The sequence below is a fragment of the Novilysobacter antarcticus genome, from assembly GCF_019802285.1.
Taxonomy (GTDB): domain Bacteria; phylum Pseudomonadota; class Gammaproteobacteria; order Xanthomonadales; family Xanthomonadaceae; genus Novilysobacter; species Novilysobacter antarcticus.
Map to the genome: position 1 here is coordinate 686,464 of NZ_JAIEUJ010000002.1, position 114,749 is coordinate 801,212.

Below are 114,749 nucleotides of genomic sequence, written 5' to 3' on the forward strand. Positions count from 1 at the left end.
GCCCAACATCGGGCCCAAGTCCGCTGCGTGGCTGCACCAGGTGGGCCTGCGCACCCGCGAGGAGCTGGCCGAAGCCGGCCCGGTTGAAGCCTTCATGCGGGTCAAGCGCGCAGGCTTCCGGCCCACGCTTAACCTGCTGTATGCGATCGAAGGCGCGCTTCAGGACTGCCATTGGCAGGATGTGTCCCAAGAGCGACGCAGCGAACTGGTGGCTGCCGCGGAGGCCGCCATCGACGACTTGCCGCCACCGCGCCACACCCATCCTGCAGGACCGGTCACCACGACCGTGCTGACCGCCGATACCGTCGCCCCGCGCCCGGACGATCACCAAACCGACTGAGCGCGAGCGCGATGGCGTACAATGCGCCCGCTTCGAGGTGACCTGAAGGCGTCATGCCAACGGGTTGAAACGGGAAGCCGGTGACGCCGCCAAAACGGTCAGACCGGCACTGCCCCCGCAACGGTAAGCGAGTGGACCAGCCGCCTGTCGGCAGGTCCCGTCACGGCTCACCGCCACTGTGCATCTGGCATGGGAAGGCGCCGTGGTTAGTGTCGTGGTATCGACACCTCGCAAGTCCGGAGACCGGCCACGAAGTCGACTGGTTGCGATGCGGAGGGCATGGCGGCGGCGAACTTGCGCCCTGCGCCCGCCTGCTGCCCGGTTCTCACGTCTGCGACTCCCGCACTACAACGCATCGCCACCCCGGGGACGGAGGGGCATGCGCAAGGAGAACCACACATGCGATCCACCCCAAGCCCGCTTGCCGCAGCCATCGCGGCCGGCCTGGCCGTAGCGGCATTTGCCACGACCGCCAACGCTTCCCCCTCGCCCGCGCCGCGTGCGCAGGCCACCGACCTGGACCAGGTCGTCGTCACCGCGACCCGCACCGCCAATCGGGTTGCCGATGTCCTGGCGCCGATCGAAGTGATCGACCGCGAGGCCATTGAGCGCAGTCAGGCCCGTTCGATTCCCGACCTGCTGCGCGGCCGCGCCGGCATCTCGATTTCCAACCAGGGCGGGGCCGGAAAACTGACCAGCCTGTTCCTGCGCGGCGCCGATTCGGACCACACCGTGGTGCTGGTGGATGGCGTCCGCATCGGCTCCTCGACCTCCGGTCTGGCCGCCTGGCAGGACCTGCCGGTTGAGCTGATCGAGCGCATCGAAATCGTGCGCGGACCGCGCTCCAGCCTGTACGGTGCCGACGCGATCGGCGGCGTCATCCAGATCTTCACCCGCCGCGACGGCGACGGCGGCTTCGCGCCGCGGATGCACGTCGGTGGCGGCAGCAACGGCGCCCACGAATTCGGCACTGGATTTGGCGGGCGCACGGAGCGCAGCTGGTTCGGTGCGGACTACTCCTTCCAGCGCACCGAGGGATTCAATGCCTGCGAGCCCGCACCCAGCCCCTTCGGCGGCTGCGGGCTGGCCGCAGCAGAACCCGACAAGGACGGTTACATCCAGAACGCACTCTCGCTGCGTGGCGGCTACGACTTCAACGACGCCTGGCAGTTGCAGCTGCACGCGATGCGCAGCGAAGGCAAGAACGAGTACGACGGTGACTACACCAACTACTCCGAAACCGTGCAGCAGGTCGTCGGTGGCAACCTGTCGTGGCAGGCCAGCGAGCGCGCGAAGCTGAGCCTGACCGCCGGCCGCAACGTGGACTCCTCCGACCAGTACAAGGACGAGGCGTTCATGGGCGGGTTCAATACCAATCGCGACAGCGCGACCCTGCAGGCCGACCTGAATCTCGCTCCCGCACACGTGCTCTCGCTGGGCGCAGACTGGTCGCGCGACCAGGTCTCCGGAGACACCACGTACGAGGTGGACTCGCGCTCCAACCGCGCCGCCTTCGCGCAGGTCCAGTCGCGCCTGGGCACGCATCGCCTGGAGGCCAGTGTGCGCCGCGATGACAACGACCAGTTCGGCGGCTACACCACCGGCGGCTTGGGCTGGGGCATGGACATCGCCGGCGGCTGGCGCATCAAGGCCGGTTGGGGCACCGCGTTCAAGGCGCCCAACTTCCTTGATCTGTACTTCCCCGGCTTCGGTAATGCCGACCTGGTGCCCGAGGAGTCGGAGACCGCCGAGATCGGACTGGGCTGGAGCGGCCGCGGCTGGGACGTGAACCTGGATGCCTTCCACACCAAGGTCGACAACCTCATCGCCTTCGACGGCGCCATCGGCCTGCCCGGCAATGTCGACCGCGCGCGCATGCGCGGCGCCGAGCTTGGCATCCGGGGAGAGGTCGCCGAGTGGATGGTCGACGCCAGTTTCAGTGTCGTCGACACCGAGAACCGCAGCGGCGGCTTCCAGGATGGCAACGAGCTGCCACGGCGAGCCGGCAAAAGCGCGCGGGCCTCGTTGGACCGCGCCTTCGGCGACTTCCGCCTCGGGCTGACCGGTATCGCCGAAGGCTCGCGCTACGACGACGTAGCCAACGCCGTGTCGCTGCCGGGCTACGCCACCCTTGACCTGCGCGCCGAGTACGCCCTCACCGACGCGCTGAGCGTGCAGGCCAAGCTGGCCAATGCGTTCGATCGGGACTACCGCACTGCCGCGTACTACAACCAGGCCGGTCGCGAATGGCACCTGACCCTGCGCTGGACGCCGCGCCAGTAATCAGCCCAGCGCTGCAGCGCGAAAGTTGATCCGGCTCCGGAACCGGCGGGACATCCCGCCGGTTTCTTTTGGTGCGCGTCCGGATGCCATGCGCAGCGCACGGATCTAGGCCGGTTTACCCTCCGATGAAGCAGCCGCCACGGCTCTCTCATCGCGACGACGGATCCACAGGTTGATCAGCTCGACAAACACCGAGAACGCCATCGCCACATAGACGTAGCCCTTCGGGATGTGCACACCGAAGCCGTCGGCGATCAAGACCAGTCCGATCATCATCAGGAAGCTCAACGCCAGCACCTTGACCGTCGGGTGGCGCTCGACGAATTCGCTGATCGCTCGCGCAAAGGCGAGCATGAAGACGATCGAGATCACGATCGCGGTCACCATGACCCAGCGCTCCTCGACCATGCCGACCGCGGTGATAATCGAGTCCAGCGAGAATACGATGTCCAGCACCATGATCTGGGCCAGCACGCCGGCAAAGGTCGCTGTTGCTGCCGAGGCAGCGGTAGCTTGAACAGGCGGGCCATCCACGCGCTGATGGATCTCATGTGTGGCCTTGGCAATCAGGAAAAGGCCGCCGCCGATCAGGATCAGATCGCGCCAGGAGAACGCATGGCCAAACACGGTGAACAGCGGCGCGGTCAGACCGATGATCCAGGCGATGGCGAACAGCAGCGCCAGCCGGGTGACGGCGGCCAACAGGATCCCCAGCTTGCGCGCCCGATCGCGTTGCTGGACCGGCAACCGTCCGGCCAGGATCGAGATGAAGATGATGTTGTCGATGCCCAGGACGAGTTCCAGGGCGGTGAGGGTGGCGAGCGCGACCCACACTTCGGGGTTGGCGAGCAGTTCCATCGGATCAATCCTTCGCGTTGCCGACCGGCTGGCGGAATGCCAGCGCCTGATCGGTCGCCACTGCATGCCACCGTGAGGGGTCATGCAGTGACTCGCGAAGGTCTTGCTCACATGGCCGTGTTGGCCATGCCGCTGCGCCGGAGCCGAGGCTCGTATTGACGGGTACAGCGTGTGGGAGCTACTCCCCTTCGAGCGCGCAGACTAGCACGCGCTTTTACCCACTGGACAGCGTTCTTACCGGGGCGTTATTCGACCGTTACGCTCTTGGCCAGGTTGCGCGGCTTGTCCACGTCGGTGCCGCGCACCAGAGCCACGTGATAGGCCAGCAGTTGCACCGGGATGGTGTGGATGATCGGGCTCAGAACGCCGACATGACGCTCGGCGCGGATCACGTGCACGCCTTCGCTGGGGTGGAAGTTGCTGTCAGCGTCGGTAAACACGAACAACTCGCCGCCGCGCGCGCGCACCTCCTGCATGTTGGATTTGACCTTCTCCAGCAGGCTGTCGTTGGGGGCGATCACCACCACCGGCATCTCGTCGGTGACCAGCGCCAGCGGGCCGTGCTTGAGCTCGCCCGCCGGGTAGGCTTCGGCGTGGATGTAGGAGATCTCCTTGAGCTTGAGCGCCCCCTCCAGCGCGATCGGGTAATGCACACCACGACCGAGGAATAGCGCGTGCTCCTTGGGCGCGAAGTGCTCCGACCAGGCGGTGATCTGCGGCTCCAGGTTGAGCGCGTGCTGCACGCTGCCTGGAAGACGCCGCAGCGCGTCGATGTAATCCGCTTCGCCGGTCTCATCCAGGCGGCCCTGCAGCTTGGCCAGCGTGGCCGTCAGGGTGAACAGCGCCACCAGCTGGGTCGTGAAGGCCTTGGTCGAGGCCACGCCGATCTCCGCGCCCGCGCGGGTGTAGTACACCAGCTTGCTGGCGCGCGGGATGGCGCTCTCGGGTACATTGCAGACCGACAGGGTCCGCTCCTGGCCGAGCGACTTGGCGTATTTCAGCGCCTCCATCGTGTCCAGGGTTTCGCCGGACTGCGACAGGGTCACCACCAGCGTCTTTGGATTCGCCACGACGTCGCGATAGCGGTACTCGCTGGCGATCTCGACCGAGCAGGGCAGCCCGGCGATGCCCTCGATCCAGTAGCGCGCGGTCATCCCGGCGTAGTAGCTGGTACCGCAGGCGAGGATCAGCACGCCTTCGATGCCGTTCAGCACCTGCGCGGCATCGGCGCCGAACAGCTCGGCGGAGAACGCGCCGGCATCGATCACGCCCTCGATGGTGTCGGCGATCGCACGCGGCTGCTCGTGGATCTCCTTCTGCATGAAGTGGCTGTACGGGCCCAGCTCCAGCGACGCCAGCGAGACGTCCGACAGGTGCACCTCGCGCTGGACCGGATGGTTGTCTGCGCCAAACACCGTCACGCTGTCGCGGGTGATCTCGGCGGTGTCGCCCTCCTCCAGGAAGATGACGTTGCGTGTCGCCTGCAGGATCGCGGACACATCGCTGGCGATGAAGTTCTCGCCCTCACCGACGCCGATCAGCAGCGGACAGCCCATGCGTGCGGCGATCAGCTTCCCCGGCTCCTTGCGGCTGACCACGGCCAGCGCGTAGGCGCCGTGCAGCTCGCGCACCGCCGCCTGCACCGCGGTCAGCAGGTCCGCGCCGTGGACCAGGAAGGAGTGGATCAGGTGGGCGATGACCTCGGTGTCGGTCTGTGACTCGAATTCATAGCCCATCGCGATCAGCTTTTCGCGTTGCTGGTCGTGGTTCTCGATGATGCCGTTGTGGACCAGCGCCACGCCGTGACTCACGTGGGGGTGGGCATTGGCCTCGGTCACGCCGCCATGTGTGGCCCAACGGGTGTGGCCGATGCCCAGCTGTGCCTGCAGGCCTTCCGCCAACGCGGCAGCCTCCATCTCGGCGACCCGCCCGGTGCGCCGCACGCGCCGTACGTCGTGGTCATTGATCACCGCGATCCCGGCCGAATCGTAGCCGCGATACTCCAGTCGCTTCAGTCCTTCGATCAGGACCGGCACCACATCGCGATCCGCGATCGCACCAACGATTCCACACATGACTCGGACTCCTGCAGGTAGCCGCCCAGTTTAGCCGGGAAGCCGAAGACATATCGCCGCCCTCAGCTCTTCGGTTTTTTCACCGGACGCTGCCAGCCCTCGACCACCGACTGGCGTGATCGGGCGACGCTGAGCTTGCCTTCCGGGGCCGGCCGGGTGATTACCGAGCCCGCGGCGATGGTCGCGTCCTTGCCGATGCTGACCGGCGCGACCAGCGAGCTGTTGGAGCCTATGAACGCCCCGTCCTCGATCGTCGTGCGCGCCTTGTTCACCCCGTCGTAGTTGCAGGTGATGGTGCCGGCGCCGACGTTCACGCCGCTGCCGATGACCGCATCGCCGAGATAGCTCAAATGATTGGCCTTGCTGCCAACCCCGATGCGGGTGTTCTTGATCTCGACGAAATTGCCCACGTGCGCGCCGTCGGCGAGCACCGTGCCGGGGCGCAAGCGCGCATAGGGGCCGATGGTGGCGGCGCCTTCGACCACGACCCCGTCCAGGTCGCAGTGCGCCCGAACCTCTGTACCCGCGCCGAGGGTTACGTCGCGCAGGCGGCAGAAGGGACCGATCCGGACACCCTCACCCAGATCGACGCGCCCCTCGAGGACGACGTTGGCGTCGATCTCCACGTCGCTGCCGACCGTGACCTCGCCACGTATGTCGAGCCGCGCCGGATCGGCGAGGCGCGCCCCGGCGACTGTCAGTGCTTTGGCCGCGCGCAGCTGGAAGGCGCGCTCAAGCTGGGCGAGCTGCCACGGGTCGTTGGCTCCCTCCACCTCGACCGGATCATCAACGTGGACCATCCCGGCCGGCGCAAACTCGGCGGCGGCGGAGGCAAAGATATCGGTCAGGTAGAACTCGCCCTGGGCGTTGTTGTTCTCCAGCCGCTCCAGCCATCGCCGCAGGGGCTCACCGTCGGCAACCAGGATGCCGGTATTGACGGTGCGGATCGCGAGTTCCTGCTCGCTGGCATCCTTCTGCTCGATGATGCGGGCGACCATGCCCTGGGCGTCGCGCAGCACGCGTCCGTAGCCGGTGGGATCATCCAGATCGGCCACCAGCACGCCAACCCGGTCGGTCGATGCCAGCAATCGCTGCAGCGTCTCCGCGGTGATGAGCGGCACGTCGCCATAGAGCACCAGCAAGCGCGCATCCTGCGGCACGTCGGGCATCGCCTGTTGCACGGCATGGCCGGTCCCCAGCCGCTCCACCTGCTCGGTCCACAGCAGGTCGGATTGGTTGCTGAACGCGGCACGAACCTTCTCCCCGCCGTGGCCGTAGACGATGTGGATGCCGGCCGGTTGCAGCGCCCGCGCCGTGGCGACCACGTGGCCGAGCATCGGCTTGCCGGCAATCTTCTGCAGCACTTTTGGCAGTGCTGACTTCATACGTTTGCCTTCACCGGCGGCGAGGATGACGACGTGCAGGGGGGCTGGCATGCGGACTCCGGAACTTGCCGATAAAAACAGGATGAGCGCGGATGCGCTCGCGGGACTGGTTCACGCGGGACTGGTTGTGGCGGGCATGATTCTAGATCGTTCCTGAAAGTGCGTGGGAACCAAGGGTTTGCTACCCGGACGGATCGCCGCTCCACCCTGCCACTCTGTGCTTCCGGCGAAGAAGCCGTCTGCTAGGATGCCGCGGTGCCCCAGTCTGCTGCCTCTTCGCGCGGTCCCATGCTTGCTCAAGCGGTGATCTGGGCGGGAGCGGGCGCGTGCGTTTTCGGACTGATCCAGCACCGCTTGTGGGAGTCGCTGCCAGCCGGACGCTTCGCCGAGAACCTGTTGATCGCCGGCTTGGTTGCGCTGCTCGCCTGGCCGCTTCGGCATTGGCGCCATTGGAACTGGGCCAATGCGCTGGCACTGGTCTGGCTGCTGGCGCTGGTCTGGCTCGGCGGCGTAGTGCCGGCGTTGGCGGTGGCCCTCATGCTGGTCGCATCCGTGGCGCTGGGCGGTCTGTTGACCGGGCCGGGACGGCCGGTGGTGGCGTGCCTGGTTGGACTGGCAATGATCGGCGTAGTGGTCAGCTGGACGCTGCCCCTGCCATTGCATCGGTGGTGGGTATACCTGCCCCTGTTGGTGCTGACCACCACGATCCGCCATCGGGCAGTGCGCGAAAGCCTCCAGCTCAGCATCGCCGGTTGGCAGGCTGCCGTGCAGCTCGCGCCCCGCGCAGCGGCCCTGGCGGTGTTGCTGCTCGGCGTGGCATCGACCGCCGCCTGGCTGCCGACCATGCAGCACGACGATCTGGCCTACCACGCAGGCCTGCCTTGGCAACTGATGCTGCACGGGCGCTACGCACTCGACCCCACTCATCAGGTGTGGGCCTTGGCGCCTTGGGCCTCCGACGTGCTGCATGCGGTCGCGCAGGTGCTCGCGCAGGCGGAGGCGCGAGGCGCGCTCAATGCCTTCTGGCTGTTCGCCAGCGCCGCCAGTCTGTGGCAAATCGGCGCCCACATCGGCGTGCAACCCGCACTGCGCTGGGCTGCGGTTGCACTGTTCGCGAGCCTGCCATTGACGGCCGGACTCGTCGGCGGGATGCAGACGGAAACGGCGGCTACCGCGTTCACGCTGGCCCTGGCGGCCGTGATCCTGGATCCCGGCGAAGTCCGCCGCAGGGTCTGGGTCATCGCATTGCTGTTCGCCCTGCTGTGCGCGCTCAAGGTGATGCATGGCGTGGCCGCCTTGCCGCTGATCGTCTGGGCGGGATGGCGTCATCGCCACCGAATCGCCATTAGGCCACTGACAGGAGCGACGTTGCTCGCGCTGGTGGCCGCTGCATCCAGCTACATCTATGCGTGGCGGATTGCCGGCAATCCGGTACTTCCGTTGTTCAACCACGCGTTCCAATCCCCTTACTTCGCACCGGAAGATTTCACCGACGGCCGCTGGCAGGACGGCTTCGGGGCGGACCTGCCGTGGAACCTCACCTTCAATACCGCGCGCTATCTGGAAGGCTGGAACGGCGGCCTGGGTTTCGTGTTGATCGCGCTGGCCGGCGCGGGTTTGCTGGCACTCCTTGATCGGCGTAGCCGGGCCCTGACGATCTGCGCCGTTCTGGGCATGGCGCTGCCGCTGACGGCGCTGCAATACGGCCGCTACCCCCATCCGGCCATGGTGCTGCTGTTGCCAGCGCTGATGCTGCCGCTGCAACGATGGTTGCCCACCCGCAGCACGGTGGCACTGATCGTCACTGTCGGTCTGCTCAACCTGGCCTTCCAGGCCAACGGCCACTGGCTGCTGCACGTAGGGGGCCCCAAGCGTGCCCTGGCATCACTTGGCAACGATGACGCGTTGTTCCGGCGCTATGCGCCCGAGCGACTGATCATTGCGGCTATCCGCGAGCGGGCCCCGGACTCCGGCGCGGTGCTCGTGCTGTCCAATCCCTATCACGCGGAACTCGCCGGACGCGGGCGCACGGTCGCCTGGTATGCGCCCGCGATGCAGGCCGCCAGCGCGACGGCCGATACCGACCCCACCGGTGCCAGCTGGGCGGCGTTGCTCGATGACGCCGGCATCGGCGAGGTCATCGTGTCCCCCGACACGCTGACGGCCCCACGCCAAGCAGGCTTGGAACGCAGCGGCGCGCGGCTTGAGCAGACCATCAACGATGTCCAGTGGTGGCGCGTGCCGCGCGTCCCCGCAGCGCCGTCACCATGAGCCTGTCGCGACAGGGCCAGCATTATTTCGCCATCGGCTTGGGGCAGTGGCTGCTGGACTGGGCGGTGATGGTCGCGCTGAGCCATTACGGACTGTCAGTCGAGCTGGCCAACATCGCCGGCCGCGTCACGGGCGCGCTGATCGGCTTCTGGTTGAACGGCTGGATCACCTTTGCCGGCAATGACACCGTGGTCGGCCGGCGCCAGCTGTTCCGCTTCCTGCTGATGTGGACGCTCACCACCGCGATCAGCACGTGGGCCATGGGCGGGATCAATCAGGTCGCCGGACTCAAGTGGGCATGGCTGGCAAAACCTGCAGTGGAAATCGCCCTGGGCGGGCTCGGCTTTGTGCTGTCGCGCCACTGGGTCTACCGACGCTGAGGCAGCACGCTCGATAGCGCAGATACGACAACGCCGACTCGGGGCCGGCGTGGTCGATTCAGCTGTACTGGGTGGCGTCTGTCAGTGCTTCATGTTCCGGCGCAAGCGCTCCAGCGCCTGCAACTGCACGGTCACCTCGGCCAGACGCGCCTGCGCCTCGGCCACTTCCATCGGCTCGGCACGGCGGGCCAGGATGCGCTCGGCCTCTTCCTTGGCGGCACGCACGGCCGCTTCGTCGATGTCCTGGGCACGGATCGCGGTGTCGGCCAGGATAGTCACCACCTGCGGCTGCACCTCGAGGATGCCGCCGGTGACGGCAAAGTCGAGCTGGTCGCCATTGGGCAACGTCACCACGATCTTGCCCGGCTTCAGACGGGTGATCAGCGGGGCATGCTTGGGCGCGATGCCCAGCTCGCCCATCTCGCCGGTCGCCACCAGCATGGTGGCGTCGCCGCGGAAGATTTCCTCTTCGGCGCTGACGATGTCGCAACGGAAGGTGCTAGCCATAAATTTCTCTGCTTGGACCGAAGGTGGGGCGCCCTTCTTCCACGGAGGGAAGAAGGAGACGGATCAGGCGGCTTCGCCGGTCATCTTCTTGCCCTTCTCTACCGCGTCCTCGATGCTGCCGACCATGTAGAACGCCTGCTCGGGCAGGTGGTCGTACTCGCCGTCCACGATGCCCTTGAAGCCACGGATGGTGTCCTTCAGCGGCACGTACTTGCCCGGTGAGCCGGTGAACACCTCGGCGACGTGGAAGGGCTGGCTGAAGAAGCGCTCGATCTTGCGCGCCCGCGACACGGCCTGCTTGTCCTCCTCGGACAGCTCGTCCATGCCCAGGATCGCGATGATGTCCTTGAGCTCCTTGTATTTCTGCAGCGTGGCCTGGACCTTGCGTGCGGTGTCGTAGTGCTCGTGACCGATCACGTTCGGATCCAGCTGGCGCGAGGTCGAGTCCAACGGATCGACCGCCGGGTAGATACCCAGCGACGCGATGTCACGCGACAGCACCACGGTGGCGTCCAGGTGGGCGAAGGTGGTCGCGGGCGACGGATCGGTCAAGTCATCGGCAGGCACGTACACGGCCTGGATCGAGGTGATCGAGCCGGTCTTGGTCGAGGTGATGCGCTCCTGCAGGACACCCATTTCCTCGGCCAGGGTCGGCTGGTAACCCACCGCCGACGGCATGCGGCCGAGCAGCGCGGACACCTCGGTACCGGCCAGGGTGTAGCGGTAGATGTTGTCGACGAAGAACAGCACGTCACGGCCCTTGCCGTTCTCGTCCTTCTCGTCGCGGAAGTACTCGGCCATGGTCAGGCCGGTCAGCGCAACGCGCAGACGGTTGCCCGGCGGCTCGTTCATCTGGCCGTACACCATCGCGACCTTGTCCAGGACGTTGGAGTCCTTCATCTCGTGGTAGAAGTCGTTGCCCTCACGGGTACGCTCACCCACGCCGGCGAACACCGACAGGCCTTCGTGCGCCTTGGCGATGTTGTTGATCAGTTCCATCATGTTGACGGTCTTGCCGACGCCGGCGCCGCCGAACAAGCCGACCTTGCCGCCCTTCGCGAACGGGCACATCAGGTCGATCACCTTGATGCCGGTTTCCAGCAGATCGTTGGCCGCGGCCTGCTCTTCGTAAGTCGGCGCCTCGCGGTGGATTTCCCACTCCGCGGTCGCGTCGACCGGACCGGCCTCGTCGATCGGGCGGCCCAGCACGTCCATGATGCGACCCAGCGTGCCCAGACCGACCGGCACCGAGATGCCCTTGCCGGTGTTGGTCGCCACCAGGTTGCGCTTGAGGCCGTCGGTGGAGCCCAGCGCGATCGTACGCACCACGCCGTCACCCAGCTGCTGCTGCACTTCCAGCGTGATCTCGGTGTTGTCGACCTTCAGCGCGTCGTAAATGCTCGGAACCGCATCGCGCGGAAACTCGACGTCGACGACTGCGCCGATGATCTGAACGATCTTGCCCTGGCTCATGATGTTTCCTCGTATCTCTGAAGCTGCTTGCGGATCGCACATCGCGGCCGCGGGATTGGGGTGTGTGGAGGCGCGGTGCCGCGGTCAGACCGCCGAAGCGCCACCGACAATCTCGGAAATTTCCTGGGTGATCGCGGCCTGGCGGGCCTTGTTGTAGACCAGCTGGAGGTCGCCGATCAGTTTGTTGGCGTTGTCGGACGCGGACTTCATCGCAACCATGCGCGCGGCATGCTCGGACGCCACGTTCTCAAGCACTGCCTGGTAGACCAGCGACTCGATGTAGCGGGTCATCACATGATTCAGGACGGTTTCCGCATCCGGCTCGTAGATGTAGTCCCAGTCGTGGCGCGACATCGCCTCCTCGGAGGGCGGCAGCGGCAGCAACTGATCGAACGCGGCGCGTTGGACCATCGTGTTGATGAAATCGTTGTAGCAGATGAACACGCGGTCGATGTTGCCAGCGCTGTACCCATCCAGAACGACCTTGATCACCCCGATCAGCTGCTCGACCTTGGGCTCGTCACCCAGGTGGGTGACGGTAGCGAGCATATTGACCTTGATCCGGCGGAAAAACACCGAGGCCTTCTGGCCGATCGTGACCACATCGACCTCGACGCCCTGCTGCTGCCACTTGTGGATCTCGCCCAGCAGCTTGCGGAACAGGTTGTTGTTGAGGCCGCCGGCCAGGCCGCGGTCGGAGGACACGATGACGTAGGCCACGCGCTTGGGATCGGCGCGCTCGATCATGTACGGATGCTGGTAGTCGGAGTTGGCCTGGGCCAGGTGTCCGATCACCTGCTTCATCACCCGCGCATACGGGCGCGAGATCTTCATCCGCTCCTGCGCCTTGCGGATCTTGGAAGCCGAGACCATCTCGAGCGCGCGCGTCACCTTGCGGGTGTTCTGCACACTCTTGATCTTGGTTTTGATTTCACGTCCGCCTGCCATCGTCTTTTCCGCCTTACCAGGTGCCGGTCTGCTTGAACTCTGCGATTCCCTGCTTGAACGCCGCCTCGATCTCGTCGTTCCATGCGCCGCTGCTGTTGATCTTGCTGATCAGCTCGCCCTGGGTGTTGGCGAAGTGCGCGTGCAGGCCTTCCTCGAACGCGAGGATCTTGCCCACGGCCACGTCATCGAGGAAGCCCTCGTTGACCGCGTAGATCGACAACGCCTGGTCGGCGATCGACATCGGGCTGTACTGCTTCTGCTTCATCAGCTCGGTGACGCGCTGGCCGCGCTCGAGCTGCTTGCGGGTCGCCTCGTCCAGGTCGGACGCGAACTGGGCGAACGCCGCCAACTCGCGGTACTGCGCCAGCGCGATACGGATACCGCCCGACAGCTTCTTGATGATCTTGGTCTGCGCCGAGCCACCCACGCGCGACACCGAGATACCCGCATTCACCGCAGGACGGATGCCGGCGTTGAACAGGTCGGTTTCCAGGAAGATTTGGCCGTCGGTGATCGAGATCACGTTGGTCGGCACGAACGCGGAAACGTCGCCGGCCTGGGTCTCGATGATCGGCAGCGCGGTCAGCGAGCCGGTCCTGCCGGTCACTTCGCCGTTGGTGAACTTCTCCACGTAGTCCGCTGACACGCGCGCCGCACGCTCGAGCAGGCGGGAGTGGAGGTAGAACACGTCACCCGGATAGGCTTCGCGGCCCGGCGGGCGGCGCAGCAGCAGCGAGATCTGGCGGTAGGCCACGGCCTGCTTGGACAGGTCGTCATACACGATCAGCGCATCTTCACCGCGGTCCATGAAGTACTCGCCCATGGTGCAGCCGGCATAGGCGCTGATGTACTGCATGGCGGCCGACTCGGACGCGGTCGCGGCGACCACGATGGTGTGGGCCATCGCGCCGTTCTCTTCCAGCTTGCGCACGATGTTGGCGACAGTGGAGGCTTTCTGCCCGATCGCCACGTACACGCACTTGATGCCGGTGTCTTTCTGGTTGATGACCGCATCGATGGCCATCGCGGTCTTGCCGGTCTGGCGGTCGCCGATGATCAGCTCGCGCTGGCCCCGGCCGATCGGAATCATCGCATCGACGGACTTGTAACCGGTCTGCACCGGCTGGTCGACCGACTGGCGCCAGATCACGCCGGGAGCAACGCGCTCCACCGGTGCGGTCAGCTTGGCGTCGATCGGACCCTTGCCGTCGATCGGCTCACCGAGCGCATTTACCACGCGACCCAGCAGCTCGTTGCCGATCGGCACTTCAAGGATGCGGCCGGTGGTCTTGGCCACGTCGCCCTCGCGCAGGTTCTCGTAGCCGCCCAGCACCACGGCACCGACCGAGTCGCGCTCCAGGTTCAGGGCCAGCGCGAAGATGCTGTTCGGCAGTTCGATCATTTCGCCCTGCATCACGTCGGCCAGGCCGTGGATGCGCACGATGCCGTCGGCCACCGAAGTCACGGTGCCTTCGTTGCGCGACTCTGCGGACAGCTTGACCTTCTCGATGCGGGTCTTGATCAGTTCACTGATTTCGGACGGGTTGAGCGTGGTTTGCATGGGTGTTTCCCTGGTACCCGGCGCGGGCGCCGGAGGTAGATGATTCGGATCTTCGATTGGAGGCGATCAGCTGGCCAGCGCCGACTGCATGCGCGAGAGCTTGCTTTTCAGCGAGCCGTCGATGACCACGTCGCCGGCGTCGATCACCGCACCACCGATCAGCGACTCGTCGATAGCCGTTTCCAGCTCGACCTCGCGGCCGAAGCGCCGCTTGAGGCCTACGCGGATCGATTCCAGCTCGGCGGCGGGCATTTCGCTTGCGGACGTGACGCGCGCCTTGACGACGTGCTCGGCTTCCGCGCGCAGCTGCTCGAACATGCCGGCGATCTCCGCCAGCAGCGGCAAGCGGCGATTGGCCGCCAGCAGTTCGATGAAGCGGCCAAACTCCTCACCGGCACCGTCGACGGCCAGCAGCGACGCGGCCTCGGTGGTCGAAAGCTGCGGGTGGTTCAGCAGCCCCTCCACCTTCGGATCGGCGGCAACACGGGTGGCAAGCGCAAGCGCCTGCGACCAGCTGGCCACCTGGCCGGCCCCGCTCGCCGCTGCGAACGCGGCGCGGGCGTAGGGTCGGGCGAGGGTCATGTACTGGCTCATTGCTCAGGGCATCCGGTCGTTGGCTGGATCAAAGCTGGGCGGCGAGTTCGTCGAGCAGCGCCTTGTGGGCGTTGGCATCGATTTCACGGCGCAGCAGCTTCTCGGCACCGCTGACGGCCAGCGAAGACACCTGCTTGCGCAGATCCTCACGGGCGCGATTCTGCGCGGCCGCGATCTCGGCATCGGCCATCGCCTTCTGGCGGGTCGCTTCAACCATCGCGTCGGTCTTGGCCTGCTCAATGATCTGGTTGGCGCGCTGGTGCGCCTGGTCGATCACTTCGTTGGCCTTGGCCCGCGCTTCCCGCAGCGCGGCGTCCACGCTCTGCTGGGCCTGGGCCAGATCGTGCTGGCTGCGCTCGGCAGCCGCCAGTCCGTCGGCAATCTTCTTCTGGCGTTCTTCAATCGCCCGGTTCATGGGCGGCCAGATGAACTTCATGGTGAACCAGATGAGCAACGCGAACGAGATCATCTGACCAAAGAAGGTCATGTTGATATTCATGACAGCTCCGTATGCGGGCTGCGGGCGCGGTGGCCCGGGAAACGCGCCCGGAAATCCGGACGCGCAGGTTCAAGCAGATCGATCAACCGACGTTCAGTGCGCCCAGCAGCGGGTTGCCGAAGGCGAACAGCAGGCCGACGGCCAACGCGATGATGAACGCGGCGTCGATCAGGCCGGCCAGCAGGAACATGCGGCCCTGCAGCATCGGCACCAGCTCGGGCTGGCGCGCGGCCGACTCGAGGAACTTGGCGCCCATGATGGCGATGCCGAGGCACGCGCCGATCGAGCCAAGACCGACCATCATGCCGATCGCGATCGCGGTCAGGCCCTGCACACTGGCGATAAATTCCATGGTTTTCTCCTACTGAAACGTTTGGTTTGGATTGGCGGAAGGATGAAGCGTTGAAAAAGCGGTGAAGCGTGAAGCGATGACGCGATCAATGACTCTCGTAGGCGCCAGCGATATAGACGACCGAGAGAATCATGAAAATGAAGGCCTGTAGCAGCACGATCAGGATGTGGAAGATCGCCCAGGCGAGATTGAAGACCACGCCGGGAACGAACATCAGCAGCCCGCCGCCCAGCAGGCCGGCAATGAGCATGAACACCAGCTCGCCACCGTACATGTTGCCGAACAGTCGCATGGCCAGTGATACCGGCTTGACGCAGTACTCGATGACGTTGAGGCCCAGATTGGCCGGCATCAGCACTGCCTTGGTCACCGGATTCTCGGCCGCGAAGGGCGAGGTCAGCAGTTCCTTGCCGAAGCCGAAGCCGCCCTTGGCCTTGATCGAGTGGTACAGGATCAGGAAGAACACGACGACGGACATCGCCGCGGTGGTGTTCAGGTCGGCGGTGGGCACCCAGCGGAAGTACGTGTGGGCGGCCGCCTCGGCACCCGCCACGGCCTGGATCGCCACACCGGGCGTATCCAGCGGCAGCAGGTCCATCGCGTTCATCAAAACGACCCACATGAAGATCGTGATCGCCAGCGGCGTGATCGAGCTGCGGTCGCCGTGGAAGTTATCCTTCACCTGGTTGTCGACGAACTCCATCGCCATCTCCACAAAGGCCTGGCCTTTGGAGGGCACCCCGGAGGTCGCCTTGCGCGCGTAGAAGCCGAACCAGCCGATGAATATCAGGCCGCACACCAGCGACACGACCCACGTGTCGATGTGGAAGGCAAAGCCGCCCAGATCGATCGTGTTCTGCAGCAGGTGGTGCTGGATGTATTCGTTCAGGCCGCCAGAGCCGGTCTGTTCACTCACGAAGGACACCTTCTCGATTCAGGATTTGAGCCAGCACGTAGGCCAGCATGGTTGCAACGACCGCTACCAGCATCGGCAGCGGCGGCAACTGGAACCCCGCCAGACCAACCGCGAGGACTACAAACACCACCAACCACTTCACCAGAACACCGGCGAGCATCAGTCCGAGGACCGAGCCTGCCGGCTTCACACCACCGCCCAGCGCCACCAACGCCGCCAGACCACCACCGGCCACCAAGGCGAATCCGCCGACCAGTGCCGCCAGCGCGGACTCCGCACCCTGGGCAAGGAAGGCCATCGCGGTCAACGCTGTTGCGCCCGCCTGAAAGGCGATCGCGCGAAACGCCAACCGGCGGCCTGCGGACATGGGATCGTGCACGCTCGGCTCGTCGGTTTTGGAGGACGGGCAGACAAACGCCCAATCAAGCCGCCGAATTATAGGTTGCGCCGGCGTCGGCGGCAACTGCCGGGTCCTGTTCAGGAAATCCCAACTGAACCAAGCCGAAGCGCGACGAGATTATTTGCACCCCGCGGGAACCTTGCAGCGCGTGACGGGTCAATATTCTCGACACCCCGTCGCCCCTCTCTCCTCGTCAAGGCAAACGGCAGCGGCGGGTTCGGAGCCCCGGCCTGATCCGCCGGGGCTTCCTCTTGTCCGCGCGGGCCTCAGGCCTTCTTTTTCGGCGCGTAGAGGTCGGTGATGGTGCCGTCGAACATCTCCGCCGCCATGGCGACCGATTCCGACAGGGTCGGGTGCGGGTGGATGGTGTGGGCGATGTCGCCGACCTCGCAGCCCATCTCGATGGCCAGCGCGATCTCGGCGATGAGTTCGCCCGCGTGAACACCGACGATGCCGCCGCCGATCACCTGGCCACTGGCCTCGTCGAACAGCAGCTTGGTGAACCCTTCCGTGCGGCTGATGCCGATGGCCCGACCCGACGCCGCCCAGGGGAACTTGCCCACGCCGACCTTGAGGCCGCGCGCCTTCGCCTCGTTCTCAGTGACGCCCACCCAGGCAATCTCCGGATCGGTATAGGCCACCGACGGGATCACCCGTGCGACCCACTCCTTCTTTGCACCCGACGCCACCTCGGCCGCCAGCTTGGCCTCGTGGCTGGCCTTGTGGGCAAGCATCGGATTGCCGACCAGATCACCGATGGCGAAGATGTGCGACGCGGTGGTCCGCATCTGCCGATCGACTGGGATGAAGCCGCGTTCGGTGACCTTGACGCCGGCTTTCTCCGCGTCCAGCTTGCCGCCGTTGGGCGCGCGGCCCACGGCCACCAGCACGCGATCAAACATTTGCGCATCCGGCGCTTTGCCGCCGTCCTCGGCCGACTCGAAACTGATCTTCAGGCCCTTCTTCTGCGCATCCACGCCGGCGGCCTTGACCTGCAAATGGATCTCCACGCCCTGCTTCTTCAGCCGGTCTGCCAGCGGCTTGACCAGATCCTTGTCCGTGTCGGGCATCAGCTGGTCCATGAACTCGACCACGGTGACCGCACTGCCCAGCGCGCTGTACACCGTCGCCATTTCCAGTCCGATGATCCCGCCGCCCACCACCAGCAGCTTCTTTGGCACATCGGCCAGCTCCAGCGCGTCGGTGGAGTCCATGACCCGCGGGTCGTCCCAAGGGAAGCCGGGCAGCTTGACGGCTTGGCTGCCGGCAGCGATCACGCACTGGCGGAACGCCACCAGCTGGGTCTTGCCGTCTTCGCTGGTGACTTCCAGCTCATTGGCGGAGAGGAAGCGGCCAACACCGGTGATCACCCGCACCTTGCGCTGGCGAGCCATGCCGCCCAGTCCCTTGGTGAGCTGGCCAACGACCTTGTTCTTGTAGTCGCGCAGCTTGTCGAGGGTAATCCTGGGCTTGCCAAACTCGATGCCCATCTCGCCGGCATGGCTGGCGCCATCGATCACCGCTGCAGCATGCAGAAGCGCCTTGGACGGGATGCAACCCACGTTGAGGCAAACGCCGCCCAGGTCCGGATAGCGCTCAACCAGCACGGTGTCCAGGCCCAGGTCGGCGGCCCGGAACGCGGCCGTATAGCCGCCGGGACCGGCGCCCAGCACCAGCATTTCGCATTCGATATCGGCCTTGCGGCCACTCGGCGCTGCGGGCTGCGGACCACCGCCGTTGTGCTTGCCTTCGGCGTCGGCGGCGCTAGCAGAGCCGCGTCCATCCGATGGCGACCCGCCCGTTTTCTCGTCTCCGTCGCCCGCGTTCTCGCTTGCGGCCTTGGTGCTTGCGTCCTTGGTGGACTCGGTCTGCTTTGCCGGGGCCGCTGCGCTGGCCTCGTCGGCGTTCGCGGACGGCTTTTCCTCAACCGCCTCCGCCTTGTCGTTCGTCTCGAGTACCGCGATCACCGCGCCGTCGGCGACGGTGTCGCCCACTTTGACGTGCAACTCGCTGATCACACCGGCGGCGCTGGAGGGGACCTCCATGGTGGCCTTGTCGGATTCCAGCGTGACCAGGCCCTGGTCCACTTCCACGGTGTCGCCCACCGCAACGAGGACCTCGATAACCGGTACGCCGTCGTAGTCGCCGATGTCGGGGACCTTGATCTCGATCTTTGCCATGCGTGTGCCTCCTGGGGTCGTGCACCTGCGAGCGGTGCGGCGACGATAGCGGGACCCGGGCGCCCGTCGGGCGGCCACGGTGTGGGGTGTAGCCCGGCGGTCGCTCCGGCTTCAGGGGGCGGCCGCGAGCTGGGTGTCGAGCTGATCAAGCAGCTTGATCAGGGCGCTCCAGCGTTTGGGCAGGTGCTTGTCCTTGGAATCGGCCGCATCCACCAGTACCTGCGCCTGCCGGGCGAGGATACGGCTCGGACCGCAGGCGGGTTCGGTGCCACTGACGCGCTGGTCATTGACGGCGAACACCAGCAACTCGTTCTCCTGGAAGGCCGCGGCGCGATCTTCGGGAACGACCGCAGCAAGCGCGCGCGCCCAAGATGCGACCACGCGTTCGGCCAGCGCAGCAGGCATGACGGACTCGCGCACCTTCGCCGGCTTGTCGACCTTGAGCGTGCGCTCGATGCCGCCGGGAATGGTCGTCATCGAGTCCACACGCTCGGCGGCGACTGCGGAGCGAACTGTCCAGGTCTGACCGTTGGCGGAGCGCACCAGCATCACGCCGGTTTCCTTGCCGCGCGGCGGCAGGCGCACCAGGCTCAACACCGGCGTATCGCCGGCGGCAAACAGCCCTTCCACCGCGGTGCCGTGGTTGCGCGTCGCCGGCGGCCAGCCCATGCCGAGATCGACCTCGCAGTCGCTCTTGGCCTGGGCCAGTGGCGTGAACGCGAGCAACGCGACCAAGGCCAGCGCGGCTCGCATCACAGCAGCACCCGTCGCATGTCCGCCAGCACCTGGGCCAAATATGTGGTGAAGCGCGCCGCCGCGGCGCCGTCGATGACGCGGTGGTCATAGCTCAGCGACAGCGGCAGCATCAGGCGCGGCTTGAACTTGTCGCCGTTCCAGACCGGCTGCATGGATGCGCGCGACACGCCCAGGATCGCCACTTCCGGCGCGTTGACGATGGGGGTGAACTTGGTCCCGCCGATGCCGCCCAGCGAGCTGATGGTGAAACAGCCACCGCTCATCTGCGCCGGACCCAGCTTGCCCTCGCGTGCCTTGGCCGCCAGTTCGCCGGTTTCCATGGCGATCTCCATCACGCCCTTGGTATCGCAATCGCGCACCACCGGCACCACCAGTCCGTTGGGCGTATCGGCCGCAAAGCCGATGTGGAAGTACTGCTTGAGGACGAGGTTCTCGCCCGTTGCGTCCAGGGACGCGTTGAAGTCCGGGAACTTCTTCAATGCACTGACGCTGGCCTTCATCAGGAACGCCAGCATGGTCAGCTTGGTCGCGCCGCCCTTGGCGATGGCGCGCTCGTTTTCCTTGTTGAGATCGACGCGCAGCTTTTCCAGCTTGGTGATGTCGGCGTCTTCGAACTGGGTGACGTGGGGAATCATCGCCCAGTTGCGCGACAGGTTCGCACCGGAGATCTTCTCGATCCGGCTCAGTTCCCGGGTCTCGACCGGGCCGAACTTGGCGAAGTCGACCTTCGGCCACGGCAGCAGGCTCAGGCCCGCACCGCTGCCAGCGGGCGCAGGCGCGGAGGCGCCATCGGACTGCATCGCCTGCTTGACGTATTTCTGCACGTCGTCCTTGTTGATCCGGCCGCCACGCTGGCTGCCTTCGACCTGCATCAGGTCCACGCCGAGCTCGCGCGCGAACAGGCGCACCGCCGGGCTGGCGTAGGGCACCTTTCCAGGCAGGAGCTCGTCGGCGTCGAAGCTCACCGGGGGCGTATGCGGGCCGGCGGCATCACTGGCGCGGGCGATTTCACGCTGCGCAAGCTTGTCGGGACTGCCGACGTTGTCGGGCTCCACCGCCGTGGCGGTTTCGGCGGTGCGCGTCTCCTCGGAGGCGGCCGCGGGCTGGGCACGCGGCGGTTCGGCATCAGCGCTGTCCTTGGCCTGCGACCCGGGAGCCGGCATGCCATCAACCTTTGCAGCGCCCTTGCCAGAGCCTGCGGGCTCGTCGGCCGCCTCGGGCTCGATCATCGCGACCACGGTGCCTTCGGCGATCTCATCGCCCACGGCCACCTTCAATTCGCGGATAACGCCGGCGAATGGTGAAGGAACCTCCATCGTCGCCTTGTCGGACTCCAGCGTGACCAAGCCCTGGTCCTGCTGCACCGTATCGCCGACAGCGACCAGCACCTCGATCACCGGCACGCCATCGTATCCGCCGATATCCGGGACGCGCGCTTCCTTCAACTCAGCCATGTGCGGCTCCGACTAGCACCAAAACCCTATTGTGGCTGCTGACGGCGGGACGCGCCAATAGAGCGGTCCTGCCAGACCAGGTTCTCTCTCGCTGAGTCAGACGTCATCCGCGCAGATCGATCGCGGACCACCCGGCACGCCACTTCGGGTTCGTTCAGCTGATGGGCACACGCTCCCCACGCGACTGCGACAAGCCAGTTGGGAAGCCTCCTCAAGGCTGACAAGCCGCTGATTTACTTGATGTTTCCGACGCTGTTCATCCGACCACGCGATCTTCATTTGGGATTTGGCACGCGCGCGTCGCTGTCCCGCCTCCAGTGTGTGGAAAAGTTCCGTGTGCGGGGCGGAGCCACACAAGTCCCATTCACTTTCCAGTAGCTAGGGTAGCCACGCCTGCCGGGAGACCGGCCGGTTCCCCCACAAGTCAAAAGAAGCTTGGAGAGTTCCCCATGATCCGTTTCCGCCACCTTAGTGTTGCCCTGTTGGGCGCCCTGGCCATTGCCCCGGCCGCCTTCGCCCAGGACAGCAATTACGATTCAACCAATGACGGCAAGCGCTTTGCCGTGGTTGGTGGTTTTGCCGTCAGCGAGCCGACCAGCGACCCCACCATTGCCGGCGCGAGCACGCAGTTCGACGGCGGCACCGCCGCGACGCTGAGCGCGAGCTGGTATTTCCACGAGAACTTCGCCGTTGAGGCCTGGGGCGCGGCGGACAAGTTCGATCACCGCGTGCGCGACGCCAACAACTACAAGATCGGCAGCGTTGACGCGCAGCCGTATGCCCTGAGCGCCCAGTACCACTTCGGTACCAGCGATCAGATCGTGCGCCCGTTCCTTGGCCTGGGTTACTTCGAGAGCAACTTCGACGGCGAGACGCCCGAGCCAACCGGCCCGCTCGCCGGTCAGCGCATCGGTGTGGAGACCGCCAAGGGCCCCATGGCCACCGCCGGTGTTGACGTTGCCCTGAGCCCGAGCTGGTTTGCCCGCGCCGACCTGCGCTACCTGCACGGCGATTCGGACATCAGGGCCAACGGCATAAAGGTCGGCGACGCCAAGCTGAACCCGGTGGTAGTGGGCTTGGGCCTGGGTGCGCGCTTCTGATCCGTTTCGAAAAAAGCCAGATCCAGTCGTTTATGGGTTGATCGTGCCACTGTCGTTCCGGACCGTCGGGGTCCCGGACGTCAGTGCATGATCCGCGGCGGGCCTTCGGGCCCGTCGTTGTGTGTGTCTTCCGCGCGCACCCGCTCGCGGCGCAGCATGTAGAGCCCACTGGCAACGATGATGGCCGCCCCCAGCCAGGTGATCGCGTCCGGCAACACGCCCCAGATACTCACGTCCAGCAGGACGACCCATACCAGACCTGTGTATTCCAACGGTGCGAGCAGGGATGCGGAGCCTGAGCGGAACGCCGCGGTGATCGCGTACTGGCCGATCGCGCCCGCGAGCCCTGTTCCCACGATGATCCAAGCATGTTCGGCTCGCAGCGGCACCCAGTTGGGCCATGCCAGCGCACCGGCGCCGATGGACAGCATCACCAGCAACCACACGATCATCGAGGCATTGGAATCCGTACGTGCCAGCACCCGCACCGTGATCGCGCTCACCGCGTAACCGGTCGCCGCCAAGAGCACGGCCAGCGCCGCCCAACTGAACATGCCCTCGCCGCTCGGCCGCAGCAACACCAGCATCCCGACCATGCCGATGGCAATCGCGGTCCAGCGCCGCGGCCCCACTTTCTCCCCCAGCACGGGCACCGACAACGCGGTGATCAGCAGCGGTGCGACGAAGTAGATCGAGTAGCCCGTCGTAAGCGGCAGTGTTCGCAGCGCAAACGCGAATGACGCGGTCATTCCAATACCGATCGCGCCGCGCAGCAGGTGCAGGGGCCAGCGCACGCGTAGCAACGGGCGCAGGCCGCTGGTCGCCATAACCCAGACCAGGATGAAGGGCAGCGACGCTGCGCCGCGCAGCGCCGCGACCTGCATAGCCGGGTAGGTGCCGGCCAGCTCCTTCAGGCCGGCATCCATGAAGGCAAACGTTGCTACTGCCAGCAGCATCATCAACGGGGCCGGAACCCGGGCAGGGTGCGCCGTCATGGATGCGCAGTCGACCCCGGCTCAGCCGCCGGCTTCATCGCGCAGACTGGCGATGTCGATGACAAAGCGGTAGCGCACGTCGGCTTTGAGCATCCGCTCGTAGGCGACCTCGATCTGGTCCATGTTGATCAGCTCGATGTCCGCCGCGATGCCGTGCTTGGCACAGAAGTCGAGCATCTCCTGGGTCTCGCGGATGCCCCCGATCAGCGAACCCGACAGCTTCCGACGCTGCATGATCAGCGCGCCCGCCGCCACCGGGGCCGGCTCGTCGGGGATGCCCAGCAGTACCATCGAGCCGTCGAACTTCAACAGGCCAAGGTAGGTGTTGTAGTCGTGCGGGGCGGATACGGTGTCGATGATCAGGTCGAAGCGGCGCGCGAGTTTCTTGAACGTGGCCGGGTCGCGGGTCGCCCCGAAGTCGTCGGCGCCCAGCTCCAGCGCTGCCTCGCGCTTGGACTCGGACGTGCTGAGCACGGTCACCTTGGCGCCCATCGCCGCCGCCAGCTTGACCGCCATGTGGCCCAGTCCGCCGAGGCCCACCACCGCCACCTCGTGCCCCGCCCGGACGCCAAACTGGCGCAGCGGCGAATACGTGGTGATGCCGGCGCACAGCAGCGGCGCGGCCCGGTCCAGCGGCAAGGCGTCCGGGATGTCCAGGACGAAATCCTGACTGACGGTGATACGGGTCGAATAACCGCCGTAGGTGGGCGTGCCGTCATCGCGCTCACGCGAGTTGTAGGTTCCGGTCATGCCCTCGACGCAATACTGCTCCTCGCCCGCCTCGCACTGGGCGCAGTGGCGGCAGGAGTCGACGAAGCAGCCCACTCCCACCGGATCGCCAACCTTGAAGCGGTCCACGCCCTCGCCCACCTGGGCGACGCGGCCGACGATCTCGTGGCCGGGCACCATCGGGAAGATGCCGTTGCCGCCCCACTGCGCCCGCACCTGGTGCAGATCGGAGTGGCAGACGCCGCAATACAGGATGTCGATGAGCACCTCGCCGGCACGCGGCGCGCGACGCTCGATGGTGAAGGGTGCCAGCGGTGAGTGGCCATCGGGGGCGGCATAGGCGGGGGTCTTGAGCATCGGAGTTCCGGATCACGGCGGGGGATTGCCAGTGTAAACCCGGACCCCCGTGCCCTCGGCAGTTGCGCCTGCGCTACCCTTCCAGCAGCAAGCAAGCTTGCCCGACCATTTCTGCCCCGCACGGAGTACTGCAATGCCTTCCTTCGACGTTATCTCCGAAGTCGACAGCCACGAACTCACCAACGCGGTCGACCAGGCCAGCCGCGAGCTGACCACGCGTTTCGACTTCAAGGGCGTGGACGCCAGCTTCAGCCTGGAGGATGAGGTGATCTCGATGTCGGCGCCCAGCGAGTTCCAGCTTCAGCAGATGACCGACATCCTGCGCGCGCGACTGATCGCCCGCGGCATCGACGCGCGCTGTCTGGAGTTTGGCGATATCGAGACCAACCTGGCCGGCGCGCGGCAGAAGATCAGCGTCAAGCAGGGCATCGAGCGCGAGCTGGCCAAGAAGATCCAGGCCACGCTGAAGGAGTCCAAGATCAAGGTCGACAGCCAGATCAACGGCGACAAGCTGCGCGTCAACGGCAAGAAACGCGATGACCTGCAGGCCGCGATGGCACTGCTGAAGGGTGGCGAGTTTGAACGTCCGCTCCAGTTCGACAACTTCCGCGACTGAATCGATGAGCGAACCCGAGCCGATCGCCGCGACCCGACGCTGGTTGCAGCGCGCGGTGATCGGCCTGAACCTGTGCCCGTTCGCCAAGGCGGTGCAGGTCAAGGACCAGATCCGCTACGTCCTCAGCGAAGCAGACACGCCCGACGCGCTTCTGGCCGACCTGGCCGACGAGCTGTTGTGGCTGCACGAGGCCGATCCGGAAGTGGTCGATACGACCTTGCTGATCCACCCGCGGGTACTGACGGATTTCGACGATTACAACGAATTCCTCGATCAGGTGGACGCCGCGATCGACGCCCTCGGGCTTGAGGGCGAGATCCAGGCGGCTAGCTTCCATCCCGATTACCGGTTCGCCGGCAGCGACTTGGATGACGTCGCAAACTGCACCAACCGCTCGCCCTACCCGATGCTGCACCTGCTGCGCGAGGAGAGCATCGACCGCGCGGTGGAGGCGTTCCCCGATCCCGAGGAGATCGTCGAGCGAAACATAGCGAGACTGGAGCAACTGGGGCTTGAGGGCTATCGGCGCCTTCTGGACGAGTAGCGCGTCTCTGCAGTCCGGTGCGTGGTTGAAGAACCGTGCGACCTCTCGGTCGCACGGAGCCCCCAATCAACTGGCCGGTGGTGGATTGGCCTTGTTCGCCTCGGCGCCCTTGCGCAACGCCTTCTCGATTGCCTTGGCCGCGGCCGGCGTGCCCTTCCACTCCTTGTACTGCGCGTCCAGCTGCGCACGCTCTTCGGTGCTGAACATGGCCCGCGCCATCTTGAACATCGTGTTCTCTTCCTCGGTGGCGTGGTGGTCGACAAACTCGCCCAGCACCTTGGCGCGACCGGCGAACTCGGTCGTCGTCGGTGAGGCGGCTTCCAGGTCGGGCAATACGCGCAACTCCACCGCGCGATGCTCGGCGACGGCTTCGGCATGGGTCTTGCGTCCATCGCGATCGGCGCGCTTCTTGAACTCCGGATAAAAGACCTCTTCCTCCCACACCGCGTGGGGAATCAGGCCCTGCTTGATCTTCTCAAGCAGTTCCGTCCGTCCCTTCTCGGCGCGCTCGGTGGTGTCTTCCATCTTCTTGAACAGGTCGCGCAGATGGTCGTGTTCGTCCTTCAGGGTCTTGAGGATATCGGCTGCCATGTGGGTCTCCGTGGTCATGGAATGTGGGGTCGTTGCGCGGGCACGTTCAAGCTGGGCTGTCCGCGGTGAAATGGTGGTGATGCACTGCTGCCGTCCGCCCGGCCAGCCAGACAGTCCGCTTCAGGAAGGCGCCGCGGGTGGTACCGCCGGGGCGTGGCCGGTGTTGCCCGCCTTGAGGTAATCAATCAGGTCGCGTTTCTCCGGCTTGGAATCGTTGAGCACGACGGTGATGTCCCCGGTGACTTCCAGGATTGCCAGTTCGACCTGCGACAGTGCTCGTGCGCCGTTCTGGCGCAGGATGGCGTAGAGCTCGCGACGCGTGGTGCGCTCGCGTTTCATCGTGGCGACGTCGATCTCGCCGTCCTGGACCAGCACGCACGGCCGAGACTCGAGATAGTCACGTAATTTGCGCGAATGGCTGGCCGACTTTTCGATGCCGATGGTCAGCAGGGTGACGCCGACCAGTACCAGCGCGGCGTAACCGATCGACAGTTCGGGGTAGAGCATCACATCGCCCGCCGCCGATCCCAAAGCGACCATCAACAACTGCTGCATGGGGCTGAGGTTCTGCTGACCGCGCTTGCCGAGGATGTGGACCACCAGCAGCAACAGCGCCAGCAGCATCAGAATGCGGACCGCAATCTCCGCATAGAAAAGTGGCGGATACGGCCCCAGCAGGATGCGGGCCCACTCCAGCGGCACGACGTCTTTTTCCACCGAAGATCCTCCTCGCCGGCGTGGATGGTTCTGGGTCAGTCAGCGCGCTGGGAACCGAAAACCCCCGCACGTGGCGGGGGCTGTGGGATTGCGGCCAGGAATCAGCGGCCGTCACCGTCCGCATCGCCCGGCAGGGCGCGCTCGACGTTGTGCCATGCGTCGCGAACCGCATGCTTGGCCTCACTCCAAGTCATGCGCGAGGACGACTTGGCGTTATCCCAGCGGTTGCCGAGATCCGATTCGAGCTGGTCGTCCCACTCGCGGCCCGGATGCGCGCTGCGCGCCTGGGTGCCGTAGCGATAGGCCGGGCGATAGTCGTTGTCGTAATCGTATTCGGGCTTGTAGTACACCGCGTTCTTGTGCTGGTCGCGGTAGTAGTTGTCGGTTGCGCTGTAGGTGCGATAGGTGCGGTCACTGCGATCGAACGCATCGCGCGCGGCATCCTTGGCCTCTTCCCACGTCAAGCGCGACTTGGCCTTGGCCTTTTCCCAGCCGCTGCGGATGTCCTGCTCCAGCGAATCGTCCCACTGGCGACCGGCGTACTGGGTGCGCACGGTATTGCCGTACTCGTAGGCCGGTGCGTAGTCGTCGTCGTAGTTGTACTGCGGGTTGGCGTAGGGACGGTTGCTGTACTCGTTGCGCCAGTAGTCGTGCTCGCCGGTCGGGTCGATGCTCTCGGCCACGGCCTTGCCGGCGCCCGCACCGGCCAGCGTGCCTACTGCGCCACCGATCAGCATGCCAATCGGGCCAAACAGCGCGCCGATGCCGGCTCCCGCGGCAGCGCCGCCGACGCCGCCCACGCCCACACCGACCGGATGGGCGCCGGGAGTCTTGGTAATCGGGTCACGGTTCATGTCACGGGATTCGTTGGGGTCCCTGGTCATCGGTATGTCCTCGTTTGAGTGGCCGCGGCAGCGCCGCTGGTGGAATCGAACCTGACAGCCGATGCGTCGTTATCGCGTGCAAGAAATGTCACGGCTGTGCGAAGCGTTCACGAAAAGGGGCCCTCACCGATTGGCCGCCGTTCGCTTCTGAATCGGTGAAGTCCACCGTGCGCTAACGGCATTTAGGCAAATGTGGGAGTCCACCCGATCAAGGAGCTGCCGATGAGCCGCCTACCCAATGACGATCGCAAGGACCCACCGTTTCCAGGCACCGGCCCGGGTGCGCCCATCCGGGAACCCGGCCGCGAGAAGGACATCCCAGTGACCGAACCCGATCCAAAGCAACACCAGAGCGACAACCAGGACGAGGCGCTCGAGGAAACCTTCCCGGCCAGTGATCCGGTATCGCCTTTTGTCGCCGCCAAGCAGGCCCCGCGCGACGATTAGACCAGCGGGGCGCTGCCCGACCCAAGCGCGACGACCGGCTCGAAGCCGCCGAAAATCATCCGCTTGCCGTCGAATGGCATCGGATTGCGCTCCTCGCTCATCCGCGGGTCGGCCATCATTTTCTCCATCGCGGCGTCACAGGTCGCCTTGTCGGGCCATTCGATCCAGGAAAACACGACCGTCTCGTCTTCCTTGGCCTGCACAGCACGGTGGAAGTCGGTCTGCTTGCCTTGGGGGACGTCGATGCCCCAGCACTCGAATACACGTGTTGCCCCGTATTCGAGGATCGCCGCATCGGCCAGATTGGCGTGCTTGATGAATGCGTCTTTTTTATTCGTCGGTACCGCCAGCACGAATCCACTGATGTAAGCCATCTGCGCTCTCCGGCAACGTCCGTGGACAATCCGCGGATCGAACCCGAACGGTGCAACGCATTGAATTAAGCGGCGATCAAGAATCCGTGAAGACGTGCGGGCGGTGATAGTGGCGGCATTACGGAAAGCGAACACATCCTGCGTGCACCGGGCCTAGGATGCGTTTCCGAATTCGATGGATCGAAACGCGATGACGATGAACAGGAAGCGCATCACGGCGGGCGTGCTGGCGGCTCTTTTCTCCCTACCTTTTGCCGCCGCGACGCAGACCAGCACAGAGCCACGTGCCTCCGCCGGCACGAATGCACCCGCGCAGCCGGCGGCGGGAATCATCAACCTGGATTCCGTCGCTGTGACCGGCCCGCAGCCCGGACCGGGACTGTGGCGCGTTTCGAAGGGTGAGCACGACCTGTGGCTCCTGGGAACGCTGTCGCCACTCCCCGACGGCATTACCTGGAATGCCGACTCGGTAGTGGACCTGGTCGGCCAGTCGCAGGAGGTGCTGTGGCGGCCTCACTTCGTGGTCGACGCCGACGTCGGCTTCTTCCGCAAGCTGTCGTTGGGCTACGGCATGCTGAAGGCGGAGAAGAACCCGGACGGCGCCACGCTGGAGGACGTGCTTTCCCCGCAGCTGTATGCCCGCTGGACGACTGCCAGACAGCGCTACCTGCCGCGCGATCGCGGAATCGAGCGCAAGCGTCCAATGGTTGCTGCGCAGGAGCTCTTCAGCGCCGCCATCCGCGAGGCAGGCCTAGGCTCCCCGAAAATAGTCAGCCCGCCGATCCGGGCAGTGACCCAGGCCGAATCCATCAAGGAGACGACGCCAAAGGTGACCGTGAAAATCGACGATCCGGCGGGCGCGATCAAGGACGTCCGCCGCATGTCGCTGAATGACTCCAACTGCCTGGAAGCGACTCTGGACGCGATCGATCAGCTACTGCCGCGCATGATCACCAACGCCAACGCGTGGGCCACCGGTGACCTGGCGCAGATCAATTTCGACCAGCTGGCCCGGCGCAACAACACCTGCGCGGACGTGTTCTCCAACGCGGATTTCTCGCGCAAGTGGGGCATTCCGGACATCCGCGCCAGCGTGCGCAACGAATGGCTGCGAGTGGCCGAAGCGTCGCTGGCGGAAAACGCAACCACCTTTGCCGTGCTGCCGCTGGAAGACCTCGTGGCACCGGACGGTTACGTGGCCCGGCTGAGGGCGCTGGGTTACGAGATCGACGCGCCCTGATCCGGTTGACCGGCCGTCGCCGACCTGGTTATTGCGTGTCGACGGCCTGCTTCACCCGCTCGACCAGAGCGCGCCGCGCGGCGACCAACTCGTTGGATGTGGCCTTGGGCCAAGCCGCCACCTGCGCGATGACCAGCTCGCGCGCCGGATCGACGTACACCATCTGACCGAAGATGCCGACCGCCGCGTAGCTGCCGTCGGTATCGGTCCACCACAGGTAGCCGTAGCCGCGCTCGGGCGCGTCGGTGCTGGCCTGCTCGCTGGTTCCACCGCGCAGCCAGGCCTCGGCAATCACCGGCTCGCCATCGATGCGCCCCCCCTCGAGCATGAACTGGCCCAGCCGCACGTAGTCGCCCAGCGTTGCCGACAGGCCGCTGCCGCCGGTGTTGCTGCCATCGCATTCGTCGCGGATCCAGAACGCGTCGGTTGCCATGCCGTACGGCTTCCAGATCGTGTCCGAGAGGTAGCTCGCGAGCGGGCGGCGCGTCGCGCGCTCGACCACGATACCGAGCAGATCGGTCTCGGCGGTGTTGTAATTCCAGTGGCTGCCGGCCGGCCATTGCCGCGGGAGCCGGCTCAGATAGGAGAGCACGTGAGCCTTCCCGTCGACACACGCGCCGCGGTACATCTGGGCCACGTCCGACTGGTCATCCGCGTAGTCCTCGTTCCACTGCACACCCGAAGTCATCGTCAACAGCTGCTGCACCGTGACGTCGGCATAGGCGCTGTCGGCAAGTTCGGGGATGTAGGTGACGAGCGTGTCGTCCAGGCTGGCGATGTGTCCCTGCTGCAGCGCGATACCGAGCAGGACGGAGGTGACCGACTTGGCGACGGAGAACGACTCCCAGCGCTGGTCCGGGCCGAAGTCGAGCGCATATTGCTGCATGCGGACCCGACCCTTGTGCAGGACCATGACGCCGGCGACGTGGTGCTCGGCCATGTAGCGGTCCAGCCACCTGGCATCGCCGGCCGCGCCCAGGATCAGGGGATCGCCCTCGGGAAACTCCCGGATGTGCGAGCCGCTTTGCGCGCGGTCGCTGGGGAAGCGCGCGCCCATGTCCCGGAATTCCGCCTCGCGCTGCGTCTGGGACCAGAACAGCACCGCTTCCCGCTGCTCCCCGATGGTCGGCGTGGTTGCCTGGCGGGCGGCGCCCGGCCACGACGCCACCAGGCAAAGGGCGAAAACGAGGAGGCGTGCGGCAAGGTTGAAATGCATGGCGGCGAGCGGCAAGAGCGGGCGGAGCGGCCATTCTACTGATGCCCCGCGCCCACCCGCCTAGCCGGTAGCTCTCCGCCGCCGGCGCTACGCTTGGCTTGCAGGCAGCAGCTCACGGGCGCCGCATTGTCGGTACGCCGCTCGCGCCGCACCCCCACTTCAATCCAAGGAAATGCCATGACCCCCAAGCCCAAAAAGCTTCAGATCGACATCGTCTCCGACGTGATGTGCCCCTGGTGCGTCATCGGCTACAAGCAGCTCGCGAGGGCACTGGAGGCCACCGCCACGCCGCATGAGATCCGCTGGCACCCGTTTGAGCTGAATCCGGAAACGCCCGCCGAGGGCCAGAACATGCGTGAGCATCTCGCCGAAAAATACGGCTCGACCACCGAGCAGTCGAACGCAAACCGCAGCGCCATCACCAAGGCAGGCGCCGAGCTGGGGTTCGAGTTCCAGTTCACCGACGACATGCGGATTCACAACACCTTCAACGTGCACCAGCTCATGCACTGGGCGGATCAGCACGGCCGCAAGCACGATCTGGAGATGGCGTTTTTTACCGCCCACTTCACTGACGGCCGCAACCTGTCCGACAACGCCGTGCTGGCCGATGTCGCGGCGGAAATCGGGCTGGATCGCGACGAGGCGCTGGCCGTGCTCGCCGACCAGCGCTTTGCCGCCGACGTGCGCGAGGCAGAGCGGTTTTGGACCAGCCAGGGTATCCGCGGTGTACCCGCAGTGATCTTCAACCAGCGCCACCTGGTCAGCGGTGCGCAGGGCGTGGACACCTTCGTTGACATCCTCAGGCAGCTGGCGGCGATGCCTGATGAGGGTGCGCCATCCAGTTGAACGACCGGAATAAAAAAGGGCGACCCGTGGTCGCCCTTTTTGCACTTCATTGCCGACCTTAAACGCCCAGCGGGTTCGGCTTCTCCGCGTCGATCTTGTAGGTCTTGATCGCCCGCGCCACGTCCTTGGCGGTCATCTTGCCGTCCTCCGCCAGCGCCGCGATGGCGGCGTGGGCGACGTAGTAACGGTCGACCTCGAAGTGGCGGCGCAGATTGGCGCGAGTGTCGCTGCGGCCGAAGCCATCGGTGCCCAGCACGCTGTAGGTCATTGGCACGTACGCGCGGACCTGCTCGGCGTAGCTGCGGATGTAGTCGGTGGCGGCGATCGCCGGACCCGCGCGGCCTTCCAGCAACGCGGTGATGTGCGCCTTGCGCGGCTTCTTGGCTTCCGGGTGGAAGCGGTTGTAGCGCTCCACGTCGGCACCATCGCGCGCCAGCTCGTTGAAGCTGGGGCAGGACCAGATGTCGGCAACCACGCCGAAATCCTTCTCCAGTAACTCGGCCGCGGCGATGACCTCGCGCAGGATGGTGCCGCTGCCCATCAGCTGGACGCGCAGCTCGCCGTTCTTGGGCTTGCCGGCGTCCTTGAACAGGTACATGCCCTTGATGATCCCCTCCGCGCTGCCCTCGGGCATGTCGGGGTGGGCGTAGTTCTCGTTCATCAGGGTGACGTAGAAGTACTCGTCGCGCTGTTCGGCCAGCATGCGCTGCATGCCGTGCTGGATGATGGTGACCACTTCGTAGCTGAAGGTCGGGTCGTAGCTGCGGCAGTTAGGGATCAGCCCGGCCTGGACCATGCTGTGGCCGTCCTCGTGCTGCAGGCCTTCGCCATTCAGCGTGGTGCGACCGGCGGTGGCGCCCAGCAGGAAGCCGCGCGCGCGCATGTCGCCGGCCTGCCAGGCCGCATCGCCGACCCGCTGGAAGCCGAACATCGAGTAGTAGATGTAGAACGGCATCAGGGCGAAGTCGTTGGTGCTGTAGCTGGTCGCGCACGCCAGCCATGACGCGAACGCACCGGCCTCGGTGATACCCTCCTGCAGCACCTGCCCGGCGGTGTCCTCGCGGTAGTACATCAGCTGGTCGCGGTCGACCGGCTTGTACTTCTGGCCGAACGGCGCATAGATGCCGATCTGGCGGAACAACCCTTCCATGCCGAAGGTACGCGCCTCGTCGGCCACGATCGGCACCAGGCGCGGGCCGGTCAGCTTGTCGCGCAGGGCGATATTGAGCATCTGCACGAAGGCCATCGTGGTGCTGATCTCGCGTTCGCCGGTGGACTTGAGCAGGCGCTCGAAGTTCGACAGTGGCGGTACTTCCAGCGCCTGGCTGGCCTTGCGGCGGCGCTGCGGCAGGAAGCCGCCTAGGGCCCTGCGGCGCTCCAGCATGTACTCGATTTCCGGCGAGTCCTTGCCGGGGTGGTAGAACGGCACCTTGCCGTCCTTGAGCTGGGCATCGCTGATGGGGATGTTGAAGCGGTCGCGGAATGCGCGCACGTCATCGTCGTCCATCTTCTTGGTGCCGTGGGCCGGATTGAGCGACTCGCCCGCCACGCCCATGCCGTAGCCCTTGACCGTCTTGGCCAGGATCACCGTGGGCATGCCCTTGGTGTTCACCGCCTCGTGGTAGCTGGCGTAGACCTTGTGCGGGTCGTGGCCACCGCGGTTCAGCCGCCAGATGTCCTCGTCGCTGAGGTTGGCGACCAGCTGCGCGGTCTCCGGGTACTTGCCGAAGAAATGCTCGCGCGTGTAGGCGCCGCCGAACGCCTTGCAGTTCTGGTACTCGCCGTCGACGGTTTCCATCATCAGCTGGCGCAGCTTGCCCGAGGTGTCACGGGCCAGGAGCGGATCCCAGTAGCTGCCCCAGATGTTCTTGATCACGTTCCAGCCGGCGCCGCGGAACTGGCCTTCCAGCTCCTGGATGATCTTGCCGTTGCCGCGCACCGGCCCGTCCAGGCGCTGCAGGTTGCAGTTGATAACAAAGACAAGGTTGTCCAGACCCTCGCGGCCGGCGACCGAGATCGCGCCCAGGGATTCGGGCTCGTCGGTCTCGCCGTCGCCGAGGAAGCACCAGACCTTGCGGTCGGTCTTGGGCATCAGCCCGCGTCCTTCCAGGTACTTGAAGTTGCGCGCCTGGTAGATCGCGCTGATCGGGCCCAGGCCCATCGACACGGTCGGGGTCTGCCAGTAGTCCGGCATCAGCCAGGGATGCGGGTAGGAGCTGATGCCGCGGCCATCGACTTCCATGCGGAAGTTATCGAGCTGGTCCTCGGTGAAGCGCCCTTCCAGGAACGAGCGCGCGTAGATGCCCGGCGAGCCGTGGCCCTGGATGAACAGCAGGTCGCCCGGATGGTCCTCGGTCGGCGCGCGCCAGAAATGGTTGAAACCGACGTCGTACAGGGTCGCCGAGGAGCCGAAGGTGGCGATATGGCCGCCCAGGTCGCCCGGCTTGCGGTTGGCCCGCACCACCATCGCCATCGCGTTCCAGCGGATGATCGAACGGATCTTCCACTCCAGCGCGTGGTCGCCGGGGCTCTTGGCCTCCAGCTGGGTGGGAATGGTGTTGATGTATTCGGTGGTCGGCTCGAACGGCAGGTGGGCACCGGCACGCCGCGAAACCTCGACCATGCGCTCGAGCAGCTGATGCGCGCGCTCGGGGCCATCGCGCTGGATGACCGCCTCGACCGACTCGACCCACTCGCGGGTTTCAGTCGGATCCGGGTCGTTCTGCATCATCTCGTTGAGCGGGCTTTCATAGGTATGGGTCATGCGCCTCGCGGCCCCGTGGCCACGCCTCATCATCAGGTGGGATCTATGCCGGTGATTCTACCGCGCGAGGGCAATCCGCGGCTGCTGGCGCCGGGCGGCCGGCAGTTGGCGGCTGGCGTTACCCGGTGCGCAGGTGCGCCTCACCTACGCCGCGTTGCTGCTTCTACTGATCGACGTGCGCGGTCGGACTGGACAGGCTGGATCACATGGCCACGATTCCTGCCACCTGCTTCGCACGCGCCGCAGTGCCGCCGGATCCGCTCGGGCGCGTGACGCGGCTGTGCCGGATCACGATCACCACTGCCGGGCAGCAGCCCCATTTTGCCGACTGGGCCCTGGCGGCAGACGCGTGCCGGACCATGTCCGCGCCGCCGCTATGGCAACGCTCGCAACTGATCGCGTGGGTACTGATGCCCGACCGCTGGCACGGGCTGGTGGCGCTGGGCGGGTTTGACGACCTTGGCGCCTGTGTCCGGCGGTTGAAGCTGCGCAGCGCGCGGGTGTTGGCCGCGCGCACTCCGGGTCTGGGCGAGTTGTGGGCAGGCGACTTTCACGCAGCTCGGGTGGACGATGAACTCCACGCCGCACGCCGTCTGGTGATGACGCCCGTGCGCACCGGCCTCGTGCCGCGCATTGGCGATTACCCGTTCTGGGACGCGCGCTGGTTGAACGACAAGGGCCGTGCCGCTCCGTCCCCCGGAGCGGTGGCGACCACCAGCCAGTTGTTGAACGGCGTGTTGCCATACAGCGGCGTGAAACTGGAGGCCAGCCCTGCGTCGTCGAAGCGGCGGCGCAGCGCGTCCGGGTCCGGGTAAGAGCGCGGCCCGGCGTTCATCCAGCCGATCGCGCGGGAAAACACATCCACCCCGCGGGTGATGCGGGCGCGGCGGCTGCCGTCATCCAGTCCGGTACGGATCACCAGGCGTGCGCCGGGGACGAGCATGGCGAGCGCGGCATCCAGGGTGCGCTGCTGGGCGTCGGGCGGAAGAAACTGCAGCACGTCCAGAATCGCCACGCTGCCTTGATGGAGCGGCAATGCGGCGGCCAGGTCCAGGCATTCGAAAGCCACGTCGTGCAGGTTCCGCCGAGCCGCGGCCCGGGTGGCGCGCTGGATCTTGCCGGCGTCGTTGTCGACGCCGCGGTACGCCAGCGCGATGCTGTCGGCGCGCAAGGCGTGGGCAAGCAGGCCCAGTCCGCACCCAAGGTCCAGCAAGGGCTGGGTGCTGCCGCGCAGGGCCGCACAGACGCCCGGATACAGCGGATCGCTGCGCAGCTTGCTCAGGCTGTAGTGGTAGTCCCAGTGCTGGCGGAAGCCGCGCTCCGGGGCGAACGCAACGGCGATCGCGCGCGCCTGGTCAGCCGACAGCGGCGCGCCGGAGGACGCCATCAGCGCGAAGCGGTTCCATCCAGCATCCGCGCCACGACCGGGAACGCGGCATCGGCCCAGAGCGCATACATCGCCTGCGATGGATGCAGCCCGTCATCGACCAGCATGGCCACCTCGCCGCCGCGCTCGCGGCTGACCGGCGTGATATCGACAAAGGCGACGCCGTGGCGGGCGCACAGCGTCGCAGACGCGCCGTTGTATTGATCGATCTCGGCGGCAATCTGTTCCGCATCGCGGCCCTGGGCAGTGGCAAAAGCCGTCACGCCCCAGTCGGGAATCGACAGCACCAGTACCCGCTCGGAGCGCCCACCTGCCAAGGCGATGGCACGTTTGAGCAAAGCGTGGAACTCGCCGCGGTAGTCGGCGACGCTCCGCCCGCGGTACTGGTTGTTGACCCCGATCAGCAGCGAGACGAGATCCCAACGCCCCAGCGGCTCGGCGATGTCCATCGCGGTGGACAGCTCGTCGGTGGTCCAGCCGGTGGCAGCGATGACCCGCGGCGGGGTAACGGCGATGCCGTCCCGGGCCAGCCGGTCGGCCAGCAATTCCGGCCAACGCTCCGCGCCTGCGACGCCCTCTCCGATGGTGTAGCTGTCGCCCAGGGCGAGCCAATCCACCGCGGTCGAGGTCGGCGCTGCCACTCAGGCCACCGCCACCCGTGACTGAGTCTCGGCGACTGCTCCGGTCTTCACCGCGCGACCGCGCTCGGCGGACCGGTCCAGCACTCTGTCGATGCGCCGGAACACTTCGGCAAGCTCGGCCGGCTCCGGCAACAGGGTGATCCGGAAGTGGTTCCGGTACGACACGTTGAAGCTGGAGCCCGGCACGACCAGCACGTCTTCGGTTTCCAGCAGCTCCAGCGCGAAAGCGTGGTCGTCGAAACCGACGGCGGCCGGGCCGACCACGGCCGGGAACGCGAACATCGAGCCACCCGGCGCCACCAGTTGCATGTGCGCGCTGGCGGCGACGCCCTCGATCACCGCTTGTCGCGCGGCATGCAGGCGACCGCCCGGGGCGCACAGCGCGGAGATCGTGTCCTCGCCATGCAGCGCAGCACGGATCGCCAACTGGCCGGGGACGTTGGAGCACAAGCGCAGCGCACCCAGCAGGTCCATGGCGTGGTGGAAATCGGCGGTGCGCGCGCGATCGCCCGACAGCACCGCCCAACCCACCCGCCACCCGCAGGCGCGGTGGACCTTGGAGAGTCCGCCGAACGACAGGCACGGCACGTCCCCGGCCAAGGGTGCCAGTGGCTGGAAGGTCGCCCCGTCGTACAGGATCGAGTCGTAGATCTCGTCGCACATCAGCAGCAGCCCGTGGCGGGCGGCGATGTCGACAATCTGCTCCAGCAGCGCACGCGGATAGGTCGCGCCGGTCGGGTTGTTCGGGTTGATCAGCACGATCGCGCGGGTGCGCGGTGAGATCAGCGCCTCGATCTCGGTCGGATCGGGCATGAACGCGTTTTCCGGCGCGCAGTTGTAATACACCGGGCGGCCGTCATTGAGGATTGTCGAGGCCGACCACAGCGGGTAGTCCGGCGACGGCAGCAGCACCTCGTCGCCCGGATTGAGCAGCGCGCGCAGGGACAGGTCGATCAGCTCGCTGACGCCGTTGCCGATGAAGACCTGATCGGCCGTCACGCGGTTGCCGCGATCGCGATGGAACTCGGCGATCGCCTCGCGCGCGGCAGGCAGGCCCTGCTGGTGGGTATAGGGGTCGGTCCCGGAAATGCCCTCGGTGATTGCACGCTGCAGGTGCTCGGGCGCGCGGAATCCAAACGCGCCCGGGTTGCCGATATTGAGCTTGATCAGCGTCCGGCCCTGGCTTTCCAGATCGCGCGCGCGGCGGGCGAGCTCGCCCCGGATCTCGTAACGCACTTCGGACAGGCGGGCACGGGTCTGCAGACGGTTTGACGACATTCTGATAGGAAGCAGCGACGTAGGGGCCTCCAGCGTATCCGATTCGCCGCCCGCGAACAGCGTTCAGCCTGCGGGAATCGCTGCGTCGCTATGTAGAATCGCGCCATGGACCCGCGCCCTCCTCGTGCATGAACGATAACCACGCCCTGCAGGCGATCGGCTGGCCGCTGGACGATCACGGCCGGCCCGCCTTCGCAGCGTGGCGAGAGATGCTGGCGGACTTTCCGACCGCCTACCCCGCACGGGTCGTGGAACAGCACCGCACCGGCTACGTGGTTGCGGTCGGGCCGGAAGAAGGCATTGCGGTCGAATCGCCACCGCATTGGCAGCGCGCACCCAGTTACCGGAAAGGCGCCACCCCGACCGAGCAGCGTGCCGGCGTCGGCGACTGGGTGCTGGTGGAGCCGGCGCCCGAGGACGCCATCGTCACCAAAGACCAGATCGTCGCCCTGCTGCCCCGGCGTACCGCGATCAAGCGTGGCGCGGCCGGCGAGCACTACAAGCAGCAGTTGATCGCGGCCAACGTGGACACGGTGTTTGTCGTGTGCGGGCTGGACTCGGACTTCAACCCGCGCCGGATCGAACGCTACCTGTTGCTGGTCAGCGGCAGCGGCGCCGTCCCTGTCGTGGTGCTGACCAAGCTCGACCAGGCCGATGACGTGCCCGGCTCGCTGGAGGCGCTGATCGACCTCGCCGCGCAGGATGTGCCCGTGCGCGCGGTCAACGCGCTGGACCCCGACAGCGTCGCCAGCCTCAACCCGTGGCTGCGGCCGGGTACCACGGCCGTGCTGGTGGGAAGCTCCGGCGCGGGCAAATCAACCCTGACCAACACTCTGGTCGGCAGCGAACGCATGAAAACCGGTGCGGTGCGAGAGAGCGACGAGCGTGGCCGCCACACCACTACCCATCGTGCGCTGATCCCGCTGGAAAGTGGCGCCTGCCTGATCGACACCCCCGGCATGCGCGAACTCAAACCGACCGGCGAAGAGGATGTGGCCGAGAACTTCAGCGACATCGATGCGCTGGGCGCGAATTGCCGCTTCCGCGACTGCCGCCACGCCAGCGAACCGGACTGCGCGATCCGTGCCGCGATTGAGGACGGCAAGCTGGACCCGCGCCGTTTCGCCAACTACGTGAAGTTGCAGGAAGAAGTCGCCGGCGCCGCCGACAAGCTGGCCGAGCGCCAGACCCAGCATGCCGCCGCCACACCGAATGCCACCGCTGCACCGCCCTCGCTCGCACGGCCCACGCGCAAGCCCGCCGAGAAGTCACCCGGCAAACCGTCGCGGCAACGCCCCCGGATCGACGATGACTACGGCGAGGACTGAGCCCGACATCGTCCATCACGCCGCGCTGGACGCGCGCATGGTGCAGGCCGCACGCGGGATCAAGGTGCTGACGCTGGCGAGCTGGCCGGCCAACCACGGCGCGACCTTCCTCGCCGACTACGCCCGCGGGGTGACGCGGTTGCCGCATGTGGAGTACCCGCAACACGACTTCAGCGAAGCGCGCGCCGAGCTGGCCGCGATTGCCCGCGAGGCGGATGCCAGCCACCCGCTGGGCCAGTACCTGATCGACGCGACCGCGAGCTGGGACACCGCTGCCCGCCTCTGCGAGGCCTTGGCCACGACTTCGGTCAGCGACCTTTCGCAAGAGCTATACGGCAGCGTGGACGCCCCGCTGCCCGGCAACGGTCCCAGCGCCCGTGTGGCGGCGCAGCACTTCATCGAGATCGCCGACCAGTTCGACCATGAGCTGGCCTCCCCGGCGGAGCAGGTGGAGATCTCCGCCACCGCGCTGCAATTGCAACTGCAGCGCGATCTGGACGACTACTTCAACGAACGCATGATCGAGGTCGTGCTGGACCCGGACCTGATCGCCAAGGCCGCGGCCGGTGCGACCCGGATCCGACTGCGCACCAGCGCCGCCTTCACCGACTACGACCGCCAGCAGCTGCTGCAGCACGAAGCCTTCGTCCACTCGCTCAGCGCCCTCAACGGACGCGAACAACCGGTGCTGGGCAGCCTGGCGCTGGCGTCACCGCGCGCGACCGCCACCCAGGAAGGCATGGCGACCTTTGCCGAACAGATCACCGGCAACATCGACATCGCCCGCATGAAGCGCCTGAGCCTGCGCATCGAGGCGATCGCCTGCGCCCTGGACGGCGCGGATTTCATCGAGGTGTTCCGCCTGTTCCTCGACGCCGGCCAGAGCCCGCACGAGGGCTTTGCCTCCGCCCAGCGCGTCTTCCGCGGCGTGCCTACCACCGGTGGCCACGCCTTCACCAAGGACACCGTCTACCTGCGCGGCCTGATCGGCGTGCACACCTTCTTCCGCTGGGCATTGCGGCGACAGCAACTGCGCCTGTGCCGTTGGCTGTTCGCCGGCAAGATGACCCTGGGCGACGTGCAAAGGCTGGCGCCGATGTTCGAATCCGGCGTACTGGTGCCACCGCGCTGGTTACCCAGCTGGGTTGCGCGGGCGAATGGCCTGGGTGGAATGCTCGCGTTCTCGCTGTTTGCCAACCAGATCCGGCTGGACACGATTGACGATGCGGATTTTGCGGATATTTAACGCATCTCGGGCCCTGCCGGATCCGTTCTTCGCTGGGACGGGAGGGCTCGGGTACCAACTCTGAACTCCGCTATCTCGCCGCGGAGCTCCGGCGGAACATGAATTTTCTATGGTGAGCCGCCCGCCATCAGTGCCGGGGATTTGCTCGTATGGTCCGTACGCTCAACCACATCCCCGCTCCCCTCCTGAATCTCGCCAATAACCGACTTGAACAGGCTGATGAACTCCTCGGCCGCCTTGGATGGCCTGCGGTCCTCCAGGAACACGCAGTCCACGTTGAACCGGATCGGCGGCGCGAATGGACGGAACGCCACGCCATTGTGGACCGTGGCGCGCGCGGTGAACTCATCCACCACCGTCATTCCGGCGCCGTGGCTGGTGAGCGCGGCAGCGGTGTAGAAGGTCTGGTTGGAGACCACTTCATGGACCTCGACCTTGCGTCGAAGCATCTCGCTGGCGAGCGCATCGCCCACCGGACCGCTGGCGGTCATCCCGACCACGTCGCGCCCGTTCAACAGAGTGAGTGGTACCGAATCCCCTACATCCGGAAGGTCCCCGCGCTGGAACAGCAGCACCATCTGGGCGGTATTCAGCAGACGTCGCTTCATGCGGGGGTGCAAGGGCGGCGCATAGGCGATCGCGATGTCGCAGGTGCGCTCGTACAGCGCCTGGAACAGCTCGTCGTGGTGGAGGGTCTGCACGTCAAACGTCACCTCCGGATGCAGTTGCCGGAAACGTGCGATAGCCAAGGGCGCGACGTGCAGGCCGAGCGACGGCACCACCCCGAGCCGGATGTGGCCGCCACCGATATTCTTGATGTTGCTGATCGTCTTCTGCAGCGACCCGAGGCGTTCGAATATCTCGTTGACCTCGACAAACAGCGCGTGCGCTTCGTCCGTGGCCACCAGCCGCCCCCTGACCAACGCAAACAGCTTCAGGCCGAGCTTGGACTGGGTGTGATGAAGCACCTTGCTGACCGAGGGCTGGGACACGTGCAGCGCCCGGGCGGCGGCGCTGATCGAGCCGGTCGTGTAGACGGCGTGGAAAACTTCAATTTGGCGAAGGCGCATGCCCTGATCTTAGGGCACCGGTCCGAGGGGTGACAAAGCGCCGGCCGTGGATGCGCCGCGGCAGGTCGCTGACCCGGCGCTACTTCGCCAGCAGTGCATCCAGGGCACGCTCGCCGGACCCCATCGCCAGGGTCCAGCCCAGCATGCCGTGGCCGACGTTGACCACCACGTCCGGCCGGACACGCCGGATGATCGGGACCGAGCTTGGGGTCATCGGCCGCAGGCCTGCCCATGTGCTGTCGATCGCGTCGTACGCGGCGGCGGCGGGCAGGGATTCCCTCGCCATCACAACGAGTCGTTCCGCCCTGCGCGGATCAACGGCCGCGCTGTGATTGCCGACTTCAGCCAATCCCGCGACCCGCAGCTTGTCACCCAGCCGGCAGAACACCAGCTTGCGGTCGGTATCGGTAATGCTGATCCGGGGCGCCATCTCTCCCGGCGCGGCAGTGAACGAGTAGCCCTTTACCGGCATCAGCGGCAGCCGCAGACCGTTGCGGCGCGAGAGCGCCACGGCGTCGACCCCGGCGCACGACACCAGCTTGCGCGAGCGCAGCCCGCGCCCGTCGGGCGATGTCAGGATGAACCCGTCCTTTGCCAGGGACGCGTTGGCAACCTCGAAATTGAAGCAGGTCGTCACCCCGTAATCGGCCTGCAGGATCGCCAGCAGCCCGATGCAGAAGCGCAACGGGTCGCCGACTTCCTCGGCCGGTGAATGGACGACGCCGGCAAGACCGGTGGCACCGGCAAGTGCCGGCTCCAGCGCGACCGCCTGTCGGGGGCTCAGCACACTCTGCTCGACGCCGTATTCGCGCTTGACCGCCACCATGGCTGCCGCATCCTCGAGCGCAGCCGGATCGCGGTACAGGTGCATCTTGCCCGGAGCGGTGTGCTGGAAATCGATATTGTGTTGACGCAGCAGGGCGTCCATCGCGCCGCGCGACTCTGCTGCCAGCTCGAGCACCGCGAGCGTGTTTTCGCGGAACCTTGCCGGCGTCGCATTGCGCAGGAACGCAATACCCCAGCGCAGGAAATCCGGATCCAGCGACCAGCGCATCGACAACGCGCGGTCCCTGCCCAGCGCGATGGACGGCAGCTTGCTCCACAGCGACGGACTGGCCATGGATTCGGTGTAGGCGTAGCTCAACTGGGCGCCGTTGGCGAAGGACGCACCCATCGCCGGGCCCGACGCGCGATCAATGATGCGAACCGAAAGGCCGCGGCGCGCCGCCGCGTAGGCGGTGGCGATGCCGACGACGCCGGCACCGATCACGGTTACATCGACGAGGGCATCGTCCGCGCCGTCACCCGGCCGGGAAGGTTCAAGGGTACTCATCAGTGGACGACCTCTTTACCCACGCCCTCGCGGCGCGGGTCGGCGGCCCATTCCAGCACGCCATCACGGTAGAAGACGCCATGCAGGCCCGAGTCTTCGCCCGACCCTGCGCGGACTGCCATGCCACGCTGCGACAGCGTGTCCAGCAAGGCCGGAGCGAACCGCGACGCCTCACCGTTGAACTGCTTGCCGCGCGCGACCAGGTTGGGCAACGCCACGGCGTCCTGCAGGGGCATCTCCCAATAGACCAGACCGACCAGGGTCTTGCCGATGTAGGCCGGGATTGCCGACCCGCCGGGCGAGCCCAACGCGCCGACAAAGCGCCCGTCGTGGTTGAGGATGATGACCGGGGTCATCGAGGAGCGTGGGCGCTTTCCGCCTTCGATCGCGTTGGCGGCGTCCAGATCGCTGCCGCTGGACCAGGAGAAATCGGTCAGCTGGTTGTTGAGGAAGAAGCCGTCCACCATCCGACCCGAGCCGAAGAACGACTCGATCGTGGTGGTCACCGACACCGCGTTGCCCCACTGGTCGACGACAACGAAATGGCTGGTGCCACCGGGCTCGTCGGTCCGATCCGGACCGTGCGAACCTGCTCCCGGAGGCTGCCCATGCGCGTGGGAAGGCGCCGCGTGCTCCCCGATGAGCGCGCGCCGCTGGTCGACGTAGGCCGGCGCCAGCAGACCCTCAACGGGCACCTCGTCAAAGCGCGGGTCGCCGACGTAGTGGTCGCGGTCGGCGTACATGATCCGGCTGGCCTCGGCGAACAGGAACCACGACTGCGGGTCCTCGGGGCCGCGCTGGTCGATGTCGGTCCCGTCCAGCATGGCCATCAGCTGCAGGAGGCCGACACCACTGGCCGGCGGGGGCGGCACGCACAGGATGTAGGCGCGCAGCGGACGGCACAGCGGCTCGGCCTTTTCGGCTGCGTACTCCTCCATGTCACCCGCGGTCATTTGACCCGGCCGCGGCGACTGCTGGGTGCGCGCGACGATGGCCTCGGCGAGCCCGCCGCGGTAGAACGCCGGCGCGTTGCCTTGCGCCAGCTTGCGCAGGGTCGCGGCATATTCCGGGTTGCGTACCAGATCCCCGGTCCGCATCGGGCGCCCGTCGGGGTGGGAGAAAAACCGGCGCACGTCCGCAGCGGACGCCTGTGGGAAGGTGCCATCGATGTGCTCCTCCAGCCGGGGCGTGACCTGGAAGCCCTGCTCGGCTTTCTCGATGGTCTCTGCAAATAGCTGGTCCCACGACAGCTTGCCGTGCTCGCGCTGGGCCTGCGAGAACACCGCAACTGCGCCCGGCACGCCGGTGGATCCGCCCGCCAGCATCGCGTCGGCGCGTGACAAGGGCTTGCCGTCCACGCCCTGGAACAACCTGCCGTCCGCCAGTGCTGGCGCCGCTTCGCGCCCGATGTAACTTGTCACCGCCTGACTGCGCGCGTCGTAGGCCATGATGATCGCGCCGCCGCCAATGCCCGAACTCTGCGGCTCGACCAGGCCGAGCATCAACTGCACGGCGACCGCCGCATCCATCGCGGTGCCGCCGCGGCGCAGGACCGCGGTGCCGGCATCCACGGCAAGCGGGTTGGCCGCGACCACGACACCGCTGGTCTGGATGTCGCCGGCAGCCGGATCGGCCGTGGTTTGGCAGGCGCCCAGAAGCGCGGTCAGCAGCAGCGCTCCCAGCGGCAGCCGTATATCGAGGGGGCGCTTGGCCTTCAGCGGGGCCGGCGCGGAGTCTGGCCGCAGTGTTTGGATGATGGGGAGCACGTTCTTTCCGGTGCGTTGTGGCCAATGCGGCCATCTTTCAACAATAGGCGGCTGTGTGCAGGATCAACTGAATTGCTGACAGGCCCGCGCGGGCCTGTCAGCTGTTGCACAGGCAATGCTGCCTAGTCGAACGTCTTGGTCACGGTCAGGTAATAGCCCCGTCCCAGCGCATTGTGCAGGCCCGAATAGAAGCCCAGGCTACGCGGCGCCAGGCGTGGATCACGATCCGTGATGTTGCGGACGTTGACGCGCACGGTCGTGTCCTCGAACACGTTGCCAGTCTTCTTGAAGCGGTGTTCGGCCCACAGATTGGTCGTGGTCCAGGAGGGCACGCGGAACAGGGTCCCGTCCGCCTGCTGGGCACCGCTGGAATCAAACGGGCCGACGTAGCGGACAAACGCACCCAGGCTCCAGTTGCGGTAGCGCCAGCTGCTGCTCAGGGTCGCGCGCCACTCCGGGGTGCCATTGATGCCCAACAGGCTGCCGGCGTTGCGGATCGTGAAGCCGTCATTGATCACGCCGTCCTGCTGGGCGTTCATCACGAGGTCTTCCAGGTCCGACGGCATCTGCATCTGCTCAAGCAGTCGGCTGCCATTGAGGTTGGTGGTGAAGGTTCCCCAGTCCGCGGTGCGCAGACGATGCGAGATGCCGTAATCAATGCCGCGGGTCCGGCGCGGCAGGCGGTTGGTGTACTGGTCGCGAACCTGCAGGACATTGCCCACCGCTTCCAGTCCGGTGCCGGCGAAGTTGGCGATCTGCTCATCGCTGGGATCGTCGCGCAGCACGTTGGGATTGGACGATCCCTGGATGCGCATCAGGTAGTCCAGCGCCAGGTGGGTCTGTTCGCCGGTGATGGCGATCATCTGCTCCTGGTCGATCTTCCAGTAGTCCGCGGTGAAGGTGAAGTCGCCCATGGCGTCGGGCAGGAACCGCGGCTGGAACACCAGGCCGACCGAGGTCGCCTCGGAGGTTTCCGGCTTTAGGTCGAGGTTGCCTTCACGCACAGCCTGGGTGCTGAAGGACTTGCCGCACGCGCTGAAGCTGGAGATGCGGCCAGCGCGCAGGTCGGCCTCGCACTGGTAGTAGTCCAGACGGGTATTGCTGACCACGGTGCCATCGGAATGGATCTGCAGGATGTTGGGCGCCAGGAAGCTCTCCGACCAGCTGCCGCGCATCATCAGGCCATCGAGGATGTCCCAGGCAAACGCGACCTTCGGCTTGGACACGCTGCCGAAGTCGGAGTAGCGCTCATATCGACCGGCAATCTGCAGATCGAGCGAGCGGACGAGCGGAATCGCCATCTCCGGCGACACCAGCGGCACCGCGACCTCGGCATACGCCGAAGCCACCGAGCGCGAGCCACCGTTGTTGCCCGACGGGCTCGCACCGAGCACGTCGCTGGTCGGGAGATCGGTCAGCGGGTTGGTGTAGCCGATCTGCCCGTTGAGGCGCGGATCACGCTGGTCGTCGAGCTTTTCGTGACGCCACTCGGCGCCGAACGCCAGCCCCACGTCGCCTGCCCACCATTCGAACAGGTCGGGGCGGGCGAAACGGGTATCGACCTGGAACAGCGATGCGGTACTGCGGCGTACCACCGGTACCAGGAAACCGGCGATTGTGTCGGCGTTGGTCATTGCCGGCGGCTGGCTCCAGTCATCCAGGTTGCCTCCGGTGAAGGGGTTGTAGGCACTCTCGTCAGCACGGGCGAGGGCTTCGGCGAACAGCGTGTTGCTGATGGTGCCGTACTGGGTATCGACGGTGCGGGCGCGTGAATACAGCACGGCACTTTCCCAATCGAATCCACCCACGTCACCGCGGACCCCGCCCAGGACGCGATACGACTTGTCATCGACCTCGTACGGGCGGGTGGTCTCGGTGGCGCGATAACTGCTGATGCGCACGTCCAGGCCCTCGTCGGGCGCATCGATGCCGGGCAGGCGGTTCGGATTGAGGCTGCCGTCCGGCAGGTACTTGGCGCCAAACGGGTTCCAGTAGTTGGACCCGGGAACGATCATCGGCGCCGCGGCCAGCGAGGCGGCCTGCTCCCGCATGCCGTCGTAGGTCGACTGGTAGTAGCTGACCTCGCCGAATGCCACGAAGTCATCGTTGAGGTCGTGCTCGATGGTGGTGAACAGGTTGCCGCGGTCGACGCCGCCCATCAGGTAGCGCTGGGAGTTGGCGTTGAAGCGCAGTGGGCGGTCGATGGTGCTGTTCTGCAGTCCGGTCTGGATGCACACGTCGTCGTACAGCGCGGTCACGCAACCGTTGGCAATGGGCTCGATGTGGAAGCTGCCGGCGGCGGTCGTGATCGCCTTGCCGTCCTGCCGCACCCGCACACGATCCACCGTCTGGAACGCGCCCCACGCGCTGGCGGTCATGCGGTCATCGAACGCGGTCATCCCCTCCCACTGCGTGCCTTCGAAGAACGGCCGGTGATCCTGACTGGCGGCGTAGTCGCGCTCGGAGTTCTCGAAGATGCTGCGGTAGGTGTACCCGCCCAGCAAGGAGACCCGGGTCCGGCCGTCGTTGAACCACTTTCCGGCCTTCACGTTGAAGTTGCCCTGACGGAAATCGGTGCCCTCCGAGCCGCCGTATTGGGCTTGGGCACGCAGCCCCTGGAAGTGGGTATCCATGACCACGTTCATGACACCGGCGACGGCATCGGAGCCATACAGCGCCGAGGCACCGCCGAGCAGGGTCTCCATACGCTGCACGCCGTAGAGCGGGATCGCGTTGATATTCGCAGTCTGGCGCGGCACGTAGGTTTCCGTCTGGGTGCCCGGGTGATTGACCATGCGGCGCCCGTTCACCAGCATCAGCGTGTTGCCGGTGCCCAGGTTGCGCAGGTTGACCGAGCCGACGTCGCCACGCGCTGCGTTGAGGTTGCCCGCGGTATCGGTGTTGTCGAACATCATGTCGCCGACCTGCGGGAGGGCCTGCAGCAGGTCTTCGCCGGAAACGGCGCCGGTGGCGGCCACGTCTTCCTCCGAGACCACGAAAACCGGGAGCATGCCGGTGTCATTGTTGCCCGCAAGGTGGCTTCCCACCACCACGACGCGATCGAGCTCCTTGGCCTTGGCATCGGCTGGCTGGGCCGCTACCGGGGCCGCATCGTCCGTTGCAATCGGCGCGGCGTCCGTCTGCGTGGTCTGGGTCGGGTGGGCTGTGTCCTGTGCCAGCGCCGTGGCCGGCTCCATGAGCATCGCCGAGGCGAGCATCACGCTGAGAATCGTGCGTTTGGGTGCGTAGTTCATTTGGGTATCCCCTGGGAGCGGCTGACTTTGGCAACGCCTTCCCGATCTTAGCCACGGGCATCGCGGCGCAAAGCCACCAATCCTTTGCCAAGGGATAGCCTGGGGCTATGGGATGAGGCAAAGAAACTGCGGGACATCAGCCAGGCGCGTCGGCATGCTCAAGAGCACTCCGCCCTTCTGCACACTGCTTCCGCGCAGGGCGTCGGTCACAGAAAAGGATCCCGGAATGCACCTCAGAAACCCACAGGCCACTTCATCGCGGGCCCTGATCGCACTTGTCGTCACTGCCGTGTTCGCGCTCTCGTCCGTGCAGGCCACCGCGCAAACCCGGCAACTGCTGAACTACGCCGCGATCCACAAGCCGGTCCACGGCGAGAAGGGCATGGTCTCCAGCCAGAACGAAGCCGCAAGCGATATCGGTGCTCAGATCCTGCGCGACGGCGGCAATGCGGTCGACGCCGCGGTCGCGACGGCTTTCGCCATGGCGGTGACCCTGCCGCGCGCCGGCAATATCGGTGGCGACGGATTCATGCTCGTCCACCTGGCAAAGGACAAACGGACGGTGGCAATCGACTTCCGTTCGAAGGCGCCGGCATTGGCCACGCTGGACCGCTTCATCGACGCGGACGGCAGGATCGCCGGCGACAAGCAAGGCTACAAGGCCGCCGGCATCCCGGGCACGGTCTCCGGGCTGGCCACCGCGCACGGAAAGTACGGGCGCCTGCCCTGGGCGCAGGTGCTGAAGCCGGCGATCGCTCTGGCCGAGGACGGCATCGTGCTCAGCCGCGACGAGGCCTTCGCGCTGGACTGGGGGCGCGAGCGCCTGGCCCTGAGTCCGGCCGGCGCCAGGGTATTCCTGCATCCCGATGGCAGCGCGTTGCGGGCCGGCGAGAGGCTGGTGCAGCACGACCTGGCCTGGTCGCTGAAGCAGATCGCCGAGCACGGCGCAAAGGCTTTCTATGAGGGCGAAATCGCCGACCGGCTGGTGGCGGGCATGATCGCCAATGGTGGGCTCATCCGTAAAGACGATCTGGCCGGTTACCAGGCCGCCGAACGCGAGCCACTGCGCGGCACCTACCGCGACCACGAGGTGATGACGATGTCACCGGCCAGCGGTGGCGGCGCCGGCATCATCGGCATGCTCAACATCCTGGAGAACGTCGACATGGGCGGCTACGGCGCCGGTTCCGCCGACGCCATCCACTACATGAGCGAGGCGATCAAGCTGGCGTGGGCCGACCGCCGGCTGCACCTGGGCGACCCGGACGCCGTCGACCTCCCGCTGCGCGGGCTGGTGTCCAAGTCCTACGCCGCCCAACGGGCAAAGCTCATCTCGCCGCGCCGCGCGAAGCCGGCGTCCAGGGTGCCTGGCGGCGATCCATGGGCGCATGAGAGCCCGCAGACGACCCATCTCTCGGTCATCGACGGGGACGGCAACGCGGTGGGTATCACCTACACGCTGGGTTCGGATTTCGGCTCCGGGATCATGGTCGACGGCACCGGCTTCCTGCTCGGCAACCTGATCGGCAACTTCTCCATGCGCGCCCAGTTGCAGGCCCGTGAGTCCGGCCAGCCCGAGCCGCCCAACTCACTGCATCCGGGCCGGCGCCCGGTATCAAGCATGGCGCCCACCTTCCTTTTCAAGGGCGACCAGTTGCAGATGGTCACCGGCAGTCCCGGCGGCAACACCATCCCTGGCACCGTGATGCAGAGCATCGTGGACGTCGTGGACTTCGACCTGAACATCGCCGAAGCCACCAGCCTGCCGCGCATCCACCAGGAAATGGACAGCGACGGCGTGCTGCGGGTGGAGCGCGGCATCAGCCCCGACACCCTGCGCCTGCTGGAGAAGCGTGGCCACCGTATTCAGACCGGCGAGACCATCGGCAGCACCCAGATCCTGTGGGTGGGCGAATCCGGCGTGGAAGGCGCTGCGGATCCGCGCCGTCCGGGGGCCGCAGCCGTGGCCCAGTAGCCACGACGCAACGCGCTAGCGGACGAAGTTCATGAATCCGGTGATGATCAGTGCGTTGGTGAAATCGATGAAAAACGCACCCACCAGTGGCGCAACCAGGAAGGCCCGCGGGGCCATGCCGTAGCGCTGGACCAGGGTGCGCATGACGGCCATGGCGTTGGCGGTGGTTCCGAGCATGAAACCGATGAAGCCACCGCCCATCACCGCCGCGTCGTAGTCCTTGCCCATCGCACGGAACACCACCACGCAGAAGGCGACAACGATCGACACCTGCAGAACCATGTTGACCGCCAGCGGCAACGCCATGCCCGCCAGCTCCCACAGCTTCAGGTTCATCAGTGCCACCGCCAGGAACAGGGCGAGACAGATGTTGCCGATCAGGTCGATCGTGCGAAGCGGCAGGCCGATCCAGCCGGTCACGTCGTCGATGTTGCGCACCACGGCGCCGATCAGCATGGCGCCGATATAGGCCGGCAGGGTCAATCCGAGCGCTTCAAAGCCCTTCCCCACCCAGGCGCCCAACCACATCGCCACCATGATGAAGATGATGCTTTTCAGCGCACTGAATTCGCGTTGACCCTCGGTCTGCGGGGGATCCACCTTGGCCTCGGTCACATCCGGCACCTCGGTGGGATGACCGCCCGGCGTCTTCAGCCGCCAGCGGCGGATGATCACGGTGGCGACCGGGCCGCCCACGATGCCACCGCACACGATGCCGGCCATGGCCGAGGTGATCGCAATGGACTCCGCACCGGCAAGCCCCGCCTGTTCAAACAGCGGTGCAAAGGCCAGGCCCGTGGCCGGTCCGCCGGCCATGGTGGCTGACCCGACCAGCACGCCGAACAGCGGGTGCAGGCCGAATATCGAAGCGACCCCAAGACCCACCAGGTTCTGGACCACGACAAAGCCGGTCGCAAGCGCCAGGAAGATGCCCACCTGGCGTCCGCTGATGCGCAGCAAAGCGAGGCTCGCGTTGACCCCAAGCGTGGTGAAGAACGCCACCATCAGCGGCGTCTGCAGGGTGGTGTCCAGCTCGAACAACGTCGTGCCCTGGCCGTGCGCGAACAGCACTATCAGCGCGATCACCAGCCCGCCGACCACCGGTTCGGGCAGGTTGTAGCGCCGGAAAATCGGAACGGCGCGGCACAGCGCGTACCCACCGAGAAGAGCCAAGCCGCCCAGGGCGACGGTTTCCACCGCGTCAAGTTGAAGCAATTGGGTTCTTCCCTTGGTTGTGAAGAGTGATCAAACGCGCATCCGCAGTCACGGGCAAGTGCCTTCGGTTGGCACATGGTGAAGCATCCGGCCGCCGAGCTCATCCGTCTGCCCGCCATCGCTGATCGCAACGACGCCGTTGACGATCAGATGGCTCACGCCGACCGAAAGCTCGCGCGGCTCGACGTAGGTGGCCCGGGCCGCCAGGGTCGCCGGATCAAACACCACCACGTCGGCGAAGTACCCCGGCCTCAGGTGGCCGCGCTGTTGCAGACCGAGGATATCGGCGGTCAGGCCGGTGGAGCGGTGGATGAAGGTGGCAATATCGAGCAACTTCCTCTCGCGCACGTAGCGGGCGAACTTCTCCGGAAAGCTGCCGTACTGGCGCGGATGGCCGTTGGACCCATCGGAGCTGGTAACCACCCAGGGCTGCTGCATCAGCAGGTCCACGTCGTCCTGGCGCATGTTGAAGGACGCGATCGACGCGCTGCTGCGCACGCCGGGCGGACGCTCGTCCTGGCCGATGATGCGCAGTGCGGCGTCGACCGCGGACACGCGCCAGTCGGCCGCAACTTCCGCCAGCGTCATCCCGGTCCATTCCTCGCCGATGGAGGTCAACAGGATCGCGTCGGCACCGCCACGGCGGCGCAGGTTGTCGCGCATTTCCTCTTGGATGTCGGCCAGTTGCGCGGGATCGGCGAAGCGCTCCAGCATCGCCTTGTGCCCGCCCTCGCGTGACCAGGGCGGAAGCAACGCAGCCGCCAGTCCCGTCCCGGAGGCGAGCCACGGGTACTGGTCGGCGGTCACCCGCTGGCCGTCCGAGCGCGCCTGCTCGATCAGGGCGACCAGTTCGGCAGCCTTGCCATGCACATCCACGCCCAGCGCCTTGATGTGGGCGATGTGCACCGGCATGCCCGCGCGCCGGCCGATCTCGATTGCTTCCCGGGTCGACTCGACCAGGCCGACCCCGTAGGAGGATTCGTCGCGCTGGTGGGTGTCGTACAGCCCGCCCCGGCGCGCGGCCTCGCTGGCGACGGCGACCACCTCGTCCGTGGTCGCGTAGCTCTGGGGTACGTAGAAAAGCCCACTCGACAGGCCGAACGCGCCCTCGCACATCGCCGATGCCACCAGCTCGCGCATCTGCGCCAGCTCGACCGCATCCGGGACACGCGCGCTCTGCCCGAGCACCCGTGAGCGCACCGCGCCAAACCCGACATATGGCACCAGGTTGGTTCCAACCCCGTTGCCTTCGAACCATGCCCGCTGCTTGGCGATATCCGGGCTGCCGCCACCATCGACCCCGATGCCGATCGTGGTCACACCCTGATACAGCCACGGCGCGTTGCGCCGCTGGGCCGGATCGTCGGAACGGATGTAGGTGTCGGGATGCGAATGCGGATCGATGAAGCCCGGCGCGACCACCTTGCCGCCGGCATCAATGATGCGGGCGGCCCGATAACGCCGCGATGCGTGCGGCCCTACCCAGACAATACGGTCATCGACGATGGCGACGTCGGCCTGGCGCATCGCGCCGGTGCCACCGTCATGCAGCGACCCGCCGACGATCAACAGGTCCGCCTCCGGCAGGTCCGACCCCGGTGCGTGGGTGCACGCCACCAGCGCGCCCGCGACAACGGCGACGCGAAGCAATCGGGCGACGGGAAATCCAGCAAAACTTGGCAAGCGCAAACCCCCGGATGCGATGCAGTGGACTCGACCATAGGTCAGCACCCGCACTTGCGACACTGATAAAACGCGGTCCTTCCATAGCCCTGCGTTATGGACGGTTTGGTTGGGGCCGCTGGCGCCGCGCTCGCGGAGCGATAGAATCGATGGCTTCCTCCGCCTCGCGTACGCAATGGCCACTCACGACGATTTCAAGCAAGCCGCCCTCGACTACCACAGCGAGAATCCGCCCGGGAAGATCAAGGTCTCCCCCACCAAGGCGATGGTGACCCAGCGTGACTTGGCGCTGGCCTACTCACCCGGGGTGGCCTACGCCTGCGAGGCGATCGTCGCCGATCCCAACGCGGCACGTGACTACACCGCGCGCGGCAACCTGGTCGGCGTGGTCACCAACGGCACCGCGGTGCTGGGTCTGGGCGACATCGGTCCGCTGGCGGGCAAACCGGTGATGGAAGGCAAGGGCGTGCTGTTCCAGAAGTTCGCCGGCATCGACGTGTTCGACATCGAGCTGGACGAGCGCGACCCCGACAAGCTGGTCGACATGATCGCGGCGATGGAGCCGACCTTCGGCGGCATCAACCTGGAAGACATCAAGGCGCCGGAGTGCTTCATCGTTGAGCGCAAGCTGCGCGAGCGGATGAAGATCCCGGTCTTCCACGACGACCAGCACGGCACTGCGATCATCGTGGGCGCGGCGGTGTTCAATGCGCTGGAAGTGGTCGGCAAACAGATCCAGGACGTGCGCATCGCCACCACCGGTGTCGGCGCGGCCGGCATCGCCTGCCTGGACATGCTGGTGGCGCTGGGCGCGCGGCCGGAGAACATCCTCGCCTTTGATCGCGATGGCGTGCTCTACACCGGCCGCGAGAATCTCGACCCGGAAAAGGCCCGTTATGCGCGCGATACCAAGCTGCGCGAGCTGGCGGAAATCGTTGACGGCGCGGACGTGTTCCTCGGACTGTCGGCCGGCGGCATCCTCACTCCGGAAATGGTCACCACGATGGCCGAGCGCCCGGTGATCATGGCCCTGGCCAACCCCTACCCGGAGATCCTGCCCGACGACGCCAAGGCGGTGCGCCCGGATGCGGTGATCGCCACGGGACGCTCCGACTACCCCAATCAGGTGAACAACGCGGTCTGCTTCCCCTACATCTTCCGTGGCGCGCTGGACGTAGGCGCGACGGTGATCAACGAGGAGATGAAGCTCGCCTGCGTGCACGCCATCGCCCAGTTGGCACGGCTGGAGGCAGGCGATCTGGCCACGGCCTACGGCGGCGATGTCCCGACTTTCGGCCCCGAGTACCTGATCCCGCGTCCATTCGATCCACGCCTGATGGTGATGGTTTCCGCGGCGGTCGCCCGCGCGGCGATGGATTCGGGTGTGGCCTCGCGACCGATCGCCGACATGGCGGCGTACGAGGAGCAGCTGGGCCAGTTCGTCCATCGCACCGGCCTGCTGATGAAGCCGGTCTACGACCGTGCCCGCCACGACCGCAAGCGCATCGTCTACGCCGAGGCCGAGGAGGAAGTCGTCCTGCGCGCGGTGCAGACGGTGATCGACGAGGGCCTGGCAACGCCGATCCTGGTCGGTCGTCCGGACGTGATCCAGCACCGTATCGAGCGCCTCGGCCTGCGTATGCGCCAGGGCGTGGATTTCGAGCTGACCAACATCCACGACGACCCGCGCTTCCACGAGTACTGGCAGCAGTACCACGCGCTGACCGAGCGTCGCGGCGTGACCATCGAGGCGGCCAAAGCGCTGATCCGCTCGCGGCCGACCCTGATCGCGGCGCTGATGGTCGAGCGCGGCGAGGCGGACGCGATGATCTGCGGCATTGTCGGGCGCTTCAACAAGAAGCTGGGCTACCTGCGCAGCGTGTTCGACTTCGACCGCGGCATCACCGGCACCTCGGCGATGACGGGAGTGATCAACGATGCCGGCGCCTGGTTCTTCCTGGACACCCACGTCCAGCTGGACCCGAGCGCCGAGCAGATTGCCGAGGCGACCCTGCAGGCGACCTATCGCCTGAAGCTGTTCGGCGTGGAGCCCAAAGTGGCGCTGCTGTCGCACTCCAACTTCGGCAGCCACGACAACCCGTCGGCGGCCAAGATGCGCCGCGTGCGCGAGATCCTGAAGGCCCGCGTACCCAAGCTGGAAGTGGACGGCGAGATGATGGCCGACACCGCCTGGAACGAGGCGCTGCGCAAGCGGATCTTCCCCAACACCACCCTGCACGGCCGCGCAAACCTGTTTGTCCTGCCCAACCTGGACGCCGCGAACATCACCTACAACATGTTCCGGGTGGCCACCGACGGCGTCGCCATTGGTCCGATCCTGATGGGTCTGGACCAGCCGGCGCACATCCTCACCAACGACTCCACCTCGCGGCGGGTGGTCAACCTCACCGCCATCGCAGCCGTGGACGCGCAGATCCGGGCCGCCCGCCGGCGCTGAGTCCGACAGCCGAACGGGCCGGGCGGGTGACCGGCCCGTTCGGGCGTGCTCAACCGGTATTCTGGATGCCGGCGGCAATGCCGTTGACGGTTGCCATCAGCACCTGCAGCAGCTCCTCGTCCTTGCGGTCGCCGGCGCGCCAGCGCTTCAGCAGGTCCACCTGCAACAGGCTGATGGGATCCACGTACGGGTTGCGCAGGCGGATTGACTGCTGCAGGCGCTGGTCGCCGTTGAGCAGCTCGTCCTCGCCCTTGATCGCCAGCACCGCGTCACGGGTACGGCCGAACTCGGCTGCAATGCCCGGATACATCTGGGCGTGCAGATCCGGCTTGCCCGACACCGATGGCGTGTCGCCGGCGAGCTGCGAATAGCACTCGAAGATGCCCAGGTCCGACTTCGCCAGCACCATCTCCACATCATCGATCAGGGTTGCAAAGAACGGCCAGTCGCGCGCCAGCTCGGCGTAGGCGTCGGCGCCATGACGCTCCAGTCCGCGCTCCAGCGCGGTGCCCACGCCATACCAGGTGGTCAGGCCGGAGCGGTTCTGCGACCAGGAAAATACCCACGGGATCGCCCGCAGCGACTCCGCTCCGCCACTGCCGACACGCTTGGCCGGGCGTGAACCGATCCGCAGGCGCTCGATCACGTCGATCGGCGTGGCGGCGCGGAAGTAGGCGGAAAAATCCGGATGTTCGTGGATCAACGCCCGGTAGTGGTCGCTGGAGTCGCGGGCCAGTTCGGCCGCCATCGCCCGCCAGCGCGGTGCCCGGGCTTCCAGCGGTCGCGGCCGGAGGGTCGCCCGCATGACCGCGCCGGTCGCCTGCTCCAGATTGCGCAGGGCGATCGCGCGGGTGCCGTACTTGCGATGGATCACCTCGCCCTGCTCGGTCAGCCGCAGTACGCCGTCGACCGAGCCGCGCGGGGCGGCGATCACGGCGCGCTCGGTCTTGCTGCCGCCGCGGCTGGCCGATCCGCCGCGGCCGTGGAAGAACACGATGCGGACGCCACTCTCCCGTGCCAACGTGGTCAAGGCCACCTGGGTCTGCTGCAGCGCCCATCGCGAGGCGATGATGCCGCCGTCCTTGGCGCTGTCCGAATAGCCCAGCATGACCAGCTGGCGGTTGCCGCGTGCCGCCAGATGTGCCCGATACACAGGGTCGCCGAACAGCGCGCGCATGGTGGCATCCGCCGCTTCAAGATCGGCCACGGTCTCGAACAGCGGCGCCACGTCCAGCGGCACCACCTGCTCCGCGTCTGCCCCATCGCCTGCGGGCTCGATGCAACCGGCAACCCGGGCCAGCGCCAACACAGCCAGCGCATCAGCGGCACTGCGGCTCATGCTGATGATGTACGGGCCGAACACACGCTCGCCATAGCGCGGCCGCAGCCGGGCCACGGCGCGGAAGACATCCAGCGTGCGCACCGCGTCGCTCGCGTCGGCATCGGCGGGAGCCAGATCGCCGGCCATCATCCGGTGCAGGCGGTCGGCCCGCTCCTCGGCGCTGCGCCCGGCCCATTGCGGATCCTGCAGGAGTGCCGCCAGGGCGGCGTCGTGCACCGAAGAGTCCTGGCGCAGGTCCAGGCTGGCGAGGTGGAAACCGAAGCAGCGCGCGCGCCGCAGCAGCCGGCGCAGCACGAAGTCTCCGGCGTGCTCGCCGCGGTTCGCCATCAGGCTGGCGTGGATGCATTCAATGTCGGCCACGAAGCTGGCGGCGTCGGGATAGCCGACGCTCTCGTCGCCGCTGGTGGCGCGCAGCCGGGCCGCCATCAGCATCAGCAAGTTCCGGTACGGCATGTCGGCATGACGCGGGTGCAGCCCGGCGGCGGCCTCGGGTAGCAGCTCGCGGTAGGCCGCGACCTTCTCGATGACCGCATCGCTGACCGACACCCGGCTGAGCGACTGGCTCAGCAGGTCGGCCAGGCGGCCGATGTCGCGGCGGTAGGCGGCCAGCACCAGCTCACGCTGCCGGGCCAGGGTGTCGGCAATCGTGTCCGCACCCACGTTCGGGTTGCCGTCCATGTCGCCACCCACCCAACTGCCAAAGCCGAGCACGTCGGGCAGCGACACCGCATCGCCATAGTTCTCGCGCAGCGCGCTCTCGAAGTTCTCGAAGAACACCGGCAGCACCCGGTACAACACCTCGGAAAGATAGAACCCGACGTGCTCGAATTCGTCGGCCACGCTGGGCTTGGCAGCTGGCGCCTCGACGGTCTGCCAGCTGGCGGTCAGTGCCATCCGGATGCGGCCGTGGTCGGCCTTGCGCTCGGCGGGCGTGCGGTTACGGTCAATGTCGTTGACCAGGCTGCGCACGATCTGCCGCTCCTTGTGCAGCAGCACGCGGCGTACGGCCTCGGTCGGATGCGCGGTGAACACCGGCTCGATGCGCATCCGCGGCAGCAGTGCGGCCAGCTCGGAGGCCTCCACGCCCTGCCCGGCCAGCGAGCCGATCACGTCCAGCAAGCCCCCTGGCTGGGCACCCTCCTCGGCACGTTCATGATCGCGTCGACGGCGGATGCGGTGCACGCGCTCGGCGAGGTTCACCGCCTGGAAATAGGTGGAGAAGGCGCGGCCCAGGTCGCTGGCCTTGTGCAACTCGTGGCCGGCCAGCGCATCGGCCAGCTCGGTCACCGGCTGGTCGTTCTCGCGCCGGCTGATCGCGGCCCGGCGGAGTGCCTCGACTTCCGCCAGGAAGTCCGGGCTGCGCTGCTCGGCGAGGATATTGCCGACCATCCCGCCCAGCAGGTTCACGTCTTCGCGGAGGAACGTATCGACCGCGGCGAACTTCACCGTGCGCAGCGAATCGTCGTTGGTATCGGTAGCAGTGTCGTTTTTTGTGCTCATCCAGCAACGGTAACGCAGCTGGTGTTGCGGTGCATCATTTCGCGCCGCCGGGCCGCGATCCATCTTGGCTCAGTAGGCGAACTCACGGAACACCGGGTCGATGTTGCCGCCCCACACGCCGTGGTACAGCGCCAGCTTGCGCTCGGCAGGCGTCTCGCCGGCATCGACCAGCTCCATCAGCGGAGACAGGAAGATCGACTCATCGCTGCCGACATCGTTCAGACGCGCACGGCGGGCCAGTCCGTGCGCGGAGATCTGCAGCGCCTCGCGGGCCACGTCCAGCACCGTCCCCTTCCGGAACGGCAGCTTGAAGGCCTGCCGGGGCACGCCGTTGCGCAGCGCGTGCAGCTCCTCAAGACTGAAGTCCTTGACCAGGTCCCACGCGGCATCGAGCGCGCTGTCGTCGTACAGCAGGCCGGTCCAGAACGCCGGCAAGGCGCAGATCCGGTTCCACGGGCCGGTGTCGGCGCCACGCATCTCGAGGTACTTCTTCAGCCGTACTTCGGGAAACGCGGTGGTGGTGTGGTCGGCCCAGTCCTGCAGGGTCGGCAGGTGACCGGGGTTCGCCGGCAGCTTGCCGGCCATGTAGTCACGGAACGACTGGCCCGCCGCGTCGATGTAGTTGTCGCCGCGCTGGATGAAGTACATCGGCACGTCGAGCAGGTAATCGACATAGCGCTCGTAACCAAACCCATCCTCGAAGACGAAATCCAGCAGGCCACTGCGATCGTTGTCGGTGTCGGTCCAGATGTGCGAGCGGTAGGACAGGAAACCGTTGGGTTTGCCCTCGGTGAAGGGCGAGTCGGCGAACATCGCGGTGGCAATGGACTGCAACGCCAGCGAGACACGGAACTTCTTCACCATGTCGGCCTCGGAGCCGACATCCAGGTTGACCTGCACGGTGCAGGTGCGGGTCATCATGTCCAGACCAAGGCTGCCGACCTTGGGCATGTACTCGCGCATGATCTTGTAGCGGCCCTTGGGCATCCACGGCATCTCGTCGCGGCGCCACTTGGGCTGGAAGCCCATGCCCAGGAAGCCCACGCCCATCGGCTCTGCAACCGCGCGCACCTCACGCAGATGGGAGGACGCCTCGCGGCAGGTCTCGTGCAGGTTTTCAAGCGGTGCGCCGGACAGTTCGAGCTGCCCGGCAGGCTCCAGCGACACCGATGCGGCATCGCGGGTCAGCGCGATCACCCGCCCGTGCTCCTCCACCGGCGCCCAGCCAAACTGGACCAGGCCCTTGAGCAGCGCCTCGATGCCACGCTCACCATCAAACGTCGGCGGGCGGAGGTCATCGAAATAAAAACCGAACTTCTCGTGCTCGGTGCCTATCCGCCAGTCGTCGCGCTCACGCGTGCCCGAGCTGAGGTAATCCACCAGCTGGCTGCGAGACTCGATCAGGACTTCTTCTACATGACTGGAACCGGACACACGCACCTCGTATTTGCTCTTGGGGATCGCACTGGCGAATGTGCGGGCTCAGGCCTGCATTGCAATCTCGGCCGCGTGAAGTCGCCCGACCGGAGCGCGCTGATCACAGCTCCAGCCAGCCCTCGATCACGCGACGGGCCTCATCGACACCAAGCTTGGACTCACCGGAAAACAGCTGCGCGCTGACGGCATCGCCGTGCTCGGCCTTGAGCGCCTTGCGCACCTCAAGCAATGCCGTGCCTTGTGCGCCGCGGCTGAGCTTGTCGGCCTTGGTCAGGATCGCGTGCGCCGGGAGGTCGCGGCTCACCGCGTATTCCAGCATCTGCTTGTCGTAGTCCTTCAGCGGGTGACGGATGTCCATCACCACCACCAGGCCCTTGAGCGCTTCGCGGGTACGGAAATAACGGTCAAGAAACGCCTGCCAGTGCGCCTGCAGATCCTTGGGGACCTTGGCGAAACCGTAGCCGGGCAGATCGACTAGATAGCGGTCGGTGCTGGGCGGGAGTTCGAAAAACACCAGTTGCTGGGTACGCCCCGGGGTCTTGGACACCCGGGCCAGCGCGTTCTGCTGGCAGATGGCGTTGAGCGCGCTGGACTTGCCCGCGTTGGAGCGACCGGCAAACGCGACCTCGAAGCCACCGTCAGGCGGCAACTGCGCGGGAGTGTGCGCGGCCAGCAGGTACTGGGCACGGATAAGGGGATTGGCCATGGCGCTAGGATCGCACGGCCGGCGCGGCGACGCGCGGGAATCACCGTCCCACGCGTGGAAATCGTGCGCCGCGCGACCGCGCAAAGCAGCCGCACCCGGCACTCGCGTTGACCCGATGCGCCGCGCCGATGATAATTCTGCAGTTCGACGGCCGTTAACAGGCTGTCACTTCAGCGTTTTCCGGAGCCCAGCCCCATGAGCCACGCCCGCGTCCTAGGTATCGCAGGTCTTGTCGTCTTCGCGGCGGCGGCCGTTGCCTATGCCCAGACCACGGTGACCCCGGTCCCCGACGCCGCACCGGTGGAGACTGCTCCACTGGCGCCCGCAGCGCCCGAGCACGCCACCTGGGGCGATGCCCAGAACGGCCAAGCCCTGGCCGGCACCTGCGCCGCCTGCCACGGGCTGGACGGCAACTCCGAGATCCCCATGTACCCGCGCCTTGCCGGCCAGAGCGAGCGCTACATCGCCCACCAGCTGGCCCTGTTCAAGAGCGGCGAGCGCAACGACGGCATGGCCGCGGTGATGAAGCCATTCGCCGACATGCTCAGCGCGCAGGACGCGCATGACCTGGGTGCCTACTTCGCGACCCAGAAATCCGGCGCCGGCGTCGCCGATGACAGTGTGGTAACCAGTGGGCCCTACGCCGACAAGAAGTTCTACCAGATCGGCGAGCAGCTGTTCCGTGGCGGCGATCCGGCTCGTGGCATTCCCGCCTGCATGGCCTGCCACGGACCGTCCGGCGCCGGCAACCCGGGGCCGGCCTATCCGCACGTTGGCGGCCAGCACGCCGACTACTCCCAGCAGCGGCTGGAGCTGTACCGCGCTGGCACCACATCGCGTACCGATCCGCGCCTGTTCAACATCATGGCCAGCATTGCCAAGCCGCTGACCGATGAGGAAATCGGAAGCCTGGCCAGTTACATGCAGGGCCTGCACCCGGCCGCTGACGACATCGGCCTGGACGCCAAGGCGATGGCGGCAGCGCCGGCGCCGGTCGCAGCGCCCGCTGCGGACGCCACCAACGCTGATGGCGGCGCCGCGCCAGACACCGCTGCCACACCACCGGCGGCGGATGCGCCCGCCGCCGAAGCACCCGAGGGTGCTGAGCCCGCCACCGACGTCGCGCCGGAAGATACCCAGGGCTGAGGCTTGCGACCGCCCTGTTCTGAGCTCTGTGCTTTTCGTTCATCGCGCCGGCCGTATCGTTACGGTCGGCGTTCTTGTTTGAGGGATCCGTGCCAATGATGTTTCATTCCGCCCTGCCCATCTCCAGCCGCACCCGGTTTGCCCGCGTGGTGGCAACCGCCCTTCTCGCCGTGCTGCCGTTGTTAGCCTGCGCAGCGCCACCTGCGGCCGACGCGCTGGTTGCGGGCACGGATTACGCCGTGATCGCCGATGGTGCGCCGTTCGAGCCACGCCCGGGAAAGATCGAAGTCGTCGAGGTATTCGGCTATACCTGCCCGCACTGCGCGAGCTTCGAGCCGGCGCTGCAGGAGTGGAAACAGCAGCAGAAGGCAGACGTCAACGTGGTCTCGGTTCCAGCGCCCTTTGGCGGCTACTGGATTCCCTACGCACAGGCGTTCTACGCCGCACAATCGATGAACCTGGTCGAGCGCACCCACCGCGACATGTTCCGCGCGATCCATGAGGAACGCCGCCTTCCGGTCGGTGGCGCGACGCCCCGGGACATCGCGAAGTTCTACGCCGGCTACGGCGTGGACGCGGACGATTTTGCCGCCGCCATGACGGGCAAGCCGGTACACGAGAAGCTGGTAGCGGCGCGGGATTTCCTTTCGCGCAGTGAAGTGGAGGGCACGCCGACCCTTATCGTGGCAGGCAAGTACCGCGTGCTGGGCAAGACGTCGGAGGATGTGTTGCGCATCACCGACGCGCTGGTCAGCCGCGAGCGTTCCACGCTGGCGCAACAGAAAAAATAGACGTGCCGCTGCCTTGGCTGCTCATCAACCGCGGCTCTGGCGTACCTGCTATTGAATAGTGCGGCTGCGGTCGCGATCGTTACGACGTTTTCTGGAGAACCACAGATGCCCTTTTTGCCCCGCTTCGGCCTGACCCTGGCGACCGTGCTCGCGCTTGCTGCCTGCTCGTCGCAGGCGCCCACCAACACCAGCGAAGGTGCCGCGCCAGCGTCGACCGCCGCACAACCCGCTCCCAGCGCGGTCACGGCGGAAGCTGCGACCACCCAAGCCGACGCCGGGACCGCCGCGCCCGCCATCCAGGGCAACGGGACGGAGACACTGGTCCGTACGCCGGGTCCGATTGTCGCTCCGGAAGGTCCTGCACCGGTCGCCGGCGTGGACTACGTGGAGATTCCCAACGGCCAGCCTTTCCAGCCCAACAACAACAAGATTGAAGTGGTAGAGGTGTTCGGCTACACCTGTCCGGCCTGTGCGAGCTTCGAGCCGCTGGTAACCGCGTGGGCAACCAAGCTGCCCGAGGACGTGCAGTTCACCCCGCTGGCGGCGCCGTTCGGCGGTCACTGGGATCCCTTTGCGAAGGCCTTCTACGCCGCGCAGGCCAATGGGCTGCTGGCCCAGAGCCACGACGCGATGTTCAACGCCGTCCACCTTGAGCGCAGCCTGCCGCCGGACGCGAAAGAGGCCCAGATTGCGCAGTTCTACAGCCGTTTTGGCGCCGATCCCAAGCAGTTCGCGAACGCCATGGCCAGCTTCAGCGTGAAGGCGAAGATGAGCAGGGCACTGAAATTCATGCACCACTCGGGTGTGGAGTCCACCCCGGACATCGTCATTGACGGCAAGTACCGCATCATCGTCAAGGACTGGGAGCAGAAGCTCAATGTTGCCGAGCACCTGATCGCCGCGGAGCGGGCGGCCAAGTCCATGCCGCAAGCGGACGCCGCCCCCGCCGGCGATGCTGCCGCGGACGACCGGGGCTGATTTGCCGCGCGCCGTGCCTGCCATGCCCGCTTCCGAGTCCAATCACCGCGTAGAACAGGGCGCCCCGGACGGCGCCGGTCCACCGGTGGGTTCGCGCCGGCTGCGCCTGCTCAGCGCCAACATCCAGGCGGGATCCAGTACACGGGGCTACCACGACTACGTGGCGCGCAGCTGGTCGCACGTGCTTCCAGCCGGCAACAAGCGCGGCAGTCTGGACCTGATCGCGAAACTGGCGGGCCAGTACGACATCGTCGGCCTCAACGAAGCCGATCCGGGAAGCCTGCGCTCGGGCTTCACCAACCAGACCGAGTACCTCGCACGACACGGTGGCTTTGATTACTGGAGCCACCAGCCCAACCGGCGAATGGCCGGTGTCGCCTCCAGCGCCAACGGACTGCTGAGCAAGCTGCAGCCGATCGAGGTGACTGACCACTCGCTACCCGGACGCATCTCCGGCCGCGGCGTGCTGCTGGCCCGCTTCGGTGAAGGCGACGACGGGCTGGTGGTCGCCATCGCCCATCTCTCGCTGGGTGCGAACTCGCGCAGCACGCAGCTGGGCTTCATCGCCGAGCTGCTGCAGGACCATCGTCACGCCGTCCTGATGGGCGACTTCAACTGCGCCATCGAGCGCCCGGAAATGCAGGCGTTGTTCCGCAATACCCGGCTGCAGCCGCCAGCCTGCGCGGTGCCGACCTTTCCCAGCTGGCAGCCACAGCGGGCGATCGACCACATCCTGATCAGCAGTGACCTGGGCTGCTCCGGAGCGCAGGCGATGCCCGCCGCGCAGTCCGACCACCTGGCGCTGTCACTGGAACTGGACGTACCCGACGCCGCACTGCGCTGAAGCGGCCGCGACCGGCTATCCCGGCCGCTGCCGCATTCCGCGTGGTCAGAACCTCAGGTCCGCGCGCACGTAGAAATAACGGCCGCCCGGGATGTCGTAGGTCGACGCGTCATAGCCGTTGAGCGAGCACGACAGGCAGATCGGGGGATCCTTGTCGGCCAGGTTGTTGACGCCTGCGGTCAGCTGCAGTCCCTGCTGCCACTCGAAGCGGTAGCCCACCTGCAGGTCGTTGTAGGTGGTGGCCGGCAGGATGTTGGTGCCCTCGGCCGGATTGCTGCACACCGCAAACGCCACCGCATCGCCGCAGTCCTCCTTGAGCTCGCTGATGTGGCGCACGCTCCATGAGGCGTTCCACTGGTCGCGGCGCCAATCCAGCCGCGCCGTCGAGGTCCAGTCGGGAATCGCACTGTCATTGACCTCGATTCCGACCGCGCGCGGCTGCACCTGGCCGGCGGCACCGACCGCCTGGTAACGCGTGACCAGCGTGTTCTGCCAGGACAGCTTGAACCTGCCGGCCGCCGTCTCCGGCAGCGCCCAGAAGACGTTGGCGTCCCAGCCGTCGGTCTTGATCGAGCCCAGATTGGTGAGGCGGTTGCTGAAGCTGTTGATGCCGCCGATCGATGAGCGGGTGATGCCGTCGCAGTACAACGGGTCCAGGGTCTGCACGCACAGGTCCAGCTGGGTCTGGGCGTCGATGGCCTGCACCGCGCCCTCCAGGCTGTGGCGGTAGAAGGTCAGCTCCAGGTCGAGCCGGTCCGACCAGGAGGTGCCGCTGGCGAATCCGGGACTGAACACCAGGCCGGTGGTGAAGCTGCGCGCCGTTTCCGGCTGCAGGTCGCGGTTGCCGCCGGTGGTGACCGAGATCTGGCTGTTCGCCTGCACGGCACCTGTGGGCACGCCCAGCGCAGCGCAGTTGGCTGCGTTGCCACTGGGTGGGCTGCCATCCAGGCCGATCAGGCACGGATCGCTGATCTGCAGGTCGGCACGGCTGGCCGAACCGAAAAGCTCCCCGATGGACGGCGCACGGAAGCCCTCGGCATACGTTGCGCGCAGCAGCAGCTCGTCGGCGACCTGCCAGCGCAGTCCGTACTTGGGCGTAAACTGGCTGCCGAAGGTCGAGTAGTCCGAGTACCGTCCAGCCAGACTCAGCTCCAGGCTCTTGCCGAAGGTATCGGGCTTGAGCAGGGGCACGTTGAGTTCGACATAGGCCTCGCTGACGTTGTAGTCGCCCGAGGTGGGCAGCGAGGGCACGCCGTTGTAGAAACCCGCGACCGTCAGCGCGTCAGGCTGGTAGGACCCCTCGTAGCGGCGGTGTTCGGCGCCGGCGGCGAAGGAAAGCGGACCCGCCCACAGGTCCACCAGGTCGCCGGAGATGTTGGCGCTGAACATATCCAGCGTCTGCTCGCTGCGATCGCGCACCACCGGCTGGATCCAGGCCAGCATTTCCGGAGTCAGCGTCCCGGGACCGCCAAACACGTTCAACGGCACGCAGCCAGCGGTCGCCGCGCAGACCGCCGGGTCACCCAGGGCGATGGCGATGTTGCGGATGTCGTAGCTGCCGTAGTTGGTCTGGCGCGCCTCGTTTTTGGCCGTGGAGAAGTTGGCGTCCCAGAACCAGGAGCGGTCGCCGGCGTCGAACCGTCCCTCCAGCCCGGCAGCGAAGTAGCGCGTGTCGACGTTCTGCTCGTAGACACGTGCCCCGCCCTCGACCGGGCGCCGTCCGATCAGGATCAGGTTGATGTCGTTCTGCGGGGTGGCCGGGTCATCGACTGAAACCAGGTCGAAGCCGAACGGGTTGTAGGGGTTGGCCGCCGATATGAACATGCCGTCGGCAAACGCGTTGCCGGTGCCCGCGTCCGCGCCCAGGAACAGCGGTTCGGGCGCCGCCTGGTTGACCGACTCGCGCCGGTTGGCTAGGACCTTGGCGTAGGCCTGCACCTTGTCGTTGAAATAGAACCGGTACTGGCCGAACACGCCGGTGCGCGTGGAAGGCGTCAGCAGAAGGTTGTATTCGGCGAAGTTGAACCGGTCGGCGGTCGCAAAGCAGTGGAAACCATCGGTGCGGTCGCAGCCGGTCTGCGCCGGATCGTAGAAAGGGTCGTTGTCGCCCTGGTTGGGCGTCAGGTCGAGTTCCGCCCCGGTGTTGGGATCGATCAGGATGAAGCGCCCGCGCGGCGTGCCCGAGCTGCCAAAGGTCAGCCCGGTGCCGGGGGTGGGAAAGCGCGACTGCTCGCGGGTGTTGGCGTAGATCGGGTCCTGTTCGACCCGGCTGGCGCCGATGAAGAAATTGCTGCGCTCGGTGTTCATGCCCCAGGCCAGGTCCAGCCCCTTCTGGGTGCCGTCGCCCTTGCCGTACTGGCCATAGTTCAGGGTCACCTGCCCGCCATCGAAATCGCGCCGGGTGATGATGTTGACCACGCCGGCGATCGCATCAGAGCCGTACAGCGAGGACGCGCCGTCCTCGAGCACATCGATGCGCTCCACCAGCGCCAACGGAATCGTGTTCAGGTCGGTGGTTGCGCCGACACCTGACGCGGAGGACTCGTTGACCCAGCGCACGCCATCGACCAGCACCAGCACCCGCTTGGCGCCCAGGTTGCGCAGGTCGACCTGGGCCGAGCCGGCGCCGACGCCGTCGCCATTGGGTGAGAAACCGAAGTTGCCCGAGGAGTTGAACTTGGTGTTGAGTGCGGAACCCGAACCGGTCAGCTCCTGCAGGATGTCGCCCACCGAGGTCAGGCCGGTGCGGTCGATGTCCTCGCGGGTGAGCGTCTGCACCGGCGTCTGGCTTTCAATCTCCGCCTTGCGGATGCGGGTCCCGGTGACCTGGACACTGTCCAGAGTAGTCGCGCTGCGGCCCTCCTGCTGGCGGTCGGCGGTTTGCGCTTGCTGCGCGGTGGCGGGCAGCGACGCGCCCAACAGGCACAGCGCGACGGCAGCCACCAGTGGGTGGCGACAAGGTGCGTTCATCGACTTCTCTCTCCCTAAGAATGTTTCGAAGCGTCACACCCCTGTCTGCGACGACGCACTGTTGTAAACAATCCCGGGTCCGGCCACAAGCGGCACAGCTTTATGCCTTCCGTTGCAAGGATCGGGAAGTGCCGCTCAGAGTGCGCCAGTCACCAGCAGGCTCAGCGCAACCACCACCAGGAAGCCGGCGAATATCCGCTTCAGCGCGTCGCCGTGCAGGCGGTGCGCCAGACGCGTGCCCAGTGGCGCGGCAAACACCGAGGCGATGGCCACACCGATGGCAGCGGGCAGGTAGACATAGCCGATGGCGTGCGCGGGCAACGCGCCGGCAGGCGCGTGCATCGCGTAACCGACGGCGCTGGCAAATCCGATCGCGACCCCGCACGCCGACGAGGTGCCGACCGCGCGCACCGGCGCGACGCCGCGCCACACCAACAGCGGCACCGTCATACTGCCACCGCCGATCCCGACCACCGCCGACAGCGCACCGATGCCGCCGCCTGCGGCGAGAATCGGCCAGCCCCGTGGCGCCGACTGCCCGACCGCGGCTGCCTGTCGCGGCCGGCCGAACTGCAGTTGCGCCGCCGCGAGCAGGCAATAGCTGGCGACGATCCAGCGCAGCACGTCATCATCGATGCGCACCGCAGCCCCGCTGCCCAGCCATCCGCCCAGCAGCAGCCCCGGCACCATCCACGCCACCGTCGGCCACAACACACTGCCACGGCGTGCGTGGGCACGCGCCGACGCGGCCGCGGTCAGGATGATGCTGGCCAGCGAACTGGCGAGCGCGGCGTGCATCGCCGCTTCCGCCGGCACGCCCATCAGCGGCAGCAGCCACACCAGCGCCGCCACCAGGACCAACCCGCCACCGACACCCAGCAGGCCGGCAAGCACGCCCACCACCGCGCCCAACAGGGGAAACAACAGCCACCACGCGCTCATCGCACTTCCCGTCATCAAGGACCGATAGTGGAACACAGCTGCACCTGCGGCCGGCTGGTTCCGCGCATTGGCTTGCAACGCCGGCAGGGCTGCTCCGGCCCGTCGAGTTCATCGGCGCTCGGATATAGTCGCCGGATGCGACCCAACACCCTGCTCCTGCCCGTCCTTTTCGCCGCGCTCGCGATTCCATTGGCCGCGTTCACCCAATCCAGCGCCACCTCCGGCAGGCCCGCAGGCGGGCTGTCCCGCTCGCCCGCGCCGGTGGCAACAACGTCTGCCGCGGTGCAGGTTGATCCGCAACGCGAGCGCATCGGCAGCGCGATCGCCGCGGCCGAGCGCGGTCAATTCGACGCGGTGCAATACGCGGACCTGGCCCGCCACCCGCTGTTCCCGTGGGTGGAATACGCGGCCATCGCGCGCGATATCAACGTGCTGCCGCGTGCGCGGGCCGAGGCGTTTCTGGAGAAGCACCGCGGCACCGCGGTTGCCGGGGTGTTCCGCCAGGCGTGGCTCGCCGCCAGCGACCGTCGCGACGACCCCTCGGCCGTGCTTTCCGCATGGAGTGAAGACATCACGAGCACCTCCCTGCGCTGCGCGTGGCTGGATGCGCGCCACGCCCTTGGACGGATGGATAACGATTGGACGCAACAGGCGCAGACCCTGTGGACCAGCACCGGGAAGTCACTGCCTGAGTCCTGCGATCCGGTGTTCGCGGCCCTGGAGAGCCGCGGCGAACTGCCCGCGTCGCTGCGTTGGCAGCGCCTGGAGCTGGCCGCCGACGAATGGGACGGCGGCGTCATGCGTGCCATTGCCCGCGGCCTGCCCGCAGCCGAGCGCGGTCTGGCCGAGGACTACGCGGCATTCATCGACAATCCCCATCCACGCGCGCTGCAGTGGCCCAAGACCGACCGCAGTCGCCGCGTCGCCTCCCAGGGGTTGGCCAAACTGGGCAAGGCCGACCCCGATCGCGCCGAGTCGCTGCTGCCGCAGTACGCAAGCGCGCTGAACTTCAGCGAGGCTGATCGCGGCCGCGTGCTGTATCAGGTCGCCCTGTGGACGGTTGCGTCGTATCTGCCCGATTCGGCGCGCCGCCTGAACGCGGTACCGGCGTCAAGTTACGACGCGCGCCTGCATGAGTGGCGGGTCCGGGAGGCGCTGTCGCGTTCGGACTGGCCGGCCGCGCTGGCAGCCATCCGCAAGATGGAACCCGAGCAGCGCAACGACTCGCGCTACACCTACTTCGAGGCCCGCCTGGCCGAGTTGGGCGGCGACAAGGCCACCGCGCAGGCGAAATACCGCGATGCCGCGCGCCTCCCCGAATTCCACGGTTTCCTTGCCGCCGATCGCATCGACCAGCCCTACGCGCTGTGTCCCGCCACTGTCCAGGCCGAGCCGGCCACCCGCGCGGACGTGGCGGCCAATCCGGCCCTGCAGCGCGCAATCGGCCTGCACCTCCTGGGCCGCAGCGGCTGGGCGGCCAAGGAATGGGCCGACGCGGTGGCGGGTTTCAACGACACCCAACGCCAGGTCGCGGTGCAGATCGCACAGGCCAACGGCTGGTTCGACCGCGCGGTGTTCTGGCTGGGCAAGGCGCCGGGTGAACTGCAGCTCTACGACATGCGCTTCCCCTTGAACCACGATGCGACGATCCGCCGTGAGGCCCGTCGCAACAACATCGACCCGGCGTGGGTCGCGGCGGAGATCCGTGCGGAGAGCATCTTCAACCCGAAGGCGCGTTCCGGGGCCAACGCAATGGGACTGATGCAGGTCCTTCCGACCACCGGTGAGGCAGTGGCGCGGCGCGTCGGCCGCAGCTGGGGCGGCCCGCCCAGCCTGTACGACCCCGACACCAACATCGCCCTGGGCACCGGCTACCTGCGCCAGATGCTGGACCAGTACGGCGGCAAACCCTACTTCGCCATCGCCGGCTACAACGCGGGCCCGGCGCCGCTGACCCGCTGGCAGACCCAGCGCCCGGGTATGGATCCGGACTTCTGGATCGAGACGATCAGCTACAAGGAGACCCGCGAATATGTTGCCCGCGTGCTCGCCTTCAGCGTGATCTACGACTGGCGCCTGGACGGAGACGCGCTGCGCCTGAGCGACCGCCTGTACGGCCGGACCAACGCACCGCGCAAGTCATTCGCGTGTCCGAGCCCAACGGCGGATCGTTCGTGAGCCCGGTGGCCGCACGTCTGGCGCCCGTTCTGTGAAGATCTACCTGGTCGGCGGCGCCGTGCGCGACCGCCTGCTCGGCCTGCCCGCCGGTGATCGCGACTGGGTGGTGGTTGGTGAAACCCAGTCCACGATGGAAGCGGCCGGTTTCAAGCCCGTCGGGCGCGACTTCCCGGTGTTCCTGCATCCCGATACCGGCGAGGAACACGCATTGGCGCGTACCGAGCGCAAGTCCGGGCGTGGCTATCGCGGCTTCGTGGTCGACGCCGACCCGTCGGTGTCGTTGGAAGAAGATCTGGGCCGGCGCGATTTCACCATCAACGCCATCGCCGAGGACGCGCAGGGTGGACTGGTCGATCCGCACGGCGGGATCGCCGACATCCAGGCACGGGTCCTGCGCCACGTTGGTCCGGCATTCGTCGAAGACCCGCTGCGGGTGCTGCGCGCCGCGCGCTTCATGGCGCGCTTCGCGCCGCTGGGGTTCACCGTCGCGGCGGAGACCATGGCGCTGATGCGGGAGATCACGGCCTCGGGCGAGCTGGCCGAACTGGTACCCGAGCGCGTATGGCAGGAACTGCGTCGTGCGCTCGCCAGCCAGCGTCCCTCCGCGTTCCTGCGCACCCTGCACGACGCCGGCGCACTGGCGGTCGTACTTCCGGAAGTGGCGGCCCTCTACGGCGTCCCGCAGCGCGCCGAGTTCCATCCCGAGATCGATACCGGCGTGCACGTGGAGCTGGTCTGCGACATGGCCGCCCGGCTGGCGCCCGGCGACGAACTGATCGGGTTTGCCGCGCTCACCCACGACCTGGGCAAGGCACTGACGCCGGCGCATGTGCTGCCGCGCCATATCGGCCATGAGCAGGCGGGCATCGCCCCGCTTCGGGCACTGTGCGAGCGCCTGAAAGTCCCCACCGAGCACCACCAGTTGGCCGCCATCGCCTGCCGCGAGCACCTTAACGTGCACCGCTTCGACGAGCTGCGCGCCAGCACCGTGGTGACCATGATCGAGCGCTGCGACGGCTTCCGCAAGCCGGGCCGGATCGACCAACTGGCGACCGTTTGCGAGGCCGACAAGCGCGGACGCACCGGGCATGCCGGGGACCCCTACCCGCAGGGCGACAGCCTTCGCGCGGCCCATGCCGCGGCGCGGGCCGTGCGTACCGACGCCCTGCCCGCAGGCCTCACCGGCCCGGCCATCGGCACGGCGATGCGGGAAGCCCGGATCGCCGCGGTGGCCGCCGCGACCGGCAAGCGCCCCTAGATCCTGCCTGTCGCGGGTGGCGGATGCGGGCTACGGCAGCCGCGCGTCCAGCCGCTGCAGCCACAAGGCAGCCGGGGTCGCGGACAGCAGCAGTCCGGCGAGCACACCAAAGGAATTGGCCAGCGCGTCGGCCGCGTCGCCCATGCGGTCGGTGGTCATGCTGGCCTGGGCGAATTCCACGCCAATGCCGAAGGCGATGATGATCAGCGCCATCAGCGCCTGGGTACGCATCCGCGCGAACAGCGAGACCGCGCCGGCCGACAGCAACGCGTAGCCGACGAAGTGCTGCACCTTGTCGAACCCGGAGATGTCCACCGGCGGCAGGTCGTCGGGAGACATCAGCGAGCCGACCGCAATCAGAACGAACAACAGCAGCCACAGGGACAACCACAGCCACGGCCGCCGAAACGATCGCATCAACGAAGGCCGCTGCGGCGCCGTGGTCACAGACGGAAACTCAGGTCACCGGCGAGGAAGGCCGCCCCGAACTCGACATCCTTCTCGAAACCCATGACCTGGAACCGCTCGCCCATCTCGCTGGGCAGGGTCAGCCGCTTGACCTCGTTGATCCGCCGCTGGCGCAGCTCCTCGTCCTTGATCGACTCGATGCGCTCCAGCACGCCCGCCATGCCGTTGCCGAGCAGGAAGCTGGCCTGGCTGCAGTAACCGGCAAAATCGAAGCCGGCCGCGTCGCCCGCTTCGGCCAGCGCGGTGAAGTCCACCGACGCCGTGATGTCCTGCAGGCCGGGCCACAGCAGCGGATCGGCGTGCATGCGATGGCGGTAGTAGGCGCGCAAAGTGCCGTCACTGCGCTCCAGCTGGTAGTACTCGCCGCGCGGATAGCCGTAATCGACAAACAGCATGGCCCCGCGGCGCAGTCCGCCGGCCACCGCCTGGATCCAGTACGGCAGCTGCGGCAACACCTCGGAGCGATACCCATCGGGCAATGGCTGCTGCAGCCGCAGGCCAACATGCTGCACGGCGTTGGCGAGGAACGCGTCGGCCAGGCGCAGTTCGCGGGCGAACCCGCGCGCGGTCGCCACCACATGCTCCTCGTGCACCTGCCCGTCCTGCAGGACGAAGCGCGGCGTCGGCAGGGCGTCGATCACCTCGTTGGCGAACACCGCGCCGTCCCAATCATCATCAAAGGGGCCGTCCAGCCACTCCACCAGGTCGAAGACCGGCCCGATCAGTGCCTCGCGCAACCGTTCGCGCTGGCGTTCGCGCAGCTGCGCGCTCGGCTCCAGAATGGCGTAGCGGTCCGGCAGCGCGTCCAGCTCCAGCAACCGCTTCAGCGCGACTTCGGCAAACGCGCCGGTGCCGCCGCCCAACTCGAGGATGCGTGCCGCCGGTCCGCATTGCTGGATGACCGGTGCAAGCGATTCGGCCACGCAGGCGGCGAAAATCGGGCCCAGCTCGGGGGCGGTGATGAAATCGCCCTCGGCGCCGAACTTGCTCGCCCCGGCGCTGTAGTAGCCCAGACCCGGCGCATACAGGGCCAGCTCCATGAAGCGGGAAAACGGGATCGCGCCGCCGTTGTCGGCAATCTGCTGCTCGATGACGGCCTGCAGCTGCGCACTGTGGGCGAGCGCTTCGGCGGCTGGTGGCGGAAGATCGAACGGGTGGGAAGAGGCGTGGCTCACTGGGATCGCTCGGATTGGCATTGCGGTGGGCAGTCGCGCAGGATAACGGCTTGTGCCTTAAGGAAGCCGCCATGCCCCGCCCCGTCGCCCTGGTCACCGGCAGTGCCAAACGCATTGGCGCGCAGATCGCGCGCACCCTGCATGCGGCCGGGTACGACCTTGCGCTGCATTACCGCAGCTCGCGCACAGCGATGGAAGCGCTGGCGGCGGAACTGGAGCTCATGCGTCCCGGCAGCACCCTGACACTGCAGGCCGATCTGGCCGAGTTCGACCGGCTGCCGGAGCTGATCGCCCGCACGATCGGCCACTTCGGCCGCCTGGACGCACTGGTCAACAACGCCTCCGGATTCACCCCCACGCCGGTCGGCGAGGCGACCCCGCAGCAGTGGGACACGCTGTTTGCCAGCAATGCGCGCGCGCCGTTGTTCCTCGCCCAGGCTGCCGCGCCGCATCTGGCGGTCCATGGTGGTGCGATCGTCAACATGGTCGATATCTACGCCGAACGCCCGCTCGCCGGCCACACGATCTACTGCATGGCCAAGGCTGCGCTGCTGATGGCGACCCGCTCACTGGCGCTGGAGCTCGGACCGCAGGTGCGGGTCAATGCGGTCGCGCCCGGCGCGATCCTGTGGCCGCACGACGCCACAGCCGGCGACGCCAACCACGCCGCTCCCGGGTCGGATACGCCGCCCGCCACAGCGGATCAGGCGGAAAAACTGGCACGCACGCCATTGCAACGCACGGGCACCCCGGTCGAGGTGGCCGAGGCGGTGCGCTGGTTGTTGCAGGATGCGAGCTACTGCACCGGCCAGGTCGTGCACGTGGACGGTGGGCGGATGCTCGCGGGCTGAGCGTGGTTACTCGCCCCGCGTCGCCTCGGCACGGCGGCGCAGTTCGTACGCTCTCGCCTCCTCCGCGCCTTCTTCGTTGCGGATCTGCCTGCGCAGGAAAAGGTGGATGCCCAGCGGCACCATCACCAACAGGAAGATGGAGCCACCCAGGGACAGCCAGCCCACGGGCTTGGTCAACAGTTCAACCAGGATCGGATGCATCGCGCGCCTCCTTGTGGCGGTGTCGATGGCACCATCGTGCCCTATTGCGGCGCGGCGATCTTGAGCGCGATCAAATCCCGCCGGCGTCCGCCAGCGACACGGTCGGCAGGACCCTGTCACGGTCCGGGTGGATGTCCCACAACTGCGCCAGGGTGCGGCCGTCGCCAGGCACCACCACGTCCGGGGCGATGTCCGCCAGCGGACGCAGCACGAAGGCGTGTTCCAGATCCGGACGCGGGATGCGCAGGTTGCCCGGACCGGACAGCTCACGGTCGTCGAACAGGACGATGTCGATGTCCAGGGTGCGATCGCCAAACCTGGGTCCGCTGCGATCACGCTGATGCGCATCCTCAAGCGCGTGCAACCAGTCGTGCAGGGCGACCGGGTCGAGCTCGGTGTGGATTATCGCCGCGGCGTTGAGAAAGTCATTGCCATCGAACCCGACCGCGCGGGTGCGGTACACCGGCGAGAGGTCCATGGCGCCGAAGCGCTCGCGCAACTCCTCCACGGCCCTGCGCAGGTGGGCCACCGGTTCCAGGTTGCTGCCAAGGCTGAGGTAGGCCCGACTCATGCCGGCGAGCTGCCTGCGCGGGTGGCCTCGCCTTCACCGCCCACCCCGGCGACGGACCGCGCGACATCCCCGTCCGGATCGGTGTCGGCGCCTGCGTTTGCCGCCTCGTTGGGCCGCGACAGGGACGCCATCAGCGCCGCCAGGTCCGCACCACCCGGCGCCTGGTACAGGCGCAGGCCGAATTCGGGCAACATCGCGATCAGGTGGTCGAAGATGTCCGACTGGGTGTTCTCGTACACCGCCCACTGCACGCTGTTGGTGAAGCAATACAGCTCCAGCGGCAGGCCGGTCGCACCGGGTTCGAGCTGCCGCACCAGCAGGGTCATGTCCTGGTGGATGCCCGGGTGCGCACGCAGGTAGTGATAGACATACGCGCGGAAGGTGCCGATGTTGGTCACCCGGCGGGTATTCACCGGATCCTTGCCCTTGGCCAGCAGATTCTCGTTGTAGGCTTCCAGCTCGCGGCGCTTGTCGTCCAGATACTCATCGATCAGGGCGATCCGCCGCAGGCGGGAACGCTCTTCGGGTTCCAGAAAGCGCACCGAGGACTGGTCGATCAGCAGCGCCCGCTTGATCCTGCGCCCGCCGGACTCCTGCATGCCGCGCCAGTTCTTGAAGCTGTCGCTGATCAGCCGGTAGGTCGGAATGGTGGTGACGGTCTTGTCCCAGTTCTGCACCTTGACCGTGTTCAGCGCCATGTCGATCACGTCGCCGTCGGCCTGCAGCGCGGGCATCTCGATCCAGTCGCCGACCCGCAGCATGTCGTTGTTGGCCAGCTGGATGCTGGCGACCAGCGACAGGATGGTGTCCTTGAACACCAGCATCACCACCGCGCTCATCGCACCAAAGCCCGACAGCAGCAGCAGCGGCGAGCGGTCGATAAGCGTGGCGACGATGACCACCACCGCAAATACGTAAACCACCAGCTTGACCACCTGCAGGTAGCCCTTGATCGGGCGCTCGTTGGCCCGGCTGCTGCTGGCGACGTAAAGCTGGTTGACCGCGTCGAGGACGTGGCTGATCGCCAGCGCGATGGTCAATGCCACGAACGCCAGCGCGACATTGCGCACCACCGTCTCCACCCCGGATGGCAGCTCCGTGATGGCGGCGATGCCGCTGGCGATGATCAGCGCCGGCACGATGTTGGCCAGACGCGCGAGCACCTTGGGCGACATCAACGCATCGTCCCAGCGCATTGGAGTCGCCTTCACCACGCGCGTGACCACGCGCACGAGGATGACCCGGGTCAGCCAGTTGGCCAGCCAGGCGGCCAGCGCGAGGCCCGCGAGCTGGAGCACAGTGAACGTGTAGGGGTAAGCCTCCAGCGGCTCCAGGAACGTCCAGTCGGTTAGCAAAGTCATTCCGCCAGCATAGCGGCCGATCGTTCGATCATCACGCCGACCGAGCGCGCGCCGCGCACCGCGCCGGGCTTGCCCAGCTTCAGCCGCACATGGGCGACGCCGAACTCCTCCAGGATCAGTGCCGCGACGCGCTCGGCCAAGGTCTCCACCAGGCCGAACTCGGACTGCCCCACGTAGGCGATGATCCGCTTGCTGACCGCCTTGTAGTTGAGGGTGTCTTCGATCGCATCAGTCGCCGCGGGACGCCGGTTGTCGAAGGCCATCTCGACGTCGAACACCAGCGGCTGCCGGATCCGGCGCTCCCAGTCGTAGATGCCGATCAGGGCCTCCACTTCCAGTCCTTCGATGAATACCTTGTCCATTGCCGTTTACCTGTCTGTACTGAACTGCGCGGGTGCACAGCGCAAATGATGAGTGGATGGAACCGCGTGCTTGAGGATCTGCGCGCCCGCACGGTGGTTGGCGGCGCTCCGCTGATGAGCGCCGCTCAGAGCCCCGCTCAGAGCGCCGGCAGCGTCGCCATATCCCAGCGCGGCCATACCTGGACGGCGGCGTCGCCGTGTTGACCGGCCTGCAGGCGAAGCGCGCCGGCAAACGCGATCATCGCGCCGTTGTCGGTGCAGAACGCCGGCCGTGGGAAGCTGACCCGGCCGCCGCGCCGCGCCGCCATCGCCTGCAGCTTCTCCCGCAGCCGCGCATTCGCACCCACCCCGCCCGCCACCACCAGCGTCTGGCAGCCGGCCGCGTCCAGCGCGCGCTCGCACTTGATCGCCAACGTATCCACCACCGCCTCCTCGAACGCCCGGGCAATGTCGGCGCGCGCCTGCGCCGACTGGTCGCTGTCGCGCCAGGCCAACATGACCTGGGTCTTCAGCCCGCTGAAGCTGAAATCCAGTCCCGGGCGGTTGGTCATCGGGCGCGGGAAACGGTACGCACCGGCGGTACCCTGGCCTGCCAGCGCCGCCAGCTGTGGCCCACCCGGGTATGGCAGTCCCATCAGTTTGGCGGTCTTGTCGAAGGCCTCGCCGGCGGCATCGTCCAGAGTCTCTCCCAGCAGCCGATAGCTGCCGATCGCATCAACCGCGATCAGCTGGGTATGCCCACCCGAGACGAGCAGAGCCACGAACGGCGGCTGCGGGCGGCCCAGCGGGTCATCCTCCAGCAGCGGCGCGAGCAGGTGGCCTTCCATGTGATGGACTGCGACCGCGGGCTTGTCCAGCGCCCACGCAAGTGACCGCGCCACACCGGCGCCCACCAGCAGCGCGCCCACCAGCCCGGGGCCGGCGGTGTAGGCCACCCCGTCAATGTCGGCCACCGCCATGCCCGCCTCGTCCAGGGTCTGGCGGATCAGCGGCAGCAGCTTGCGCACGTGGTCGCGACTGGCCAGCTCCGGCACCACGCCGCCATACTCCGCGTGCAGCGCAATCTGGCTGTACAGCGCATGTGCCAGGAGGCCGTCGCGGGTGTCATAGACGGCCACGCCGGTTTCGTCGCAACTGGTTTCGATACCCAAGACTTTCATTGGCGGTATGCGGCCTGACCGCAATTGGGGATGGCAGCAGGTTACTCCAGCCGCCGCAACGGCACGTATCTGCGGGGATTGTGTGTGGCGACTTGCACTGGCGACGCCTGCCTCGCTATCATATGCGGCTCGCCCGGACTTGCCGGGCAGTTCACCCGAACCGAGATTCCGCATGCCTGCCGTTAAAGTCCGCGAAAACGAGCCATTCGAGTTTGCCCTGCGTCGCTTCAAGCGCACCTGCGAAAAGGCCGGCGTCCTCGCCGAGACCCGCAAGCGCGAGTATTACGAAAAGCCGACCCAGGAGCGCAAGCGCAAGGCCGCTGCCGCTGTCAAGCGCCAGTCCCGTCGCGTCGCCCGCGATGTGACCAAGCGTCAGCGCCTGTACTGATCGCCTGGTCGGATGGACCGGATCCGGCGCCGCCAAGGCGCTGTTGATCAGATTCCGTTCGACCCAGATACCCTGACCCGCCGGCAACGCCGCGGTCCGGGCCGTAAGCAGCAAGCCGGCCGCGCCACGATGCGCCGCCGGCTTTTTGTGTTCGCCGCTTTCCTGCCGAGACCCTGCCATGACCCTCAAGCAACAACTCACCGATGACATGAAGACCGCGATGAAGAGCGGCGCCAAGCACGATCTGGGCGTGATCCGCCTGATGCTGTCGGCGATCAAGCAAAAGGAAGTCGACGAGCGGATCGAGCTGGACGACGCCCAGGTGCTCGCGATCCTCGACAAGATGGTCAAGCAGCGCCGCGATTCGGTCAGCCAGTTCGAAGCGGCCTCGCGCGAGGACCTGGCCGTGATCGAGCGCGACGAGATCCTGGTCATCGAACGTTACCTGCCGGCCAAGCTGGACGAAGCCGCCATCAGCGCCGCCATCGACGCGGCGGTCAGCGAAACCGGTGCGACCGGGCCGGCCGACATCGGCAAGCTGATGGGCGTGCTGAAGCCGAAACTCGCCGGCCAGGCCGACATGGGCCTGGTGTCGAAACTGGTCAAGCAGCGCCTCAGCGCCTGAAGTCCGCCACCGCGACCGACCGCCGCCGCACATGATCCATCGCCACGAGCGTATCCACGAACTGACCGAGCGCCTGCAGCAGAGCTGGCCGGCGCAATTCGTGCGCCGGTTCCTCGCCTACGACATTCTCGCGTTGGCAGCGGCCCTGTCGTTCTTCACCCTGCTCTCGCTGGCGCCGCTGGTGGTGATGCTGCTGTGGCTGACGACCTCGCTTTATCCCGTCGCGCAGGGCGAGTTCTTCCATCAGATCGGCCTGCTGGCCGGCCCCCAGGTGGAGCAGACGGCACGTCTGATCGTCGCCAACGCCGAGAAGGAACCCGGCACCGGGTCGCTTGCGGCAATCTTGGGCACCGCCGCGCTGCTGGTGGGTGCCTCGATGGTGTTCGGCCAGTTGCAGGTGGCGCTGAACCGGGTCTTCCGCAGCGACGCGACCCGTCTGGGCGGCATATTGCCGTGGCTGCGCAAGCGCCTGCTGTCCTTTGGCATGGCCCTGGGCGTGGGCTTCCTGCTGGTCGTCTCGATGGCCGCGCAGGCCGCGTTGGCGGTCGTGCTGGCGTGGCTGCCGGATCTGATGCCGGTACTCGCCGAGCTGGTCTCGTTCCTGCTCTATACCGTCGTGTTCTCGCTGATCTACCGCCTGCTGCCCGACCGCCCGGTCAGCCGGCGCCGGGCGCTCCTGGGCGGCGCGATGACCTCGGCACTGTTCATGGTCGGGCGCTGGGCGATCGGCCTGTATCTGGGCCAGTCCACCCTGGGCAACGCCTACGGTCCGGCGGGCGGCCTGGTCGTGATGCTGGTCTGGTTGTACTACTGCGCGGTGGTGTTCCTGGTCGGCGCGCTTATCACCGCGATGCTGGATGAACACGCGCGACTGAAGCGCCGCCTGGCCCACGAGCAGGCTGCCGCGGACGACACGCAGCCCGCGGCCGCTGTCGATCCGACCGCGCCCCGTCAGGATCCGGTCGCCTGAGCGCAGCGTGACGCGCACCGGAACTGCGTCGGTGGCATCCTAACGTCCCCTTCCCTGACGAGACGGATGCCCGACGGACACGCCGGACACCCCAGTATGGCCCGTATTCCCGACGCCTTCATCGATGACCTGCTGGCCCGCTCCGACCTGGTCGAGGTGATCGGCGCGCGCGTGCCGTTGAAGCGCCAGGGCAAGGAATACTCGGCCTGCTGCCCGTTCCACGATGAGCGCACGCCCAGCTTCACCGTGTCCCCGGCCAAGCAGTTCTATTACTGCTTCGGCTGCCAGGCCAGCGGCACCGCAATCAGCTTCCTGATGAACTACGACCGGCTGGAGTTCCTCGACGCGGTCGATGAGCTGGCCCGCCACGCGGGCATGGAGGTTCCACGCGACACCCTGCAACGCAATGCCAACCCCGACGGGCAGGCATTGTTCGAGGCGATGAGCGCGGCGGCGACGTTCTTCCAGCGCCAGCTGGCCCAAAGCGGCAAGGCGCAGGCGTATCTGGACGGGCGCGGGGTCGATGCCGATATCCGCCAGCGCTTCGGGATCGGCTACGCACCCGACAGCTTCACTGCACTGCGCGACACGCTGGGAACCGACCCCCGAAGGCTGGCGCTACTGGAACGCGGAGGGCTGTTTTCCAGCAACGACAGCGGCCGCAGCTATGACAAGTTCCGCGACCGGGTGATATTTCCGATCCACGACCGCCGCGGCCGGCCGATCGCCTTCGGCGGCCGCGTGCTGGATGCCGAGGACAACCCCAAGTACCTCAACTCCCCGGAAACCGAGCTGTTCCACAAGGGTCGCGAGCTGTACGGCCTGTGGCAGGTGCGGCAGGCGCACAACAAGGTCCCGCGGCTGATCGTGGTCGAGGGCTACATGGACGTGGTCGCGCTGTTCCAGCACGGCGTGGACACCGCGGTGGCGACCCTGGGCACCGCGACCACGCCGGACCACGCCGAGCTGCTGTTCCGCAACGCACCCGACGTGTACTTCTGCTTCGACGGCGACCGCGCCGGCCGCGCCGCGGCGTGGAAGGCGGTTGAATCGATCCTGCCGCGGATGAAGGACGGCCGCCAAGCGTTCTTCCTGTTCCTCCCTGACGGCGAGGACCCCGACAGCATCGTGCGTGCCGAAGGCGCCGCCGGCTTCGACAAGCGCCTCGCGGAGGCCACGCCGCTGTCGCAGTTCCTGTTCGACTCGCTGTCTGTCGACGCCAACCTGGCCACGCTGGAGGGCAAGGGCCGTCTGGCCGAGCGTGCCAAGCCGCTGCTCGCGCAGATCCCCGACGGCGCGTTCGCCGACCTGATGCAGCAGCGCCTGACCGAGTTGACCGGGGTGGGCGCTCGCGAGTCCGCACCCCCTCCGCGACCGGCGGCATCGCGCAGCCGCAACACCCATGGCGTGGCCGCGCCCCGTCGCAGTCTGGTGCGCACAGCGATCATGCTGTTGCTGCACCAGCCGGCGCTGGCGATGGAGCTCGAGCCGCCCTTCCCGTTCGCCAGCCTGCAGCAGCCGGGCGTGGACCTGCTGCTGGACGTGCTCGGGGTGATCTTCGAACGGCCCGACATCACCACCGGCGCGCTGGTCGCCCACTTCGAAGGGCGCGAGGAGCACGCCGCGCTGCAGAAGCTGGCGGCGACCACGGTGCCCGGCGACGAGGCCGCACCGCGCACGATCCTGCTGGATACGATCGCCCAACTCGACCGGCAGAGCCGGCACCAGCGCCTTACCGAACTGCAGAGCAGATTGGCGAGCCTGAGCGATGACGAGAAGTCCGAGCTGCGCGCACTGCTGAGCGCGCGTTTCGACTAGCCAGGGCAGATATGCGGGCACCGTGAACGGTTGTACCGCGAGGGAGCCGCTCTGCCGTCAGCCGACCGGGACGAATTCCATCGATGCGCCCGGCTGCAGGAACGGCAGCAGCCAGTGGTCCAGCAGCAGGAAGGCGAACAGCGCCATCAGGTAGACGATGGAGAACCCGAACACCTTCATCGCGTACATCTCGTCGGGTGGATCCATCAGGCGCCAAGCGTAGTAAAGGAATGCCGCGCCGAGCACCGCCGCGCCGCCCAGGTAGAGATCGCCGCTCATGCCGATGATCCGTGGCAGCATCGTCACCAGCACCAGCAGCACGGTGTAGAACAGGATCTGCCAGCGGGTGTATTCCACGCCGTGGGTCACCGGCAGCATCGGGACCAACGCCTTGGCGTAGTCGGCGCGGCGGAAGATCGCCAGCGCCCAGAAGTGCGGCGGCGTCCACACGAAGATGATCAGCACCAACAGCAGTGCGTGCGCCCAGTCCCACGGGTTCTGCATGCCGGTCACCGCCGACCAGCCCAGCAACGGCGGCGCGGCGCCGGCAAGCCCGCCGATGACGATGTTCTGCGACGTGGCGTGCTTGAGATACACGGTGTAGATCACCGCGTAACCGATCATCGAGGCAAAGGTCAGCACTGCGGTCAGGACGTTCACCCACACCAGCAGGATCAGCATCGACAGCCCCGCCAGCGCCAGCGCGAACAGCAGCGCCTGCCGCGGCGTGACCTGACCGACCACGATCGGCCGCCACGAGGTGCGGGCCATCTCCGCATCGATACGCGCATCCAGCAACTGGTTGATGGTGGCCGCCGAAGCCGCCGCCAGCCAGATCCCGAGGAACCCAAGTACCGACTCCTTCAGCGGTGGCAATCCGGGCACCGCCAGGAACATGCCGATCGCCGCAGTGAAGATGATCAGCGCGACCACCCGCGGCTTGGTCAGCGACCAGTACTCCCGACACACCTTGGCAAACGTGCGTTCCATCACGCGTCTGGAGCGCGCAGCCGCGCCAGCAGGGAAACCAGGACAAACAGCAGCAGCACCGCGCCGGCGTTGTGCAGCACCGCCGTCCACAGCGGCAGGGCCAGTTTGACGTTGGCAATTCCCAGGCTGGCCTGGGCAATGATCGCCAGGCCAAGCAGGCTTGCCCAGCCGCGCATGCCGGGCCGGCGCGACAGCCGCCATGCCAACCAGAGCAGGTACACGAACAGCACCACCGCCATCAGACGGTGTGCCATCTGGATCGCGATGCGGCTGGCGCCATCCAGCACGCCGCCTTCGTAGTCGACCCCAATGCCCCGCCACAACACGAAGCCCTCCCTGAAGTCCGTCGGCGGCCACCAGCGGCCCACGCAGGTGGGGAACTCTGTGCCGCACGCGAGGGCGGCGTAGTTCGCACTGGTCCACCCTCCCAGGGCGATCTGTACGGTAAGCAGGGCCAGCCCCGCCATCAGCCAGCGGCGCAGTTTCAGCGCATCGGCCAGCTGGATCGGCAGGTCGGTGGCGCGCCATGCCATCCACAACAGCAGCGAGAACGTGAGCAGTCCGCCCAGCAGATGGCCCATCACCACCAGTGGCTTCAACAGCCAGGTGACCGTCCACATCCCCAGCAGGGCCTGGAACACGATCACCCCGAGGGTGAAGACCGCGACCCGGGCCAGGTCCAGATTGCTCCAGCGCAGCGCCGCGAACATCAGCACCGCCTCGCCGGCCAGGGCCAGCGCGGCAGCGGGCACGTGCAAGCCGCGCATGTACAGCGGGATGGCGATGGCCACCATCAGCGACGCAGCGATGATCTGCGCCAGTCCATACCGGCGCCGCCTGGACGCCAGCAGCGCCAGGGCCAGGGTCAGTACCCCCAACGCACCGGCGATCATGCGGTGGAACTGCTCACGCCAGGCCTTGTGCACCTCGACCGGGCGGATCGCAACGGCCGCATGGCCGTCTCCCTGGTCCACGGTGGTGGGCCACGCGGCACGCCCGTAGCACGTGGGCCAGTCCGGGCAGCTCAGGCCGGCATCGGACAGGCGCACAAAAGCGCCAAACACGATCACGCCGACCGCCAGCAGCACCGCCATCCACGCAAGACGATGGAAATTGCGGGCGGGACGGACGGTTGCGGTGCGGACGGGTTTATCGTCGGGTCGGGACCCGGGCGAAAGCTCGGAAATGGAAACAGTCATGCAGGTCTCTTGCGGTGGAGCGGCATCGAGCGTGTCGCGGACAGTAGCGCGATCACATCAACTTCAACAGTTTGGCGAGGTCGGCGCGCAGCCCGCCAGGATCGAAACCCGGCGCGTAGCGCAACACCACGAAGCCATGCGGATCGATCACATAGACCGGCACGCCGGCGGGATCGGCCAGCGCGGGGAGCCGCTCGCGCCACTGTGCGGCGCCCCGTATCACCTGCAGCGTGCGCGGCAACTGGGCATCCCGCGGCGGCATGCAGGCAGCACTGTCGCAGACCCACAGCACGTGAACGCGGTCCGCATCCTTGCCGAACAGGCGCCAGACGGTATCCAGGTCGTGGGCGAGCCGGTCACACTCGCTGCCGCAGTCGTCCGGCGGAGCGAGCATGATCCGCCAGGTGCGCTCGCCGGGGTTCCAGGCGTAGCCGCCACCCTCGGCCGTTTGCGGTACCAGCCCGCGCAGGTCGGTCGGCGGCTGCAGCAGCTCGCCGTGGTTCTTGCGGCCCTCGGGCTGCCACCCGGAAAACCGCAACGCGCCGGCGATCAGCATGCTGCCAAAAAACAGGACGCCGATCGCGACCAGCATCGCGCGGTTGCGGTTGCGCGCGCGGATATCCACCGCCGGCGGGGTGTCGGAGTGCGAAGGGCTCATCAGTGCTTGTCCATGTTCGGCTGGCGCCTGCGGCGCCGGGGGTTGCGGAACGTCAGAATCAACGCGGTCGCCAGTACGGCCACGGCGAGGCCGAACCATTGCAGCGCGTAGCCACGGTGCTTGGCCGGCGGCAGTGTATTGGGCAGCAGGGCGAGGTCGCGCTCATACCCCAGCGGCGACGCCGGATCCAGCCGCAGCACCCGCGGCGCCAGTGCTGTACCCGCCGCGGCGCTGATGGACGGGATGTCCAGTCGCAACATCAACCAGCTCCCGGCCTGCTCGGCCATCGCGCCGCCCAGGGCAATGCCGCCTGACGGCGGCGGCGACAACAAGCCCTCCACCGTGATGTGCCCTTCCGGGCGCTCCACCGAAGGCATCGCCCGGTCGCCCGGCAATGGCAGCCAGCCCAGGTCCACCAGCAACGGCTGGCCCTGATCGGGGAGAAAGATCCGATACGCCTGCACACCGACGCGTCCCGCGCGCTGCTGGTTGTCAAGCAGCCACTGCGGACCGGGCGCGAACTCACCGCTGCCCTGCGCCCACTCATAGCGGTCCTGCGAGGCGGCATCGGCCGCCGCGTCCAGACCGCTCAGCTGGCGTGAGGTCAGGACACGGGCTGCTCCGTCAAGCATCGCCTGCTTTTCGACTGCCCGCTGCGATTGCCAGACGCCCAGCCGTGTGAACACGGCGATGACCGCCAATGCCACCAACCAGCCCACGACAAGCTGCGACCTGCGGCTCATGTCATATCCACGCCACGCTGCGATAATGACGACCCGCAGGCCGAAGGCCGTACTGGGCGCATCGGCGCTGGAGCATATTGATGAAGACCCTGGTGATCGTCGGCTTCCTGATCCTGATTCTCTGGAACCTGGGCGCCGGCCTGTACTACATGCTGGTCGACAAGGGTGAGAGCAAGCGCACGGTCAACGCACTGACCCGCCGCGTCGCCCTGTCCATCGCCATGATCCTGGTTGTGATCATCGCCGCGAAGATGGGCTGGATACAGTTCCACGGCGTCAACGGCTGACGCCCGGTTTCCGCAGCTGTCAGCCGGCGGAGCGGAACCGGTTGCAGCGCACCGAAGGAGCGGTAACGCCATCCGCAGGCAACGACGCGAGCCTGGAGTGCGTGGCGACAACTCGCGCGGCTTGCGTGCCGCCCGGAAACTGACGGATCCGGCGAGCAGTGCGGATGCCCGGGTTACAGCACGTAGACGAAGATGAAGAGCATCAGCCAGACCACGTCGACGAAGTGCCAGTACCACGCCACGGCCTCGAAGCCGAAGTGGTCGTCCTTGGTGAAGTGGCCCTTCAGGCAGCGCACCCAGATCACTGCGAGCATGATCGTGCCGAGGGTAACGTGCGCCCCGTGGAAGCCGGTCAGCAGGTAGAACGTCGAGCCGTAGATGCCCGAACCCATGGTCAGGTTGAGCTCCGAGTAGGCGTGCATGTACTCCTCGGCCTGGAAGAACAGGAACAGGCAGCCCAGCAGCACCGTCAGTCCCAGACCAACCAGCAGCGCCTTGCGGCGCCCGGCCTTGAGCGCGTGGTGGGCAGCGGTAATGGTCACGCCGGAGGTGAGCAGGATCAGCGTATTGACCAGCGGCAGGCCCCAGGCGGGCACCGTCTGGTAAGCACCGCCGACGGCGGCCGGTCCATTGCTCGGCCAGGCTGCGCTGAATCCGTCCCACAGCAGCGCGTTGGTCATCATGCCGTCGCCGGCGCCGCCGAGCCACTGCAGTGACAGCTGCCGGGCATAGAACAGTGCGCCGAAAAAAGCGCCGAAGAACATCACCTCCGAGAAGATGAACCAGACCATCCCCATCCGGAACGACACATCGACCTGACGGTTGTACTTGCCGCTGACCGACTCGCGGATGACGTCCCCGAACCAGCCAAAGAACACGGCAATCATCAGCACCACGCCGACGACGAATGTCCAGCGGCCCCAGCTGGTCTGGTTCAGCCATGCGCCGGCGCCGACCATCATCACGAACAGGGCGACGGAACCCAGGATCGGCCAGCGACTGTGGTGCGGGACGAAATAGGCTTCTGGTGACTGGACTTGGGCTTGGGCCATGGCGGCGGTTCCGTTATGCAAGGGGTGCGATGGAGCGTTCAGGGCGCGGACACCGGCACCGGTGCCGGATGGTTCGCCACCGCCTGCTCGGCGGTGAGCGAGTCATTCTTGAAGAACGTGTAGGACAAGGTGAGCGTCTTGATGTCCTTGGGCAAATTGGGATCGACGATAAAACGGACCGGCATGTCGCGGGACTCGCCCGCGGCCATGGTCTGCGCGGTGAAGCAGAAGCACTCGGTCTTGCTGAAGAAGCCCGAGGCCCGTGCCGGCGCCACCGACGGGACGGCGCTGCCCACGATCGTGCGGTCGCTCTTGTTGTGGGCAAAATAGGTCGTCTCGTACTGCTGTCCCGGACGCACCTTCATGCTTATTTCGCTGGGCTTGAACGCCCACGGCAGCTTGGAGTTCACCCCACCGTCGAACTGCACGGTGATGATCCGATCCTCGTCCACCACACCGGGGCTGCGCGCGGCGCTGGCCGTATTGTCGATACGGATTCCGAACACCTTCTGGCAGGCGATGCGGTACAGCGGCACGAGACTGAAGCTGAAGGCGAAGGCGATCGCCGCCGCTACCAGCATCTTGGTCAGGCCGGTCGTCGCGCGGCGCGGCGCCGGTTCGGGGTTCGGAGCGCTCATCGACCGATCACCCCGCTGAGGATGAAGCCGACATAGATCACCACCGCCACCAGCCCCATCCACAACGCGGTCCGCACCGCCGCCTTGCGGCGGCCTGCGAGCTGGTCATCGGGCAATTTGGGGCGTTGGTCGGTCATAGCCGAAGGCTCAGTGGGTCACGTCGCCGTGGGCCAGGTCCCCGTCGCGGATCACGGGCGGCACGGTGAAGGTGTGGTGCGGTGCCGGACTCGGCACGGTCCACTCCAGACCTCGGGCGCCTTCCCAAGCGCGCATCCCGGCCTTGGCGCCGTACTTCTTGGAGTGCAGCAGGATGGCGAACATCATGAACGGCGTCACGAACATGCCGAACGCGCCGATCGAGCTGACCAGATTCCAGTCGGCGAACACCACGTTGTAGTCGGGGATGCGGCGCGGCATGCCGGCCAGACCCAGGAAGTGCTGCGGGAAGAACAGCAGGTTGACGAACACCATCGTCCACCAGAAATGGATCTTGCCCCAGGTCTCGTTGTACATGCGGCCGGTCCACTTCGGCCACCAGTAGTACACCGCCGAGATCAGCGCGAGCACCGAGCCGGTGACCAGCACGTAGTGGAAGTGCGCCACCACGAAATAGGTGTCGTGGTACTGGAAGTCCGCCGGCACGATCGCCAGCATCAGGCCGGAGAAGCCGCCGATGGTGAACAGGATCACGAAGGCGACGGCGAACAGCATCGGCGTCTCGAAGGTGATCGAGCCGCGCCACATGGTGGTCACCCAGTTGAAGATCTTCACCCCGGTCGGGATCGAGATCAGCATCGTGGCGTACATGAAGAACAGCTCCCCGCCCAGCGGCATGCCGGCGGTGAACATGTGGTGCGCCCAGACGATGAACGACAGGAACGCGATCGCTGCGGTGGCATAGACCATCGCCTGGTAACCGAACAGCGGCTTGCGGCTGAAGGTCGGGATGACCTCGGAGACGATGCCGAACGCCGGCAGGATCATGATGTAGACCTCGGGGTGCCCGAAGAACCAGAAGATGTGCTGGTACATCACCGGATCACCGCCGCCGGCGGCGTTGAAGAACGAGGTCGCGAAGAACTTGTCGGTCAGCAGCATGGTGACCGCACCGGCCAGCACCGGCATCACCGCGATCAGCAGAAACGCGGTGATCAGCCAGGTCCAGGTGAAGATCGGCATCTTCAGCAGGTCCATGCCCGGCGCGCGCATGTTGAGCACGGTGGCGATGACGTTGATCGCGCCCATGATCGAGCTGACGCCCATCATGTGGATGGCGAAGATCTGGAAGGCCACGTTGGAGCCGCCCTGCAGCGACAGCGGCGGGTACATGGTCCAGCCACCGCCCATCGCGCCGCCCGGCAGGAACAGCGTCATCAGCAGCATCGTGAAGGCGAACGGCAGGATCCAGAACGACCAGTTGTTCATCCGCGGCAAGGCCATGTCCGGCGCGCCGATCTGGAGCGGGATCATCCAGTTGGCCAGGCCGACGAAGGCCGGCATCACGCCGCCGAAGATCATCACCAGCGCGTGCAACGAGGTCATCTGGTTGAAGAATTCCGGATCGACGAACTGCAGGCCCGGCTGCGCCAGCTCGCTGCGGATCACCACCGAGAAGGCACCGCCGATGATGAACATCATGAAGCTGAAGAGCAGGTACAGCGTGCCGATGTCCTTGTGGTTGGTGGACAGCAGCCAGCGTTCGACGAAGCCCTGCTTGTGGGCGTGGTCGTCATGCGTATCGGTGACGGGGTGCGTGGCAGCCATGGCCTACCTCTGGGATTCGTTGGGTGTAAACGCCGGCATGGCGATCAGCGGACCACCGCGACAGCAGCCGCGGCGTCGGTTTCGGATTTGACTTCGGTGTTGGGCAGCGCGCGTTGCGGGACCGCGTTTGCAACATCCGCGCCGGCCGCCTTCTTGGAGGCCAACCACTGCTGGAACTCGGCCTTTGGCAACGCCCGGATCACGATCGGCATGAACCCGTGGTCCTTGCCGCACAGCTCGGCGCACTGGCCGCGATAGATGCCGGGGGTGTCGATATCGGCCCACGCCTCGTTGATGATTCCCGGCACGGCGTCCTGCTTCCAGCCCAGTGCCGGCACCCACCAGGAGTGGATGACGTCGTCGGCGGTGATCACGAAGCGGACCTTGGTGTCGACCGGCAACACCAGCTCGTTGTCGACTTCCAGCAGGTAGGTGGGGTGCTCGTCGTGGCCGGGCACGATGCCGCTCTGGCGGATGCGGTCGTGTTCGCGGTCCAGGCGGCTGACGAAGCTGACGTCCTCGCCCAGGTACTCGTATTCCCACATCCACTGGTAGCCGGTCACCTTGACCGTCATTTCCGAGTCGCGGTGGTCGTACATCTTCACCAGCTTGGTGGTGGCCGGCGCGGCCATCACCACCAGCAGGATCACCGGGATCACGGTCCAGACGATTTCCAGCCGGGTGTTGTGGACGAACGTGGTGTCCGCCACGGCGCCGCGCGACTTGCGGAAGCGGAACATCGCGATACCCATGGCGATGAACACCGCCACGCCGATGCCCAGGCAGATCCACAGGGCCAGCATGTGCGCGTCGTAGGCGTTGTTGGACAGGGGCGTGACGCCGCGGCCCATATTGAGCTGCCAGCGCACCGGATCCGCGCTCTGGGCGAACGCCAGCATGGGAGTCGCCATCGCGGCGAGCGCCACGGAGGTTTTCGTGAAACGACCGGCTTTCATCAATTCGAGCCCCAAAGTCCGCTTGTAGTCAGGTGGTACCGCTGTTCCGCTCCGCGAGTCCCCGCTGCGAGGTCCGCGCTCAGCGGCCGCGGGTGGTCGAACGGTTGCTGGCGAGCCCGCCCGGGGCCCGTCACGTCGATGCAGACGCTACGGATAGTGCTCAGAAGGGTATCCGTGCAGATGGGCCGCGGCAAGCGATCTCCTGCCAGAGACGCAGCCAGCTGTCCTTGATCCGGATCATTTCCGGCTACCCGACCGTCGGCTGAACACGGCCATGCCGTGAGCTGAACACGCGCGCAAACGGCTCCCGCGGCGGGTCTGAAACCCCCACGGTGCAAGGCATAGGGCGGACTTTGGTCCTAGACTATGCGTCTGCCATCCCCCTGCCCGACGCACGTCGCCCAGCCTGAGCGGTATCGATGACCATCCAACCTCCTTTCACCGGTCTTTCGTCGCCGCATGCGGCGCTGATCAGCCCGGAATTGCCCCCCGCCGGCGCCGGTCCACGCGCTGCCCTGACCGCCGCCTGGTCGCGCGACGAGGCCAGCCACGTGCGCCAGTTGGCCGAACTGGCGACCCTGGCTCCGGCCGAGCAGGCCGCCGTGCAGGCGATGGCCGCCGACCTGGTGCGTCGCGTGCGCGCGCGCGCATCCGAACAAGGCGCCATCGAGGCCTTCATGCGCCAGTACGACCTGGGCAGCGAGGAAGGCGTGTTGTTGATGTGCGTGGCCGAAGCGCTGCTGCGCATCCCCGACCCGATCACCACCGACAAGCTGATCCGCGACAAGCTCGGTGATGCCGACTGGAAGCGCCACGTCGGCCGGTCGGACTCGGTGCTGGTGAATGCTTCGACCTGGGGACTGCTGCTGACCGGACGACTGGTGGATCTCGCCGACGGCACCAAGCGCGACGTACACGGGGCGTTCTCGCGGCTCGTGGGCCGGGTGGGCGAACCGGTGGTGCGTATGGCGGTACGCCAGGCGATGCGGATCATGGGGCACCAGTTCGTCATGGGCCGCACCATCGGCGAGGCACTGGCACGGGCAAAGAAGTGCAGCAACGCCAACTACCGCTACTCCTACGACATGCTCGGCGAGGCGGCGCTCACCGCGGCCGACGCGGAGCGCTACCTGCAGTCGTATCGTGACGCGATCGCGGCGATCGGCAGCAGTGCCAGCTACACCGGCAGCGACGTGTTCGCCACACCCAGCATCTCGGTGAAACTCTCGGCGCTGCACCCGCGCTACCAGCATGCCCAGCGCAGGCGCGTGCTCGCCGAGTTGACCCCGCGGGTACTCGAGCTGGCACAGCTGGCGCGCCGCTTCGGCATCGGCTTCACCGTGGATGCAGAGGAAGCCGACCGCCTGGAGCTGTCGCTGGACGTGTTCGCCGCCGCTTACACCGATGCCTCGCTGGAGGGTTGGGAGGGCTGCGGCCTGGCGATCCAGGCGTACCAGAAGCGCGCTCCGGAAGTGATCGACTTCGTCGCCGACCTGGCCCGCCGCACCGGCCGCCGGATTCCGGTCCGCCTGGTCAAGGGCGCCTACTGGGACAGCGAGATCAAGCGCGCGCAGGTCGACGGCTATCCCGGCTATCCGGTATTTACCCGCAAGCCCAACACCGACGTCTCCTATCTGGCCAACGCGCGGCGCATGCTGGCCGCCGCCGACGCGATCTACCCGATGTTCGCCACCCATAATGCGCAGACCATCGCGGCGGTGCACGCAATGGCCAACCGCGGCGGCAAGCGGGTGGAATTCGAGTTCCAGAAGCTGCATGGCATGGGCGACGACCTGTACGCCGAGGTGATCCCCGCCGACCGCCTGGACGTGCCGTGCCGGGTGTACGCGCCGGTCGGCAGTCACGAGGACCTGCTGCCGTACCTGGTCCGCCGGTTGCTTGAGAACGGCGCCAATTCCAGCTTCGTCAACAGCATCACCGACGAGAATGTCCCCGTTGCCGACCTGGTGCGGGATCCGCTGCAGGCGGTGGCTGCGTTCGACAGCATTCCCCACCCGCGCATCCCGCTGCCGGTGGACCTATTCCGCAGTTATGCCGATTCAATGAAGTATTGCGACAGGAGCAATTCGATGGGCGTCAATCTTGCCGACGACGACCGGCTGCGCGCGCTGGCCGAACAGGTCAACCACGCCGCGGCCCAGGAATGGCACGCAGCCCCGTTGGTTCCGGGCGCCACTCCGGCTGGTGACACCCGGCCGGTGACCAACCCGGCCGATCGCCGGCAGGTGGTCGGGCACTGGTTGCCGGCCAGCACCGAGGTCGTGGAGAAGGCGCTGACCAACGCCGTCGCCGCATTCCCGGGATGGAACCTGACCCCGGCGGCGGACCGCGCGGCGATCCTGGAACGCGCCGCCGACGTGCTGGAGTCGCGGATGGGCGAATTCATCGCGATGTGCACCCGCGAGGCGGGCAAATCGATTGCCGATGGCGTCGGCGAGGTCCGCGAGGCGGTCGACTTCCTGCGCTATTACGCCAGCCAGGCACGGATCATGTTCAAGCCCGAGCCTTTGCCCGGCCCGACCGGCGAGTCCAACACCCTGGAGCACGGCGGCCGCGGCGTGTTCGTCTGCATCAGCCCGTGGAACTTCCCGCTGGCGATCTACCTGGGTCAGGCCGCCGCTGCGCTGGCCTCGGGCAACACCGTGATCGCCAAGCCGGCCGAGCAGACCAACCTGATCGGCTACGCCGCGACGCGCCTGATGCATGAGGCCGGCATCCCCGAAGACGTGCTCCAGTTCGTGCCCGGCGACGGCGCGACGGTGGGCGCGGCCTTGACCGGCGACCGCCGCATCGCCGGCGTCGCCTTCACCGGATCCAACGAGACGGCCAACGTGATCAACCGCGCGCTGGCCGCGCGCGAAGGTGCGATCGGCACCCTGATTGCCGAGACCGGCGGCCAGAACGCGCTGATCGCCGACTCCTCGGCGCTGCCGGAACAGCTGGTGCAGGACGCGATGAACTCGGCCTTCACCTCCGCGGGCCAGCGCTGCTCGGCCGCTCGGGTGTTGTTCGTGCAGGAGGACATCGCCGACAAGGTGGTGACCATGCTCGCGGGTGCGATGGCCGAGCTGAAGGTCGGTGACCCCGGCCTGCTGTCCACCGACGTGGGCCCGGTGATCGACAACGATGCGCTGGAGATGCTGCAGAAACACGCCGACCGCATGAATCGCGAAGCCACCCCGATCGCGGTGGTGAAGCTGGACGAGGACACCGCACACGGCACCTTCTTCGCTCCGCGCGCCTACGAGCTGAGATCGCTCGACCAGCTCAGCAAGGAGGTGTTCGGGCCGGTGCTGCACGTGCTGCGCTGGAAGGCAGACGATCTGGACGGGGTGATCGATGCGATCAACTCAACCGGCTACGGTCTGACCCTGGGCGTGCATTCGCGCATCGATGCCACGGTGGATCGGATCGCGGCGCGGGCGCGGGTCGGCAACTGCTACGTCAACCGCAACCAGATCGGCGCGGTGGTCGGCGTGCAGCCGTTCGGCGGACAGGGGCTCTCGGGCACCGGGCCCAAGGCCGGCGGGCCGCAGTACATGACCCGCTTCACCACCGAGAAGACTGTCACCATCAACACCACGGCCTCCGGTGGCAACGCCTCGCTGCTGACCTTGGGCGACTGATCGTTCGCCCATGACCCGGCGCCGGTTGCCGTCATCGCGTCGCATCCACGCGCGCGATCACGGCGCCGCGGCGATGCATCGGCGTCACAGTCGCCTGTGCGATAAAAGTCCGGCGCGGTACCCGCGCCAGCATCAGGTGACCCATGCCGGACGACATCGAGAAGGACGCGCGAAAGCGCGCCGACGAGCAGGCCGAGGCGCGTGACGAAGCCGAGGTCGAGGAAAACCTGAAAGAGGAATCCGACAGCGGCTTCTCGTTGTCGGACGATGAACGGCGCGACGTCGAGGAGCGCAGTGCACCGCGTGCCGCGCTGCTGCACGAAATCATCCGCCGCGCCGGTCAGGAAGAGCTCAAGCGCAACATCGCCACGCTGGCCTGGTCGGCGTTCGCGGCCGGGCTGACGATGGGATTCTCGTTCCTCGCCCGCGGCGTGCTGCACCGGCACATGGACGGGTTGCCCGGCGCGTTCCTGGTGGACTCAATGGGCTACACGTTCGGCTTCCTGGCAGTGATCGTTGCCCGCCAGCAGCTGTTCACCGAGAACGTGCTCACCGCCGTGCTGCCGCTGATGACCAAGCCCAGCGCGCACAACTTCGGCCGCCTGCTGCGATTGTGGTCGGTGGTGCTGGCCGGAAACCTGGTGGGTGCGAGTGTGTTTGCCTTCGGCCTGCTGCACATGCAGCAGTTCGACGCCACCGGACAGGCAGCCTTCGTCGCGGTCGGTCGCGAGCTGATGGACAACAGCGCGCTGGAGATGTTCACCAAGGGCATCCTGGCCGGCTGGATCATCGCCATGATGGTCTGGATGATGGCCGCGACCGAGCGTTCGCGGGTGGCGATCATCCTGATCTGCACCTACGTGATCGCGATCGGCGGCTTCACCCATATCGTGGTCGGTTCGGCGGAGGCGATGTACATGGTGTTTGCCGGCGAGTCCTCATTTGCCGATGCCGTGCTGCGCTTCGGCCTGCCCACCCTGGCTGGCAACGTGGTCGGTGGCAGCCTGATCTTCGCCTTGATCAGCCACGCCCAGGTCCGCAGCGGCGGTGAGTGATTGGGCGCGAGCCGCGCAGGACGGGCTTGCCGTAAAGGACCCGACCGGACGCGCCGTGCGGGCAAACCTAACCCAGCGCGCCGCCGCAGCTGGAGCCCTGCCCCGCCGTGCATCCGTAGCAGTGCTCCGCGGTGGCGATCGCGCGGGTCACCGGGCCGTCGAGCAGGTTGCGCAGGTGCGGTCGGGGCGCGCCGTCCGCAGCGGGCTCGCTCGCTCCAAGCGGCAGATGCAGCATCTGGTTGAAATCGCAATCGTAGACATGTCCCTGGTAGTCCACGCTGACCAGTGAGCGGCACATCACGCCCGGCAGGTTCTCCTTGCGGTGGGCCTGCTTCAGGGTCGCCATGTAGGGCGCGAACTCGCCCTTGGACAGCAGCCAGGAGCCGTAGCGCTGGATGGGCATGTTCGCGATCGTGTAGAGCTGGTTGAACACGATGCCGAAGTTGTCGTGCAGCAGGCGCTGGTAGTCGGCCTCGAGCCGGTCCTGCGGCGGCGGCAGGAACGCACCGTTGGGGTTGTAGACCAGATTCAACACCAGACCACTGCCGGGCTGCCCGTAGCCCAGGGCGTTGAGCGTCTGCAGTGCGCGGATGGACGCCTCGAACACGCCCTTGCCGCGCTGCTCGGTGACATTCTGCTGGCTGTGGCAGGGCAGCGAGGCGATCGCTTCCACGCCGTGGCGGGCCAGGAATCCGCCCACCCATTCGTAGCCCGGCTCCTCCATGATGGTCGGGTTGAGCCGGTCCATCACGTGCAAGCCGGCACCCTTCGCCTGCTCAACCAGCCAGCGGAAGTGGGGGTTCATCTCCGGCGAGCCGCCGGTTACGTCGAGCGTGCTGACCCCGTGCCGATCAGCCACCTGCAGCGCGAGCTCCATCGTCGGCCGGTCCATCAGTTCGGTCCGGCGTGGGCCGGCGGCGACGTGGCAATGGATGCAGCTGAGGTTGCACAGGTAACCCAGATTGAGCTGCAGCGTCTCCAGCCGGCCACGGGTGATACGCGGAAAATCACTGTCGCGCAGCAGCGGCCAGGTGTCATGCATCGGGGGTTTCCTTGGCGGCAGAGGGTGCCGGCTCCGGTCCGGCCACCGGCGCGGCACGGAAGGGTTGCAACAGGAGCGACGGCAGCCCGAGCCTGTCAGGTGTGCGCCATTCCGACAGGCCGATCGGCATCTCGCGCTCCGGGCGCAGCGGACGTGGCGTGTAGCTGCCGAAGATGCGATCCCACGCCGAAAGCAGGAAGCCGTAGTTGCTGTCGGTCTCGTGGCGCAACACCGAGTGGTGGGTGCGGTGCATCGAGGGGGTCACCACCGCCGCGCGCAGCCAGGGCTCGGCGCGAGCGGGAAACGCGAAGTCGGCGTGGGTAAACAGGCTGGCAGCCGCCAGCAGGATCTCGAACGCCACCACGCCGAGCGCCGGCGCACCGAGCAGATAGACCAGTCCCAGTTTCACCCCCATCGAGAAGGCCATTTCCAAAGGATGGAAGCGCACGCCCAGGGTGACGTCAAATCCGAGATCGGTGTGGTGCACGCGATGCATCCGCCACAGCAGCGGGACCGCATGCATCAAACGGTGCTGGGCGTAAATCGCCGCGTCCATCACCACGACCGTCGCCAGCACCTCGAGCCATCCCGGCAATCCGAGCAGTCCGAACAGCCCGCCGCCACGCGAGTGCACCGACATCGCGACCGCGACCGCAAGCACGGGGAATAGCAGCCGCAGCAGACCGGTGTTGATGAGCATCAAACCCAGGTTCGTTATTTGCCGGGGTGCCGGGCGGGCGTCGCCACGGGCGGGCCAGACCCGCTCGGCGATGGCCAACGCACCGAGCACGGCGAGGAAGCTGCCAAGTCGCAGGGCAGCCTCGTGCTCCATCACCCACGCGGTGGGACTCATTGCGGTGCCGTCCACGCGTTGCAACGCGAGCTCGGACGGTGCAGGCAGGGCTCGGCTGTGACAGGCGCGTCGGCGGGCTTCATGGGTTCCCGTCCGTGTGCGGCACCGGGGAAGTTTCGTGCATCCATTGCGCCAGTGTGCGCTGCGCGGCGGTCGGCTCGGCGAGCGCGTCGAGCGCCTGTTGCACGCGCTTCAGGTCCTCGGCTCGATCCACGTCGGTGAGGGCGGCCAGCGTCTGCCAGCGCCCGTAAATCCGCATCGATTCGCTGAACCGGCTCGCGGTATCGGCCTGGCTGTAGCGGACCTGCACCCACGCCGGCAACGGCACGACCCGGTTGCTGCCGAACAGCCAGAAGCCACCGTCGCTGGCCGGGCCAAGCGACAGGCGGGGCTCCGTCGCCCCGGGGGCGGCCAACCAGTCCGCCGCCTGGCCAATCAACGTCGCCGTCAATTGCGGCGCGTCGGCACCGATCAAAACCGCGAAGCCGTGCCGTTCCACCAGCTCCGCATGAACGCGTGCCATGCGCGTCCCCAGGTCGCCCTCGCCTTGCGCGATCGTCGGCAATCCCGTCCACTCGCTTTCTGCCCCGGCTTCGGCCACCGCCCAGTACGCCGTGATGCCGAAATCCTCGCGGGCCCGGGTCGCTACCGAGGCGACTGCGTCGGCCGCCAGCGCGTACCAGCGCTGCGCATAGGCGTCTCCGGTGCCGCCTGCGAGACGGGTCTTGAGCGCCGACCGCCCCGGCGTCTTGACGAAGATCGCGAGCGCGCCGCTCACCGCGGGTGCTCCGGTCGCGAGAACCGCCACGCCTGGCGCAGGGTTTCTCCAACGTGGCCGGTGGTGGTCGCGACCCAGCCACGCGAGGCGTAGCGGCGGGCGCTGGTGTAGAGCGGCGCGCCGATGGCCACGACCGGCGCGCCGGCACGACGTACGCGCCAGACCAGTTGATGGTCTTCGCCGCGCGTCGTCGCCGGGTCGAACCCACCGACGGCCGCAAACAGGCGCCGTGGCAGCACGAACCCCTGATCCCCGAACGGCAATCCGAGCGCCCGGCTGCGCAGCCAGACACCGACCGCGTTGAGATGCACCAAAGCGGGACCGTCGCCGAGGAAGCGCAGATCGAAGTAACCCAGCGCCGATCGCCCTTCGGCGACGAAGCGCGCCAGCGCCGGCAGGGTTTCCGGCGCGAGCGCTGCATCGGCATGCAGGAACCACAACCAGTCCGAGCGCGCCGCCGCAGCGCCCTCGTTTTGTTGCAGCGATCGTCCGGTCGGGGACTGAAACATCTGCCAGCGCGGCCCGGCCGGCCCGCCGGTGGATGCCCTCCCGCGGGCTTCCGCAGCCTGCACCTGATCCGTGGGCGGCGGGTCGCATCCCACCACGACCACGTGTGCGCGCGTCGGGAGCTGGGAGAGTTGCTCGCGCAGTTGCCGCGACAACCGGTCACCCGGCCCGACCGGCACCACGACGGTCACACCGGCCAGCGGCTCAAGCACGGCTCCCGCCTCAACAACAGCGTCCACCGCTCAGCCCCGCCGCCAGGCAAAGTACCGCCGTGACCAGCGCAGGACGCCGGCCGGCGCGTTGGCGCGCTTCCAGTTGCCGGCGACATGCTTGTTCGCCTCGGCCATGGTCGGATAGACGTGGATCGTGCCCAGCAGCTTGTTCAAACCGATGCCGTGCTTCATGGCGAGCACGAATTCCGCCAGCATCTCGGAGGCATGCGCCCCGACAATGGTGGCACCCAGGATGCGGTCCTTGCCCGGCGCGGTGAGCACTTTGACGAAGCCCGCATCGGTGCCGTCGGTGATCGCCCGGTCGAGCCCGTCCAGCGCGTAGCGGGTGACCTCGACCGCGATCTTCTGCTGCCGCGCCTCATCCTCCGACAGGCCCACGCGCGCCACCTCCGGATCGGTGAATGTGGCCCAGGGAATGACCCGGTAATCGACCTTGAACGACCACCACGGCGCCAGCAGTGCGTTCACCGTCGCGTACCAGGCCTGATGCGAGGCGACGTGGGTGAACTGGTAGGGACCGGTGACATCGCCGCAGACGAGGATGTTGGGGTAGTTCGTGCGCAGCATCGGATCAGCGTCGATGGTCCTGCGCTCGTTGAGGCGGACGCCCACCTCCTCCAGCCCGAAGCCTTCCACGTTGGCGCTGCGGCCCAGCGCCAGCAGCAGGACGTCGTAATCGAAGACCACCTCCCCGCCCTCGTACCCGCAGACCAGGCGTCCAGCCTCGCCGTTGCCCTCGACCCGCAGCGCCTTGTGGCCGGTGGCCAGATGCACACCTTCGCGCTGCAGTTGGCGCGCGACGGCATCGGCGGCATCGGCATCCTCGCGCCCCAGCAGGCGCGGCGCCATCTCGACCACGGTGACCTGGCTGCCGAAGCGCGCGAACGCCTGGGCCAGCTCGCAGCCGATCGGACCGCCGCCGAGTACGAGCAGCCGTCTGGGCAGTTGGCGCAGTCCCCACAGCGTGTCACTGGTCAGGTAGGAGGCGCTGTCCAGCCCGGGGATAGGCGGTAGCAGAGGCCGCGCACCGGTGGCGATGATCAGGCTGCGCGCGCTCAAGCGCCGCCCGTCGACCTCGATCTCCCACGGGCTCACCACCCTGGCCGCGCCGGTGATGACTTCCACCCCAAGGCCTGTGTAGCGCTCGACGGAATCGTGCGGCGCGATCCGCGCGATGACCTGCTGCACCCGCTCCATCGCATCGGCAAAATCGAACTCGGCGATCATCGATCGCACGCCATAACGCTGGCTGTCGCGGCCCTCCGCGAGCAAGCGCGCCGTGCGCAGCAAGGCCTTGGATGGCACGCAGCCGGTATTCAGGCAGTCGCCGCCCATCGCGCTTTTTTCCACCAGCCCGACGCGTGCCTTCACCGTCGCGGCGATGTAGGACGAGACCAGCCCTGCCGATCCGGCTCCGATCACCAGCACGTTGTAGTCGAAGGCCCGCGGCTTTACGTACCCCCGGTAGACCCTGCGTGCCGCCAGCCAATCGGTGAATCCCTTTGCCAGCAGCGGCAGTGCGCCCAGCAAGACCAGCGCACCCAACAGGCCGGGAGAAAGCACGCCGGCCAGGGAGTCGATCCGCGCCAGCTGGGTGCCCGCATACACGTACACCACGGTCGCCGGCAGCATGCCCAGCTGACTGACCCAATAGAACGTGCGCAGCGGCAGCGCCGTCAGGCCGGCCAGCAGATTGACCAGGAAGAACGGGAATACCGGCACCAGACGCAGGGTCAGCAGGTAGCGCCAGCCGTCGCGCGCGATGCCGCCGTCGATCTTCTTCAGCCGGTCACGGTAGCGTTCCCGCAAGCGCTCGCGCAGGGCGAACCGCGCCACCAGGAACGCCAGGCTGGCGCCGATGCTGCTGGCGAAGGACACCAGCACAGTGCCCTCCAGCAGACCGAACAGGGCACCTGCGGCGATGGTCAACACCGCCGCGCCGGGCAGCGAGGTGGCCGCAGCCGCAACATAGACCAGAAAGAACGTGCCAGCCGCAAGCCAGAGGTGCTGTCCGACCCATTCACCCAGTTCGGTCTGGCGCGCCTTGAGTTGCTCCAGGGTCAGCAGATCGGCAACTCCGGCGTGCCACGCCCAAAGCAGTGCCGCGACGGCGAGCACCAACGCGAGCCAGCCCCAACGTCGCTGGAACGCACGGTCATCCATCCTGCCTCCGGAAATTGCGGTTGATCTGGCGCACCCGGCCAGGTTCACCCGCCGGCCATGCATCCACGCCCAGTATGAAGCGTCCACGCATCGCAGGCTGGCGTGCTGCCGCTTCGAGAGTGCTTACGCATTTGCACGACGACTGGATCCTCGGCGCCATGCCCCTCTGATCGCCGATGCAACCAATCGGCGCCGACGCACGTATACACACATGACAGGCCACGAGAGTCGCCGCTGCCCCCGCCTTCGGCACGACAGCGTCCTCCTGGCCCCCGAACCGGAGAGCCCCATGAACCGACGCACCGTACTGCAGGGCCTCGCCGCCTTTGCAGCACTGCCTTTCCTGCCTGCGTGTTCCCGCGCTGCCGCGCCCGCGGCCCCGGCAGGAAACGCGGCGATCACCTCGTTGGCGCACCCCCCGGCGTTCTGGCGCGACATGGTCAGCCCCGCCGCGTTCAAGGTGCTGTTCGAAAGCGAAACCGAGCGCGCCGGGAGCAGTCCGCTCAATGATGAGAAGCGCGACGGCACGTTCGTGTGCGCCGCCTGCTACCTGCCGCTTTTCGATAGCGCCCACAAATACGAAAGCGGAACCGGCTGGCCCAGCTTCACCCAGCCGATCGCCGGCAGCATGCAGACCAAGCGCGACTTCGTGATGCTGATTCCGCGCACTGAATATCACTGCGCGCGTTGCGGGGGTCACCAGGGCCATGTGTTCGGCGATGGCCCACCGCCGCTTGGCAAACGCTGGTGCAACAACGGCTTGGCACTGCGATTCGTGCCCGGCTCGGAAACACTTCCGGCTTTGAGAGGTTGAACATGACCCGGTTCCCGTTTCGCGCCGCTTTGCGGCACCGCCTCACCTGGCCCGGCTGTCTGGCCGCCTTGCTGGCGTTGACCGCGTGCGCCCAGCCCAGCGCGGATGCCCGTGCGAGCAGCGGTGCCGATACTGCCACTGCTACGGCAACCAGTGTCGCGGTTTCGCGATCCAACCCGACCCCATCCACGCAGGCCCGCCCATCGCAGAACGGGCCCGTCGGGACGGCCGCGCCCCGAAGCACCGAGATCGCGATCTTCGCCGGCGGGTGCTTCTGGTGCATGGAACCGCCGTATGACGCGCTGCCCGGCGTCATTTCCACCGAATCCGGCTACATCGGCGGCACCGTGGCCAACCCGACCTACGAGCAGGTCTCTGCCGGGCGTACCGGGCACGCCGAGGCGCTGAGGGTGACCTACGACCCCGCCAAGGTCGGCTACCCGACGTTGCTGGAGGTGTTCTGGCGCAATATCGATCCGGTTGCCGTGGATCGGCAGTTCTGCGACGTCGGCAACCAGTACCGCAGCGCGATCTTCCCGGTCAGCGATGAGCAGCGCCGCCTCGCCGAGGGCAGCAAAAAGACGCTCCAGGCGGACCCGCGCTTCCGCCAGCAGACCATCGCGACCCGGATCGAACCGATGGCGACCTTCTATTCCGCCGAGGAATACCATCAGGACTACTACCGGAAGAATCCGGTGCGCTACAAGTACTACCGCTACAGCTGTGGCCGCGATCGCCGGCTGGAGGAAATCTGGGGCGAGGCCGGCTAAGGTCGGTTTGCGCCCGGCGATTCGCCTTCGCTCCGACCGACCTTGTTGAGTCCGCCGCGTCTCAAATCCCAATGGAGTCCCGCATGCGCCTTTCCCGCCTCGTCCTTGTCATCGCATTGCTTGCCGCGGTGCTGTTGTTGATCGCCGGCCCGGGCACGCGGATGGAGGTATGGGACTTCCGCACCGGCTTCGCGTTGATGCGCTGGGCCGCCTACATCGGCTTGGGAGCGGCGGTTGTTGCAGTCGTGCTGCTGCTGGTTCCCGCATACCGCCGGGCGGGAGCACTGGCGCTGGCGGCAGCGCTGCTGATCGGGGTGGGCGTCGCGTTCGTCCCATGGAACGCGATGCGCGGCGCAAAGCAGGTGCCGCCGATCCACGACATCAGCACCGATACCCAGCGTCCGCCGCAGTTCGTGGACATCCTTCCCTTACGCGCCGATGCGCCAAACCCGGCCACCTACGGCGGCGCCGAAATCGCCCAGCAACAGCTCGCCGCCTATCCGGAACTGGGTCCGTACACGAGCGCCTTACCGCCGGCGGCGGCATTCGACCAGGCGCTGGAAGCCGCGAAGAAGATGGGCTGGGATATCGTCGCCAGCGATCCTGCAAGCGGCCGAATCGAGGCCAGCGACACCACGCGATGGTTCGGCTTCACCGATGACGTGGTGATCCGGGTGGAGGCTGAAGGTGACGGCAGCCGGGTCGATGTCCGCTCGGTCTCGCGGGTCGGCAAGAGCGACGTGGGAACCAACGCCAAGCGGATCCGGGCCTACTTGGCCGCGCTGGCACGCTTGGGGTAGTGGCGGGAGAGATCCTCGTCGATCTGGATCGGACGGCCCCAGCGGTCGTAGGTCGGCACAAAGCCGCGCTTGATGCGGTCAAACCGTGCAGAGCCGGGGGTAATGCCCAGTTGTTCGGCCACCACGCTCCAGCCCTGCTCATGGTCGCGTTCCCACAACTCCACCACGTGACGGCACGGGCGACCCAGTACCTCGGCGGCGGCGCAAGCGTAGTAGATGTCGCCTGGCGCCCATCGCTCGTCTTCCAACAGGGTCTCCACCAGATTCCGCGGGGCGCCGTAGTAGCGCACCATCTCGTCGATGAAGGACCGGCGGTAACGCGTACCGTAGCGGTTGACGTCCTCCAGCTGGCTGTCCACCCACGGATCGCCGCTGCGCGGATTCCAGTCAAAGCGGAAGTCCTGCGCGTTCGCGGCTACGCCGGTACCGGCCAGCGTGGCAAACGCCGCCGCCATCGCGAACACGCGCGAGCGCAGCTTGACGGCAATGGGGGGTTGCATGGACATGGGCTACCTCGAAGTCGACGCCGCAGTTGATCAGCGGCTGCGTGACCATATTCGGAGTGGAGGGGTGAACCCCTGCCGAACCCGGCCGCAGTCAATCAGAGCCGTTCAGCCAGGGCGCGCGGGGCGCGCCGCGACCGCCACGATCAGCGTGAAATCACAAACTTGCCGAAGGCCACGCCCAGATCCCATCCCTCGCCCTTGCCGGCCAGCGCAAGGGAAACATCGCCCTTGGTCATCACCTGCGCCTTGGCCGACTTGCCCGCGCCTGCATGGGCTTCGGCGGTCACGTAGGTGCCGAGGACTTCATTGATGTTGTTGATGCCGGAAAACTCGCCACGGCCATCGGTGATACGGGTCTTGCCGAAGGTGATGCCGCCGCCCTTGGTTCGGATCTTCACCGCCATCGAGGCCCCGTTGTCGCAGGTCACCGTGCCGGTACCCGAGCCGGTCTTGTAGAACGCCGACCAGCCGGAGAGATTGAAGCGCAGCTCGCAATCGGCGTTGCCCGCGGCGGCGACGGGAAATGCTGCAGCCGTCATGAGCGTGGCCAACAGCAGCGGAGCCAGACGGGAACCACGATGGGCACTTGGCATGAGCAACCTCCTGAAAGGGACTGTCGTCAGACTAATCGATGCGGCCATCGCTGCGGGGTGACGTCCACCGCCCGGTGGAAACGGCGACGGCACCGCTTTGGGCGGTGCCGCGCCTTTTACCACTCACTCGCATCGGCAGTAGCAGATGGGCAGCTAATGCGGCGTCTTAACGATGACGGTGCTTGCCGCGACGGTCGCGGTCGTAGCGCGGATCGTAATAGGTGGTCTGGGTCTTGACCTTGCACTTGCCGTGCTTGTTGCACTTCACGTCGCGGTCCCGGTACGCCGGCGAAGGACGGTAGTTGTTCACATACATGCGGCGCGGAACATCGCGGTAGTAACGCGGCTGGCCGCGATTGTCGCGGACCACGATCAAGCGGTCGTTGTAACCGTAGTTGCCATTGCGGTAGTACGGCTGGTCCCCACGCAGTACGACGTCCGCGACGTCCACGAGCACCCGGATCAGGTCATCGCCACCGGCCGCCCGGGCGGCGGTGGGAGCCAGTGCCATGGTGCCGAAACCGGCGGCGATCACGAGGGGCGCAAGCCAGCGGGAAAGATTCGACATGAGGGCTACTCCTTGGTTACGCCGGCGCTCCGGCCCTGTTCCGACCATGCCGTTGCGTGGCTGAACGGATTTCCAACATGCCGCATAAACCGGCGCGCTCGTTCACATAACGAGCGGCTCGTGTTTGCCGCGATACGGCTCGCCAGCGCGGCGCGAACACCCCGGCAGTGCCAAACAGCGTCGGGCCTGCTACGGCCGCTGTCTCGCCACCGCGGCCAGTTCGGCTACCGCTGCCGGCAGCCCCGCCGCGGTGTGCACCTGGCGGAAACGCCTCTCACCCTCCGCAACGGGCGCGGCGCGCTCGTGGACCCAGGTCGAGTGGTACGGCACATGGATGCCCCAGCCGCCCAGCTCCAGCACCGGAATGATGTCGGAGCGCAGCGAATTGCCGATCATCAGGAACTGCGACGCCTGCAACCCGAACTCCGCGAGCAGACGGCGGTAGGTCGCCGGATCCTTCTCGCTGACGATCTCGATCCGGCCAAACAGGTGCGCCATGCCGCAGTCGCGTACCTTGGCCTCCTGATGGAACAGGTCCCCCTTGGTGATCATCACCACGGGGTGGTCGCGGGCAATCGTCTCCACCGCCTCGGCGATACCCGGCAGCAACTCGACGGGATGCTGCAGCAGCTCCTTGCCCAGCCCGAGGATGCGCTGCAGGTCGGCTGCGCTGATGCGCGCATCCGACAGCTCGATGGCGGCTTCGAGCATCGACAGCACCATGCCCTTCACACCGTAGCCGAACACGCCGATGTTGCCGCTCTCGACCTGATAGAGGCGGTCGCGGGCACCGCTGCGGTCCAGGTCGGTCCAGGCACCCAGGATGCGCTCGAACTCTTCCTGCGCCTCGTCGAAATAATCCTGGCTGCGCCACAACGTGTCGTCGGCGTCGAAACCGACCATGCCAATCATCCTGTCCATCACGTGATTATGCAGGTCGATCCGTCACGCACCTCTAACCGCGCCCGCCCCAGTCTCGGCAATCATCAGATGAGCCGGCGAGACACGGTGGTTGGCCCCGACGAGGCGTCCCTGCGCCCGCCGCACGGCAATTGTCAATGCCGGTTGCGAACGGCTACCGTTCTAGTCCACCGCCGCGTTGCTTCAGCTGAGGATCCGCCATGCGAAACTCCCTTCCCACCATCCTCGCGATGGCTTTGCTCGTTGCCTGCAGCCCGGGCAACGGCGCCCCCACTGCGACCGCGCCGGCAGACGCTGGGGCGCAGGGACCGCAGGCCGCTGAGCAGCCCTTCGTTGTCACGGAAATTGCCCGTTTCCGCGAACCGTGGGCGATGAGCTTCCTCCCCGACGGCCAACACCTGCTGGTCACCCAAAAGGGGGGGCAGCTGAAACTGGTCGGCATGGATGGCAAGTCCGCCGATATCACCGGCGTGCCGGAGGTCGTCTACGGCGGTCAAGGTGGACTGGGCGATGTGGTGCTCCATCCGGATTTCAGCCGCAACCAGCTGGTTTACCTCAGCTATGCCGAGGGCGGCGAGCGTGACACCCGGGGCGCTGCGGTGGCACGCGCGCGACTGGTCACCGACGCCAAGGGGGGCGGGAAACTGACCGGACTGGAAGTGCTCTGGCGCCAGGTCCCCAAGGTCCAGGGCGAGGGCCACTACGGCCACCGGATCGCCTTCGGTCCGGACGGCCACCTGTGGATCAGTTCGGGCGAGCGGCAGAAATTCGATCCCGCCCAGGACATGGCATCCAATCTGGGCAAGGTCCTGCGCCTCAATGACGATGGCACGATCCCAGCCGACAACCCGTTCTCCGGTGAGGGAAAAGTGGCATCGCAGGTGTGGTCGCTGGGCCATCGCAATCCGCTCGGACTGGCCTTCAACGCCAGTGGCGAGTTGTGGGAAATCGAGATGGGACCCAAGGGTGGCGATGAGCTGAACCTGATCGAGCGCGGTGCCAATTACGGCTACCCGATCGTGTCAAACGGCGATCACTACGATGGGCGTCCGATTCCCGACCACGACACCCAGCCACAGTTCAAAGCCCCGGCGATCAGCTGGACGCCGGTCATCTCGCCCAGCAGCCTGATTTTCTACAGCGGCGAGCAGTTCCCGGCATGGAAGGGCAACGCGTTCGCCAGCGGGTTGTCGTCAAGGTCGCTGGTCCGCATCGCCTTTGACGGCGACAGCGCCCGCGAGGCTGAACGCTTCGACATGGGCGAGCGCATCCGAGCCGTTGCGCAGGGACCGGACGGGGACCTGTACCTGCTCGAGGACGGCCCGAAGGGCCGATTGCTGCGTCTGGCGCCGCCGGCGCAGACCGACTGAGCGACCCGACTGACGACAGCAACGATCCGGGACCGTCAGACCCGCGGTCGCGCCCCCCCCCCCGCGCGACCGCGCTGCGTCGTCGGCTTATTGCTGCTCGTCTGCTTCTTCCGGCTCCGGCGGATTTGCCCGGTCGCTCGCGTCCTCTTCAGCCCGGGTGACATAGCCGTCGCCGTCGGCATCGGTCATCTCGAAATTGCTGTCGAAATCGGGATTGGCACTGCCTTCGCTACGGCTGATCCGACCGTCGCCGTCGGCATCCAGCTCGTCCCAGCGGAAGTCGTCGCGGACCTCGGAGGGCGGGGCGGCATCGGCTCGGTCGTCGTCGCTGATGATCGGGGGCGGCGACATCGCCTGCTCGGCGTTGTCCAGCGGATCGGCGTTTTGCTGCTGCGCCGCCGCAGGGGCGGCAAACGCCATGCCGGCGACCAGGGCGAGGCCGGCGGCGCCGGACAAAAGGGACGGGGCCAGCGCGCGGGGACGGTTCATGGGCGTTCTCCTCAGGGTGTGTGCCTTGAGCGTTTGCCTCGGGTCCTGTACGGCGGATAAGCGGCGCAGCGCTTGACGCAGCGCTCACCTGACGACGACGCAGGCTTCACGGGACCGCCTGTTCAGCGATCAAATCCGGTCGCCACGCTGCTGCGTCGCAGCACCCGGTCGCGCCGGCTTACCGTCCCAAGATGGCCGGTTGCGCTGGCAATTCCATCAATTGCATCTGCAGGTCATGCAGGATGGCCGCATCACCCTCCAGCCACTCGCGCTCCTCGCGGCCACGGAAGTGGCGATGGAACGCGGCGAGCGCGGCTTCCGGGTCTCGCAGGTCGTAGCCGACCACGCGCAACGCCGCCCAGGCATCGAACCCGGCCGGGACCGGCGCGCGGACCTCACGCGGCCACAACCCGTAACCCGCCTGGGCCAGGCGCTGCCAGGGAAAATGCACGCTCGGGTCGTCCTTCTTGGTCGGAGCGACATCGCCATGACCCACGACCAGATGCGGCTGGATGCCCAGGCGTTCGGTCAGGTCGGCCAGCAGTACCAGCAGGGACTCGATCTGCGCGTCGCTGAATGGCTCGCTGCCGTCGTTGTCGAGCTCGATGCCGATGGAAATCGAGTTGATGTCATCAATGCCGGACCAGCGACTGGGCCCGGCGTGCCACGCGCGCTCCTGCTCGGCAACCAGCTGGTAGCGGCGGCCATCCTCGCCGATCAGGTAATGCGCGCTGACCCGGCCGCCGGAGTTTCGCGTCTGCAGGACCAGCAACGCGCCCTCTGCGCTGCGCATCGCGGTGTGGTGGATCACGATCATGCGCGCGCGCCGCGGCTCGTGATTGGGCGAGGGATGCCAGTCGGCCAGCGGATTGCACGGCGGTGCAGTGGCGCAGGCGGAAACCACCAGCAGGCACAGCAGGGCAGCAAGAAGGTGCAGGACTTTCATTGGCATCCGGTAGCTGACGACGGTCGTCTACGGTAAGCCAAGCACATGCGCGGCTGCACGTTCACGTCCGCGCCACCGTGGTTCGGTTCTCATGACCGCCCTCCCCACCCCACGGACCCGCACCATGCCCAAGAGTTTTCCGCTGCAGCTGCTTCTGCTTGCCTCCGGCGTCGCCCTCGCCCTGCCCGCCCACGCCATCGATGACGACCGCTTCACTGTGCGGATCGGCGCGATGAACGCCGACGCCCAGAGCACCCTGCGCGGGCGCACCGATTTTGCCGGCGACTCGATCGGTTTCAGCGAGGACTTCGATTTCGGCGGCAAGGAAACCGTGCCGCGTCTGGAAGGCCAGCTCCGCTTCAGCGAGCGCAACCGCCTGCTGTTCAACTACTTCAACTACGAGAAGGACCGCCGGATCACGCTGGCTGATGACCTTTACTACGACGGCAATCTCATTCCCGCCGGCAGCTTCGCCAAGGGAGAGGTGGATTTCGAAGTCGCGGGCGTTGTTTACGATTTCGCGGTGACCGAGACCGACACCTTCAGCTGGGGCCTGCAGGTCGGCGCGGAGTACGCCAAGCTGGAAGCCAAGGTCTATGCCGAGGCGGGGGACGAAACTTACCGCGAGCGGGAGAGTTCCGACGGCTTCGCGCCGGTCATCGGCACCCGCTTCACGTGGGCGCCGTCCGACGCCTGGCGTGTGGTCGCCCAGGGCCAATATCTGAATGCCTCCTGGGGCAACTTCGGCGACTACCGCGGCGACCTGAGCCGCGCCAATGCGCTGGTCGAATACCGCTTTACCCCGAACTTCGGCATACACGCCGGCTACGACTGGTTCAAGCTGGACATCGACAAGCGCGGCAGCGACGGCATGTTGGGTCTGGAGCAGGAGTTCAAGGGACCGATTGCCGGAATCACGCTGGCGTTCTGACACGCGCGGGACCTCCCGCGTCAGGTCCCGGTCGCTGGCGCCACCCCTTCAGGACCATCAGCTACGAATACCTGCACCTCGCGCGGGCTCTGGTCATCCTGCAGCGCGATGGACATGCCCGGCTGGGCCACGCCATCCAGCAACAGGCGTGTGGCGCCGCCGTCGGCGCGGGTCACCTCGATCCGGTATTCGGTCGCGCCGAAGCGGTAGCGCATCTGGAAGCCCGGCCAGTCTGCCGGCAGCGTCGGGGTCAGATGCAGACGGCGGCCTTCGCGCTGGATGCCAAGCAGTGACTCGACCATCAGCCGGTACATCCAGCCCGACGAGCCGGTGTACCAGGTCCAGCCGCCACGGCCGACATGCGGGGCAACCGCATACACATCGGCGGCCATGACATACGGCTCGACCTTGTAGGTCTGCAGCGACGCGGCCGCGCCGTGGTTGACCGGATTGATCATCCGCATCAGTTGCCACGCCCGCTCGGTGTGGCCGCTGCGGGCGAAGGCCATCGTCGCCCAGACCGCCGAATGGGTGTACTGGCCACCGTTTTCGCGAACACCCGGCACGTAGCCGCGGATGTACCCGGGGTCCTGCGCGGTCTTGTCAAAAGGCGGATCCAGCAACTGGATCAGGCAGGCCTCCTCGCGCACCAGGTGCTTGTCCAGCGAGGCCATCGCCTGCGCCGTGCGCTCCGGGGCGCCGGCCCCCGACAGCACCGCCCAACTCTGGGAGATCGAGTCGATACGGCACTCGTCGCTGTCCTTGGAGCCCAGCGGCGCGCCGTTGTCGAACCAGGCGCGCTGGTACCACTCCCCATCCCAGGCGTGCGTCTCCAGGTTCTGCTGCAGGGTTTGGGCGGCCTGCAGGCACTCGGCAGCAAACCGGTGATCCAGGTGCGCCTCGGCCAGCGGGGCGAAGTGCTGGAGCACGTCGTAGAGGAAGAAGCCCAGCCACACGCTCTCGCCACGGCCACGCTCGCCGACCCGGTTCATGCCGTCGTTCCAGTCGCCCGTGGCGATCAAAGGCAGACCGCGTTCGCCGGTCAGTTGCAGACCGCGGCGGATGGATCGCACGCAATGCTGGTACAGGCTCTGACGCAGGGTCGAGCGCAGCGGAAGGTCGAAATAGGACTCCTCGCCCGGAGCAACCGGTCGACCCTCGATGTAGCTGACCGGTTCTTCCAGCACCTCACGGTCGCCGGTGGCTTCCACGTAGCGGCACACCGCAAGCGGCAGCCACAGGTAGTCATCCGAGCAGCGCGTCCGCACGCCGCGGTCCTGCGGTGGGTGCCACCAGTGCAGCACGTCGCCTTCGGGGAACTGGTGGGCCGCGCTGCGCAGCAGGTGGCTGCGCACCATTGACGGTTCGGCATGGACCATCGCCATCGAGTCCTGCAGCTGGTCGCGGAACCCGTAGGCACCGCCGGACTGGTAGTAGCCGCTGCGGGCCAGGAAGCGGCAGGCGATGGTCTGGTACATCAGCCAGCCGTTGGCCAGGACGTCGAACGCCGGCTCCGGGGTGTCGACCTGGATCGCGCCCAGGGTCTGCAGCCAGTACATGCGGACCCGGTCGAGCGCGTCGTGGGCGGCGTCGTTGCCGCGATGGCGGCGGGCCACGGCAACGCAGTCGCCCCAGTCCTCGCCCATGCCAAGGCGGAACACGGTTTCCTTGCGCTCACCCGGCTCCAGGGTGATCGGGATCTGGATGGCGGCCACCGGGTCCAGACCGGCACCAATCTGGCCCGAGAGGTGTTCGCGGGTCAGCCCGGCCGGCGCCTGCAGGGTGCCGTTGCGACCGATGAACTCCAGGCGATCGCCGGTGATGCTGCGATCATCGGCGCCGGCGTCGGTGTCGAAGAACGCGACCCGGCCCTCGAACTCGGTGTTGTAGGGGTTGCGCGCGGTGAGTACGCCGCTGTCGCCGTCGATCTCGGTGATGACGTGCATGCCGGTCTTGCCGTGCAGGTCACCCAGGATCCACTCCACGTAGCCGGTCGCACTCAGGCGACGCGGCCGGCCGGAGCGGTTGGCCAGCTTGAGGACGCTGAATTTCACCGCATCGTGCAGATCCACGTAGACCCACAACTCGCTGATGATGCCGTTTTCCTCATGCTCGTAGACGCTGTAGCCAAACCCGTGGCGAGTGCGGTACGACCCGGTGCCGCGGCACGGCAGCGGCGTGGGTGACCACACTTGTCCGGTGTCCTCGTCACGCAGGTAGAACGCCTCGCCGGCCGGATCGCTGACCGGATCGTTGTGCCACGGCGTCAGGCGGTATTCGTGGGCGTTCTCGGCCCAGGTGTAGCCCGGGGAGCTTTCGCTGACCACGCAACCAAACTGCGCGTTGGCCATCACGTTGGACCATGGAGCGGGTGTGGTCTGGCCCTCGGCAAGGTCGATCACGTACTCGCGCCCGTCCGGCGAGAAACCACCGATCCCGTTGTGCAGGATCAGCTCGCGCGCGCCGGGATCGAACGGCCACGCATCGAAGCTGGCCCGCGGCGCCGGGCCTTCACCGGCATGGCGCGGCATCAGCTCGTACTGCTCGGGCGCGGGACCCAGCAAGGCGGCCAAAGGCGGCGCCGGCGGACGCACCTCCAGCTGCTCGGCCAGACTGCCACGCGTGTCGCTGAGCACGACCCGGGCGACGGCCTGCATGAGGATGCGATCCTCCTGCGACATCTGCTGGGTCGGGCGCACGAAGATGCCGCCGGGGCGGTCGATCAGGTGCGCGCCCGCGCCGGCGGCGATCAGGCCCAGGACCTGATCCTGCAGTTGCTGGCGGTAACCGGCCTGGTCCTCGTTCCAGATCACCAGGTCGACCACCAGCCCTTTCAGACGCCAGTAGGCGTGGGCCTGGGCCAGCTGGCGGACCAGTTCGATGTTGGCGACGTCGGCGATCTTCACCAGCACGATCGGCAGGTCGCCGGAAATCGACTGCCCCCACAGGCCCGACTGACCGCGCCGGTTCTGCCGCATCAGCGCCGGATCGGCGCGCAGCGCGGAGTTGGTGTAAAGGACCAGTCCAGCCAGTCGCTCGTACAGCTGGGCGTGGATCTGGGTGGCGTTGATCTGGTTGCGCACGACCTGGCTGTGCGTCCACGCCATGTCGAACACACGATCGGCAAGGCCGCGGTCGCGGTACTTGTCGATCATGCCGCTGGCGTCCGCGCGGCTCGGGCTGACGCCGGAGACCATGTCGATGCTGGCGACCTGCCCCGGTTCCAGGGTGATGCGGCAGCGGATCGCCACGATCGGATCCAGCACCGAGCCCTCGCTGCCTGACAGGTCGCCCGGGGTGGTGAGCGCGGCCGGGTTCTGCAACGTGTTTCCGCGGCCGATGAAGCGCGAGCGGTCGGTTTCGTAGGAGATCGCTTCGACCGACGCGTCGTGCACCGCGACCAGATGGAACATCCATGGCGGGGTTTCGTCCAGCTCGCGCCGGCGCCGGGTGCACAGGATCGCCTGTCGGCTGCGCTCCAGCTCGGTCTGCACGAACAGATTGCTGAAGGCCGGGTGGAGCTCATCGGCAATCGCCGGGGCGAGCACGACTTCGGCGTAGGTGGTGATCTCCACGGTGCGCGGGGTGCTGGCGCGGTTGGCGATACGCAGGCGGCGCAGCTCGATGTTGTCCTCAGGCGAGACCGCGATCGCGGTGTGCATCTCGAAGTCGCGACGACGACCGCGGAACTCGGCCTTGGCATCGGAGAAGATCGCCTCGTAGGCGTCCAGCGCGACCAGGCTCGGCTGGTAGGACGTCGACCAGAAATCGCCGTCCTCGACATCCCGCACGTAGCAGAAGCTGCCCCAGTGGTCGCGGACCGCGTCCTCGCGCCAACGGGTCACCGCGATGTCGTCGGTGCGGCTGTAGCCGCCGCCGGCGCAGCCCACCATCACGTGGTAGCTGCCGTTGGAGAGCATCTGGATCGCCGGCAGCTCCATGTTCGGCGTGCGGAAGATCCGCAGGCGTGTTTCGGCCTGATCGGTGCGCTTGCCTGCGCTGGCCGCCTCGGCCGCGTGCGGATGCAGCATGCCGGTGCGCGGGATGCGCTCCTGCAGCAGGAGCAGCGTGGCCTGCAGCTCCGGATCGGCCATGAACCGGCGTTGCATCGGCTGGTCGCAGAGCAGGTAGTCCAGCGCCAGCAGACCCATGCCCTGGTGGTGGACCATGAACGAGCGCACGACCACGTGGTCCTTGCCCGGTGGCAACCGGGCCGGGGTGTAGTCGATCGCCTCGTACAGCCCGTAGCGGCCAGCGAAACCCTTGCGGGTGAGCAGGCGGAGGTTCTCGCACGCGGCCTGGGGGGCGACCATCAGCGCCATCATGCTGGCGTAGGGCGCGATCACCAGGTCCTGCGCCAACCCGCGCTTGAGGCCCAGCCCGGGCACGCCGAAGGCGCGGTACTGGTAGTTCATGCGCGCATCGAACAACTGGTAGCCAGACTCCGACATGCCCCACGGCACGCCGCGCTGGCGACCGTACTCGATCTGCCGGTCCACGCTGTTGCGCGCGGTCTGGTCCAGCAACGTGCCGCGATAGGTCGGCATGACCAGTTGCGGCATCAGGTACTCGAACATCGAGCCGCTCCACGAGAGCAGGGTCGGATCCCCGTCCACCTCGGTCAGCAGTCGGCCCAGGGCAAACCAGGTCTCCTGCGGCAGTTGCCCCTGGGCGATGGCAACGAAACTGGCCAGGCGGGCCTCGGACGCCAGCAGGTCGTAGTAGCCGTTGTCGCAGCGCTGCTCATCGACGTTGTAGCCGATCACCAGCAGGCGCCGGGCGGAGTCGTAGAGGAAGCCGAACTCGGCCTGCGCACACTGGCCGGCGATATGCGCCAGCCGCTCCAGTTCCGTGATCCGCTCACGTGCCTGTTCTGCAGTGGCCGGCGATGCGCTCGCGGCCAGCTCACGCAGGCTGGGCATCGCGCGCGGCGCGGCGCTGTCCGCGAAAGCGGCGCGGTCGTCTGCGCCCGCGGCGATCCACGCAAGTTCGGTGGCAAGCGCGTTGCACTGGGCTTGCAGCGCGTCCGCCCAGTACGACGATGCGTCACTTCCGGCGGCGTGCTGGCGCACCTGCGCGGCATGGTCCTGCAGACGCGTGGCAAGCGCGGCGGCAGCGGCCGGGGTTGCAGGCGGGGTTGCAATGGCCGCATCAAGATCGTCGCTCATCGCGGCGATGGCGATCACCGTGGGCACGTCGCCCAGCGACTCGCGCAACACGTCCAGGGTGTCGGCGACGCCCTGCCAAACCACCTGGGTGACGGCCGGCGCGTCGAGCATCGCCAGCAATCCCTGGCGCAGGGTGAGCAGGTGGCCGGAGAGGTTGCCGCTGTCGACCGCGGAGACGTAGCGCGGTGGCAGCGGCTGCAGGGTCTGGGTGTCGTACCAGTTGAAGAAGTGTCCGCGATAGCGCGGCAGCGCCTGCATCGTGCCCAGCGTTGCGCCGACACGCTCCATCAGCGTCGCCGTGGTCACGTAGCCGAAGTCCCATGCGGCCAGGTCGGCCAGCAGCGACAGGCCGATGTTGGTCGGCGAGGTACGTCGCGCCACCACCAAGGCCGGATATTCCTGCACGTTGTCGGGTGGCAGCCAGTGGTCCTGTGCAGTGACGTGGCTCTCGAAGAAGGCCCAGGTGCGCCGCGCCAGACGCCGCAGGAATTGCAGCTGGTCCTGCGACAGTGCCGTCACCGCCTCCGCGCGCGGCGATCCCAGCCACCACATCAACCATGGGGAGGCGAACCACGCCAACAGCACCGGCGCGGCCACGAGCAGCGCGTCCGGTCGCACCAGCGCCAGTGCCACGCCGACCCCGATCGCAAACACCGGCGCCGTCCACATCGAGCGTACGGTCGCCCAGGCACCCACCGGCAGGCTGCGGGCGACTTCACTGGACGGGTTCCATTGCAACAGGTGACGGCGCGACACCAGCATCCGCCACAGGGTTGTGCCGATCGCGGCAAGACTGAACGCCGCCTCGTAGGCCAGGCACGCCACCGAAAGCGGAGCGTGGACAAAACTGCGCACGCTTGCGAACGCCGCGTGGCGCAGATGGGCGCGCACCGAGAGATCGGGAGGCCGCCGGGCGAAGTCGACAATGGATGCCAGCAGCGGGGGAATCAGATAGATCGAGAAAATCCACAACGTCC

The 114,749-nt window shown here is 66.9% G+C and carries 98 protein-coding genes and 1 riboswitch (2 of these 99 only partly in view); of the genes, 33 read left to right on the plus strand and 65 right to left on the minus strand.

What is annotated here, in order from left to right:
* Together KZ491_RS07910 and btuB are read left to right on the plus strand one after the other, a co-directional pair.
* Positions 1-340: the 3' portion of a TfoX/Sxy family protein gene (locus tag KZ491_RS07910; protein WP_222565265.1), read on the plus strand. 14 nt of this gene lie to the left of the window's left edge; only the last 340 of its 354 coding nucleotides appear in the window; its start codon lies beyond the left edge, outside the window; its stop codon occupies positions 338-340.
* A gap of 18 nt (positions 341-358) precedes the next feature.
* Positions 359-606, plus strand: a riboswitch (cobalamin riboswitch).
* 133 nt (positions 607-739) lie between these two features.
* Entirely contained in the window at positions 740-2,623 is a 1,884-nt protein-coding gene (gene btuB, locus KZ491_RS07915) for a TonB-dependent vitamin B12 receptor (protein WP_222565266.1), read from the plus strand.
* A gap of 105 nt (positions 2,624-2,728) precedes the next feature.
* Here the strand turns inward: btuB and KZ491_RS07920 are convergent, their stop codons facing one another.
* From KZ491_RS07920 to glmU, 3 genes are all read right to left on the minus strand, one after another.
* Positions 2,729-3,481, minus strand: coding sequence for a TerC family protein (locus tag KZ491_RS07920; RefSeq protein ID WP_222565267.1), 753 nt, complete (start codon positions 3,479-3,481; stop codon positions 2,729-2,731).
* Positions 3,482-3,726: 245 nt separating this feature from the next.
* Entirely contained in the window at positions 3,727-5,556 is a 1,830-nt protein-coding gene (gene glmS, locus KZ491_RS07925; RefSeq protein ID WP_222565268.1) for a glutamine--fructose-6-phosphate transaminase (isomerizing), read from the minus strand.
* A 62-nt stretch (positions 5,557-5,618) separates the two neighbouring features.
* A complete protein-coding gene (gene glmU, locus KZ491_RS07930; protein ID WP_222565269.1) occupies positions 5,619-6,992 on the minus strand; it encodes a bifunctional UDP-N-acetylglucosamine diphosphorylase/glucosamine-1-phosphate N-acetyltransferase GlmU in 1,374 nt (457 codons plus the stop codon).
* A gap of 237 nt (positions 6,993-7,229) precedes the next feature.
* Here glmU and KZ491_RS07935 point away from each other — a divergent pair, with 237 nt between their 5' ends.
* Together KZ491_RS07935 and KZ491_RS07940 are read left to right on the plus strand one after the other, a co-directional pair.
* Complete coding sequence (locus KZ491_RS07935) at positions 7,230-9,212, plus strand: hypothetical protein (protein ID WP_222565270.1); 1,983 nt, start codon at positions 7,230-7,232, stop codon at positions 9,210-9,212.
* Positions 9,209-9,592, plus strand: coding sequence for a GtrA family protein (locus tag KZ491_RS07940; RefSeq protein WP_222565272.1), 384 nt, complete (start codon positions 9,209-9,211; stop codon positions 9,590-9,592). The genes KZ491_RS07935 and KZ491_RS07940 overlap by 4 nt, the downstream gene beginning before the upstream one ends.
* A gap of 81 nt (positions 9,593-9,673) precedes the next feature.
* On the opposite strand, the gene KZ491_RS07945 is transcribed toward KZ491_RS07940, so the two are convergent.
* From KZ491_RS07945 to KZ491_RS08000, 12 genes are all read right to left on the minus strand, one after another.
* On the minus strand, positions 9,674-10,099 hold the full coding sequence (locus KZ491_RS07945; RefSeq protein WP_194034296.1) for a F0F1 ATP synthase subunit epsilon: 426 nt from the start codon (positions 10,097-10,099) through the stop codon (positions 9,674-9,676).
* 63 nt (positions 10,100-10,162) lie between these two features.
* Positions 10,163-11,572: a F0F1 ATP synthase subunit beta gene (gene atpD / locus KZ491_RS07950; protein WP_222565273.1), complete on the minus strand. Its 1,410-nt coding sequence runs from the start codon at positions 11,570-11,572 to the stop codon at positions 10,163-10,165.
* Between the two features lie 84 nt (positions 11,573-11,656).
* Positions 11,657-12,520 (minus strand): F0F1 ATP synthase subunit gamma, encoded by an 864-nt coding sequence (gene atpG, locus KZ491_RS07955; protein ID WP_222565274.1) that lies wholly within the window; start codon positions 12,518-12,520, stop codon positions 11,657-11,659.
* A gap of 13 nt (positions 12,521-12,533) precedes the next feature.
* A complete protein-coding gene (atpA, locus tag KZ491_RS07960) occupies positions 12,534-14,081 on the minus strand; it encodes a F0F1 ATP synthase subunit alpha (RefSeq protein WP_222565275.1) in 1,548 nt (515 codons plus the stop codon).
* Positions 14,082-14,147: 66 nt separating this feature from the next.
* Positions 14,148-14,675: a F0F1 ATP synthase subunit delta gene (locus KZ491_RS07965; RefSeq protein ID WP_222565276.1), complete on the minus strand. Its 528-nt coding sequence runs from the start codon at positions 14,673-14,675 to the stop codon at positions 14,148-14,150.
* 28 nt (positions 14,676-14,703) lie between these two features.
* The gene (locus tag KZ491_RS07970) at positions 14,704-15,174 is read right to left on the minus strand and encodes a F0F1 ATP synthase subunit B (protein WP_222565277.1); all 471 of its coding nucleotides are present in this window, start codon (positions 15,172-15,174) and stop codon (positions 14,704-14,706) included.
* 82 nt (positions 15,175-15,256) lie between these two features.
* Entirely contained in the window at positions 15,257-15,526 is a 270-nt protein-coding gene (gene atpE / locus KZ491_RS07975) for a F0F1 ATP synthase subunit C (RefSeq protein ID WP_036194991.1), read from the minus strand.
* A gap of 85 nt (positions 15,527-15,611) precedes the next feature.
* A complete protein-coding gene (gene atpB / locus KZ491_RS07980; protein WP_222565279.1) occupies positions 15,612-16,442 on the minus strand; it encodes a F0F1 ATP synthase subunit A in 831 nt (276 codons plus the stop codon).
* Positions 16,435-16,905: a hypothetical protein gene (locus KZ491_RS07985; RefSeq protein ID WP_222565280.1), complete on the minus strand. Its 471-nt coding sequence runs from the start codon at positions 16,903-16,905 to the stop codon at positions 16,435-16,437. The genes atpB and KZ491_RS07985 overlap by 8 nt, the downstream gene beginning before the upstream one ends.
* Positions 16,906-17,108: 203 nt before the next feature.
* Positions 17,109-19,022 carry a dihydrolipoyl dehydrogenase gene (lpdA, locus tag KZ491_RS07990; protein WP_222565281.1) on the minus strand — a complete coding sequence of 638 codons (1,914 nt, stop codon included), beginning with the start codon at positions 19,020-19,022 and terminating at the stop codon, positions 17,109-17,111.
* Positions 19,023-19,133: 111 nt separating this feature from the next.
* Positions 19,134-19,775, minus strand: coding sequence for a hypothetical protein (locus tag KZ491_RS07995; protein ID WP_222565282.1), 642 nt, complete (start codon positions 19,773-19,775; stop codon positions 19,134-19,136).
* Complete coding sequence (locus KZ491_RS08000; RefSeq protein WP_222565283.1) at positions 19,775-21,232, minus strand: dihydrolipoyllysine-residue acetyltransferase; 1,458 nt, start codon at positions 21,230-21,232, stop codon at positions 19,775-19,777. The genes KZ491_RS07995 and KZ491_RS08000 overlap by 1 nt, the downstream gene beginning before the upstream one ends.
* A 449-nt stretch (positions 21,233-21,681) precedes the next feature.
* On the opposite strand from KZ491_RS08000, the gene KZ491_RS08005 reads away from it, so the two are divergent.
* Entirely contained in the window at positions 21,682-22,332 is a 651-nt protein-coding gene (locus KZ491_RS08005; RefSeq protein ID WP_222565284.1) for an OmpW/AlkL family protein, read from the plus strand.
* Between the two features lie 80 nt (positions 22,333-22,412).
* On the opposite strand, the gene KZ491_RS08010 is transcribed toward KZ491_RS08005, so the two are convergent.
* Both KZ491_RS08010 and KZ491_RS08015 read right to left on the minus strand, forming a co-directional pair.
* Positions 22,413-23,327: a DMT family transporter gene (locus KZ491_RS08010; RefSeq protein ID WP_425493109.1), complete on the minus strand. Its 915-nt coding sequence runs from the start codon at positions 23,325-23,327 to the stop codon at positions 22,413-22,415.
* Positions 23,328-23,348: 21 nt separating this feature from the next.
* On the minus strand, positions 23,349-24,413 hold the full coding sequence (locus KZ491_RS08015) for an NAD(P)-dependent alcohol dehydrogenase (RefSeq protein ID WP_222565285.1): 1,065 nt from the start codon (positions 24,411-24,413) through the stop codon (positions 23,349-23,351).
* 133 nt (positions 24,414-24,546) lie between these two features.
* Between KZ491_RS08015 and KZ491_RS08020 the strand changes: the two genes are divergently transcribed.
* Complete coding sequence (locus KZ491_RS08020) at positions 24,547-25,029, plus strand: YajQ family cyclic di-GMP-binding protein (protein WP_222565286.1); 483 nt, start codon at positions 24,547-24,549, stop codon at positions 25,027-25,029.
* 4 nt (positions 25,030-25,033) lie between these two features.
* Positions 25,034-25,573, plus strand: a complete 540-nt coding sequence (locus KZ491_RS08025) for a DUF1415 domain-containing protein (RefSeq protein ID WP_222565287.1) — start codon at positions 25,034-25,036, stop codon at positions 25,571-25,573.
* A 66-nt stretch (positions 25,574-25,639) separates the two neighbouring features.
* On the opposite strand, the gene KZ491_RS08030 is transcribed toward KZ491_RS08025, so the two are convergent.
* The 3 genes from KZ491_RS08030 to KZ491_RS08040 form a co-directional block, all read right to left on the minus strand.
* On the minus strand, positions 25,640-26,164 hold the full coding sequence (locus KZ491_RS08030; protein WP_222565288.1) for a hemerythrin domain-containing protein: 525 nt from the start codon (positions 26,162-26,164) through the stop codon (positions 25,640-25,642).
* Positions 26,165-26,284: 120 nt separating this feature from the next.
* Positions 26,285-26,881 carry a DUF421 domain-containing protein gene (locus tag KZ491_RS12885; protein WP_222565289.1) on the minus strand — a complete coding sequence of 199 codons (597 nt, stop codon included), beginning with the start codon at positions 26,879-26,881 and terminating at the stop codon, positions 26,285-26,287.
* Between the two features lie 101 nt (positions 26,882-26,982).
* Positions 26,983-27,765, minus strand: coding sequence for a hypothetical protein (locus KZ491_RS08040; RefSeq protein WP_222565290.1), 783 nt, complete (start codon positions 27,763-27,765; stop codon positions 26,983-26,985).
* 222 nt (positions 27,766-27,987) lie between these two features.
* Between KZ491_RS08040 and KZ491_RS08045 the strand changes: the two genes are divergently transcribed.
* Positions 27,988-28,212, plus strand: a complete 225-nt coding sequence (locus tag KZ491_RS08045) for a hypothetical protein (RefSeq protein WP_222565572.1) — start codon at positions 27,988-27,990, stop codon at positions 28,210-28,212.
* Here the strand turns inward: KZ491_RS08045 and KZ491_RS08050 are convergent.
* Positions 28,209-28,586, minus strand: a complete 378-nt coding sequence (locus tag KZ491_RS08050; protein WP_222565291.1) for a DUF1428 domain-containing protein — start codon at positions 28,584-28,586, stop codon at positions 28,209-28,211. The genes KZ491_RS08045 and KZ491_RS08050 overlap by 4 nt on opposite strands.
* Positions 28,587-28,776: 190 nt before the next feature.
* On the opposite strand from KZ491_RS08050, the gene KZ491_RS08055 reads away from it, so the two are divergent.
* Positions 28,777-29,826: a TraB/GumN family protein gene (locus KZ491_RS08055; protein WP_222565292.1), complete on the plus strand. Its 1,050-nt coding sequence runs from the start codon at positions 28,777-28,779 to the stop codon at positions 29,824-29,826.
* A 28-nt stretch (positions 29,827-29,854) separates the two neighbouring features.
* Here the strand turns inward: KZ491_RS08055 and KZ491_RS08060 are convergent, their stop codons facing one another.
* The gene (locus KZ491_RS08060; RefSeq protein WP_222565294.1) at positions 29,855-31,042 is read right to left on the minus strand and encodes a serine hydrolase domain-containing protein; all 1,188 of its coding nucleotides are present in this window, start codon (positions 31,040-31,042) and stop codon (positions 29,855-29,857) included.
* Positions 31,043-31,219: 177 nt separating this feature from the next.
* Here KZ491_RS08060 and KZ491_RS08065 point away from each other — a divergent pair, with 177 nt between their 5' ends.
* Positions 31,220-31,891 carry a DsbA family oxidoreductase gene (locus KZ491_RS08065; RefSeq protein WP_222565296.1) on the plus strand — a complete coding sequence of 224 codons (672 nt, stop codon included), beginning with the start codon at positions 31,220-31,222 and terminating at the stop codon, positions 31,889-31,891.
* 58 nt (positions 31,892-31,949) lie between these two features.
* Here KZ491_RS08065 and aceE read toward each other — a convergent pair whose 3' ends face one another.
* The 4 genes from aceE to KZ491_RS08085 form a co-directional block, all read right to left on the minus strand.
* Positions 31,950-34,655, minus strand: coding sequence for a pyruvate dehydrogenase (acetyl-transferring), homodimeric type (gene aceE / locus KZ491_RS08070; protein WP_222565297.1), 2,706 nt, complete (start codon positions 34,653-34,655; stop codon positions 31,950-31,952).
* A 640-nt stretch (positions 34,656-35,295) separates the two neighbouring features.
* Positions 35,296-36,021, minus strand: coding sequence for a methyltransferase domain-containing protein (locus tag KZ491_RS08075; protein WP_222565545.1), 726 nt, complete (start codon positions 36,019-36,021; stop codon positions 35,296-35,298).
* Between the two features lie 20 nt (positions 36,022-36,041).
* The gene (locus KZ491_RS08080) at positions 36,042-36,683 is read right to left on the minus strand and encodes an SGNH/GDSL hydrolase family protein (RefSeq protein WP_222565298.1); all 642 of its coding nucleotides are present in this window, start codon (positions 36,681-36,683) and stop codon (positions 36,042-36,044) included.
* Positions 36,684-37,961 (minus strand): aminotransferase class I/II-fold pyridoxal phosphate-dependent enzyme, encoded by a 1,278-nt coding sequence (locus KZ491_RS08085; protein WP_222565300.1) that lies wholly within the window; start codon positions 37,959-37,961, stop codon positions 36,684-36,686.
* A gap of 128 nt (positions 37,962-38,089) precedes the next feature.
* Between KZ491_RS08085 and rsgA the strand changes: the two genes are divergently transcribed.
* Both rsgA and KZ491_RS08095 read left to right on the plus strand, forming a co-directional pair.
* Entirely contained in the window at positions 38,090-39,289 is a 1,200-nt protein-coding gene (gene rsgA / locus KZ491_RS08090) for a ribosome small subunit-dependent GTPase A (protein ID WP_222565301.1), read from the plus strand.
* The gene (locus KZ491_RS08095) at positions 39,270-40,535 is read left to right on the plus strand and encodes a peptidase MATCAP family protein (RefSeq protein ID WP_222565302.1); all 1,266 of its coding nucleotides are present in this window, start codon (positions 39,270-39,272) and stop codon (positions 40,533-40,535) included. Before rsgA ends, KZ491_RS08095 begins: the two co-directional genes overlap by 20 nt.
* Positions 40,536-40,642: 107 nt before the next feature.
* Here KZ491_RS08095 and KZ491_RS08100 read toward each other — a convergent pair whose 3' ends face one another.
* From KZ491_RS08100 to KZ491_RS08115, 4 genes are all read right to left on the minus strand, one after another.
* A complete protein-coding gene (locus KZ491_RS08100) occupies positions 40,643-41,605 on the minus strand; it encodes a LysR family transcriptional regulator (protein ID WP_222565304.1) in 963 nt (320 codons plus the stop codon).
* 79 nt (positions 41,606-41,684) lie between these two features.
* Positions 41,685-42,938, minus strand: a complete 1,254-nt coding sequence (locus tag KZ491_RS08105) for an FAD-dependent oxidoreductase (protein WP_222565308.1) — start codon at positions 42,936-42,938, stop codon at positions 41,685-41,687.
* On the minus strand, positions 42,938-44,704 hold the full coding sequence (locus KZ491_RS08110; protein ID WP_222565309.1) for a gamma-glutamyltransferase family protein: 1,767 nt from the start codon (positions 44,702-44,704) through the stop codon (positions 42,938-42,940). The genes KZ491_RS08105 and KZ491_RS08110 overlap by 1 nt, the downstream gene beginning before the upstream one ends.
* A gap of 122 nt (positions 44,705-44,826) precedes the next feature.
* On the minus strand, positions 44,827-47,958 hold the full coding sequence (locus KZ491_RS08115) for a TonB-dependent receptor domain-containing protein (protein ID WP_222565310.1): 3,132 nt from the start codon (positions 47,956-47,958) through the stop codon (positions 44,827-44,829).
* A gap of 226 nt (positions 47,959-48,184) precedes the next feature.
* Between KZ491_RS08115 and ggt the strand changes: the two genes are divergently transcribed.
* Positions 48,185-49,933 carry a gamma-glutamyltransferase gene (ggt, locus tag KZ491_RS08120; protein ID WP_222565312.1) on the plus strand — a complete coding sequence of 583 codons (1,749 nt, stop codon included), beginning with the start codon at positions 48,185-48,187 and terminating at the stop codon, positions 49,931-49,933.
* Between the two features lie 15 nt (positions 49,934-49,948).
* On the opposite strand, the gene gltS is transcribed toward ggt, so the two are convergent.
* Positions 49,949-51,148 carry a sodium/glutamate symporter gene (gltS, locus tag KZ491_RS08125; protein ID WP_222565313.1) on the minus strand — a complete coding sequence of 400 codons (1,200 nt, stop codon included), beginning with the start codon at positions 51,146-51,148 and terminating at the stop codon, positions 49,949-49,951.
* 48 nt (positions 51,149-51,196) lie between these two features.
* On the minus strand, positions 51,197-52,831 hold the full coding sequence (locus KZ491_RS08130; RefSeq protein WP_222565314.1) for an N-acyl-D-amino-acid deacylase family protein: 1,635 nt from the start codon (positions 52,829-52,831) through the stop codon (positions 51,197-51,199).
* A gap of 175 nt (positions 52,832-53,006) precedes the next feature.
* Here KZ491_RS08130 and KZ491_RS08135 point away from each other — a divergent pair, with 175 nt between their 5' ends.
* On the plus strand, positions 53,007-55,289 hold the full coding sequence (locus tag KZ491_RS08135; RefSeq protein WP_222565315.1) for an NADP-dependent malic enzyme: 2,283 nt from the start codon (positions 53,007-53,009) through the stop codon (positions 55,287-55,289).
* A 49-nt stretch (positions 55,290-55,338) separates the two neighbouring features.
* Here the strand turns inward: KZ491_RS08135 and ppc are convergent, their stop codons facing one another.
* From ppc to yihA, 3 genes are all read right to left on the minus strand, one after another.
* Positions 55,339-58,131 carry a phosphoenolpyruvate carboxylase gene (gene ppc / locus KZ491_RS08140; protein ID WP_222565316.1) on the minus strand — a complete coding sequence of 931 codons (2,793 nt, stop codon included), beginning with the start codon at positions 58,129-58,131 and terminating at the stop codon, positions 55,339-55,341.
* A 69-nt stretch (positions 58,132-58,200) separates the two neighbouring features.
* Positions 58,201-59,565: a glutamate--cysteine ligase gene (locus tag KZ491_RS08145; RefSeq protein WP_222565317.1), complete on the minus strand. Its 1,365-nt coding sequence runs from the start codon at positions 59,563-59,565 to the stop codon at positions 58,201-58,203.
* Between the two features lie 103 nt (positions 59,566-59,668).
* The gene (gene yihA, locus KZ491_RS08150; protein ID WP_222565318.1) at positions 59,669-60,274 is read right to left on the minus strand and encodes a ribosome biogenesis GTP-binding protein YihA/YsxC; all 606 of its coding nucleotides are present in this window, start codon (positions 60,272-60,274) and stop codon (positions 59,669-59,671) included.
* Between the two features lie 195 nt (positions 60,275-60,469).
* Between yihA and KZ491_RS08155 the strand changes: the two genes are divergently transcribed.
* The 4 genes from KZ491_RS08155 (at position 60,470) to KZ491_RS08170 (ending at position 64,033) form a co-directional block, all read left to right on the plus strand.
* A complete protein-coding gene (locus KZ491_RS08155) occupies positions 60,470-61,420 on the plus strand; it encodes a c-type cytochrome (protein WP_222565319.1) in 951 nt (316 codons plus the stop codon).
* A 95-nt stretch (positions 61,421-61,515) separates the two neighbouring features.
* On the plus strand, positions 61,516-62,211 hold the full coding sequence (locus KZ491_RS08160; RefSeq protein WP_246606628.1) for a thiol:disulfide interchange protein DsbA/DsbL: 696 nt from the start codon (positions 61,516-61,518) through the stop codon (positions 62,209-62,211).
* 105 nt (positions 62,212-62,316) lie between these two features.
* Positions 62,317-63,189, plus strand: coding sequence for a thiol:disulfide interchange protein DsbA/DsbL (locus tag KZ491_RS08165; RefSeq protein WP_222565320.1), 873 nt, complete (start codon positions 62,317-62,319; stop codon positions 63,187-63,189).
* Positions 63,190-63,295: 106 nt separating this feature from the next.
* Positions 63,296-64,033 (plus strand): endonuclease/exonuclease/phosphatase family protein, encoded by a 738-nt coding sequence (locus tag KZ491_RS08170; protein ID WP_043958067.1) that lies wholly within the window; start codon positions 63,296-63,298, stop codon positions 64,031-64,033.
* 45 nt (positions 64,034-64,078) lie between these two features.
* Here KZ491_RS08170 and KZ491_RS08175 read toward each other — a convergent pair whose 3' ends face one another.
* Both KZ491_RS08175 and KZ491_RS08180 read right to left on the minus strand, forming a co-directional pair.
* Positions 64,079-67,003, minus strand: coding sequence for a TonB-dependent receptor (locus KZ491_RS08175; RefSeq protein WP_222565322.1), 2,925 nt, complete (start codon positions 67,001-67,003; stop codon positions 64,079-64,081).
* 135 nt (positions 67,004-67,138) lie between these two features.
* Entirely contained in the window at positions 67,139-67,945 is an 807-nt protein-coding gene (locus KZ491_RS08180) for a sulfite exporter TauE/SafE family protein (RefSeq protein ID WP_222565323.1), read from the minus strand.
* Positions 67,946-68,080: 135 nt separating this feature from the next.
* On the opposite strand from KZ491_RS08180, the gene KZ491_RS08185 reads away from it, so the two are divergent.
* Positions 68,081-70,123, plus strand: a complete 2,043-nt coding sequence (locus KZ491_RS08185; protein ID WP_222565324.1) for a transglycosylase SLT domain-containing protein — start codon at positions 68,081-68,083, stop codon at positions 70,121-70,123.
* A gap of 31 nt (positions 70,124-70,154) precedes the next feature.
* Entirely contained in the window at positions 70,155-71,381 is a 1,227-nt protein-coding gene (locus KZ491_RS08190) for a multifunctional CCA addition/repair protein (protein ID WP_222565325.1), read from the plus strand.
* Between the two features lie 30 nt (positions 71,382-71,411).
* Here KZ491_RS08190 and KZ491_RS08195 read toward each other — a convergent pair whose 3' ends face one another.
* Entirely contained in the window at positions 71,412-71,798 is a 387-nt protein-coding gene (locus KZ491_RS08195; RefSeq protein WP_222565326.1) for a VanZ family protein, read from the minus strand.
* Between the two features lie 26 nt (positions 71,799-71,824).
* Positions 71,825-73,024 (minus strand): class I SAM-dependent methyltransferase, encoded by a 1,200-nt coding sequence (locus tag KZ491_RS08200; protein WP_343225577.1) that lies wholly within the window; start codon positions 73,022-73,024, stop codon positions 71,825-71,827.
* Between the two features lie 71 nt (positions 73,025-73,095).
* Between KZ491_RS08200 and KZ491_RS08205 the strand changes: the two genes are divergently transcribed.
* Complete coding sequence (locus KZ491_RS08205) at positions 73,096-73,875, plus strand: pteridine reductase (protein WP_222565328.1); 780 nt, start codon at positions 73,096-73,098, stop codon at positions 73,873-73,875.
* A 6-nt stretch (positions 73,876-73,881) separates the two neighbouring features.
* Here the strand turns inward: KZ491_RS08205 and KZ491_RS08210 are convergent, their stop codons facing one another.
* The 5 genes from KZ491_RS08210 to tsaD form a co-directional block, all read right to left on the minus strand.
* Positions 73,882-74,076: a hypothetical protein gene (locus KZ491_RS08210; RefSeq protein ID WP_043958658.1), complete on the minus strand. Its 195-nt coding sequence runs from the start codon at positions 74,074-74,076 to the stop codon at positions 73,882-73,884.
* Between the two features lie 70 nt (positions 74,077-74,146).
* Positions 74,147-74,647, minus strand: coding sequence for a 2-amino-4-hydroxy-6-hydroxymethyldihydropteridine diphosphokinase (folK, locus tag KZ491_RS08215; protein ID WP_043958659.1), 501 nt, complete (start codon positions 74,645-74,647; stop codon positions 74,147-74,149).
* On the minus strand, positions 74,644-76,008 hold the full coding sequence (locus KZ491_RS08220; protein WP_222565329.1) for a mechanosensitive ion channel family protein: 1,365 nt from the start codon (positions 76,006-76,008) through the stop codon (positions 74,644-74,646). Before KZ491_RS08220 ends, folK begins: the two co-directional genes overlap by 4 nt.
* Entirely contained in the window at positions 76,005-76,370 is a 366-nt protein-coding gene (folB, locus tag KZ491_RS08225; protein WP_222565330.1) for a dihydroneopterin aldolase, read from the minus strand. The genes KZ491_RS08220 and folB overlap by 4 nt, the downstream gene beginning before the upstream one ends.
* Positions 76,371-76,507: 137 nt before the next feature.
* Positions 76,508-77,530 (minus strand): tRNA (adenosine(37)-N6)-threonylcarbamoyltransferase complex transferase subunit TsaD, encoded by a 1,023-nt coding sequence (gene tsaD, locus KZ491_RS08230; protein ID WP_222565331.1) that lies wholly within the window; start codon positions 77,528-77,530, stop codon positions 76,508-76,510.
* A 172-nt stretch (positions 77,531-77,702) separates the two neighbouring features.
* On the opposite strand from tsaD, the gene rpsU reads away from it, so the two are divergent.
* From rpsU to dnaG, 4 genes are all read left to right on the plus strand, one after another.
* Positions 77,703-77,918 (plus strand): 30S ribosomal protein S21, encoded by a 216-nt coding sequence (gene rpsU / locus KZ491_RS08235; RefSeq protein WP_043959185.1) that lies wholly within the window; start codon positions 77,703-77,705, stop codon positions 77,916-77,918.
* 178 nt (positions 77,919-78,096) lie between these two features.
* A complete protein-coding gene (locus tag KZ491_RS08240) occupies positions 78,097-78,543 on the plus strand; it encodes a GatB/YqeY domain-containing protein (RefSeq protein ID WP_222565332.1) in 447 nt (148 codons plus the stop codon).
* Between the two features lie 31 nt (positions 78,544-78,574).
* Complete coding sequence (locus KZ491_RS08245) at positions 78,575-79,513, plus strand: YihY/virulence factor BrkB family protein (protein WP_222565333.1); 939 nt, start codon at positions 78,575-78,577, stop codon at positions 79,511-79,513.
* A 96-nt stretch (positions 79,514-79,609) separates the two neighbouring features.
* Positions 79,610-81,331, plus strand: coding sequence for a DNA primase (gene dnaG / locus KZ491_RS08250; protein ID WP_222565334.1), 1,722 nt, complete (start codon positions 79,610-79,612; stop codon positions 81,329-81,331).
* A 57-nt stretch (positions 81,332-81,388) separates the two neighbouring features.
* Here dnaG and cyoE read toward each other — a convergent pair whose 3' ends face one another.
* The 4 genes from cyoE to KZ491_RS08270 form a co-directional block, all read right to left on the minus strand.
* Positions 81,389-82,321 carry a heme o synthase gene (gene cyoE / locus KZ491_RS08255; RefSeq protein WP_222565335.1) on the minus strand — a complete coding sequence of 311 codons (933 nt, stop codon included), beginning with the start codon at positions 82,319-82,321 and terminating at the stop codon, positions 81,389-81,391.
* Positions 82,321-83,415, minus strand: a complete 1,095-nt coding sequence (locus tag KZ491_RS08260) for a COX15/CtaA family protein (RefSeq protein WP_246606720.1) — start codon at positions 83,413-83,415, stop codon at positions 82,321-82,323. Before KZ491_RS08260 ends, cyoE begins: the two co-directional genes overlap by 1 nt.
* Positions 83,416-83,572: 157 nt before the next feature.
* Positions 83,573-84,178, minus strand: coding sequence for a hypothetical protein (locus KZ491_RS08265; protein WP_222565337.1), 606 nt, complete (start codon positions 84,176-84,178; stop codon positions 83,573-83,575).
* Positions 84,178-84,921, minus strand: coding sequence for an SURF1 family protein (locus KZ491_RS08270; protein ID WP_222565338.1), 744 nt, complete (start codon positions 84,919-84,921; stop codon positions 84,178-84,180). Before KZ491_RS08270 ends, KZ491_RS08265 begins: the two co-directional genes overlap by 1 nt.
* Positions 84,922-85,001: 80 nt before the next feature.
* Here KZ491_RS08270 and KZ491_RS08275 point away from each other — a divergent pair, with 80 nt between their 5' ends.
* The gene (locus tag KZ491_RS08275) at positions 85,002-85,208 is read left to right on the plus strand and encodes a twin transmembrane helix small protein (protein ID WP_222565339.1); all 207 of its coding nucleotides are present in this window, start codon (positions 85,002-85,004) and stop codon (positions 85,206-85,208) included.
* A 173-nt stretch (positions 85,209-85,381) separates the two neighbouring features.
* On the opposite strand, the gene KZ491_RS08280 is transcribed toward KZ491_RS08275, so the two are convergent.
* The 5 genes from KZ491_RS08280 to coxB are packed head-to-tail and all read right to left on the minus strand — an operon-like array spanning position 85,382 to position 89,618.
* A complete protein-coding gene (locus tag KZ491_RS08280; protein ID WP_222565340.1) occupies positions 85,382-86,260 on the minus strand; it encodes a cytochrome c oxidase subunit 3 in 879 nt (292 codons plus the stop codon).
* A gap of 38 nt (positions 86,261-86,298) precedes the next feature.
* Positions 86,299-86,898 carry a cytochrome c oxidase assembly protein gene (locus KZ491_RS08285; RefSeq protein WP_222565341.1) on the minus strand — a complete coding sequence of 200 codons (600 nt, stop codon included), beginning with the start codon at positions 86,896-86,898 and terminating at the stop codon, positions 86,299-86,301.
* On the minus strand, positions 86,895-87,035 hold the full coding sequence (locus KZ491_RS08290; RefSeq protein ID WP_222565342.1) for a hypothetical protein: 141 nt from the start codon (positions 87,033-87,035) through the stop codon (positions 86,895-86,897). Before KZ491_RS08290 ends, KZ491_RS08285 begins: the two co-directional genes overlap by 4 nt.
* 10 nt (positions 87,036-87,045) lie before the next feature.
* Positions 87,046-88,662 carry a cytochrome c oxidase subunit I gene (ctaD, locus tag KZ491_RS08295; RefSeq protein WP_222565343.1) on the minus strand — a complete coding sequence of 539 codons (1,617 nt, stop codon included), beginning with the start codon at positions 88,660-88,662 and terminating at the stop codon, positions 87,046-87,048.
* A 44-nt stretch (positions 88,663-88,706) separates the two neighbouring features.
* Positions 88,707-89,618 carry a cytochrome c oxidase subunit II gene (gene coxB, locus KZ491_RS08300; RefSeq protein ID WP_222565344.1) on the minus strand — a complete coding sequence of 304 codons (912 nt, stop codon included), beginning with the start codon at positions 89,616-89,618 and terminating at the stop codon, positions 88,707-88,709.
* Positions 89,619-90,037: 419 nt separating this feature from the next.
* Here coxB and putA point away from each other — a divergent pair, with 419 nt between their 5' ends.
* Both putA and KZ491_RS08310 read left to right on the plus strand, forming a co-directional pair.
* Entirely contained in the window at positions 90,038-93,265 is a 3,228-nt protein-coding gene (putA, locus tag KZ491_RS08305) for a bifunctional proline dehydrogenase/L-glutamate gamma-semialdehyde dehydrogenase PutA (protein WP_222565345.1), read from the plus strand.
* 143 nt (positions 93,266-93,408) lie between these two features.
* Complete coding sequence (locus KZ491_RS08310; RefSeq protein WP_222565346.1) at positions 93,409-94,320, plus strand: formate/nitrite transporter family protein; 912 nt, start codon at positions 93,409-93,411, stop codon at positions 94,318-94,320.
* Between the two features lie 67 nt (positions 94,321-94,387).
* Here the strand turns inward: KZ491_RS08310 and arsS are convergent, their stop codons facing one another.
* The 5 genes from arsS to KZ491_RS08335 all read right to left on the minus strand — a co-directional run bounded on the left by arsS (position 94,388) and on the right by KZ491_RS08335 (position 99,896).
* Positions 94,388-95,362 carry an arsenosugar biosynthesis radical SAM (seleno)protein ArsS gene (gene arsS / locus KZ491_RS08315; protein WP_222565347.1) on the minus strand — a complete coding sequence of 325 codons (975 nt, stop codon included), beginning with the start codon at positions 95,360-95,362 and terminating at the stop codon, positions 94,388-94,390.
* Positions 95,355-96,215, minus strand: coding sequence for a sterol desaturase family protein (locus KZ491_RS08320; protein ID WP_246606629.1), 861 nt, complete (start codon positions 96,213-96,215; stop codon positions 95,355-95,357). Before KZ491_RS08320 ends, arsS begins: the two co-directional genes overlap by 8 nt.
* 79 nt (positions 96,216-96,294) lie before the next feature.
* Positions 96,295-96,993: a TIGR04282 family arsenosugar biosynthesis glycosyltransferase gene (locus tag KZ491_RS12850; protein WP_343225578.1), complete on the minus strand. Its 699-nt coding sequence runs from the start codon at positions 96,991-96,993 to the stop codon at positions 96,295-96,297.
* Positions 96,990-97,712 carry a glycosyltransferase gene (locus KZ491_RS08330; RefSeq protein ID WP_222565349.1) on the minus strand — a complete coding sequence of 241 codons (723 nt, stop codon included), beginning with the start codon at positions 97,710-97,712 and terminating at the stop codon, positions 96,990-96,992. The genes KZ491_RS12850 and KZ491_RS08330 overlap by 4 nt, the downstream gene beginning before the upstream one ends.
* 30 nt (positions 97,713-97,742) lie before the next feature.
* Positions 97,743-99,896 (minus strand): FAD-dependent oxidoreductase, encoded by a 2,154-nt coding sequence (locus tag KZ491_RS08335; RefSeq protein ID WP_222565350.1) that lies wholly within the window; start codon positions 99,894-99,896, stop codon positions 97,743-97,745.
* Between the two features lie 289 nt (positions 99,897-100,185).
* Between KZ491_RS08335 and msrB the strand changes: the two genes are divergently transcribed.
* The 3 genes from msrB to KZ491_RS08350 all read left to right on the plus strand — a co-directional run bounded on the left by msrB (position 100,186) and on the right by KZ491_RS08350 (position 102,280).
* Positions 100,186-100,710: a peptide-methionine (R)-S-oxide reductase MsrB gene (gene msrB / locus KZ491_RS08340; protein ID WP_222565351.1), complete on the plus strand. Its 525-nt coding sequence runs from the start codon at positions 100,186-100,188 to the stop codon at positions 100,708-100,710.
* Positions 100,711-100,712: 2 nt separating this feature from the next.
* Positions 100,713-101,480, plus strand: coding sequence for a peptide-methionine (S)-S-oxide reductase MsrA (gene msrA, locus KZ491_RS12855; protein WP_222565352.1), 768 nt, complete (start codon positions 100,713-100,715; stop codon positions 101,478-101,480).
* An 83-nt stretch (positions 101,481-101,563) separates the two neighbouring features.
* Positions 101,564-102,280: a DUF1499 domain-containing protein gene (locus KZ491_RS08350; protein ID WP_222565353.1), complete on the plus strand. Its 717-nt coding sequence runs from the start codon at positions 101,564-101,566 to the stop codon at positions 102,278-102,280.
* On the opposite strand, the gene KZ491_RS08355 is transcribed toward KZ491_RS08350, so the two are convergent.
* The 4 genes from KZ491_RS08355 to KZ491_RS08370 form a co-directional block, all read right to left on the minus strand.
* Entirely contained in the window at positions 102,250-102,786 is a 537-nt protein-coding gene (locus tag KZ491_RS08355; protein WP_222565354.1) for a hypothetical protein, read from the minus strand. The genes KZ491_RS08350 and KZ491_RS08355 overlap by 31 nt on opposite strands.
* 143 nt (positions 102,787-102,929) lie before the next feature.
* Positions 102,930-103,379, minus strand: a complete 450-nt coding sequence (locus KZ491_RS08360) for a hypothetical protein (protein ID WP_425493110.1) — start codon at positions 103,377-103,379, stop codon at positions 102,930-102,932.
* Between the two features lie 166 nt (positions 103,380-103,545).
* A complete protein-coding gene (locus KZ491_RS08365) occupies positions 103,546-103,947 on the minus strand; it encodes a hypothetical protein (RefSeq protein WP_222565355.1) in 402 nt (133 codons plus the stop codon).
* Positions 103,948-104,136: 189 nt separating this feature from the next.
* Entirely contained in the window at positions 104,137-104,859 is a 723-nt protein-coding gene (locus tag KZ491_RS08370; protein WP_222565549.1) for an HAD family hydrolase, read from the minus strand.
* A gap of 209 nt (positions 104,860-105,068) precedes the next feature.
* Here KZ491_RS08370 and KZ491_RS08375 point away from each other — a divergent pair, with 209 nt between their 5' ends.
* The gene (locus KZ491_RS08375; RefSeq protein ID WP_222565356.1) at positions 105,069-106,238 is read left to right on the plus strand and encodes a PQQ-dependent sugar dehydrogenase; all 1,170 of its coding nucleotides are present in this window, start codon (positions 105,069-105,071) and stop codon (positions 106,236-106,238) included.
* A gap of 87 nt (positions 106,239-106,325) precedes the next feature.
* On the opposite strand, the gene KZ491_RS08380 is transcribed toward KZ491_RS08375, so the two are convergent.
* Together KZ491_RS08380 and KZ491_RS08385 are read right to left on the minus strand one after the other, a co-directional pair.
* Positions 106,326-106,727, minus strand: coding sequence for an EF-hand domain-containing protein (locus KZ491_RS08380; RefSeq protein ID WP_222565357.1), 402 nt, complete (start codon positions 106,725-106,727; stop codon positions 106,326-106,328).
* Between the two features lie 178 nt (positions 106,728-106,905).
* Positions 106,906-107,673 carry an N-acetylmuramoyl-L-alanine amidase gene (locus tag KZ491_RS08385; RefSeq protein WP_246606631.1) on the minus strand — a complete coding sequence of 256 codons (768 nt, stop codon included), beginning with the start codon at positions 107,671-107,673 and terminating at the stop codon, positions 106,906-106,908.
* A gap of 124 nt (positions 107,674-107,797) precedes the next feature.
* On the opposite strand from KZ491_RS08385, the gene KZ491_RS08390 reads away from it, so the two are divergent.
* Positions 107,798-108,604, plus strand: coding sequence for a porin family protein (locus KZ491_RS08390; protein WP_222565550.1), 807 nt, complete (start codon positions 107,798-107,800; stop codon positions 108,602-108,604).
* A 20-nt stretch (positions 108,605-108,624) separates the two neighbouring features.
* Here the strand turns inward: KZ491_RS08390 and KZ491_RS08395 are convergent, their stop codons facing one another.
* Positions 108,625-114,749, minus strand: partial view of a GH36-type glycosyl hydrolase domain-containing protein gene (locus KZ491_RS08395; protein WP_222565359.1) — the 3' portion only. 2,557 nt of this gene lie beyond the right edge of the window; only the last 6,125 of its 8,682 coding nucleotides appear in the window; its start codon lies beyond the right edge, outside the window; it ends in the stop codon at positions 108,625-108,627.

Excerpts from the sequence above, each read along its gene's own strand:
- btuB (WP_222565266.1), top strand. The coding sequence starts at position 740 with ATGCGATCCACCCCAAGCCCGCTTGCCGCAGCCATCGCGGCCGGCCTG.
- KZ491_RS07920 (WP_222565267.1), bottom strand. The coding sequence starts at position 3,481 with ATGGAACTGCTCGCCAACCCCGAAGTGTGGGTCGCGCTCGCCACCCTC.
- glmS (WP_222565268.1), bottom strand. The coding sequence starts at position 5,556 with ATGTGTGGAATCGTTGGTGCGATCGCGGATCGCGATGTGGTGCCGGTC.
- glmU (WP_222565269.1), bottom strand. The coding sequence starts at position 6,992 with ATGCCAGCCCCCCTGCACGTCGTCATCCTCGCCGCCGGTGAAGGCAAA.
- KZ491_RS07935 (WP_222565270.1), top strand. The coding sequence starts at position 7,230 with ATGCTTGCTCAAGCGGTGATCTGGGCGGGAGCGGGCGCGTGCGTTTTC.
- KZ491_RS07940 (WP_222565272.1), top strand. The coding sequence starts at position 9,209 with ATGAGCCTGTCGCGACAGGGCCAGCATTATTTCGCCATCGGCTTGGGG.
- KZ491_RS07945 (WP_194034296.1), bottom strand. The coding sequence starts at position 10,099 with ATGGCTAGCACCTTCCGTTGCGACATCGTCAGCGCCGAAGAGGAAATC.
- atpD (WP_222565273.1), bottom strand. The coding sequence starts at position 11,572 with ATGAGCCAGGGCAAGATCGTTCAGATCATCGGCGCAGTCGTCGACGTC.
- atpG (WP_222565274.1), bottom strand. The coding sequence starts at position 12,520 with ATGGCAGGCGGACGTGAAATCAAAACCAAGATCAAGAGTGTGCAGAAC.
- atpA (WP_222565275.1), bottom strand. The coding sequence starts at position 14,081 with ATGCAAACCACGCTCAACCCGTCCGAAATCAGTGAACTGATCAAGACC.
- KZ491_RS07965 (WP_222565276.1), bottom strand. The coding sequence starts at position 14,675 with ATGAGCCAGTACATGACCCTCGCCCGACCCTACGCCCGCGCCGCGTTC.
- KZ491_RS07970 (WP_222565277.1), bottom strand. The coding sequence starts at position 15,174 with ATGAATATCAACATGACCTTCTTTGGTCAGATGATCTCGTTCGCGTTG.
- atpE (WP_036194991.1), bottom strand. The coding sequence starts at position 15,526 with ATGGAATTTATCGCCAGTGTGCAGGGCCTGACCGCGATCGCGATCGGC.
- lpdA (WP_222565281.1), bottom strand. The coding sequence starts at position 19,022 with ATGGCAAAGATCGAGATCAAGGTCCCCGACATCGGCGACTACGACGGC.
- KZ491_RS07995 (WP_222565282.1), bottom strand. The coding sequence starts at position 19,775 with ATGCGAGCCGCGCTGGCCTTGGTCGCGTTGCTCGCGTTCACGCCACTG.
- KZ491_RS08000 (WP_222565283.1), bottom strand. The coding sequence starts at position 21,232 with ATGGCTGAGTTGAAGGAAGCGCGCGTCCCGGATATCGGCGGATACGAT.
- KZ491_RS08005 (WP_222565284.1), top strand. The coding sequence starts at position 21,682 with ATGATCCGTTTCCGCCACCTTAGTGTTGCCCTGTTGGGCGCCCTGGCC.
- KZ491_RS08010 (WP_425493109.1), bottom strand. The coding sequence starts at position 23,327 with ATGACGGCGCACCCTGCCCGGGTTCCGGCCCCGTTGATGATGCTGCTG.
- KZ491_RS08015 (WP_222565285.1), bottom strand. The coding sequence starts at position 24,413 with ATGCTCAAGACCCCCGCCTATGCCGCCCCCGATGGCCACTCACCGCTG.
- KZ491_RS08020 (WP_222565286.1), top strand. The coding sequence starts at position 24,547 with ATGCCTTCCTTCGACGTTATCTCCGAAGTCGACAGCCACGAACTCACC.
- KZ491_RS08025 (WP_222565287.1), top strand. The coding sequence starts at position 25,034 with ATGAGCGAACCCGAGCCGATCGCCGCGACCCGACGCTGGTTGCAGCGC.
- KZ491_RS08030 (WP_222565288.1), bottom strand. The coding sequence starts at position 26,164 with ATGGCAGCCGATATCCTCAAGACCCTGAAGGACGAACACGACCATCTG.
- KZ491_RS08040 (WP_222565290.1), bottom strand. The coding sequence starts at position 27,765 with ATGACCAGGGACCCCAACGAATCCCGTGACATGAACCGTGACCCGATT.
- KZ491_RS08045 (WP_222565572.1), top strand. The coding sequence starts at position 27,988 with ATGAGCCGCCTACCCAATGACGATCGCAAGGACCCACCGTTTCCAGGC.
- KZ491_RS08050 (WP_222565291.1), bottom strand. The coding sequence starts at position 28,586 with ATGGCTTACATCAGTGGATTCGTGCTGGCGGTACCGACGAATAAAAAA.
- KZ491_RS08055 (WP_222565292.1), top strand. The coding sequence starts at position 28,777 with ATGACGATGAACAGGAAGCGCATCACGGCGGGCGTGCTGGCGGCTCTT.
- KZ491_RS08060 (WP_222565294.1), bottom strand. The coding sequence starts at position 31,042 with ATGCATTTCAACCTTGCCGCACGCCTCCTCGTTTTCGCCCTTTGCCTG.
- KZ491_RS08065 (WP_222565296.1), top strand. The coding sequence starts at position 31,220 with ATGACCCCCAAGCCCAAAAAGCTTCAGATCGACATCGTCTCCGACGTG.
- aceE (WP_222565297.1), bottom strand. The coding sequence starts at position 34,655 with ATGACCCATACCTATGAAAGCCCGCTCAACGAGATGATGCAGAACGAC.
- KZ491_RS08085 (WP_222565300.1), bottom strand. The coding sequence starts at position 37,961 with ATGTCGTCAAACCGTCTGCAGACCCGTGCCCGCCTGTCCGAAGTGCGT.
- rsgA (WP_222565301.1), top strand. The coding sequence starts at position 38,090 with ATGAACGATAACCACGCCCTGCAGGCGATCGGCTGGCCGCTGGACGAT.
- KZ491_RS08095 (WP_222565302.1), top strand. The coding sequence starts at position 39,270 with ATGACTACGGCGAGGACTGAGCCCGACATCGTCCATCACGCCGCGCTG.
- KZ491_RS08100 (WP_222565304.1), bottom strand. The coding sequence starts at position 41,605 with ATGCGCCTTCGCCAAATTGAAGTTTTCCACGCCGTCTACACGACCGGC.
- KZ491_RS08105 (WP_222565308.1), bottom strand. The coding sequence starts at position 42,938 with ATGAGTACCCTTGAACCTTCCCGGCCGGGTGACGGCGCGGACGATGCC.
- KZ491_RS08115 (WP_222565310.1), bottom strand. The coding sequence starts at position 47,958 with ATGAACTACGCACCCAAACGCACGATTCTCAGCGTGATGCTCGCCTCG.
- ggt (WP_222565312.1), top strand. The coding sequence starts at position 48,185 with ATGCACCTCAGAAACCCACAGGCCACTTCATCGCGGGCCCTGATCGCA.
- KZ491_RS08135 (WP_222565315.1), top strand. The coding sequence starts at position 53,007 with ATGGCCACTCACGACGATTTCAAGCAAGCCGCCCTCGACTACCACAGC.
- ppc (WP_222565316.1), bottom strand. The coding sequence starts at position 58,131 with ATGAGCACAAAAAACGACACTGCTACCGATACCAACGACGATTCGCTG.
- yihA (WP_222565318.1), bottom strand. The coding sequence starts at position 60,274 with ATGGCCAATCCCCTTATCCGTGCCCAGTACCTGCTGGCCGCGCACACT.
- KZ491_RS08155 (WP_222565319.1), top strand. The coding sequence starts at position 60,470 with ATGAGCCACGCCCGCGTCCTAGGTATCGCAGGTCTTGTCGTCTTCGCG.
- KZ491_RS08160 (WP_246606628.1), top strand. The coding sequence starts at position 61,516 with ATGATGTTTCATTCCGCCCTGCCCATCTCCAGCCGCACCCGGTTTGCC.
- KZ491_RS08165 (WP_222565320.1), top strand. The coding sequence starts at position 62,317 with ATGCCCTTTTTGCCCCGCTTCGGCCTGACCCTGGCGACCGTGCTCGCG.
- KZ491_RS08175 (WP_222565322.1), bottom strand. The coding sequence starts at position 67,003 with ATGAACGCACCTTGTCGCCACCCACTGGTGGCTGCCGTCGCGCTGTGC.
- KZ491_RS08180 (WP_222565323.1), bottom strand. The coding sequence starts at position 67,945 with ATGAGCGCGTGGTGGCTGTTGTTTCCCCTGTTGGGCGCGGTGGTGGGC.
- KZ491_RS08185 (WP_222565324.1), top strand. The coding sequence starts at position 68,081 with ATGCGACCCAACACCCTGCTCCTGCCCGTCCTTTTCGCCGCGCTCGCG.
- KZ491_RS08195 (WP_222565326.1), bottom strand. The coding sequence starts at position 71,798 with ATGCGATCGTTTCGGCGGCCGTGGCTGTGGTTGTCCCTGTGGCTGCTG.
- KZ491_RS08205 (WP_222565328.1), top strand. The coding sequence starts at position 73,096 with ATGCCCCGCCCCGTCGCCCTGGTCACCGGCAGTGCCAAACGCATTGGC.
- KZ491_RS08210 (WP_043958658.1), bottom strand. The coding sequence starts at position 74,076 with ATGCATCCGATCCTGGTTGAACTGTTGACCAAGCCCGTGGGCTGGCTG.
- folK (WP_043958659.1), bottom strand. The coding sequence starts at position 74,647 with ATGAGTCGGGCCTACCTCAGCCTTGGCAGCAACCTGGAACCGGTGGCC.
- KZ491_RS08220 (WP_222565329.1), bottom strand. The coding sequence starts at position 76,008 with ATGACTTTGCTAACCGACTGGACGTTCCTGGAGCCGCTGGAGGCTTAC.
- folB (WP_222565330.1), bottom strand. The coding sequence starts at position 76,370 with ATGGACAAGGTATTCATCGAAGGACTGGAAGTGGAGGCCCTGATCGGC.
- tsaD (WP_222565331.1), bottom strand. The coding sequence starts at position 77,530 with ATGAAAGTCTTGGGTATCGAAACCAGTTGCGACGAAACCGGCGTGGCC.
- rpsU (WP_043959185.1), top strand. The coding sequence starts at position 77,703 with ATGCCTGCCGTTAAAGTCCGCGAAAACGAGCCATTCGAGTTTGCCCTG.
- KZ491_RS08240 (WP_222565332.1), top strand. The coding sequence starts at position 78,097 with ATGACCCTCAAGCAACAACTCACCGATGACATGAAGACCGCGATGAAG.
- KZ491_RS08245 (WP_222565333.1), top strand. The coding sequence starts at position 78,575 with ATGATCCATCGCCACGAGCGTATCCACGAACTGACCGAGCGCCTGCAG.
- dnaG (WP_222565334.1), top strand. The coding sequence starts at position 79,610 with ATGGCCCGTATTCCCGACGCCTTCATCGATGACCTGCTGGCCCGCTCC.
- cyoE (WP_222565335.1), bottom strand. The coding sequence starts at position 82,321 with ATGGAACGCACGTTTGCCAAGGTGTGTCGGGAGTACTGGTCGCTGACC.
- KZ491_RS08260 (WP_246606720.1), bottom strand. The coding sequence starts at position 83,415 with ATGGCGGTGCTGCTGGCGGTCGGCGTGATCGTGTTTGGCGCTTTTGTG.
- KZ491_RS08265 (WP_222565337.1), bottom strand. The coding sequence starts at position 84,178 with ATGAGCCCTTCGCACTCCGACACCCCGCCGGCGGTGGATATCCGCGCG.
- KZ491_RS08270 (WP_222565338.1), bottom strand. The coding sequence starts at position 84,921 with ATGAGCCGCAGGTCGCAGCTTGTCGTGGGCTGGTTGGTGGCATTGGCG.
- KZ491_RS08275 (WP_222565339.1), top strand. The coding sequence starts at position 85,002 with ATGAAGACCCTGGTGATCGTCGGCTTCCTGATCCTGATTCTCTGGAAC.
- KZ491_RS08280 (WP_222565340.1), bottom strand. The coding sequence starts at position 86,260 with ATGGCCCAAGCCCAAGTCCAGTCACCAGAAGCCTATTTCGTCCCGCAC.
- KZ491_RS08285 (WP_222565341.1), bottom strand. The coding sequence starts at position 86,898 with ATGAGCGCTCCGAACCCCGAACCGGCGCCGCGCCGCGCGACGACCGGC.
- KZ491_RS08290 (WP_222565342.1), bottom strand. The coding sequence starts at position 87,035 with ATGACCGACCAACGCCCCAAATTGCCCGATGACCAGCTCGCAGGCCGC.
- ctaD (WP_222565343.1), bottom strand. The coding sequence starts at position 88,662 with ATGGCTGCCACGCACCCCGTCACCGATACGCATGACGACCACGCCCAC.
- coxB (WP_222565344.1), bottom strand. The coding sequence starts at position 89,618 with ATGAAAGCCGGTCGTTTCACGAAAACCTCCGTGGCGCTCGCCGCGATG.
- putA (WP_222565345.1), top strand. The coding sequence starts at position 90,038 with ATGACCATCCAACCTCCTTTCACCGGTCTTTCGTCGCCGCATGCGGCG.
- KZ491_RS08310 (WP_222565346.1), top strand. The coding sequence starts at position 93,409 with ATGCCGGACGACATCGAGAAGGACGCGCGAAAGCGCGCCGACGAGCAG.
- arsS (WP_222565347.1), bottom strand. The coding sequence starts at position 95,362 with ATGCATGACACCTGGCCGCTGCTGCGCGACAGTGATTTTCCGCGTATC.
- KZ491_RS08320 (WP_246606629.1), bottom strand. The coding sequence starts at position 96,215 with ATGAGTCCCACCGCGTGGGTGATGGAGCACGAGGCTGCCCTGCGACTT.
- KZ491_RS08335 (WP_222565350.1), bottom strand. The coding sequence starts at position 99,896 with ATGGATGACCGTGCGTTCCAGCGACGTTGGGGCTGGCTCGCGTTGGTG.
- msrB (WP_222565351.1), top strand. The coding sequence starts at position 100,186 with ATGAACCGACGCACCGTACTGCAGGGCCTCGCCGCCTTTGCAGCACTG.
- msrA (WP_222565352.1), top strand. The coding sequence starts at position 100,713 with ATGACCCGGTTCCCGTTTCGCGCCGCTTTGCGGCACCGCCTCACCTGG.
- KZ491_RS08350 (WP_222565353.1), top strand. The coding sequence starts at position 101,564 with ATGCGCCTTTCCCGCCTCGTCCTTGTCATCGCATTGCTTGCCGCGGTG.
- KZ491_RS08355 (WP_222565354.1), bottom strand. The coding sequence starts at position 102,786 with ATGTCCATGCAACCCCCCATTGCCGTCAAGCTGCGCTCGCGCGTGTTC.
- KZ491_RS08360 (WP_425493110.1), bottom strand. The coding sequence starts at position 103,379 with ATGCCAAGTGCCCATCGTGGTTCCCGTCTGGCTCCGCTGCTGTTGGCC.
- KZ491_RS08365 (WP_222565355.1), bottom strand. The coding sequence starts at position 103,947 with ATGTCGAATCTTTCCCGCTGGCTTGCGCCCCTCGTGATCGCCGCCGGT.
- KZ491_RS08370 (WP_222565549.1), bottom strand. The coding sequence starts at position 104,859 with ATGATTGGCATGGTCGGTTTCGACGCCGACGACACGTTGTGGCGCAGC.
- KZ491_RS08375 (WP_222565356.1), top strand. The coding sequence starts at position 105,069 with ATGCGAAACTCCCTTCCCACCATCCTCGCGATGGCTTTGCTCGTTGCC.
- KZ491_RS08380 (WP_222565357.1), bottom strand. The coding sequence starts at position 106,727 with ATGAACCGTCCCCGCGCGCTGGCCCCGTCCCTTTTGTCCGGCGCCGCC.
- KZ491_RS08385 (WP_246606631.1), bottom strand. The coding sequence starts at position 107,673 with ATGAAAGTCCTGCACCTTCTTGCTGCCCTGCTGTGCCTGCTGGTGGTT.
- KZ491_RS08390 (WP_222565550.1), top strand. The coding sequence starts at position 107,798 with ATGCCCAAGAGTTTTCCGCTGCAGCTGCTTCTGCTTGCCTCCGGCGTC.